Raw genomic sequence first — 86,195 nt, 5'->3', positions numbered from 1 at the left:
GCCGCCCCCTGCGCCCCGGCGCCCGTCGCCCCCGAAGCGCCCTGCCCCGCCACGCCGGCCGCGCCCTTGGCCGAACCGGCGGCGCCGGCATCGGCGGCCGGCCGGCCCGAGAGGCGCAGGAGGTCCCGCTTGGCGGCTTCCGTGGCCGGAACCTGGGCGGACGGCGCCGCCCGGACCACTTCGCCGGCGGCGGCCGCGGCGCCCTGCTGTCCCACGACCGGCACCGCGCCCGCCGAAGACCCGCGATAGCGCGCGAAGGCCCGGGCGTGCTGCATGAAGAGGCGCCGGGCCTCGCGGTCGGAAATCGCCGTGAGCGCCGCCATGTCGGGCATGACGAGCAGCGAGCCGGCCTTGACGAGGTTGACGTTGTCGTGGATGAAGGCCTGTGGATTCGCCCGGAACAGCGCCATCATCATCTGGTAGTCGGACACGCCCCTGACGGCGTGCCGCCGCGCGATGGCGAACATGGTGTCGCCGGCCTTGACCCGTATGGACGCGCCGGTCGTGGAACCGGGCGCCGCGCCCTCGGGACTCGCGACCGCGGCCAGGTCGATGCCGGCGTCCGTGCGGGTCAGCAGGCTGACCTGGTAGCGCTGCCGGCCCGATGCCGTGTGGATGTCGAGCAGGACGTCGGCCACCGGCTTGTTGAAAGGCTGGCTGGACCGCAGGCGGATGACCTTGCTGCCCGGCGCATGGCCGTCGGCCAGTTGCGCCGTCAGGGTGGAGAGTTCCACCGGCGGCGTCAGGCCCGCCTCGGACCAGGCGGCCGCGGGCGCGGGCGCCACCGAGAGGCTGCGCAGGTCGTCGGGGCTGAGCTGCCCGACCGGGACGTCGATGCGCAAGGCTTGCCCGGGCGCCGACACGACGCGCGAATGGCCGAAAGTGGCTGCGTAGGCGGCCGGGTGGATCAGCAATGACGCCGCCAGTGCCCCGACCAAAGGTTTAGTTTTGAACACTAAAGCAAAAGACGATGAGGCCCAGCGGGACATTTGCATTTTTACAGTTCACCCAAAGCAATACGCAGCATGCGGCGCAAAGGCTCGGCCGCACCCCACAACAGTTGGTCCCCCACCGTGAAGGCGCTGAGGTATTCAGGCCCCATGGCGAGCTTGCGCATGCGCCCGACCGGGATGTCCAGCGTGCCGGTCACGGCGACGGGGGTGAGGTCACGCATGGTTGCTTCGCGTTCGTTTGGTATGACTTTGGCCCACTTCGAGCCTTCGCGCACGATGTCGGTGATTTCATCGAGCGGCAGGTCGCGCTTGAGCTTGATGGTCAGGGCCTGGCTGTGGCAGCGCATGGCGCCGATGCGCACGCACAGGCCGTCTATCGGCGTGGCGGGCGCGCCGAAGGCCGGGCCCCGGCCGAGTATCTTGTTGGTTTCGGCGCCGGCCTTCCATTCTTCGCGCGACACGCCGTCGCCCAGGTCCTTGTCGATCCAGGGAATGAGGTTGCCGCCCAGCGGCACGCCGAATTGCTGCTGCGGCAGGGCCGGGTCTTGCTGGGCCGCCAGGACGCCGCGGTCGATTTCCAAAATGGCGGATGCCGGGTCGTCGAGCAAGGGCTTGACCGCCGCGTTCAGCAGGCCGAACTGCGTGAGCAGTTCGCGCATGTGCTGCGCGCCGCCGCCGGACGCCGCCTGGTAGGTCATGCTGGTCATCCATTCGATGAGGTCCTGGTTGAACAGCCCGGCCAGGCCCATGAGCATGCAGCTCACGGTGCAGTTGCCGCCGATGTAGTTCTTGACGCCGCGCCCCAGGGCGGCGTCGATGACCGGGCGATTGACCGGATCCAGGACGATCACGGCGTCGTCGGCCATGCGCAGCGTGCTGGCGGCGTCGATCCAGATGCCGTTCCAGCCCGCCGCGCGCAACTTGGCATAAACCGCGGTGGTGTAGTCGCCGCCTTGGGCGGTCAGAATGATGGGAAGTTTTTTCAGTGCTTCGATGTCGTAGGCATCTTGGAGGGGCCCGGCGCCGTCCGCCCATGCGGGGGCCGCGCCGCCCGCATTGCTGGTGGAAAAGAACACGGGCTGGAACAATGAAAAATCATTCTCGTCGCGCATGCGCTGCATCAGGACGGATCCCACCATGCCGCGCCAACCGACTAAACCTACTGCTTGGCTCATGTTAAGTCGCTTAAAAAAAAGTAGAAATTCAGATCTGAAACATTATTTTAATGCTTTCAGCACAGCATCACCCATCTGGCTGGTGGAAACCTTTTCCGTGCCGGCTTCATGGATGTCGGCGGTGCGCAGCCCTTGCTCCAGCACGGCCTGCACGGCGCGCTCGATGCGGTCGGCCTGCGCCGCTTCGTTCAAAGAGTAGCGCAAGAGCATGGCGGCGGAGAGTATGGTCGCCAGCGGGTTGGCGATGTTCTTTCCGGCAATGTCGGGCGCGGACCCGTGGCTGGGTTCGTACAGCCCCTGATTGGACGCATTGAGCGATGCCGAAGGCAGCATGCCGATGGAACCCGTCAGCATGGCCGCTTCATCGGACAGGATATCGCCGAACAGGTTGCCTGTCACGATCACGTCGAACTCCTTGGGCGCCCGCACGAGCTGCATGGCCGCGTTGTCGACGTACATGTGGCTGAGCTCCACGTCCGGATATTCGCGCGCGACGTCCACCATGATGTCGCGCCAGAACTGCGAAGTTTCCAGGACGTTCGCCTTGTCCACGCTGCAGAGCCGCTTGCTGCGCTTCTGCGCGGCCTGGAAGGCCACGTGGCCGATGCGGCGCACTTCGGATTCGGCGTAGTGCATGGTGTCGAACCCTTGCTTTTCACCCTTGAAACTGCCTTCCTCGACCTCGCGCACGCCGCGCGGCTGGCCGAAATAGATGTCGCCGGTCAGTTCGCGGACGATGAGGATGTCCAGGCCGGACACGACCTCGGGCTTGAGCGACGAGGCATTGGCCAGCTGGGGATACAGAATGGCCGGGCGCAGGTTGGCGAACAGCCCCAGGGCTTTGCGCAGGCCCAGGATGGCCTGTTCGGGCCGGAACTGGCGCGGCAGGCTGTCGTACTTCCAGTCGCCGACCGCGCCGAACAGGATGGCGGACGAATTCTTGGCCAGGTCGAGCGTGGCGGCGGGCAGAGGGTGGCCGTGCGCATCGTATGCGGCGCCGCCCACCGGCGCGGTTTCCATTGCGAGATCCAGGCCCAGCGCGCCGAGCACGCGCGCCGCCTGTTCGGTGATTTCCGGCCCGATGCCGTCGCCCGGCAGTACAGCAATCTTGTGAGTCATTTTTTTTCCTACTATGTTGTCAATATACGACAAAAGGGGCGGCGTCTCCGCAGCCCCTGCTTTCCGCGCCCGTCGGTGAACGGCCAAAAGCGCGGTTCTACACGATGGGCCGCGATTCCAGCCAGGGATGGCGAGCCAGGCGCTCGGCCTCGAAGGCGCGGATCGTGTCCGCCTTCTGCAAGGTCAGCCCGATGTCGTCCAGGCCATGGAGCAGACAGTGCTTGCGGAAGGGTTCGATGTCGAACGAGAGCTCGCGGCCGTCTTCCGTAATCACCACCTGGCGTTCGAGGTCGATGCGCAGCTTGTAGCCCACGTGCGCCTTGACCTCGTCGAACAGGCGCGCCACCTGAAGTTCGGGCAGGATGATGGGCAGCAGGCCGTTCTTGAAGCTGTTGTTGAAGAAGATGTCGGCATACGAGGGCGCGATGATTGCGCGAAAACCGTATTGAGTCAGCGCCCAAGGCGCGTGCTCGCGGCTGGAGCCGCAGCCGAAGTTCTTGCGCGCCAGCAGGATGGACGCGCCTTGATAGCGCGGCTGGTTGAGCACGAAATCGGGATTCAGCGGGCGCTTGGAATTATCCATGCCGGGTTCGCCGTGATCGAGATAGCGGAGCTCGTCGAACAGATTGGGGCCGAAGCCCGTGCGCTTGATGGACTTCAGGAACTGCTTGGGAATGATGAGATCGGTGTCGACGTTCTCGCGGTCCAGCGGCGCCACCAGGCCATGATGAGTGGTGAATGCTTGCATGATGGTTTCCTATCGAAGAGTCCGTACATCGACGAAGTGGCCGGCGATGGCGGCCGCGGCGGCCATCGCCGGGCTGACCAGGTGGGTGCGGCCGCCCTGCCCCTGCCGCCCCTCGAAATTGCGGTTGGAGGTGGAGGCGCAGCGCTCGCCGGGTTCCAGGCGGTCGGCGTTCATGGCCAGGCACATCGAACAGCCCGGCTCGCGCCACTCGAAGCCCGCGGCCAGGAAGATCTTGTCCAGGCCTTCTTTTTCGGCCTGCATCTTCACCAGCCCCGAACCGGGCACCACCATGGCCTGCTTCACCGACGAGGCGACGCGCTTGCCGCGCGCGACCACGGCCGCGTCCCGCAGGTCTTCGATGCGGGCGTTGGTGCAGGAACCGATGAAGACGCGGTCCACCTTGATGTCGACCAGCGGCGTGTTGGGCTTCAGGCCCATGTACTCCAGCGCGCGCTCCATGCCGCTGCGGCGGACGTCGTCCTTTTCCTTGTCGGGATCGGGCACGCGCTCGTCCACGGCCAGGACCATTTCGGGCGAGGTGCCCCAGGACACCTGCGGCTTGATCTGGCGCGCGTCGATCTCGACCACGCGGTCGAAGCTCGCGCCCTCGTCGGAATGCAGCGTCTTCCAGTATTGCACGGCCTGGTCCCACAGCGCGCCCGTGGGTGCGTAGGGCCGGCCCCGGAAGTAGTCTATGGTCTTCTGGTCCACCGCCACCATGCCCGACCGGGCGCCGGCCTCGATCGCCATGTTGCAGACCGTCATGCGGCCTTCGACCGACAGGCCGCGCATCGTGCTGCCGCCGAATTCGATGGCGTAGCCGGTGCCGCCGGCCGTGCCGATCTTGCCGATGATGTACAGGACCAGGTCCTTGGCGGTACAGCCGAAAGGCAGTTCGCCTTCGACCTTGATCAGCATGTTCTTGTTCTTCTTCATGAGCAGCGTCTGCGTGGCCAGCACGTGCTCGACCTCGGAGGTGCCGATGCCGAATGCCAGCGCGCCGACCGCGCCGTGCGTGCTGGTGTGCGAATCGCCGCAGACCACCGTCATGCCCGGCAGCGTCGCGCCCTGTTCCGGCCCGATGATGTGGACGATGCCCTGGCGCCGGTCGTTCATGCGGAACTCCGTGATGCCGTATTTCTCGCAGTTCTCGTCCAGCGTGTCGACCTGCAGGCGGGAGATGGGGTCTTCTATGCCTTTGCTGCGGTCGGTGGTGGGAACGTTGTGGTCGGCCACGGCAAGGTTGGCCGAGATCCGCCAGGGTTTGCGATCCGCCAGTTTCAAGCCTTCGAACGCCTGCGGGCTGGTCACTTCGTGTACCAGGTGGCGGTCTATGTACAGCAGACAGGTGCCGTCGGACTCTTGATGCACGACATGCGCATCCCAGAGTTTGTCATACAGTGTTTGTGCCATGACCTTGCTCTATGATGTGAGGTTGGAGTAAGAAATTATGCCACTCCCTTAACATGGTACAAGACAAGTTTTTATACTGGTATCAATAGTGCCAGCCTGCCCATGCTCAACACCGCCTTGAAATACTTCCTGGAAGTCGTCAACACCGGTTCGCTGACCGAGGCGGCGCACAAGCTGCATGTGGCGCCCTCGGCGATCAGCCGCATGATACGCAAGCTGGAAGACCAGCACCGCACCCATCTTTTCGAACGGCACGCCCGCGGCATGCTGCTGACGGAAGCCGGCGAGCTGCTTGCGGAATATGCGCGGCGCACTCATCTGGAAGCCGAGCGCATGCGGACGGAAATCAGCGAGCTCACCCAGCTCGGCCAGAAACTGATCAAGGTGTCGACCAACGAAGCCTTCGGCACCGAACTGCTGCCCTCGGTCATGAGCGAATTCATCAAGGAAGAGCCCATGGTCCGTTTCCAGCTGAACGCGCTGCAATCGGCCGAAATCAATTCGCGCGTGCGAAAGGGCGAGGACGACCTGGGCCTGAGCTACAACTTGTCGCCCCCGCAAGGCGTGCGGGTACAGTATGCCCGCCGCATGCCGCTGTTCGCCATCATGAGGGTGGACCACCCGCTGGCGGCGCGCAAGGCCATGCGCTTGCGCGACATCGGCAGCCTTCCCGTGGTGATGATGGGGCCGGGCAGCACGCTGCGATTCATCGTCGACCTGTGCTGCATGCACGAAAAAGTGTCGCTGAACGTGGTGTTGGTCTGCAACCACCAGGCGGCCATCCATAACTTCTGCCTCGGGACGGGCGCCATCGGATTCTCGGGCGACCGGACCCTCATGGGATCGGTCCGGCGCGGCGAACTCGTCGCCGTGCCCATCGTGGACGAGCTCTCCCCCCAGCGCACCCTGCATATACAAACCTTCGAAGGCCGGGTCCTGCCGTCCAGCGTGGAACGCTTCATGCAGGCCGTCATCCGGCGCATTGAAAGCTATTATGGGGATGAAGAGGGCCAGGCGCCGCTTGGCGCCTGACCCCGCGCGATCACGCCCACTCGGGTTCCGTCCAGACGGTGTCCGGGTCGAGCGGCCAGAACGGCCTGGGAAGGCGTTTGAAATCGATCTGCGACAGGCTGGGCGTGGTCAGTCCGGGGCTGTCGACGTCGTGGATGCGCTCATTCGGGAAGAACTCATCGAAGCCCGCCCGGTAGTGGCCGCGGCTTTTCACGATCAGGATGCGCAGGCGCGATATGTCCAGCCCGTGCATCTCCAGCATCACGGGTTCGGCCAGTTGACGGCGCAAGCTGCCCACCACCACCTGCATACCCGAATCGCACAGCTCGATCAGGGCGCTGGCGCCCAGCGAGAACTTGCGTCCGCGCAGGATGCCGCGGCGCCCCACGCCGTTGCCGTCGCTCAGTCGCAGGACCCTGGCGCGCGCCTCGTAGCGGCGTGCGTAGTCGCCCGGCTGCGCGTTGAACACCGCCTGGAATTCCTTGCCGACGCCAAGCCGATGCGCCTGCGCGGCGACCTCGGGCGACACGAACACGCCCAGGGTGACGCCGGGAATGCGCGCGCGGTCGAAGGCTTCGAGCAGCCAGGTCGTATTGCCGCCGCCCCCGCCCCCGGGGTTGTCGGCCACGTCGGCGAACAGCAAGGGCTGCTCGGCATTGGCCGCCAGCTCCACCGCTTTGGCCACGTCTATCGTGTTGGCAATGTAGCGCCGCCGATCCTTCCATATCTCGCGGGCGAGATCGAGCGCGGCGCGCCGCGCCGCCGCCAGGTCGCCGCGCGCGGTCACGGTGACGGTCATGCCGCATTTGGGCAGGTCGGCAAAAACGAAGCCCGCCGCCGCCGACACCATGGCGATGGGCCCCTGGCCCTTGGCCTGGATCATCTCCGCGGCGCGCTTCACGACGTCGGCATAGGGTCCGCTGTGCGTGGAAAGCGCGATGGAAGGCGGCGTGATGGGCAGGCGGATATGGGCGGTCACCAGGCGCTCGCCCGCGAACGCTTCATGCAGCAGATCGGCCGCGTCGGCCGCGCGCTCGCGCTGATCGACGTGGGGGTTGGTGCGATAGCTGACCAGGGCGTCGAGCTTGGCGACGGTTTCCCCGGAAACATTGCAGTGCAGGTCGTGGGTGGCGATGACGGGAACGCCGGGCCCCACCACCGACCGGATCAAACCCGCCAGCTGGGCCTCGGTATCGTCCACCCCGACCGCCGACGAGGCGCCATGGTTGGCGATGTACACGCCATCCACCGGCCCCGCGGCGCGCAGCCGGGATTCCACCTGCGCCAGGAATTCGCGCCAGACGCCGGCGGCCGCCGGGCCGCCCGGAGGCGCCGCCACCACGATCAAAGGCAGGGGCGTCCACGGTCCCAGGTCGTCCATGCGCGCATAGAAGCCGGGGAGCTCGGCGGGAAGATGGCTGATGCCGCGCGCCAATTCCGAAATTACCTCGCCCTCTTCCCAGCATTGCGCAAGAAAGTCGGCCTTTTCGGAAGGCGGCGCGAACGCGTTGGCCTCGAGATGGAAACCCAGGATGGCCACTCTCGGCCCGGATCCGCTCAGATTGCCTTCCTGCATGCTCAAGCCCCTTTTCTGACGGTGTAGAACAGCGCGATCTGCGGCTGGAAGTCACGCCATTCCTTGCGCAAGGCGGTGACGGGATAGCTCGCGCCCAGGGGGATGTAAGGAACGTCCTCGAAAACCTGCAGCTGGATCTCGCGGCAGATCTTCTTTTGCGTTTCGAGGTCGGACGTGTTCAACCAGTCCATGCGCAGCTTTTCGATCTTCTCGCTGGTGGGCCAGCCGAACCAGGCTTTCTCGCCATTGCCGCGCAAGGCGAGATGGCCCGCCGGATTCAAATTGTCGGGGCCGGTATTGCCGGTGAAGGCCACGCTCCAGCCGCCGTTGGAAACCGGCTCTTTGCTGTTGCGGCGCTGCACGGCGGTGCCCCAGTCGATGGCCTGCACGTCCAGGTTGAAGCCCAGGCGCTTGAACAGATCGGCCGTCACCAGCGCGGCGGCGTGCCAGGTGGGAAAATCGACCGGATCGAGCAGGACGACTTTCTCGCCCTTGTAGCCGGCGGCCTTGATGGCGGCTTTCGCTTTCTCTATGTCCCGCTTGCCCGTCAGTTTCTCCATGCCCGCATCGCTGGCCATGGGCGAGCCCGGCACGAAGACGCCGCACTTGTCGCTCCAGAACTCGGGAAAGTCCGCGCCGTTGATGGCCGTCATGTATTCGGTCTGGTTCACCACGCTCAGCACGGCACGGCGGATCTCGACGTTGTTGAAGGGCGCATGCAGGTGGTTGAAACGCATCACGCCTATGGTCGGCAGGCTGCGCTTGATGAGCGTGATGTTGGGGTCGTCGCGCAAGATGGGCAGGAAGTCGGTGTCCACCGTTTCCACGCCATCGACCTCGTTGGCCTGCAAGGCGGCGATGGCCGTCGCGCGGTCGGGAATGATGTTCCACAACACCCCGTCGACGTGCGCCACCTTCGGGCCCGCCGAAAAATCGGGCTTCATGTCGTCCTTGCGCGGCTGGTAGTCCGCGAATTTTTCATAGACCACGCGCGAGCCCGAGACCCACTTGTCGGCCACGAACTTGAAGGGGCCGCTGCCCACCATTTCCTGCACGCCTTCCGTCTCGGGAAGATTGGCCAGGCGCTCGGGCATGATGACGGCCATCAAGCCCGACTGGCGGGCCAGCGTGTTGATGATCAGCGGGAAAGGCTTGGACAGCTTGAACTGTATGGTCTTGTCGTCCGGCGCCGAGAGCTCTTCCGTCGCCTGCATCAGGGTGCGGCCCATCACGTCGCGCTTGGCCCAGCGCTTGATGCTGGCCACGGCATCGGCGGCGCGCACCGGCGAACCGTCATGGAAGCGCAAGCCGTCGCGCAGCGTGATCTTCCAGAGCAGGCCGTCGTTCTCGGAGCTGTGGCCGGCGGCCATTTGCGGATGCGGCATGTATTGGGAATCCAGGCCGTACAAGGTGTCGAACACCAGCTGCGCATGGCCTTGCGTCACCGCCGCGGTGGTGAAGGTCGGGTCCAGCAGGGTCAGGTCGGCCTGCGGCACCCAGCGGAACACGGTCTTGCCCCGCTGCGCCCAGGAAACTCCGGGCAGGCTCATGGCGGCGAGCGATGCCGATGAGGTCAAAAGAAACTGTCTGCGATCCATAACGATCTCCTTGGAATTGCCGGCGCTCAATATGCGCCGCCGATTGAATGTCGCGCCACGTAGTGGCCCTCGCCTACCTGCACCAGCGCCTTCACTTCCGGCTCGTCGCCGAGATCGCGGACGGGGCTGGGAATGTCGCTGACTTCCAGCGCCTTGGCCCGGCGCACGGACGGATCCGCCACCGGCACGGCCTGCATGAGCTTCCGCGTATAAGGATGCTGCGGATTCTCGAAAATCATCCGGCGCGGGCCGAGTTCGACGATCTGGCCCAGATACATCACCGCGACCCGATGGCTCACGCGCTCGACGACCGCCATGTCATGCGAAATGAACAGGTAGGCGACGCCCAGCTCGCGCTGCAGGTCGATCAGCAGATTCACGATCTGCGCCTGGATGGACACGTCCAGCGCGGACACCGATTCATCCGCGATCAGGACTTTGGGATTGACCGACAGCGCGCGCGCGATGCAGATGCGCTGCCTTTGCCCGCCCGAGAATTCATGCGGCCAGCGCCCGGCCATCGCGGCGTCCAGGCCGACGCGTTCAAGCAGTTCGGCCACGCGGCGGTCCGCCGCCGCGCCGCTGTGCAGGCCGTGGATCAGCATCGGCTCCTTGATGCTGTCGCCGATGCGCATGCGCGGATTGAGCGATGCGAAGGGATCCTGGAAGACGAACTGCATGTTGCGGCGCAAATGGCGCATGGCGTCGGGATCGGCGCGGTCCAGCACCTTGCCGTCGAACTCGATGCGGCCGCCTAATGTGGGCGTCAGGTGCATCAGGGAGCGGCCCGTGGTGGTCTTGCCGCAGCCCGACTCGCCCACCAGCGAAAGCGTCTCGCCCGCGTGCAGGTCGAAGCTGACTTTCTCGACCGCGTGCACCTTGCGCTTCACCCGCGAGAAGAAGCCGCCGCGCACGTCGAAGCGCGTGACCAGGTCGCGCACGCGCAGGATCACGTCGCCGGACGGGCCGGCATGAGCGCCGGCCACGGCCGATGCCTGTGCCTGTATCGATGCCTGTGCCTGTGCCGGCGTCGGGCCGGGCGCCGTTCCCGACGCCGGCGCGCCGCGCCCGGCAGCGGCGCCGTCCAGCAGGTCGAAATGGGCCGGCCCGTCGGTGCCCCGCATGGCGCCCAGTCTGGGGACGGCGGCCATCAGCGCCTTGGTGTAGGGGTGCCGCGGCGCGTTGAACAGGCCGTGCACGTCATTGTTCTCGACGACCTCGCCTTTGCGCATCACCATCACCCGGTCGGCGACTTCCGCGACCACGCCCATGTCGTGCGTGATGAAGATCACGCCCATGTCCATCTCGCGCTGGAGCTCTTTGATCAGGCCCAGGATCTGCGCCTGGATGGTGACGTCCAGCGCCGTCGTGGGCTCGTCGGCGATGAGCAGCGCCGGCCGGCAGGACAGCGCCATGGCGATCATCACCCTTTGCCGCATGCCGCCCGACAGCTCGTGCGGATAGCGCTTCAGGATGGCACGGGAATCCGGAATGCGGACCTGGTCCAGCACCCGGCGCGCGGCCGCCTCGGCGGCCCTGGCGTCGCATTGCTGGTGCAGCCGGATCGCCTCGACGATCTGGAAGCCGACCGTCAGCACCGGGTTCAGGGACGTCATCGGCTCCTGGAAGATCATGCTGATGTCCGCGCCGCGCATGGCGCGCATGGTTTCTTCCGACGCGGCGAGCAGGTCGACCTTGCGGCCGTCCCGGGCATGGAAGACCATGCCGCCGGACGCGATGCGCCCGCCGCCGAATTCGACGAGCCGCATGACGGCCAGCGAGGTCACCGACTTGCCGGAGCCCGACTCCCCCACGATGGCGAGGGTCTCGCCCCGGTCCACATGCAGGCTCAGCGACTTGACGGCCGTGAAGGCGCCGGCGCCCCGTCCGAAGACCACCGAGACGTCGGACACGTCCAGGACGCGGCGGCCGGGATTCATGGAGTTTGCATTCATGGTCAGATCCTCTTGGCCATGCGCGGGTCGATGGCGTCGCGCAAGCCGTCGCCGAGCATGTTGATGCCCAGGATGGCGATCGACAGGAAGATCGCCGGAAAAGCGATCAGATGCGGCTTGATCTGCCACAGCGCCCTGCCCTCGGCCATGATGTTGCCCCATGACGGCGTGGCGGGCGGCACGCCCGCGCCGATGAAGGACAGGCTGGCTTCCGCCAGGATGGCGACGCCACAGATGTAGGTGGCCTGCACCGTCAGGGCGGCGATGGTGTTGGGGAAGATGTGGCGCAGCACGATGCGGCCCCGGCTCGCCCCGGCCGCGATCGCGGCCTCGATGTACGGCTGCTCGCGCAGCGTGAGCACCAGTCCGCGCACCAGGCGGACGACGCGCGGGATCTCGGCGATCGTGATGGCGATGATGACGTTCTGCATGGAGCCCTTGGTCAAGGCGATGAGCGCGATCGCCAGCAATATGGTGGGAATGGACATGAAGCCGTCCATGATCCGCATGACGATGGCGTCTATCCAGCGCACGAAGCCGGAGATCAGGCCGATGGCCACGCCGATGACGGTCGCCAGGAAGGCCACCGAGAAACCGACGATCAGGGACACGCGCGCCCCGTAGACGACCCGGGAATAGACGTCGCGGCCCAGCAGATCGGTGCCGAACCAGAACTGGGCGCTGGGCGAGCGGGTGCGGTGTATGGGCGACAGCGCGGTGGGGTCGGTGGTGCCCAGCCAGGGCGCCAGCACGGCCATCAGGACCAGGCCCAGGACCAGCAGGCCCCCGAACGCCACGGTGGGATACCGGCGAAGAAAATGCATGGTTCGGTTCATCAGTAATGGATCCTCGGGTCGAAGACGCGGTACAGCAGGTCGGCCGCAAGATTGATCAGCACGTAGGAAAAGCTGAACAGCAGGATGACCCCTTGGATGATGGGATAGTCGCGGCGCAGGATGGCGTCCACGGTCAGGCGGCCCAGGCCGGGAATGGCGAACACGGTCTCGGTGACCACCGTTCCGCTGATCAGCAGCGCCACGCCGCTGGCGATGATGGTGACGATGGGCACGGCGGCGTTCTTGAGGGCGTGCAGGAAAAGGATGCTGCGGTTGCTCACGCCTTTGGCCCGGGCGGTGCGCACATAGTCCTGCGAGAGCGTCTCGAGCAGCGTCGCGCGGGTGATGCGGGTGATCAGGGCGATGTACACGCTGCCCAACGCCAGGGCCGGCAGCACCAGGCTGTGCAGCGACGCCCCGACGCCCTGGGAAAACGGCACATAGCCCTGCACGGGGAACCAGCGCAGCTGCAGGCCCAGCGTCCAGGCCAGGAGGTAGCCGACGACGAAGGACGGAACGGAAAAACTCAGCACGGCCAGCACCATGATGCCGCGGTCGTGCCAGCGGTTGTGCATCCAGGCGGCGAGCGCGCCGAAGGGAATGGCGACGACCACGGAAACGATCAGGGTCATGATCATGAGCGTGACCGTCGGCGCCAGGCGCTGGGCGATCATGGCGCTGACGGGCAGCCCGGTGAACAGCGAAGTGCCCAGGTCGCCGTGCGCGATGGCCCAGAGCCATTCGCCGAAGCGAAGCAGGAAGGGCTTGTCCAGGCCCAGGGTGTCGCGGATGCGCGCGATGTCCTGCTGCGTGGCGTCTTCCCCCGCCAGCAGCGCCGCCGGATCGCCGGGCGCCAGATCGAGCAGACCGAAAACAAATAAGGCGACGAACAGCATGACGGGCAAGGTCATGAGTAGGCGCCGTAGCGTGTACGAAAGCATTTGACTCCTTACTGCCGGATTCGCGCTGTGCGGACGGCCCAGCTTTGACGTGCAGAATTCTAGAGAGCGCAGTGCTTTCTAACAATTTCAATATTTAATTAATATTGTTGCTAAAATTAGAACGGAAGGCTGGAAGCCGCATGAATGCTGGATGCATGCCGGACGCGCCGGCTTCGCGCCAGGGGTAAACCCTTATGGATTCGGCGCCAGGGCCCGGCACACCGGGTACAATCCCGAGTTTTTGTCATGAATCGCTACGCAATACAGTTGGCGTTCGCCTATATGGGCGTCATCATCGGAGGCGGCTTCGCCTCGGGCCAGGAAATCCTTCAGTTCTTCACCGGCTATGGCCTGGCCGGCATTGCCGGCACCGTTGTGGCGGGTGTGCTGTTCGCCTTCCTGGGCAGGCAGATCGCTCGCATGAGCACCCAGCTCCAGGTGGAGTCGCACAAAGAGGTGCTGCGCATCCTGTTCGGCGCCAAGGCCGGCGCGGTCATGGACATCCTGCTCACGTTCTTCCTGTACGGCGTGGGCGTCGCCATGCTGGCGGGCACGGGCTCGCTGTTCCAGCAGCAATTCGGGCTGGCGCCCATCGCCGGCGGCGCCTTCATGGCCGCCCTCGTCATCCTGACGCTGTGCCTGAACGTCAAGCGCATCATCGACCTGGTGAGCGCGGCCACGCCCATCCTGATGGGCATGGTGGTCATCATCACCGTGTATTCGCTTTTCACCGTGAATGCGAGCACGGATGAACTGCTGGCCCTCAGCCTGCGGCAGGAAACCGTCGCCCCGCACTGGTCCATCGCCGCGATGCTGTATGCGTCCTTCAACATCGCCGTGGGTTTTCCCATGCTGGCCGTGATCTCGGGCCGCAGCACGGACATCAGGAGCACGTCGCTGGGCGGCGTGCTGGGCGGCATCGGGCTCGGCATCCTGATCCTGCTGATCAACATCGCCCTGCTCTACAACCTGAACCAGCTCCAGGGCGCCGAGCTTCCCACGCTCGCGCTGGCCACCCGCCTGTCTCCCGTGGTCGGCATCCTGATGACCCTGTCGATCACCTGCATGGTCTACAGCACGGCGGTGGGCATGTTCTTCGCCTTCAGCGCTCGCTTCACCCGGCCGGAAACCCGGCGCTTCCGCGGATTCAGCATACTGAGCTGCGGGATCGCCCTGATTCTGGGCCAGGCCGGATTCACCAAGCTGGTGGGCACCGTGTATCCGCTGCTCGGCTACCTGGGGCTGCTGCTGATCGCCGCCGTGGGCATCAATTGGTACCGGATCCGCAACCGGCAGGCCCAGGTTCTGGCGCGCTGAACGCGCGGTCGCGGCGCCTCGCGCGGGCGCCCGCGGGCCGGACGGCGCGGCTCTACCTGCCGCCGGCGGCCTGATACAGCGGCATGACGCGTTCGGCCGCCTCGGTGAGGTCCGCGCTGCGGCTGGCGGCCGAGGGGTGGGTGGACAGGAATTCCGGCGGCGCGGAACTGCCGCCGAGCGCGCCCATTTTCTGCCACAGGGTCACCGCGGCCCGAGGGTCGTAGCCGGCGCGCGCCGCCAGTTCCACGCCGATGCGGTCGGCCTCGGTTTCGTGGGTGCGGCTGTTCGGCAGGGTGAACATGACGTTGGTCAGGGCGCTGCCCAGGTCGGCCGTCGCCCCCACGCCGGTCACGGCGGAAAGCACGGAAAGGCCGACGTTGGTCACCATTTGCTGGGACACTTGCTCGCGGGCGTGTTCGCGCAGGGCGTGGGCCATCTCGTGGCCGATCACGGCCGCGAGTTCCGCGTCGGTCGGCTTGATGCGGTCGATGAGGCCGGCGTACACGGCCATTTTCCCGCCCGGCATGCACCAGGCGTTGACTTCCTTGGAATTGAGCACGTGCACTTCCCAGTTCCAGTTGCGGGCGTCCGGCCTGAAAGCGCCCACCTGCTGGATGAGCTTGTTGGCGATGGTCCTGACCCTGGCCGTCTGGGCGGCGTTGACGTCCAGCGCCCCCTGGGCCCGGGCCTGGTTGATCAGGCTGGAATATTGCTGGGCCGCCTCCTGCTGCAAGGCGGCTTCCGACACCATGCCCGACATGTATTGCTTGCGCTCCACGCCCACCGAACCCGACCCCGTCGTCTGGACGGCGGCGCAACCGCCGAGCGCGGTGACGGCGGCCAGCGCGCAGGCCGCGTAGCGGCGTGTCATCGATGTCTTCATTTTCATGGCAGTGGAACTCCTTTCATGACGGGTATTATTTTCCGCACTGGGCGCGGTGGCGCAGCGCATGGTCCATCAGCACGATGGCCAGAAGCGCTTCGGCGATCGGGGTGGCGCGTATGCCCACGCAAGGATCGTGCCGCCCCAGTGTCTGGACCTGCACGGGGTTCCCGGCGCGGTCGATGGACCGGCGCTCGATGCGTATGCTGGAAGTGGGCTTGATCGCCAGCGTGACGGCAATGGGCTGGCCGGACGAAATGCCGCCGAGCACGCCGCCCGCGTGATTGCTCAGGAAGCCTTCGGGGGTGAGCTCGTCGCCGTGCTCGGAGCCGCGCTGCGCGATGCTGTCGAACCCCGCGCCGATGGACACGCCCTTGACGGCGTTCAGGCCCATCATGGCGTGGGCGATATCGGCGTCCAGGCGATCGTACAAGGGCTCGCCCCAGCCGGCGGGCGCGTTTTCGGCCACCACTTCGATGCGCGCCCCGATGGAGTCGCCGTCCCGCCGCAACTGGTCCATATAGGCTTCGAGTTCGGGAACGATCTGCGCATTGGGTGCGTAGAACGGATTGTTGCCGACTTCGTCCCAGGAAACGAAGGGAATTTCCACAGGCCCCAGCTGGCTCATGTAGCCGCGAATCCTGACGCCGTACGCCTGTTCCAGCCACTTCTTGGCAATGGCGCCCGCCGCCACGGTGGGCGCCGTCAGCCGCGCCGAAGAGCGCCCGCCGCCACGCGGATCGCGCTCGGCATATTTGCGCCAATACGTGTAGTCGGCATGCCCGGGGCGAAAGGTGTCGGCGATATTGCTGTAGTCCTTGCTGCGGGCGTCGGTGTTCCGGATGAGCAGGGCGATGGGCGTGCCCGTGGTCTTGCCTTCGTACACGCCGGAAAGGATCTCGACCTGGTCGGCTTCCTGCCGCTGCGTCACGTGCCTGGACGTGCCGGGCCGGCGCCGATCGAGTTCGCGCTGGATGTCGTCGGCCCCGAGCGGCAGGCCGGGAGGGCAGCCGTCCACGACCGCGCCGATGGCGGGGCCGTGCGATTCGCCGAAATTCGTGACGCAGAAGAGTTTGCCTAGTGTATTGCCGGACATGGTTTTCGCTTTTTACCTTGATTGAATCCGTGATTCTATAAAAAGATTGTGAAGAAGCCGGGCGCCGGCATCAGGAAGAACAGCTGACCTGAAGACGCTCCGCCCACTCGGGCGCTTCGGCGGCATAGGCCTCGAACCCCGGCTTCTCGGTGCAGGGATCGCGCAAGGCTTCCAGCAGCCGGCCGATCTCGCCGGCGTCGTCCCGCGCGGCCGCCCGTATGGCTTCTTCGGCCAGATGGTTGCGCAGCACGTAGAGCGGATTGCAGGCCAGCATCTGCGCTGCGCGCTGGTCCGGGTCCCGCTCGTCCTGTTCCAGCCTTTTCGCATAACGCTCCAGCCAGGTCCGGGCGGCATCGGGATCCGCAAAGCGCGAGAGGAAGGTGTCGGGCTCTTCGGGCGCCCGCGCCAGCGACCTGAAGCTGAGCGTGAAATCCGCCTTTTGCGTGTGCAGCAGCCGCCACCATTGGTCGGCCAGCTCGTCGTCGCCCTCTTCCCAGGCGAGCAGCCCGAATTTGCGCATGAGGTTGCCGCGATAGGCTTGAAGGAACTCGGCTTCGTAGTGCTCCAGCTGCGCTTTCAAAAGGTCTTGCGGCACGCCCAGGCCCAGCAGGGCCCCCGCCAGCCGATACAGGTTCCAGTGGGCCACGGCCGGCTGCGCGTTCCAGGCGTACCGGCCCTGGGTGTCGCTGTGGTTGCAGACATGATTGGCCTGGAAGGCGTCCATGAAGCCGTAGGGACCGTAGTCCAGGGTCAGGCCCAGTATGGACATGTTGTCGGTGTTCATCACCCCGTGGCAGAAGCCGGCCGTCTGCCAGTCCGCGATCAGGCGCGCCGTGCGCGCCACCACTTCGCGCAGGAAACGGGCCACGGTCTCGTTCAGCGCGTCCGGGCCGTGGACGCCGGCGCGGCATGCCGGAAAGTGGCGGTCGACCACGTAGTCGAACAAGGCTTGCAGTTCCGCCGGCGACTGCGACCAGTGCTCGAAGGAACCGAAGCGAACGAAGCTGGGCGAGACGCGCGTCACGATGGCGGCCGTCTCCACCGTTTCGCGGTAGACCGGGTCGTCGGAAACCACCAGGGCCAGCGCGCGGGTCGTGGGAATGCCCAGGCCCGCCATGGCTTCGCCCGCCAGGTATTCGCGCACGGACGAACGCAGCACGGCGCGGCCGTCCCCCATGCGGGAATACGGGGTGCGGCCCGAGCCCTTCAATTGCAGCTCCCAATTGCCCGACGGCGCCACGACTTCCCCCAGCAAGTGGGCCCGGCCATCGCCCAATTGCCCCGCCCAGACGCCGAATTGATGGCCGCTGTAGACCGCCGCCAGCGTCTTGCCGCCCGGCAGCGGCTGCTTGCCGGAAAAGACGTCCAGGAACAGGGGATCCTGGAAAACGCTGCTGGACATGCCCAGCAGCGCGGCGACGTCGGGATTGGCGTGCAGCAGCCTGGGCTGGTTCAAGGGCTGCGGCTCGAGCCGGGTATAGAAGCGCGGCGGAAGTTCGGAGAAGGAATTGGCGACTTCGAGGCCGGATAAGGATTTGATCATGGGGCGGCCTTCGGCATTTTTTTGGCGGCGGCCGCCAGGCGGGCCTGGCGCTTGGCGGGCCTGACGTAGAAAATGGCGCAGAGGTAGAACGCCAGCGACAAGGCGATTTCAAGCCCGGCCATGGAGGCCGACGCGGGGGATGGATCGGACCATGCGCGCACCACGCCTTCCATGAAGTAGATCAGGATCAGCATGGCCGCCCATTGCAGCGTATACAGATTGCCCTTCAGCACCCCCCGCAAGGGGAAGAGCAGCGGCGCCGCCTTGAGCGCCAGCAGGGAACCGCCCGGTTTCAAGGGGGCGATCTTGAGCTCCCATGCCAGGCACAGGACGATGAGAGCGATCAGGGAGACGGACGCGCCATGGCGCAGGACTGGATTTGCTTGTGTGCTCATGCTGGTATTATCCCTCGAAAGACGTCTGCGCTGCATCGGCCCCGCCGGCGCGGGAAAAAGGCCGCGCACCCGATCTTCGCCCCGCAAGAAAAGGTTTCGTATCGTGACAACGCAAGCCAGCAAGAATCGCACCGCAGCGGATCCGCGCGATCCGGGGTCCGCCGAGCCCGACGGCCCCGCCGAAGAACCACGGCTGGACCCGGGAAACACGCCGGCGTCCGGCCTGTCCAACGCGCTGAAGATCGCGCAATTCGCCCTGCGGCGCACCGGCGAAAAGAACCTGACGCAGGTCGCCTCCAGCCTGACGTTCACCACGGTGCTGGGCATCGTGCCTTTGCTGGCGGTGGTCCTGTCCCTCTTCACCGCCTTTCCGCTGTTCGCCGATTTCCGGCTCGCGCTTGAGAACTTCCTGAGCACCAGCCTGCTGCCGCCCTCGGTGTCGGAGAACGTCATGTTCTACCTGAACCAGTTCGCCGCCAAGGCGTCGGGCCTGACGGCCGTGGGCAGCCTGTTCCTCATCGTCACGTCCGTCATGCTCTTCATGACCATAGACGAAGCCTTCAACAGCATCTGGCAGGTCGAGCGCCAGCGCCCGATCGGGCAAAGAATCCTGGTCTACTGGGCCATCATCTCGCTCGGGCCCATCCTTATCGGCGCCAGCCTGTGGGCCATGACGGTACTGGCGCGCGAATCCCTGGGCCATATCGGCGACCTGCCCACGGCGCTGGGCTATTTGCTGTCCTTCGTGCCTCTGGCCGCCACCGGCCTGGGCTTCACCGCCCTGTTCGTCGGCGTGCCCAACCGGCGCGTGCTGTGGCGCGACGCCGCCGTGGGCGGCTTCGGCACCGCCGTCGTGCTGGAACTCATGCGCTGGGGCTTCGCCTACTATCTTGCGCGCTTTCCGTCCTACACCGTGATATACGGCGCGTTCGCCACGCTGCCCATCTTCCTGCTCTGGCTATATCTGTCCTGGCTGGCGATCCTGGTGGGCGCCACCGTGGCCGCCACCCTGCCCGCCCTGCGGCAGCGGCGCTGGGCGCTCGAGCACCACACCGGCGGCGTCTTCGTCGACGCCTTGCGGGTGCTGCAAACGCTCTGGACGGCGCAGCAAGGCCGGCCCCCGGGGCGCAGCATGCGCTTTCTGTGCGCCCACCTGCGCCTGCACGAACTGGAAATGAGCCAGGTGCTGAATTCGCTGAAGGACCTGGGCTATGTGGTGAATGCCGAAGGCGACGGCGCGGACCAATGGGTGCTGTCCTGCGACCAGCGCGAAGCCACCCTGGGGCCGCTGATCGACGCGCTGCTGCTGGACCGCGGCCAGCCGGGGCTGGCCGGCCGCCCCGAGATACTGCGCGCGGTCTCGATGGCCTTCGATAATCAGGCGGTACGGCTCGAAACCCTGTTCGAAACGCCCGGCCTACTACCCGAAGCCCGCGGCATAGGGCAAAATACGGTTCATGTGCCCAGGGCGGGCACGCAGGAGGACGACGATGTTGAAAGTTAGCGAAATTCTACGCGTGAAAGGGCACACGCTGTACACGGGCACGCCCGATATGCCCATACTTCGGGCGCTCGAAACCATGAGCGAACAAGACATCGGGTCTCTGGTCATCATGGAACACGGCGAGCTGGTCGGCATGCTGACTTTCCGCGAGATCATCCGCCATCTGCATGCCAATCATGGAAACACGGGGAACAACACGGTGCGCAGCATCATGGACGACGCTCCGGTCAGTGTTTCGCCCAACACGGGTTTCGAAGAGGTGCAAAGGCTGATGCTCGAAAAGCATGCGCGCTACATACCGGTGATGGACGGGCCGACGCTGATGGGCGTGGTGTCGTTCTACGATATGGCGCAGGCCATCGTGGCGGCGCAGCAGTTCGAGAACAACATGCTCAAGGCGTATATCCGGGACTGGCCGACGGATACGGCCGAAGGAGTGTAAGGCCTGTCAGGTGCTGAAGGGGGCGCCCGGAAGGCTTTCGGGGCCCGTCGGCCCCTCTCTGGACACCAGTTCCGCCCACGCCCTCTCCAGCAGCCCCGCGTCATTCTGATTCAACAGCTTGGGGTCGGACAAACTGCGGCGCCACTGCCGCGCACCCTTGCGCCCGCTCATCCAGCCCAGCATCGCCCGCGCGATCATGCGCAAAGGCACGCCTTTGGCCACTTCCCGGGCCGCGTAACGCACCATCGACTGCACGACCTGCGCCGGCTCGGGCAGCCTCACGGCGGGGTCCATCCCGCGGGCGATGTCCGACAGAACGCCCGGAGTGTGCCATGCCGCGCGGCCCAGCATGACCCCGTCGAACTGCCGCGCCAGCCGCAGCGCCTGCGCGGCATCGGCTATGCCGCCGTTCAGCACGATGGCCGCGTCGGGGAAATCCGCCTTCAAGCGCAGCGCCGCGTCATAACGCAGCGGCGGAATCTCCCGGTTGTCCTTGGGCGACAGGCCCTTCAGCACCGCGTTCCGGGCGTGGACGATGAATACCCGGCAGCCGGCCTCGTGGAGCGTGCCCACGAAATCGCGCACGAAACCATAGGAGTCATCGTAATCCAGGCCAAGGCGATGCTTGACGGTGACCGGTATGTCGACCGCGTCCTGCATCGCCTTGACGCAATCGGCCACCAGCGCCGGCTCGGCCATCAGGCAGGCGCCGAACGCGCCCTTTTGCACGCGCTCGGACGGACAGCCGCAGTTCAGATTGATTTCATCGTAGCCCCACCGCCTGCCCAGCCTGGCGGAGGCCGCCAGCGCTTCCGGTTCGCTGCCGCCCAGCTGCAGCGCCAGCGGCTTTTCCGCCGGGTCGAAATCCAGATGGCGGGCGACGTCGCCGTGCATCAAAGCGCCGGTCGTGATCATTTCGGTGTACAGGCGGGCCTGAGGCGCCAGCAGGCGATGGAAGTATCTGCAGTGCCTGTCGGTGACATCTATCATGGGCGCCACGCAAAGGCGCCAGGCGGCTGCGGCCGAGTCGGGAAAGCGGTGAGTCATTGAAAAAACTGCAAAGAGTAATGCGCAGCCGATATTGTCGGCCATTTTGGCCCGGCCGGGCGCACGGCCCCGCCAACCTGGACTAAAATCTTCGGTTTCGATATCAACGAGGCAGAGTTTGCAACCCCATGGCCGTTTTCACCCCTGTCAGCGACGATGATGCGCGCGAGCTGTTAACACGATACTCATTAGGCGAACTGGTTTCCCTGCGCGGCATCACGGCCGGTATCGAAAACACCAATTATTTTCTCACGACCACGCAAGGCGAGTACGTCCTGACCCTGTTCGAAGTCCTGACCTACGAGCAGCTGCCGTTCTACATCGAGCTCATGTACCACCTTGCCCAGAAGGGCATCCCGGTGCCGCGCCCGCAAACGCTGTGCAGCGGTTCGCGGCTGACCACGATGCACGGCAAGCCTTGCGCCATCGTCAGCCGCCTGTCGGGCGGCTACGAACCCGCGCCCAGCGCACTTCACTGCGCGCTCGCCGGGCGCACGCTGGCCCAGGCGCATCTGGCCGGGCGGGATTTTTCGCTGGCGCAGCCCAATTTGCGCGGCCTGGGCTGGTGGCAGCAGACCGTGCCCAAAGTCCTTCCCTTCCTGAACGACGCTCAGGCGCGGCTCATCCAGGACGTATTGCGCGAGCAAACCGAATTCGCGGCCGGCGCCACGTACCAGGCCCTGCCTTTCGGGCCCGCCCATTGCGACCTGTTCCGCGACAACGTCCTGTTCGACGGCACCTTCGAGATGCCCCGCATGGGCGGCATCATCGATTTCTACTTCGCGGGCTGCGACACCTGGATCTTCGATGTGGCCGTCAGCGTGAACGACTGGTGCATAGAAAGGAACACGGGCGTTCTGGAAGACGACAAGCTGCGCGCCTGGCTCGACGCCTACGCCCAGGTCCGGCCTTTCACCGACGCCGAACGCGAAGCCTGGCCGATGATGCTGCAGGCCGCCGCGCTGCGCTTCTGGGTATCGCGCCTGTATGATTTTTTCCTGCCCCGGCCGGCCCAGACCCTCAAGCCCCACGATCCGCGCCATTTCGAACGTATACTGCGCGAACGGCGCAAGACCGCCACGGCCCATCGCCTTTAGGACGCACGACGCATGCAAGCCGCCATTCTTCCCATTACCGCGGGCTGGGCCTGGATACAGGACGGGTTCAAGCTGTTCCGGCGCCAGCCGATGGCGATGTTTTTCTGGAGCATGGCGACGGGGCTGCTGATCACCGTCAGCTACATGATCCCGCTGCTGGGGCAGATCGCGCTGATCGCCTGTACGCCCATGCTGACTTTCGTCACCCTCAGCGCCTGCCGCAATATTGCGCAAGGCCGCCCCATGCTGCTGACCATGTGGCTCCAGCCGCTGAAGGCGCTGGAAACCCGGAAACGCCTGCTGGCGCTGGGACTGGCCTATCTGCTGTTCTGCCTGGCGGGCGGTTTCCTGGCCACCCTGCCCTTCCTGGGCAGCCTCATGAGCGCCATCGACGACAACGGCATCATCAACGAACACGCCCTGCTGCTCGCCATGCGCGGCCCGTTCATCACCTTCGGCTTGCTGTATCTGTTGATTTCGGCGCTGTTCTGGCATGCGCCCGCCCTGATCGGCTGGCATGGCATCAAGATGTCGCAGGCCCTGTTCTTTTCCATGGTGGCGTGCTGGCGCAACAAGTGGCCCTTCCTGGCCTACGGCGCAAGCTGGGCCGCCATTTTCTTCGCCGCGCAAATGGTGGGCGGCTTTCTCGCCTCGGCGGGCGCGTCCGCCGGCGTGGTCCAGATCCTGCTGACGCCGGTGAACATCGTGATCGCCGCCGTGCTGTACTGCAGCTTCTATCCCGCCTACGTCAGTGTGTTCGGCGTCAATTACCCGATGAGCCGGCCCGATTCCGCTTCCTGATCCTCGGCCAAGGCCGCGCGTATCGCCCGGGCGTAGGCGGGGTTGGCCGCGCAATAGCCTGCCGGAAGCTCCACCGCGAAGGCCGCGCCGCGGCAGCGCGCCAGCCTGAAGGGCGCGAGGCCGTGGATGGTCTTCAGGACGCGCTGCCGGTGATCGAAGAAGACGACGTCGATGGCGTAGGCCAGGAAAAAAGTATGCACGCCCGCGCAGGGCGCGATGCACAGCCCCGTGTCCGCCGGCAGGCGGGCCAGCGCATGCAAGCCCAGCAGCCGCGCGCCGAAGCGGGTTGCATGCAGCAGCCGCAGCGCCTCCATTCAGAACCCCGCTTCGGCGAGCTTGAGCGCGACGGGAAAAGCCAGAATCAGGAAGGTGCAGGGAAATATGCAGAACACCATGGGAAAAAGCATTTTCACCGGCGCCTCGAGGGCCAGCTTCTCGGCCTTCAAGAAGCGCTCGCCGCGGCGCTGGTCGGACTGCGCGCGCAACAGCGGCCCCAGGCTCATGCCCATCTGGTCCGCCTGGTTCAAGGCCGTCACCAGGCCGCGCATGGCCGGCAGCCCGGTTCTTTCGGCCAGGGCCGCCAGGGCTTCCGTGCGCGGCATGCCCGCCCGCATGTCGGACAAGGCGTGCCGCAGTTCGCCGCGCAGCGGCCCTTCGGGCCCGTGCCGGGCCGCCTGCTGCAGGGCGCCGTGCAAGTTGAGGCCGGCTTCGACGCACAATGTGGTGACGTCGAGCAGGAAGGGCAGTTCCCGTAGCATGTGTTCCTGGCGGCGTACGCCCAGCGCCGCTAGCCGGCGCCAGGGCCAGGCGGCGCCCAGCAGCCCCGCCAGAAGGCCCGCCGGCAGGCCGTGGCGCCATGGCCCTTCCAGAAGAAGCTGCGGCAGCGCCGCCGCCGACGCGGCGCACGCCGCCGCGCAAAAGCACTGCAGGCCGACGACGTCTTCCGCTCTCCAGCCGGGATCGAGCCCGGCGAGCACGATGCGGCGTTCGAGCAGCCGCCGGACCCGCCAGGAAATGAAGGGATTGCAGCCGGCCGCGAGCACCGCCACCCAGGGCCAGACCAGCCCCAGCAAGCTGGCCCTGCCGAAAGCATGGCGCCCTTTGCGGTAGACCGCCACCGGACGCATGAAGATCCATGCCAGCAGGCACAGGGACAGCCCCGCCGTCGCGCAACTGAGCCAGAAGTACATGCGCCCCCCTCAGACCTTGATGGCGACGATGCGCCGAATGAACAGAATGCCGGTGAGTTCCAGGACTGCGACGGCCGCCAGCACGCTCCAGCCTATCGGCTGTTCCCACAGCACGCGCATGGAATCCGGATCCAGGTGGTTCAGCACCGCGGCCAGGGCAATGGGCAGCATCGCCATGACCCAGGCCTGCAGCCTTCCCTGGGAAGTCAGCGCCGCGACTCGGGCGAGCAGCTGCAGCCGCGCGCGCAGCGTGGCGGAAATCCGTTCCAGGGTTTCCGCCAGACTGCCGCCGCTGTGCGCCGCCACCGTCAGCGCGGAAACGGCCAGTCCGGCGCCTTCGGTGGGCATGCGCCGGTAGAGATTGGCCAGCGCTTCCTCGAAGGATATGCCCATGCGCTGTTCCCTCAGCAGCAGGCCGAATTCCTGCGCCAGCGGAGCGGGCGCGTGCGCCACGATCTGCTGCAGCGCCGACTGCATGCCCGAGCCCGCCCGCAAGGCGCCCGCCAGCGCCATCAGCAGGTCCGGCAGCTGCGCCTCGAACGAGGCGGCGCGCCGCCGCTTCAAATGGCGTATGCCCCATTGCGGAACGGCCAGGGCGAGGCCGCCGCACAGCCCGGCCAGCCACAGCCGCCCGGAGAAGGCCAGCCCCAGGGCCGCGACGCTCGCGCACGCCAGCAGGTTGGCGACCCACAATTGGGCGGGATCCAGGAACAGGAAGAATTCGCTCAGGCGGTCGACCGCCTGCTTCTGGAAGGCTTGCCGGTATCGCCCATAGCCCAGGGCGAAGGACTTGAGCGCATACCAGCTGACGATGCCCGCGGCGAGCAGCGCGGCGGCGACCGCGACGTGGATCATGCCTGCCCCCCTTGGCTGAACAAGGCCGCCGGCAGCAGCGGACGACCGGCGTCGTCGGTGAAGGATTCGGGCAGCACCCCGCAGCCCGTGTAGCCTTCCCGGGGCCCGCGCATATAACGGAAGAGCTCCTGGGTCTGGATGCGGCCGCTTTCCAGGCCGGTGACTTCGACGATGGCGGTGATTTTCCGCCGCCCGTCGCCAAGCCTGGCCTGCTGGACGATGAAATCGATGCTGCCCGCGATGTGTTCGCGCACGGCGGCGAGAGGCAGCTCCATGCCCGCCATCAGGATCATGGTTTCGAGCCGCGCGAGCGCGTCGCGCGGGCTGTTGGCGTGCAGCGTGGTCAGCGACCCCTCATGGCCGGTGTTCATCGCCGCCAGCATGTCGAAGGCTTCGCCGCCGCGGCATTCGCCGATGACGATTCTGTCCGGCCGCATGCGCAAGGCATTGCGCACCAGGTCCCGGACGTCGATGCGGCCCCTGCCCTCCAGGTTGGCCGGACGCGACTCCATGGCCACCAGATGCGAATGGCGCAGTTGAAGCTCGGCCGCGTCTTCGATGGTGATGATCCGCTCGCCTTCCGGAATGCAGTTGGACAGAATGTTCAGCAAGGTGGTCTTTCCCGAGCCGGTGCCGCCCGACACGATCACGTTCTTGCGCAGCCGCACGCAGTGCGACAGGAAAGTCGCCATGGCCTCGCTCAAGGCGTCCATCCGCAGCAGGTCGTCCATGCCGAGCCGGTTCGCCGGGAACTTCCGGATGGTCACGCAGGTGCCGCGCAGGGCGATGGGCGCAATCACCGCGTTGACCCGCGAACCGTCGGCCAGGCGCGCGTCCACCATCGGCGAGCTTTCGTCTATGCGCCGGCCCAGCGGCGAGACGATGCGCTCGACCACCCCGAGCACCGCCTGTTCGCTGCTGAAGCCGCTGTGGTGGCGGGCCAGCCGGCCGTTCGATTCCACGAATATTTCGTCATGGCGGCTCACCATGATCTCGGTGATGGCCGGGTCGGCCAGCAAGGGCTCGAGCGGGCCGAGGGCCACCGCCTCGTCCACCACGTCGGCCAGCAGGCGCCCGCGATCCACGCCGGGAGGAAGCGTGTCGTCCTGCGCGATCAGGGCGCCCAACGCCGCCATCGCCTCTTCGCGCAGGGCCGCGTCGCTCATGCTGGATACGTCGCGCCTGCGCAGGTCCAGGGCGTCGAGCAGAGCGGCGTGCAGGCGCTTGCGATGCTGGAGCATCGCGGCGGCTTGCCGCGCGTCGCCCGGCGCGGCCGTGCCCGGCCCAAGGGCAGCGAGGCTTGAATCGATGGCGTCGCCCGGCTCTCCGGCATGCGTCGACGGCCGGGCATCCGCCGCGGCGGGGCCGCCGCCCGCGGGCAGGCCGCATATCCGGATCAGGCAGGGACCGATGACGATCTGGTCGCCCACCGCCAGCGGACCATACTGGGCGATGCGCTGGCCATTGACCAGCGTACCCGTCAGCGAGCCGAAATCCTCCAGGAACACCGCCGCGGCGCGGCGCTCGAAGCGCGCATGCCGGCGCGCCACCCGCCAGCCCTTCAGCTGCAGATGGGCCTCGGGCGCGCGGCCGACCTCGGCCGGCAAGGCGAGCCGGCGCTGCTCGTTGGCACCGTCCTCGAAACACAGCTCAACGTCCATCATGGCGAGACTCCTGAAAATCATGCAGATTCGCGCCGCCGCGAATGCCGTGTTCCACGGCGGCGCCGGGTGGCGGTTCGCCGGCCCATTGCGAGCCCTGGTCCTGCCAGGCGGGCGCCGGCCCGCCGGCGGGGTCCGGGACGGGCGCGGGCAGCCGCGCGGCCGACGGCAAGGGCGTATTGAGAACGGGCGTTTCCGGAAAGCTGCCGGCAAGCACCGAGCGGCTGTTTTCCACCCGCCGCAGAATGCCCGGATGGTCGGCGTCGACCAGGACGGGCGTGACGAAGATGGCGAGCTCGGTTTCATTGCGCTGGAAACGCCGGGACTTGAACAGCTGCCCCAGGACGGGGATGTCGCCCAGCCCTGGAATCTTGTCGAAATTCCGGGAATCGTCGCGGGACAGGAAGCCGGCCAGGACCAGCGTCTGGCCCGACCGGACGTTGAATTCGGTGGCGGCGCGGCGGGTCTTGAGCGAGGGACCGGCCGCCAGCGCCAGTGAGTTGTCGACGGAGCTGACTTCCACGTCTATCTGGGACCGCACCGCGCCGTTGCGCTCGACCCGCGGGGTGATGCGCAAGGACACGCCGTAAGGCTTGAAAGCGGTATTGGTGTTGCCGTTCGCATCGACCGTTGAATAGGGAACTTCCCCGCCGGCGAGAAATTCGGCCGTGGCGCCGCTGCGGGCAAGCAGCTGCGGCTGCGCCAGCACGACGGCCGAGCCTGTCTGCGCCAGGGCGTTGATTCTGGCGGACAGAAAGGCGTTGACGCCGAAATAGCCCGCCGCCACCGTGGCCGGGAACGCGATGGGCACGGCGGTGGACCCGGGGCGATCCGCCAGGCGCTTGCTGCCGCCGTCCCAGGCCAGCCCCGCGTTCAAGCCCCCTTCGCTGAGCGTATCCCAGCGCAGCCCCAGCTCCAGCAGCTGCGAACGGGGCACTTCGACGACCTGGACGTCGAGCAGCACCATGCGGTCCCAGCCGACCCGCCCGGTGAAATCGAGCAGTTGCGGATAACGCTTGGCAAGGCCGGAGACGCGCTCGCGGTCCTCGTCCGACAGATCATCGCCCTCCACCACCAGCTTGTCGCCCAGCGTAGTGACGGCGGCCCCGGGTATGCGCTCCAGCAGACCGCGCAGCTCGCGCTGTATCTGCTTCGCGCCTTCGGGGGCGACTTCGACCTGGTAGCGGCGGCGTTGACCGTCCAGGCCCCAGATCTGCAGCGCGGTGGCGCCCTCGCGCCGGGCGAAGACGATGACTTCCTTTTCGTCCGTCGTGACCGCGTTGATCACCTGGCCGTCGCCGACGGCGACCCGCGCGACGTCCGGAACGGCCAGGACTTTGACTTCGCCGACCTGCAGCGCCAGCAAGCCGGTTTCGCGCGCCTGCGCCCCGGCGATTCCGGCGCAGGCGAACAGGCCGGCGGCCAGCAGACGGATGACTCCCACCTCGCGCATGGCTCATTGCTCCTGGACGCCGGCCTGGGCCGGAAAGGCATACGGGCCTGGCGCCTGGGCGCCGGCCGGGTCCGTGGACGCGGCCCACAGCCAAGCGCTGACGAGTTCCGGCACGCCGGGCAGTTCGAACAGGCCGCTGGGCTGGGCGCCGGTGGCCGCCGCCGGGCGCAGGCGCGGAATGCCGGCCGATGCGCTGTTGCCGTATATGACGGGCGCCTTGGCGCTTGCCGGCGGCGCGGGCCGATTCACCCCGAGCAGGCCGGCGAGGTCCCCCCGGACCGCCGCCTGATTGGAGGCGTCGTCCTGCGGATGCCGGAGCACTGCGGTGAGCGTGCCGCTCTGCCGGGCGGCCACCAGCTTCACCGCGTCCTCGGGCGCCGCATCCAGCGTGACCGTTGCGTACGCCTGCGTGTCCTGGTCGCCGGACATGCGCCCGTGCTGGGTCGTGGTGCCGGTGGCCAGCACCAGCACGCCTTGCAGCAAGGGCGCCGTGATGCGGCGGCGCTGGTATTCGAACGACACGTACAAGTCGATGAGATCGCCCGGCTGCAGCAGGCCGGACACGGAATTGATGGCGTCCACCGGCATGGTGATCGCCCGCCGGCCCGACACCAGATGGCTGGAGAAGGAATCCTGGGCCTGCTGCGCGGTATGGGCCGGCAGGACCGCGTCGCCCGCCCGCAGCGGCATCCTCAGCACGGTGCCGGCCAGTTCGCCATGCCGCTCGGGCGGCAGGCTGTCGCTGGAGGCCAGCACGGCGGGAAAGGACCGGACGGCCAGATGCTCGGGCCCGATGCGCGTGCCCGGCGGCAGATCGTGGGCGGCCACCACTCTTTCTACGGTTTGGATCCGGGCCCGGGCTTCGAGCTCGAGCTCGCGCCCATGCAGGTGCTGGCGCGCCGCCCAGGCGGCGCACAAGCCGGCGACCAGGGCGAGGCCCAGCATCAGCGTCGAACGATTGAGGGCGGGCAGGCGCATGCGGACTCCGTTTGCTTAGTCAATGTGATGGACATACAAGGACGACTCGCCTTCCGCTTCCGGCAGCGAGGACAGCGCCAGCCGGGACGAGCTTCGGCGCCACGCGGAATGGCCGGCCACGGCGGCGTAGGCGGGTTCTTCGACCCAGCCGTCGGAACGCAGCCGGCGGCGCAGATATGCGGTGAGGTCCGTGACGGACATGGCCACGCTGAACACGTGCTGGCCCGCGGCGCCCGCCTTGCCCGGCGGCGCATCGGGACGGTCTTGCAGGCTGAACAAGGGCCGCGCCTGCGGCGGCAGCCACCGGAAGACGGGGCGCGGGCGCCCGGGATCGGGCGGTTGGCCCCGCGCCACGCGCATCACGGAAAGCCGCCCGGATGTTCCGGTGGCGGCGGGGTGCAATTCGGCCAGCCAATGCTCGCCGTTGCGCAGGCCCGACAGGACGACCCCGCCACCCGCAACCAGGATGCGCTGGAAATAAGCCGGCTTGGCGGCATACAGCTGCGCCAGCCGCAGCGGCTCTCCCTGGTAGCTGAACGCCCGGACGCGCAGGGGCACGCCGGACAGCAGCATGGACTGGCTGGAGGTCCAGAGCAGGCCCGGCGCGGCGAATTCGGAAAAGGCCGCGAAAGACGCGCGCGCCTCGGCATGGATGGGCCAGCCGCAGCCCAGGGACAACAGACAGGCGCCGAGGACGCGCCGGCCGGCGGCGGCCCCGGCGGGCATGGAAAGCGGCACGCGCAATGAGCGATTGTTCATGGTCATTCCTTGGCGGGTCGTAAATGGGTGGCGGGCGCCAGCCCCGCCCAGGCGGAACCCCATTCCCGGGCCGGCAGGCTCCTGCCCCAGCCGGAGTCCACGGGCCCCATGGCGGCGCGTATGCGTTCGGACAGGCCATAGGACACGTCGGCGCCGTGGCGCCAGGCCATGCCGGACTGGACCAGCACATGCTGTGTCTGCTGGTCGTCGCCGGCGTGGCCGGCGCCGGTGAGGATCGCGGTGTGGCGCCGCAGCATGGGCGACCAGGCGGCGCCGGACGCGTGCCCGGGCGCGCCCCAGTGCGCGGCGCCGGGCGTGACGGCCAAGCCGGCATGCAGCACGCCCAGGTCTTCCAGCCGCCAGTCTTGGCGCAAGGCGGCGAAGGCGGTGGCCGCGCCGGGCTGGGCGAACGGCGGCAAGGGTTCGGAACGGAACACCCGCGAGCCGATCTGCGTGTCGATGTCCGCCAGCATGGGACGGCCGCTGCGATCGTTCCATCGATGTTCGGGGCCGGTGAAGAAGCGTTCATGCAGCCGGCCGAGCTCGCCGTCGCGCCGGGTGGCGGCGAACGCCAGGTAAGAGGAGGCGTGTTGGGCGGAAAGCGCGATGTCCTGCACGCGATAAAGCCAGGAAACCGCCATCCATAACGCCGCCAGGCCCGACAGCACGAGCAGCCCTTCCGCCATGGCTTGCCCGGCCTGGAATGTGCGTGCGTGGTTCATGGCGCGCCCCGCTTGTGCAAAGGATGGGGCGCCAATCGCGCTTGCCAATAGGGGTGGAACAGATTGTCGGTTTCCGCGAGGCCGTCCGGCCGGGGCACGGGCCGCTGGAAGAAGGTTTCCGCGGCGCTGCGCGTGGTGACGGCCAGATCGCCCGGGCCCGGGTGCCGCAAGGTGACGGCGAACCCCAGGGGAACGCCCGACCGCTCCGCCCGGGTGTCATAGAAGGCGGGCAGCCCGCCGCCCTCCCAGCGCTGGCGCGCGGCATTGGCCCGGGAGTTCGCCAGCGGGTTGTCGCGGCCCGAGGCGATATCCCAGGTGGTGGCTTCTTTCACCCAGCGCCAGAAGTCCTGGGAAGAGAAGTCGTCGGGCGGATCGTCGACGTGGGGCTGGTCCAGCGTGCTGGGCAGCGGCCCGGGCAGCCAGCCCCAGCCCATGGCGTATTCTCTGTGGCTCTATCCTTAGGCTACTCAGGGGGTTTCATTAAAGTTCAAAATGAACTAAACTTCTTTACAAATCAATGGGTTATGTTCTCAATGCGTCTCACCCCATTTCATTGAAGCGCACGCCAACTTGTACCCGGATTTGTACCCTGACACTCCCAAAAATCGACCTTTGGAAGGGTACTGAACATGGCCAGGAATCAGCTAACCGATCGCAAAATCGCGTCTGCAAAACCCCGCGCGAAAGAATACTTCCTCACAGACGGCGATGGACTTTATCTAAGGATTCGCCCCGGTTCCCGCACCCAACCAGCAGGGTTTCGAGCCTGGATCTTCCGGTACACAAACTTGTCCGGTAAGGCGGACAAGAAATCACTCGGCAGCTATCCGAAGCGAACATTGGCCTCTGCACGCGAGGAAGCAGAGAAGTGTCGCCGACTGCTCCTAGAAGGCATCGACCCACGCTCCACCGACCAAAAAATACCCAAGACGCTCGTCCAAGCCGTCGAACAGTGGATTGAGGAATCCCTCGTAAACCGACGCAATGCCCATGGCGTACACGTATGCAGGTTAAGGCTCAAGAAACACGTGCTGGCGCACATGGGCAACGACAGTCTTCGCACCCTCACAAGACCAAAGCTAGTGGCACGCTTCGACACCATCCGTACAGCTGGTACGCCTGCGCAAGCAGGAACTGTCCTCATCGATATGGTACAGATGCTGAACTATGCCGAAGACCGAGATTGGATAACCAGGAATCCGATCCGCACACTGCGCAAAAGAGATATCGAAGTGGTTGATGTCGTCGGAAGCCGTGTTCTGTATCCACCCGAGATCGTGTTGCTTCGTGACCGACTGGTTCCACCTATTTTCATGACCAATGCCTGCAAGGCTGCAATATGGATTTCCCTGTCTACATTGTGCCGAGCTGGGGAAATCGCGGCCTGCACTGAGTACGAGATTGACTGGACCGAACGCACTTGGCGCCTCGCACCGGAGCGAACCAAGTCCAAAAGGGAACACCTGATCCACCTCTCCGATTTCGCCTATCACTGGTTCTGCGTATTACGAGATCTTCCGTATCGCGAAACCGAGTACCTCATCCCGGGCCTGCGTGGCGCTCCCCATGCCAAATACAACTCCTTTTCCCATCAAATCTCGTTGCGTCAAAAGCCTGACGCAAAAATCCGGGACGCCGGTTGCCTAGTCATGCCCGAGGGGAAGTGGACTATGCACGATCTGCGCCGAACCGGCGCTACCTTGATGGGGGAACTCGGCGTGCCAAAGGACATCATCGAACTGTGCCTGAACCACCGAATGCCACAGCGAGATGAAGGTAGCAGTGGGCTGATCTACACGTATCAAAAGCAGCAACGGATTCCAGAGCGAAAGTTAGCTTTCGACGCGCTCGGCAGCTACCTTGTCAACCTGCTCGGCCATCCCGAGACATGGCGTCACCCCTCGCAACTGAATACCCCAACCGACGTATCTAGCATATCCCCTCAATATCAATCCGATTGGGCTGCAACAAGTCAGCACCTTGCCAAGTTGTTGCCGCTTATGCAATCGGCAGGGATGGACAAACTTTTGGAAGCCATCCAGGCGGGAGAGGAAGCGGCTACGGCTTAGACCTCAGCGGCTCCGCACACAACAATTGGAGAAAGCATCCATGAAACCGACAATGTCACAGCCGCTGTCGACTACCCAACAGTGCCCCCCCTTGCCGACGCAAGTCAGCAGATTGGCGATGACGCGGAAGATCCTCGACGTCCCCCATCTATATCAAACCCTACATCGTCGTAAGACCATAGAATCCAGGTGCTTGCGTTTTATCATTTTGACTGTGTGCCGACCGGGTGAGGTAGTCGAACTGCCTCCGGCGGAAATCAGTGGTGATTACAAGCTTTGGACGTTGGGCAAAGGCCGCCGCAAACATAAGGGTCGTCACTCGATTCCACTGGTTCTTCCGGCACAGTGGGTAGTACGTGGACCGCTTGGTCGCTCAGAAACCCCTCTTTTTCAGAAGCAAAACGGCGGCCCGCTCCCCCTGCCCCATCTGAACAGAGAACTTGCTGCGGTCGGTTTTGGCGAGGCTCGAATCTATGACGTACGCCCTTCGTTCAAGCGATGGGCGGAATTGCAGGGAGTTTCAGACGAAGATATTGCCCGTGTGCTCGGCATGTCTTTCGTCGAACCGGACCTGAACACCCATCGCCGATTACTGGAACAGTGGGCCGAATACTGCACCTCTAGCCGCTGAGGATTGCCTTCATACTTCGAAACAAGGCATTAGCGCACCGGTACATCGTAAGCGTGCGCCGAACACACATTGACGAACGGCCGCTTATCCTGCGCTTGCGTGGTGTGCGTTATCGCCGGCGTTGGTGGCGTGCCCATTTCCAAGGACAGGAACGCGCTTTGTAGCCCCTCTTATTGATCAGCCAAAAAATCATTCAACAAGCCGACCGCTCGTCTTCCGACCGACCCTTCTTGTCCGCGATTGGCTCGTGGTACTTAGTAATATCATCACGCAAAATTCTTCTAATTTCCATGATTGCCTCGGCAGTTTCCTGCACACTATGTCCAGAAATGATGATCTTTTCTGACTCTGCTCCTGACAGGTGAGCACTTCTATAGGGAACCAGACCATCATCCGAATCAGCAAGAGCCCCCTCGCCATATCGCTTGGCAATGATGGAGTGATAAGATACGTTATCCGAGATCGGAAGCTCGCCTGCAATTTTGATGAACGGGTCGCTTTCGTCAAGCTGATCAATACTGTTAGGAATGCTCTCCAAGAGCCCTTCGAGCCCGTTTATGCCTGTTCCTGCATACGCCTGAAAGGAATCACCCAGACTTTCAAATATCGTCAGAGGAAGGCGGATTAATCCAGACACCCAACGTGCAAATCCACGCCCGGCAACTGCCGTTCCGCGATGGGGTGTCGCAATGAATATCACACGCTCCACCCCCGGAAATGGATCAAAGCGAAGGTATGGGTCAAACTGCGAACGGTCACTACCGAAGCGATCCAAATCAATTCTGGCATCGGATGCAGCCCACGGCCACAATTCTTCATCGGCAGCAGACACCATCAAACGCGCGATGATGCCACCCATACTATGACCGATCAGCACCAACCCATGTGAAGGTGAACTCTGTTCTCGACAGTCGAAATGCTGCAGGGCGTCGGTTAGCAGGCGGCGGATAGTTGCATGATTTGCAACTATCGGCATGTTGGTTGGGTAGTAAACTTGCCATATCTGAAATTCGCGCAACAATTCAACATCGGCCAAAAGCTCATTGGCAACATTGACCCAAGCCTCAGGACTACTGGCAAGGCCATGCAGCATGACAATGATGCGCCGACCTGGATCAAACGGCTGCATTAGATATAAATGAGGGGCTTGGATGCCCTGATCACGGCCCATCAAGCCACGTAAAGATTTCCGGCTAAACTCGGATCGTGCCAGCCAAAATCCGTAACCAGCCGTGAAATTACCCGCTAACGGCACACGCTGCTGATGCACAATAAAATCGTGTTCCACGAGCGGATCATGTACCGTAATGATGAGTTCGCGCACGTTCAGCAGTTCGTCCAAACTCGCTACGTCGAACCGAAATACTACCGTTACATTCGGCGACGACATTGAGCTCCAAGCTGGAAGTGGCTGCAAATGCTGTCCAGCCATCTCCTGCCCAGAACGAAGCGAAGATCTATACCGATCTTCGTTCATCACTGCCACCAACTCTGCTCCGAACCCATCACGTCGATTGGTGCTGCGCAACCCATGGAAGACGAGGGACGATGCCGGCAACAGTTCGTGCGGCAAATTTAGAACGCCCAGTCGCGGCGGTATCTCAACGCGTATAGTCCAGTTATTGAGGTGTAGTATAGGCTTGCGGTCACCAGCCTGACGATTCAGATCATGAGTGGAAAAAAGCGTCGTCACTGCCTGCTGCGCGGCGTAGTTATACCAATCACGAACTTGAGTCTGGCGACCTTCAAACGCCCTTTCTCCGGGCGAACGTTCAGTGAAAAAGAGGTAGGCCCAAGCGTAGCGCACCACTTCGATCCACGGAGTGATAGTCTGCTTCTCTTTAGCTCCAACTCCTACAGAAGGAACTAACATGGCACGTTGCAGCCAGAGTTCTGCTAAGGCAGAGAACTTGGGCTCATTTGCAATGTTCGTGGCGTTGGCCAACCCCGCAAAGCAGGATGCCGCCATCGCCTGAGTACACGCTTGCCGTTCCAATCCAGCAACGCGGATTGTTTGCAAAGTCGCTTCACTCAACCGGTTGGTAGAGAGCATGTCTCCTCGACGCAGCATGATTGCCTCGTCAGGTGGTATTCGATGCATGATCACTGATGGCTGAAACTCATCGACTATGGCGCAACCACTTAGCGCTCCGACCAAAAAAATCAGAATCAGACGACACCATGCAGCATAACCCAAGCTTTCCCCCTCATATAAGCCAAAGTAGTGAAGCCCGGTACGTAAGAGCTCACAGATTTTTTGGTTAATTACTTCCGTTCTGGTGAGGCTGACGCACCAACATAACGGGAACTGGCGCAATGCGCACTACCTGTTCCGCATCACTGCCCAGAAGCAGTCGATCCACTCCGCGGCGTCCATGGGTGCCCATGATAATCAGGTCACAACCACTCTCCTCAACTTGACGGACAATTTGCTCTGATATTCGCTCTATCGTGGACTCTAACAACACCCTTTCAGTTATCGTTCCGTCTTGGCCTAACCGCTTTTCGGCTTCGTCCAGCAAGGCCTGTCCCCCTGCAAGGAGGCGGGGACGAACATCCTCCAAATAAACGCGCGGGCGCACGAAATCGGTTTTATGGCGAGTGGGCTCGATAATATGCATCAAGATCACAGTGCCTTCACTCATCCGAGCCAAGTTCGCCGCATACTCAAGAGCCAAAATGGAAGTGGGACTGCCATCAAGCGGCACTAAAATCCGTGAATACATTAAGTTCGTCCTCGAACAGAGAAAAGAGCTGTGGAATGCAGTGTCAAGATGCTTTGCCTTCGAACCAAGCAATCTCTCTGTCTCAATACATATGCTGACCCCCATTCATCGCCACGTTGCTGCCAGTCATGAAAGCCGCAGCGTCACTGACGATGAACGCAACAAGTGCGGCAATTTCACTGGGTTGTCCAAGGCGACCAACGGGAATCCCGTCAATGATTTTCTGACGCACATCTTCTCGCACCGCCATTACCATCTCGGTAGCCAGATAACCTGGCGAAACGGTGTTGACGGTCACCCCCTTGCGCGCCACTTCCTGAGCGAGGGCTTTCGTAAAGCCATGCACCCCCGCCTTGGCAGCCGAATAATTTGTCTGACCGAACTGACCCTTGCTGCCGTTGATCGACGAGATGTTGACGATGCGGCCCCAGCCGCGCTCCGTCATCGATTCGATGAACGGTTTGGTAATGTTGAACATGGAATCCAGATTGGTGCGCAGCACGGCGTCCCAGGCGATTTTGTCCATCTTTCGTAAGGTCACATCACGCGTAATCCCCGCGTTGTTCACCAGAATATCAACCTGATGACCGTCGTCATGGATGCGCCGGGCGAGTTGCTGCGTGGACTCGTAATCGGACACATCCACACCATAGGCAGTAAATGTGTAACCCTGAGCCGTTTGCTCTTGCTGCCATTGACCAACCGTGGTGTTGCCAGGAGTATGTGTAATACTCACTTGGTGGCCGGCATCGTGCAGGGCACGTGCAATGGCTGCGCCCAGACCGCGATTGCCGCCAGTCACCAGCGCTATTCGTTGTTTAGTATTCATTCCTGTCCTTGTTTCTTTGCCTTGCCTTGGGGCGCGGAGCTCGGCGTCGCCCAGGGCTGCATCGAGCGCATGAAAAATTGGTTAAAATCGGCAGCGTCGTTACCGCTACCGATAGCGCTGGAAACGGCTTCCTGCCACGCGACGAAGGCTTGCCGCAAACCATCAGAAAGGGCCGCCTGGCTACGGGTGATAGCTTGGCCAAATGCTTGTGCATCGCCTACGCGGCCTTCAGTCAGACGCCAGAACGCTGCGGGTGGCAAACTCGCGAGCATCTGCCAATCGGTCGCTTGCTGAAGCCCCTGAATCCGCGAAGCAGTTTCCCGAACGCTATTGGCGTGACGCTGTTGCATGGCTTCGAACCACTGCTCGCTTGACTGCTGAAACAAACGCAAGATCTGCAACTGCAGTTCGGCATTGGCCTTACAGAGATGAATGGGCAGTTCATTGTTCATCGGAATGGTCCTCAATCGTGGTGCTCCTTTTTGGAGTGAGTTCCTTTGGAGCGGTTGTGAGACATCCTTGAGAATGCCCCTAATGAAATGGACTGATCTGGTTGCAGCCTCAGTTCGTTGTGTTAAGGCATTACCACATAGGTTCCAGGGGCATCGTCAAGCGGAGCATGCTTTCCGTCCATGGCGGGTGGCGCCATGCGCCCGGTTGAGCGCTGCGCCAACCATTGCTGCCAGGAAGGCCACCAGGATCCTTCGTTCAGCGGGGTTTCGGCTCGCCACTTGTGCGGATCAACATAACGATCATCGGCATTTCGGGTGGCAATCTGGAAACTGCGTCTTGGATGGCCCGGCTGGCTCACCACCCCGGCGTTATGCCCTCCGCTAGTCAGTACAAAAGTCAGTTCCACATCACTGAGCAGATGCATCTTGTACACGGATGGCCAGGGCGCGACGTGATCACGCACTGTTCCGACAATGAACATGGGCACTTTGATATCGGCGATTGCCACCGGTTTTTCACCCACGCGATAGCGTCCTTCGGCCAGATCGTTGTTTAGATACAGGCTTCGCAGATACTCGCTGTGCATGCGATACGGCATGCGCGTCACATCAGCATTCCAAGCCATCAAGTCATTGAATGTCTGTCGTTCGCCCAGCAGATATTCACGTACGCGACGTGACCAGATCAAATCTTGCGAGTTAAGCATCTGGAATGCACCTGCCATTTGCCGGCCTTCCAGATAGCCTTTTTCCCACATCCCGGCTTCCAGCCATGCCAGTTGGCTTTCGTCAATAAATAAGGAAATTTCGCCTGACTCACGAAAGTCGGTTTCTGACGCTAATAGTGTCAAGCTGTGCAGACGATCATCGTGATCACGCGCCATGGCAGCAGCAGCGATCGTCAACAACGTGCCACCCAAGCAATAGCCCACCGCCTGAACTTTATGTCCTGGCACAATGGTTGTAACCGTGTCCAGCGCATCCATGACGCCAAGCCGCCGGTAATCCTCCATGCCCAGGTCGCGATCCACCTCGGTCGGATTCTTCCAGGAAATAATGAATACCGTGTGACCTTGGCCAACCAAATATTTCACCATGGAATTGTGAGGCGACAAATCCAGAATGTAGTACTTCATGATCCAGGAGGGCACGATCAGTATGGGCTCTGCATGAACATCTGGCGTAGCAGGTGTGTACTGAATCAGTTCAATCAAACGATTGCGAAACACCACCTTCCCTGGCGTGACCGCCACGTCCTTGCCGACTTCAAACCCTTCAATTCCCGCCGGACGCTCGTCAAGAACAACGCGCCGGGCATCTTCGAGAAAGTTCATGGCACCGCGCCACAGACTGGCACCGCCACTTGCTGCCATAGCGTCCAGCACCTCGGGATTTGTCCAGATGAAATTAGCCGGCGACCACATGTCGAGCCATTGGCGCCCTGCAAAAGTAACCATTCTCTCGTGGTGGCGTGATACGCCACGCACGCCCGTAGTGGCGTTGTCCCACCATTCTTGTTGCAGCAAAAAACCCTGATGAATGACATTGAAAGGCCACTGTTGCCAGGCTGAAGCAGTGAAGCGCCGGTCATGTTCTAACTGTTCGACGCAAGTCGGGCAGTCGCGAGAGCTTGCCACTTGCAATATGTAACGGGCAAAACGCTGCTGCTTGTCCCATCCTTTTTCGATCAGAGTACGCTGCTTACCTGATGAAAGGGCTAGGTGCAGCGCCCAGTCATACCACGCCAGCAAACCCGCCGCTGGCGACAGGCCGCCAGTGACACGTGCACGCCACGCATTCACAAGCGTATCCAGGGCATCAGGGGGGCTGAACTCCGACGGTGACGGCGCGGAATTTGGAGGCGTAGCGACTGCGCTCATTTTTAACCTTTGAAAAAAGTAAGTAATCTACTACTATCTTACTACTTGCAGTCAAAGTTGCAAGCTTTTGGACGAGAATCCGTCGTGTTTGATGCGATCCAAAAGCTTGGGAATTTCCTTTACTCAACAGCACAGAGGGCTCTGATCATGACCACTCACCCACGACGGAACGTATGGAATTGGCTACTCGCCCTATTCGCCATCGGCTTCGGATTGCTGACGCTTCGGGAAGGTGGTTCAGTGCTGTTTTTTGATGGCGAAGCGCGCCAAGCGGCCGGACACTATGTACCATTCGTGCTTTGGTTCAATTTTCTAGCCGGATTCATCTATATCGTTGCTGGTATCGGATTATTGATAGGCCAGCGTTGGGCTTGCTGGATAGCAATCGCTATCGCTGTTGCAACTGCGTTTGTCTTCCTGGCTTTCGCAGTGCACATATTTCTAGGGGGAGCCTGGGAGCAACGTACGGCAATCGCCATGACGGTACGCACACTTGTCTGGACTGCCATCGCGGTCTTAGCATGGCGTCGAGCGACGATAGGTGGAACTGCTAGAGTGTGATGGCTAAACTACTCAACGGTCCTTCTGAACCCTCGATCCCCCGCCATGAACTTCTCCAGCATGTGCGGGATCAGCGTCACAACATCGACAGCTTCCCCATACGTCTGCGCATACTGCGCGGCGTAGCGCTCCAGCTCCGCTTTCAGGCTGGCCGGGCAGGCAAAGGTCAGCTTGACGGTTTCGGTCTTGGGCAGTGGCCCAAGCCGTAGTTTTCTGGTGGTGGTCATTGTGACGCTCCCTTGTTGAAGAACAATGGCTGGTAGGGCCGCAGCATCAGATCATGGTTGACGATGATCCGCACCGGCAAACCTGGGCGGCTGGTCAAGGTGGGCTGGATGTTCATGTTGCGTCGGGTCATTTCCTGGCCGACCTGATTGATGCTGTCCTGGGCGCTGTCGCGTCCGGCGATGATGATGCGGTCGCCGTCCTGGCGATTTTCCGGCGCAGCCAGCTCCGCACCAACGCCAAGCAGCGTTGTCAGTACCGCACCGCCAACGATGCGACCCCAGTGCCAGTCCACGTCGTCTTCCAGGCCGGCGTAGCCCGCTGGGTCAGTGCCGATCAGGTTATCCAGTGTGAGCGAGGACGTGTCAGGCAGGATGACCCGATGCCACACGACCTGTACCCGGCTTTGGCCGTAGCTGACCTGGCTGTTGTAGCGGCCCAGGATGCGCGAGCCTTGCGGAATCAACAGATACTTGCCGGTCGCGGAGTCATAGACGGGTTCTGTCACAGTGCCGATGACATCGCCCGGAAGATCGGACTTGATGCCTGTCACTAAGGCGGCTGCGATCACCGTACCGGCCATGACCTGATATGGCGAGGCAGGCATTTGCAGGTTCCCGGAATTACGGATTTCCGCAGAGCCGGATTGCAGGAATGCCTCTTTCTGGTCTTGCCGGTTCTGTGCTGCAATGGGGTCGGTCGGCTGTGCTGCCGTAGAAGCTGGGCCTGCGGCCAGGGGGTCAAAGGCTGCCAACGTGTTGTCCATCCCAGGAGTCACAGGCATCGCCTGCGTAGTCGGCGCCGCAGGTTGTCCAGACTGCCCCTGTCCGGTTCGGAAGAACACCGACGAAGCAGCCGCCGCTTCGGCTTCCTTACGCTGCGCTTCCCGTTCAGCAGCTTCGGCGTCAACGCCCGGCGGCGCGTAGTTGGCGACCACTGGTTGCTGGCTATTCACGATGGCCGGCCCCAAGTCGCCGGGCAGCGGCGGGCCAAGTTCCGGCACATCGGGTGGCACTTCTGGTGTCAGCAGCATCGAATAATCCGCTGGCAAGGCATCAAGCCCTTCCGATTTTGACACCCTGTCCACGTTGTAAAGCTCAGTCTGTGTACCTGCACCTCGCCGCTGGGGTTGCAGCGACCAGATCGTAGCGCCCAGCACCGCCACCGACAGCCCGCCCACCAGCAAGGCCAAGGTGCGCCGGTTCAATCGCGTTACAGGCCGGGGCTGGGCGCGCAGCGCCACAGTTTCGGGGGCCACTTTATCGACCGCTTGTGGCGGGGCGGGATCAGGTGCGCGTTCCTCACTCATGTTCAGTCCCTCCGCATCACACCATCAGTGCGCTCAATGCGCACCACGTCACCCCGATCACCGCCCAGGCGCAGTTCGGCCGCACCGAACAGCCGATCCACGATGTAGTACGGCGAGCGGAAGCGGTAGTTCACCAGTTGGCCGTCGCCTTCAACGCTGATCACAAAGAGCGGAGGCAACTCCCCTTGCGCGATGCCTGCGGGAAACTGGATATAGACCTTCTGCCCATCGTCAAAAGCGCGCAACGGCTTCCAAGGCGGGTTGCTGCCGCTGACCGCATAGCGGAAGCGCAGATGTTCCAGCGCCAGCCCGGTATCGACCGGCGCGCCGGCTTGCGCCGCCTGATTCTGGCGCTGCAAGGCCAGCATCTGATCCTTCGGATACTCCCAGGATACCGACGCCATCCATGTCTTTTCGGTGGAAGTCAGCTCCAGCAGATAGGTGCGGCGGCTGGTGGTGATGACGAGGTTCGTCTTCAAACCAGACCTGATCGGCTTGACCAGCACGTTCACACGCAAGTCCGCGCCGCTGCCGCTGGAGGTGTCCCCGACAATCCAGCGCACGGTATCGCCGGCGGCGACCGTCACCAGTTCCTCACCCGGCTGCAGCGCAATCACCGTCACACGGCCCACGCCGGTATAGACCTGATATAACGCGCCGTCGCTATAGGGCCAGACCTGAATGGCATTGACGTAACCTTCACGAGTGGGCGCAACCCGTGCTTCAGCATTGGCACGAGACACCCGCACGGTTTCATCGGCGGGTTCGGGCGTAGCTTTACCCGCATCCGTACCCGGCAAGGGTTTCAGTTGCGCCGGCAGCGCCAGGGGTTCAGGCACAGCGATCACTTCGACCGGACTGGGCGGTTCGGGCAGCAGTTCAGCTAGTACCGGCTCATCGAGGGAGATGGCCGGTGGCGGCTTGCCCTGTGTGGCGCAGCCCGCCAGGGCAATCAGGGTCAACGGAAAAGCGTAAAAGCGCAAAGACGGCATCATCGCTGTGCTCCTTCAGAGGAATCAAGTTCACGGCTCCACGACAAACCATTGACGTAAAGCCCCAGGGGGTTTTTGCGCAAACGCGCTTCGGTGCGCGGCGTCTGATGCACGATGGACACCACGGCCGTCCAGCGCTCCAGACCTGCGGATGCGCCATTGACGTAGCGGCGTTCTGTCCAGCGCACGTTGAAGGACGTGCCGCTCGCCCGCACGACACTCGTGATCTGCACCGTCACAGATTCTTTGCCGATGCGGGTAAAGGGATCATTCACCCGTGCGTAGTCATTCAGCACAGCGGCCCCCTTGTCCGTGGTGTAGTCATAGGCATCCAGCCAGTTCTGGCGCACCACGACGGGGTCGATGGAGAGCGAGCGCACCAACGTGATGAAGCGGGCAATATGGTGGGCGGTTTGTGCATCGTTGGGCCGGTACGGCGAAGCCGCCTCCCCAACGGCCCGCACCTGGCCGGCGTTATCCACCTCCACGACATAGGGCGTGACAATGGACTGCATCGAGCGCCACACCAGACCGCCGGCCATGAGTAGCGCCAGCAGCAGGCAGCCGAAGGCCATCAGCCGCCAGTTCCTGGCCTGCACCCGCGCCGAGCCGATACGATCGTCCCAGACCTGGGCGGCGGATTGGTAAGGTGTGGCGGGTTGCGGAGATTCGGCATAACGCACCAGCGGTCGTTTGAAACGCATGAGGGTTCCCCTTATGAATCGGAATCACGCAGGCTTGGGCCTTGGCCCGCGCCACCTCCATCTCCCCCGCGCAGCGCGTGGGCAGTGGTCGTGGCGGCTTGCGTCAATTGTTGTCGGCGGTGCAGGCGCTTGGCCCAGGCCGGTTGAGCAGTGGCGCTGGCTGTATCGGTGGACGCTCCACCGGACGCACCTGCCCCAGCACCAGAAGCAGGGGTTGCCCCCGTCGCTCCTTTAAGGCCACCACCCGCCGCTGCACCTGTCTGAAAAGCAGACCGGATGCTGCCCGCGCTCGAACCGATGGATCGAGCCGCGCCGGAAGCCATGCGGGCGGCGCCCGGAACCATGCGTGCCCCCGCCGCCACCGCCCCACCCACTCCCGTGGCGGCTGCACCGATGGCAACAGCAGTTCCAACCGCACCCACGGCGGCACCGGCCATGGAGCCTGCGCCTAACTGCGGCCCGCCAGAGACGAGCCCCGTCGCGATGCCCGGCCCGAAGATCCCCAGCGCCAGCAAAGAGAGCGAGGCCAGCATGATGACCAGCGCATAGTCGACAGACGGCTCATCAGGATGTACCTGGAACTCAGAAAACAAGCCGCTACCAATACCGACAATCACAGCCAGCACCAGCACCTTGACGCCGGAGGACACCACATTGCCCAGTACCTTCTCGGCAAGGAATGAGGTCTTGTTCCAGAGCGCAAAAGGCACCAGAACAAAGCCGGCAAGCGTGGTCAGCTTGAACTCGATCAAGGTCACGAAAAGCTGAATCGCCAGCACGAAGAAACTCAGCACCACCACCATCCAGGCGAGGAACATCACCACGATAGGGTCGATGTTGGTGAACACCTCGGGAAAGCCCGCCATGTCGCCAATCTGTTCCAGAATGGGCGCAGCGGCATCAATACCAGTCTTCGCCAGCCGTCCGGGCTGCAAGAAGTTGCCCATCGTGATTGACGAGCCTGAAGCGATCAGGCCCAGCCCAGCGAAAGAGCGGAACAGAATGCCAGCCAGCACATTGAAGTTGCCGATGATGTAGGCAAACGCGCCAACGTAGAGCACCTTACGCAGCAGCTTGGCGATCACGTCGTCGCCCTGACCACTGGCATGATTCATCGCCCAGAACAGGCCGGCCAGTGTCATGTCGATCACGATGAGCGTAGCGGTGAGAAACGCCACATCGCCTTGCAACAACCCGAACCCCGAGTCGATGTATTGCGCAAAGGTAGCGAGAAAACGGTCGATCACCGCCACGTCATTCATGGCTCAAGCGCTCCGATCAGTTGCCGTAGAAATTCACGGTTTGCGGCGTATACGGCGTGCCGCTGCCCTGGAAACGCTGGCGCACTTCACGGGCGCGCTCGGTGGCCGCCGCCTGGCGTGCCAGCTCCAATGAGGCGGCGCGGTCCTGGGTGATCTGAAGCTGTTGCGCCTGGATGCCCTGCTTGGCCTGCAAGGCCAGAAGCTGGTTGGTCGCTTGCATAGCCTGCAACGCGCCTTGCGCCGACTGGCTTTGGTTCACCAGATCGGTCAGTGCGCTTTCATCGTCGCGCAGGTTCTGCGAGGCTTGGGCCTGCACCCGCATGGCGGTATGCAGGCCATTCAACGTATTCTTCCAGCGCTCACGAGCATCCTGAGCCATACTGTCGCCGCTCACGGTGGCGGCATACTGGTCGGGATACAGGCGCGCAAACTCCTGATCCATGTTCGCCACCTCGTAACTGAGCCCTTGCGCCTCGCCGATCAGGCGCTCGGTGGCGGCCAGCGTGCTGCGCAGGCGGTTAACGACATTGAAATCCAGACTCGCCAGATTGCGGGCCTGATTCATCAACATCTGGGCCTCGTTCTGAAGCTGATTGATCTGGTTGTTGATCTGTTGCAGCGTGCGAACGGCGGTCAGCGTGTTCTGCGTATAGTTGGATGGGTCAAAGACCGTTTTCCAGGCCCAGGCGGGCGAAGCGGCCAGCAAAGACGCCGTGAACACGGCGGCGAGCGACAGAGATAGCGTGCGGATTTTCATGGCAGGGTCTCCAGGGATGAAGGGGAAAGCTCGGGCACGGGTGCGAAGCCGGGAAACTCGGGCAACAGGTCGGCGGCCCAATCCAGGCCGCGATGGCGCAACCAGGCATCCGCAAAGCCGGGTACGCCGGCAACTGGCAGGATGCGGTCGATGTCGCGCTGATCTTGCGGGGTGGAGGCGCCCGCAAAGGCCAGCGTGGCTGGCCCCAGATCAAGGTCAAACAGACGGTTGCCCAGACGCGACTGGTAGTAGTAATCGCGCTTGGGTTGGGCGGTGGCCACAATCTCGATCTGTCGGCTGTTCAGGCCGAAGCCTTCATAGATCGTGCGAATCTGCGGCTCGGTTGCCTGCGGGTTGGGAAGGAAAATGCGGCTTGTGCAGCTTTCGATAATTGCCGGCGCAATGCTCGAATCCTTGATGTCGGTCAGCGACTGCGTGGCAAAGATCACCGAGACATTCTTCTTACGCAGGGTCTTCAACCACTGCCGGATGCGGGCGGCAAAGGACGGCTCATCCAAAAACAACCATGCCTCATCCAGAATCAGAAGGGTTGGCGCACCATCAAAGCGTTCGTCAAACCGTGCGAACAGATAGCGCAGCACCGCCTGCACGGCGGCGGGGCTGTGCATCAGCTCCTCCATCTCGAAGCCCTGCACGTCAGCCATGCCCAGCCGGTCATGGTCAGCGTCCAGCAGCTTGCCGTGCGCGCCGCCCAGCACATAGGGCGCAAGCGCCTGGCGCAGCGTGTTCGATTGCAGCAGTACGGAAAAGCCCGTCAACGTGCGCTGCTCCACCGGCGCACCCGCTAGGCTCCCCAGCGCCGACCAGATGGCAGCCTTATCATCGGGACTGACGGCCATGCCTTCATGCAGCAAACGGCCTTCAATCCATTCCGCCGCCCAGGTGCGGTAGCCTTCATGGTCGATGCGTGCCAGCGGCTGAAAGGCGATCTCGCCATCATTGCCAAGGTCATAGTGCTCACCCGCCAGACCCAGAATGGTGGCGCGCATCGAACGGCCCATGTCAAAAGCGAAGATGCGTGAACCGGGATATCGGCGAAATTGCTTGGCCAGGACGGCCAGCAATACCGACTTGCCCATGCCGGTCGGCCCGGCGACCAGGGTGTGGCCCACATCGCCAATATGCGTCACCAGCCGGAATGGCGTCGCCCCTTCGGTGCGCGTGACAATGAGCGGCGGCCCATCCAGATGTTCGTTCTTCTGTGGCCCGGCCCACACCGCCGACACTGGCATCATATGAGCCAGATTCAATGTAGACACAATAGGTTGCCGCACGTTGGCATAGGCATTGCCGGGAATGGACGACAGCCAGGCATCCACGGCGTTCAACGTCTCGGGAATGGTCACAAAGCCCCGGCCCTGAATGACGCGCTCAATCATGCGCAGTTTTTCATCCGCCACGGCAGGGTCGGAATCCAGCACCGTCACGGTGATAGTGACATACCCAAAGGCAACTTGGTCGCTGCCCAGTTCCTGCAAGGCGGCGTCCGCATCGGCGGCCTTGTTGCTGGCATCGGTATCGACCAGCGGCGACTCCTGCTGGAAAATCGTTTCCCGGAGCAGCGCCACGACGTTCTTGCGCTTGGCGAACCATTGACGGCGCAGGCGGCGCAGCTCCTTTTCCGCCTCGGCTTTGTCCATGCACAGAAAGCGCGTACTCCAGCGATAAGCAAAGCCAAGCCGGTTCAGGTCATCCAGAATGCCCGGCCAGGTGGAAGTCGGAAAGCCTCGCACCGACACCACCCGCAGATGCGTATCGCCCAGCGTCGGAGCCAGCCCACCCACCAACGCGGAGTCAGTCAGTAGTGCATCAAGGTGAAACGGGACTTCCGGCACGCCAATGCGGTAACGCCGTGTCGAAATGGTGGAATGCAGGTAGGTCAGCGTCTGGCTGTCATCCAGCCAGGAAATTTCCGGCATCACGCCATCGAGCAGATCGAAGACGCGATCCGTTTCCGCTACGAAGGCAGCCAGCCGTTCGCGCCAGTCCACCCCTTCGGCGGAACGATTCTCATAGAGCATCCCGGCGGCTCGGGCGCGGGATTCCTCGGGCGGGAGAAACATGAGCGTCAGGTGATAGGCGCTCTCGAAGTGATGCCCGGCCTCTTCGAAGGCAGCGCGACGCTCCTGATCGACCAGCCAGGACAGGCTTTCAGGAAAGTCCGAATGGGGATAGTCTGCCGCCGGGCGGCGCTCGGCCTCGATGAAAAGCGCCCAACCCGACCCCAAACGGCGCAACGCATTATTCAAGCGGGCGGAAGTCGCAATCAGCTCACCTTGGGTAGCGCTATCCAGATCAGGCCCGCGAAAGCGTGCCGTACGCTGAAATGACCCATCCTTGTTCAGCACCACACCGGGCGCGATCAATCCGGCCCAGGGCAGCCAGTCAGCGAGCAAGGCAGGACGCTGACGATACTCGGCAAGGTTCAGCATGGCGTCATCTCCTCACACGTCCAACAGCGTTTTATGTTTGATGTGACGGGCAAAAACCTGCATGAACTGCGGGTCAACACGTGCGCCCCATACCGCCAGAGAATGACCAACGATCCAGAGCACCACACCTGGAATCCACAACTGCAGGCCCAGCCCCACGGCAGCGGCCAGCGTGCCGTTGGCAATCGCCACGGTACGCGGTGCGCCGCCCATCAAAATCGGTTCAGTCAGCGAACGATGCAGCGGCACCTCAAACCCCACAGCGAAGCTGGGTGCCCCTTCGATGTCGGTATTCATACGACGGCCCCGCCTGAGAATGAAAAGAACGACAAGAAGAACGACGATGCAGCGAACGCGATGGACAGGCCGAAGACGATTTGAATCAGCTTGCGAAAGCCGCCGCTTGTGTCGCCAAAGGCGAGTGCCAGACCCGTGGCAATGATGATGATGACGGCAACGATGCGCGCCACCGGCCCTTGGATAGACTCCAGAATGGATTGCAGTGGTCCCTCCCAGGGCATGGAGGAACCAGCGGCCTGCGCGGCACCGGCCACCAACATCAGCAGTACAGCCAGCAGCAGCCCTTGCACCACAGGGTGGGCAAGGCGATGCGGCCATGTCACAGTGACAAGGGGAACAACGCATATGCGGAAGGCATTAACAGATGTCATGACGAGTCTCCAGGCAGATCAGAAGATGGAAAAGAAGCAGGCGCTGACTCGGGAAATGGCGTTTCCAGCGCATCGACCAGTTGGTAGCCGGTGCCGTCAAAGCCGGCCACGCGGGCGATACTTTCGATGCGGCGCTTGCGTCCGCGACCGGCGATGTAGATGACGACATTGACCGCCTCGGCGATCAGGGCGCGCGGCGGGTTCACCGCCACTTCCAGAATCAGTTGTTCCAGGCGCAACAAAGCCCCCACGGCAGAACCCGCGTGGATGGTGGCGATACCGCCGGGGTGGCCCGTACCCCAGACCTTGATGAGATCCAGCGCTTCACCGCCGCGCACTTCACCGACCACCACACGGTCAGGGCGTAGTCGCATCGTGGCGCGCACAAGTTCCTGCATCGTGACCACACCCATGCGTGTGCGTAGCGGCACATGATCGTTCGCCGCGCATTGCAGCTCCACCGTGTCTTCGAGCACCAGCACACGGTCGCCCGTAGCGGCGATTTCAGCGAGCAAAGCATTGGCAAGTGTGGTCTTACCCGTGCTGGTGCCACCAGCGATCAGGATGTTCAGCCGCCTACGGACCGCTCTCACCAGAAAGTCGGCTTGCGCCGTGCTCATCATGCCGTCGGCGATGTAGCGCGTAAGCGGAATCACGCCCACGGCGCGCTTGCGCAGCGCGAAGGCCGGGCCGGGCGCTGCAGGCGGCAAGATACCTTCGAAGCGTTCGCCGGTTTCGGGCAGTTCGGCGGTCAGAAGCGGCTGGCCGCGATGCACTTCCGCGCCAACATGGGCAGCGACCAAGCGAATAATGCGCTCGCCATCCGCTTCAGACAGTTCAAGGCCCAGCGGCGCACGACCGCTGGAAAGACGATCCACCCAAAGCGAACCGTCGGGATTCAGCATGATTTCCACCACGTCCGGGTCTTCCAGCGCGACGGCGATCACCGGCCCCATAGCGGTACGCAGCATCTGGATGCGGCGATCCAGGGCAACGGCGGTAGAAGATTTCGGCACAGCGCTCATGAGATACGCTCCTGCGCCTCAACTTGAGCCACCGTATCGTCCATGCGCACAGGGTCGGGATGCAGTTCCTCCACCACGTCGCGCACTAGGCTACGACCACGCAGCAGGTGGCGGCCAAGCTGTTCGACGAATTGCTCAAAGCGCGCCTTGCCCTGAGCGCGGGCAGCATCCTGATGGGCTTCGGGCACCGGCGTACTGACGGTCAGGTAGTAACGCACGAACAGCGCCAGTGTTTCGATCTGGATGTTTTGGTCACGCTCCAGCCGCTCAAACTGGCGAGATAGCCGATCCAGTCGCTTGGCCATCGCCGCTTCGCGCTGGTCGCCGGCATCGGGCGACAGCCAGGAAGCCAGCGCCGCCGCCACGATAGATGACTTCGATACGCCTTTCTTGGCGGCCAGTTCATCCAGGCGCTTGGCGTGTTCGGGATGAATGAAGAGATTCAAGCGATATCGGCTCATAACTGGATTCCGTCATCAGGGTCGAGGGAGGCCAGGCGCGCCACGCGCTGCATGGCCGGGTCTAGCTGGCTGGGCAGCATGGGTGACAGGTCATCGTCATCCAGCAGCGACAAGTCGCTGGCCGGATATTCGGGTTCGGGAGGATAGGCGATGGTGTCCGCAAGCTCAGGCTGGCGACGCGGGCCGCCGTCATCGGCAACGCCCGATACTTCATCGCCACCCATAGGGTCGGACGCAGCAGGAGCCGCCGGAATCGCCAACTCACTCCAATCGTCAGGCCGCGCCGGTGGTGCGTCGGCATAGCGCCCTGTTTTGAGCGCAGGCGGAGGCAACACACGCCGCGAGAAATTGGCATCGGCGTAATAGCGCAGTTTCTTCGCCTTGATCGGCGCCACGCTGGACACCATCACCACGGCTTCATCAGGGGGAAGTTGCATCACTTCGCCGGGGGTCAAGAGTGGCCGCGCCGTTTCCTGGCGCGACACCATGAGGTGTCCCAGCCAGGGCGCAAGGCGATGGCCGGCATAGTTGCGCTGGGCGCGCAGTTCAGTAGCGGTTCCAAGGGTTTCGGAAATGCGCTTGGCCGTGCGTTCGTCATTGGTGGCGAAGGTCACACGGACATGGCAGTTATCCAGAATCGAATGGTTCTGACCGTAGGCTTTGTCGATCTGATTGAGCGACTGCGAGATCAGAAAGCTGCGAATGCCGTAGCCCGCCATGAAGGCCAGCGCCGTCTCGAAGAAATCCAGACGGCCCAGCGCGGGAAACTCATCAAGCATCAGCAGCAGCTTGTGGCGACGCTCAATGCCATCGGAACCGTCGAGCGATTCCGTCAAGCGACGCCCGATCTGATTGAGAATCAGGCGGATCAGCGGTTTGGTTCGTGAAATATCCGAGGGCGGCACCACCAGATACAGCGACACTGGATGCTCAGACGCAATCAGGTCGGCGATACGCCAGTCGCAGCGCGAGGTGACTTCGGCCACCGTCGGGTCGCGGTATAGGCCCAGGAACGACATGGCGGTGGACAACACACCGGAACGCTCGTTATCCGATTTGTTCAGCACTTCGCGAGCGGCAGACGCCACCACGGGATGCGGAGCGTCCCCGAGGTGCGCGGTCGTCATCATGCGGTGCAGCGTCAATTCGAATGGGCAGGCGGGGTCGGACAGGAAATTCGCCACGCCGCGCAGCGTCTTGTCCTCGCCCGCATAAAGCACATGCAAGATGGCACCCACTAGCAGTGCGTGCGACGTCTTTTCCCAATGATTGCGCTTTTCCAACGCGCCTTCAGGATCAACCAGAATATCGGCGATGTTCTGCACATCACGCACTTCGTGCTCGCCCCTGCGCACTTCCAGTAGCGGGTTGTAGCCAGCCGAGCGACTATCCGTGGGATTGAATAGCAGGCAGTGCGAGAAACGCGAACGCCAGCCCGCCGTAATCTGCCAGTTCTCGCCCTTGATGTCGTGGATGACGGCCGAGGCCGGCCAGGACAGCAACGTCGGCACCACCAGGCCCACGCCCTTCCCCGAGCGAGTCGGCGCAAAGGCCAATACGTGTTCCGGCCCTTCGTGGCGCAGGTATTGTTCGTCATGAAGGCCAAGGAAGATGCCGGTGGGCTGGGTCAGCCCCGCTTTACGTATATCCGGCGCTTGCGCCCAGCGTGCCGAACCATAGGTCGTGACCAGCCGCGCCTGACGCGAACGCCAGATTGACATGCCGATGGCGACTACCACGGCGATCAAGCCGCTGCCCCCGGCAATCATGCCCCCGGTGTTGAAGACCTCCGGCGCGTAGGCATCGAAAAAGAACCACCACTCAAAGAGACGCCAAGGGTGATAGATCGGCGTGCCTAGGAAATCAAACCAAGGCAAGCCCAAGCGTAGCTGATAATCCAGGGCGGCGGCAGTCCATTGTGTGGCACCCCACACTCCGGCGATCACGATGCTGAATACGACGACGATCTGCCCGAACAGTACGTTCGTCCCTTGCATGGCCCAGCCTCCGACTTCTTCTGCCTGATTTCCTCGTTCAATAGCGGCACACGGATGTGCCTGCCTATGAGCATCGGTGCCAGGTCAGTGCCGGTCAAAGACCGTTATCAGGACAATGCTGATGAAAAAAACATCAATTCATGGAGGGGCGCACACGAAGAAAACGCCGCAGGCTCGGGCGCGTTGCGGCGTGTCAATAAAGAAAAACAGGATTTGTAGGGAAATGCCGACGAATCAGAACTTGGGTGGCGTATCCGATGGGGTGTAAGGCACGGTACCGTCACCGTAGAAGCGTATGCGCGTAGCTTCGGCGACCCGGTCGCACAACACGTCGCCCAGGTTAGAGCGATGGGTTTTGCACTGCTCGCGCAACGCCTTCAGCCGGGCGGGGTCGGCAGCCAGTTCCTCGACAGTTGGTATGTCGGGTTCAGGTATGGGCGTTTCAGACAGGCCGCAACCGGTCAGCCCGACGATCAAAATCAATAACAATGATAGTTTGCGCATCACACCTCCTAGATATCGGGTTGACGGTAATTGGGTGAGTCTGTACCCGACCATTCCAGTGTTTCCACTCGGTCGATGAATCGTTCCATAGCTGCGGACAGATTTTCATTGCGATGCACCAGATAGGTTGTAAGCGTGGCCGCTTTGCCGGCCAGAGGTCGTGCCACGACGCCGCGGTCACCGCATACAAGCATATGCGAAGCGCCAGCCAATCCCAGGGCATACCCGGCAGCTACCAGCGTCACCATCATGTCGAACGAACCTACCCGTTCGAGTATCAACGGCTCCTGATCGGTCTGGCGCAAAATGCGATCTACCTGTCGCGTAAAACCCTCGAATATTGTCGTGTGACCTAAAACCAGGGGATAACGCAATATTTCCCCCAAAGGCACTTGGCTATGGTTCAACAGAGGGTGGCGCTCAGGCAGGACGACTCGAAGCGGATCATGCCAGACGGGGCGCGCTACCAATGCATCACCAACGTCGCCCACTTGATTAAGGCCCACGTCATAAAGGCCATCGTGCAAACCTCGGAATTGTTCCGAGAATGGCATCTCAAACATGCGTACCTCAACCTCCGGTTCCTGCTCCCGGCATCGGGCCAGCAATGCCGGCAGGCACGGGGACGGCAAGGCGTCCGACAAGGCAATACGCAACTGACGCTGATAGCCGTTCGCGACCGCCTGGGTACTGTCTCTGGCCTGCTGCACCATCGGCAGAATGCGGCGTGCATGCACTAGAAACTCATGACCGGCACGGGTCAGGCGCGTACTGCGTGTAGTACGCACAAACAGTTGCGCCCCAAGATCTTCCTCCAACTCTTTGATCGTCCGTGACAGCGGCGACTGCTCTATATGCAGACGTTCTGCGGCTCGACCAAAATGCAGTTCTTCAGCAACGGCGAGGAAGCCTCGAAGATGACGAAGCTCCATTTATGCCTCGTTCAGCAGACAATCTTCTGCAGAATATCCGGAGGCACGTGCACCGCCCTCCAGGAGTAGCAGCCTATGTTCAGTGACGATTTTTTCTACCATCACAATCTCCTCTATTAAATCTCTATCCCAGGTAGCGTCATCATGATAAGATAGTGATAGATTACTTACTTTCAAATGGATAAGCAATGAATCAACGTCCCAAGCACCTTCCTGCCGAAGAGCGGCGTGCAGCAACGGTCGAGGCGGTGGTTGATCTAGCCGGCGAACAGAACCCCAGTGATATCACCACCACGGCAATTGCACAGCGTATGGGCCTGACTCAAGGTGCGCTATTTCGGCATTTTCCAAACAAAGATGCCATTCTTCAGGCGGTCATGTCCTGGGTTTCGGAACGCTTGTTGGCGCGCGTGGACAAAGCTGCAAACAGTGCTGCATCGCCAATCGAAGCCCTGGAAGCCGTTTTCATGACACACATCGGTTTCGTATCCGAACACCCAGGAGTGCCTCGAATGCTTTTTGGAGAGCTGCAACGCGCGGAAGAAACGCTGCCCAAACGGATGGTGCAAACGCTAACCCAACGCTATGGAGAGCGCCTATGCCGTCTACTCGAAGCCGGCAAGGCGCAAGGTGAATTGGATCCTGACTTGGACGTCAAAGCAGCCGCCCTTCTGTTCATTGGCACCATTCAGGGATTGGTGATGCAGTCGTTGATGGCTGACGATGTCGCACGCATCCGCCATGACGCGCCCAATGTGTTCGCGATCTATCGTCGTGGCATCAGCCGCATGGAAAACACCAAATGAAGAAGGCCGGAAAACTTTCCGTTGCAGCGCTCGCCATCGTAGCCATCACACTTGGCGGAGGTTATATATGGATACAGCGCACCGATACAGACGAAAGCCAGCTACGTTTATATGGCAACGTCGATATCCGAGAAGTGCAACTGGCTTTTCGCCAACCAGGACGCATTGCTGAAATGACATTCGACGAAGGCGACACGGTCCTCGCCGGAACTCGTATGGCGGTTCTCGACGACCAACCTTATCGTGATGCATTGGCGTCGGCTGATGCCTCAGTGCAGGTGGCGCAGGCGGAGCTGACCAAATTGCGCAGTGGCTTGCGGCCCCAGGAAATCACTCAGGCACAGGAAGCACTCAAGCAGGCACGAGCCGTCGCCGTTAACACAGAGCGCGACTACCAGCGTCAAAGCAGCTTAGTGGCTTCCGGGGCCAGTAGCCGGCGTACCGTCGATGCCGCGCGAGCAGCACGTGACCAGGCCGCTGCTGCAGTAGCGTCTGCCGAGGCCGCCCTGTCGCTCGCCATGGAAGGTTTCCGTCAAGAAGACATCGCCGCCGCCCAGGCCCACTTGGCAGCCACACAAGCAACTCGTGCCCAGACCGCCACGGCTCTGACCGATACCGAACTGCTGGCACCCAGCAACGGCACTGTGATTGCACGGGTTCGTGAGCCGGGCAGCATGGTGGCAAGCCAAAGCACCGTCTACAGCCTGAGTCTGGATCAGCCTGTATATGTCCGAGCCTACGTCGCGGAACCAGACCTCGGGCGCATCGCGCCCGGTACCAGGGTGAGGGTTACAAACGACTCGTCCAACAAAATTTATTATGGCCAGATCGGTTTTATCTCGCCACGCGCGGAGTTCACCCCCAAGACGGTAGAAACCACGGACTTGCGCACCGATCTGGTGTACCGCCTGCGTATCGTTATTGATGAAGCCGACAGCGACAAGGGATTGCGCCAAGGCATGCCCGTGACGATAGACGTTGACACCCATACCGCTTCCAGCATCCAAGACAGGAAAAATTGAGATGCACGCCCGTTCCACCCTGGCTGGCACCTCACAACATGAGAACGCTGCCGTCGTGATCGAAGCGCTGAACAAAAATTTCAGCAATGTCCAGGCCTTGCAGGATTTGAACGCGTCAATCCATTACGGACGGCTGACCGGGCTGGTAGGTCCTGATGGTGCGGGAAAAACGACACTCATGCGTATCCTGACCGGTCTGCTCGAACCCAGTACTGGTCGGGCCACTGTGGCGGGATACGATGTCGTGCAAGATAACGAAGCGATCCACGTGATCACCGGCTACATGCCGCAGCGCTTCGGGCTCTACGAAGATTTGTCAGTGATGGAGAACATGCGCCTCTACGCGCAGCTTCGTGGTATGGATGCCGACCGCCACACTGAACTGTTTGCCGAACTGCTGAATTTTACGAGGCTCGGGCCGTTCACCGAGCGTCTGGCCGGCAAACTTTCCGGCGGCATGAAACAGAAACTAGGCCTGGCCTGTGCGCTGATGGCTCGACCCAAGGTGTTGCTGCTGGACGAACCGGGCGTAGGCGTCGATCCAGTCAGCCGGCAAGACTTATGGCGCATGGTGCAGGCTCTGACCGATGAAGGCATGGCCGTGGTCTGGTCCACCGCCTATCTGGATGAGGCCGAGCGCTGTGAAAGCGTTTTGTTGCTCAATCAAGGACAGTTACTGTTCGATGGCCCGCCGCAAACTCTGACGGCACAGCTTGAGGGACGCAGCTTTCGTTTGCAAAACGTAGGTTCTCAGCGTCGGGCGGTGTTGACCCAGGCACTGGATCTCGATGCCGTAAGCGACGGTGTCATCCAAGGGGCGGGCGTACGCATCGTACTGCGCGCTGGCGCCCAACCGGAATCGATCCAGACACTGGCCGATCAGGTGCAAGTGGCATTAACGCCGGTACCCGCACGGTTCGAAGATGCCTTCATTGATCTGCTGGGTGGCGGACCCGGCGGCACGTCAGCTCTGGCCGAACGCCTGCCCGTCGTCGAGCTCGGTTCTGATATTGCCGTTTCGTGCCGTAATCTCACTAAGCGCTTCGGCAATTTCACCGCCACTGATAACGTAAGTTTCGATGTGCAAAAAGGCGAAATATTCGGCTTGCTTGGCCCTAACGGAGCGGGAAAATCCACCACTTTCAAGATGCTGTGCGGCCTGCTCAAGCCCACCGATGGCGAGGCCCAGGTGGTCGGGCACGATCTGCGGCAGGCTACCGGTGCCGCCAAAAGCAAGCTGGGTTATATGGCGCAAAAGTTCTCTCTCTACGGCCTGCTCTCTGTACGCCAGAACCTGGAGTTCTCGGCAGGTGTGTACGGGCTGGAGGGGCAGACACGGCGCGAGCGCATCGAAGAAATGATCGACACCTTCGATTTGGGTAATTGGCTATCGGCCACGCCCGACTCTCTGCCCCTGGGGCTCAAGCAACGGCTGGCGCTGGCTTGTTCCTTGATGCATCGCCCACCCGTACTCTTTCTTGACGAGCCGACATCCGGAGTTGACCCGATCACCCGCCGCGAGTTCTGGACCCACATCAACGGTCTGGCACGCAAGGGAGTGACCATCATGGTCACCACCCACTTCATGGACGAAGCCGAATACTGTGATCGCGTCGCCTTGCTTTCGCGCGCGCGCCTGATTGCACTGGACACTCCAGATGCGCTCAAGCAAAGGGCCGCCACCGCAGAAACACCAGACCCAACGATGGAAGACGCCTTTATTCATATGGTGGAATCCGACCCACAAAACGACGAGGCATCCGCATGAGCACCTCGACGCCTGACCCCCACGGCGCTTCCGCACAGGTCGCAAACATGCGTCGCTTCGATCTGCAACGCTTACGGGCCTTGATCTACAAAGAAAGTCTTCAAGCGCTGCGCGATCCGTCAACACTGCTGATCGCTTTTGTGTTGCCCGTGATCTTGCTCCTTCTGTTTGCCTACGCTGTGTCGTTGGACGCCAAGCAGGTACGCATCGGTGTCGTGATGGAATCAGAAGGGGCTTCGGCCCAGGCACTGGCAGCCGCATTCGCGGCTACCGACTATCTGGATGCGCACTTCGTCCATGACCGCCGGGAAATCGCCAACATGCTAGTGTCCGGTGAACTGCGCGGTTATGTCGTCATCCCGCAAGACTTTGAGCAGCGCATGGCGCTAATGGGCAGCGAACCGCTCGTACAGATCATCACCGACGGCTCATATCCCAACACCGCCAATTATGTCGAGAACTACTCGCGAGGCGTCGTACAGACCTGGCGCACTGGACTCGATATCGGAGCATCGCCTCAAGCCATCGTGCTCGAACCACGCTACTGGTTCAATGCCGAGCTTGAAAGCCGGCGTGCTCTGGTTCCCGGCGCGATCGCCATCGTAATGACCATCATCGGCACCATGCTCACCGCGCTGGTGGTTGCGCGCGAGTGGGAACGCGGCACTATGGAAGCGGTGTTGTCCACACCGGCGTCAGTGGCCGAAATCCTGATCGGTAAGCTGCTGCCGTATTTCGTGCTTGGCATGCTGTCCACGCTTGGTGCAGCAGCGCTTGCGGTGTTTGTCTTCAACGTTCCGTTGCGGGGCTCTCTCGCTGCATTGATGCTGTTGTCTGCGGTGTTCATGGTGCCGGCCCTGGGACAGGGTTTGCTCATCTCATCGCTGGCGCGCAATCAATTCCTCGCGGCGCAGATCGCGCTCTTCACAGGTTTCTTACCGGCCTTCATGCTGTCGGGTTTTCTGTACGAAATCGACGCCATGCCCGCATGGATCCGGGCCATCACACTGCTGGTTCCGGCACGCTACTTCGTTGACTCGTTGAAAACCGTATTCCTGGCCGGAGACGTCTGGGCGGTGTTCGTTCCTAACCTGGCAGCCATGGCGGCAATCGGGGTGCTGTTCTTCATGATTGCCAAGCGTGCCACGCGCAAGAACCTGGAGTAACGCCGTGTTCACCTCCGCATTTTCATTCACCCGCCTGCGCGCCCAGTTCATCAAAGAGGTGCTTAGCGTACTGCGTGATCCACGCAGCCGCATGGTGGTGTTCGTGCCGCCCATCTTGCAACTACTTGTGTTCGCCTTTGCCGCCACACTGGAAGTCCGCAACATCGACATCGCCGTTTACAACCAGGATACCGGAAGATGGTCGCACGAACTAATCCAGCGCCTGGAAAATGCCGACTTCATCACCCACCTGCACCGTATCGACAACCGGCAACAATTGCATACCCTGATCGACCAAGGCGAAGTCATTGCAGCCCTTTCCATACCCGTCGACTTTTCCCGCACCATTGCAGCCGGCGACAGCGGTATCGCACAGGTATTGGTTGATGGTCGACGCAGCAACTCAGGACAGATTACGGTCGGCTACCTGTCCACCATCGCGGCTGACGTCGGCGCCACGGTCGCGCCCGAGGCGCAAATACCAATCCCGGTGGTGACCCGCCACTGGTTCAACCCGAACCTGATTTACCGCTGGTTCATCGTGCCCGGCCTTAGCGGCATCCTGGCCCTGTTCAGCGCACTCTTGATCACCTCGCTGTCGATTGCCCGCGAACGCGAATTGGGCACATTCGACCAATTGCTCGTATCGCCGACCTCGACGCCGGAAATCATCATCTCAAAATCGCTGCCAGCCCTGGCCATCGGCACCCTGCTAGGCCTGTTCATGATCAGCGCAGGCGTGTTCCTGTTCGGGATTCCCTTTACAGGCTCCTTTGTGTTGTTGCTGGTCTGCCTGGTGCTGTTCATCCTGTCAGTGGTGGGCATCGGCCTGATGATTTCCGCCGTCAGCATGACCCAGCAGCAAGCCATCCTGGGCGCATTTGCTATAGGTGTACCAGCGGTACTGATGTCAGGGTTCGCCACGCCGGTGGAAAACATGCCGTTGTTTCTGCAATGGCTGGCACAGGCTATTCCCCTGACTCACTTCCTGATAATCGTCGAGGGCAGTTTTCTTAAGGCCATGCCGCCTGCTGACATCTTCGCAAGCCTTTGGCCACTAGCGCTTATTGCCTCGGTCACTCTGACGATGGCCACCGTATTCGTCCGGGGACGTTTGCAATGACATTCATGACAACCAGCTATTCATCTAACGACGCATTGTATCGAGCTCGCAGCCGCCTGCGCCTTGCCACGCTGACCGCAGCTTGTCTGCTACTGACCGCCTGCACCACTGTCGGCCCCGATTATCAGGAGCCGCTGGTTGACAGCGGTGAGGGGTGGTCGCTGCCATTGGCCAACGCATCCGGTCAAGCGAACCTAAGCAATTGGTGGTCTGAGTTAAACGATCCGGTACTGGATCGTTTAATAGCCACCGCCCTGACGCAAAACCTGGATCTGAGACAAGCTGCAGGCAAGATCGACGAGGCACGCGCCATACGTGATCGGGTTGCTGGTGAGCGATTGCCAGTTGCCGAAATCGGCGCCAGCGTCAACCGGCGGCGACAAAGTGAAAACGGCCCTTTGCCGATCAACTCGATGCCCGGTCTGGACGCCATTCAAACTATTTACGATGCGGGCTTTGACGCAGCGTGGGAAGTGGATCTGTTTGGCGCCAGGCAACGCGCCCTAGAGGGCGCGTACGCACGGCTTCAGGCCACCGAGGCAGAAGCCCAGGGCGTGCGTATTCGCATAATTGCCGAAGTGGCAAGAGCATGGTTCACGGCTGTCGGCGCTGAGCACGAACTACGAGCCCAGGCATCAACACTGGACACGCTGAAACAAACACTCGAACTGACCCGCCTACGACATACACAAGGGGATGTTTCGGTTGCCGATGTCGATGTTGCCTATGCACAGTGGGCCAGTGCCAACGCAGCCCTACCCGATATCCAAGCGCGTCAGCGCGCTGCAATGCTTAGTCTGGGCGTATTGCTGGGTTCACCACCGGAACGTGAGCTTTCACTGCTTGACGATCAAATGGGCTCACTCATGTTACGAACCTTACCCATCGGGGAACGCGCCGATATACTGCGTCGACGTCCCGACGTTCTGGCCGCAGAGCGGCGCCTGGCTGCAAGCTCAGCCGATATAGGCGTTGCCACCGCCGAGTTGTTCCCCAAACTCTCGATCGGCATAGGCGGCGGCTTTCAGGCGCTTAGCACAGGAAGCTGGTTTGATGCATCCAGCTCCCGCTTTTCCATCCTGCCATTGGTGTCCTGGAGACTGTTCGATGGTGGTCGGGTGCGCGCAGAAATCCGGGCCAGCGAGGCGGCTGCACATCAAGCTGCATTGGCCTATGAGCAGGCCGTACTAATTGCCTTGGGGGATGCCGAACGCACAATAAGCGACTACCACGCAGGGCTTGCGAGCCTGGAACGCCGTACTGCCGCGTTACACGCATCTCGTACCAGTTACGAACGCAGCAGAACACGCTACGCTGCGGGCGACATAACGCTGATCGAACTGCTGGTTGTCCAGCGCAACTACCACGACGCAGAAAAAGAAGTGGCGCACGCCCAGCTGAACGCAGCCGTACAAATGGTTGCTTTGTACAAAGCATTGGGTGGAGGTTGGAATGCACCCGAAAAGCCGGCGTTGACACCTCCATCGGCCGAAGAGCATTACCGCATCTACAAGACCCTAGCTCAAACACAAAAGGAGATTAGCCATGGGAACTAATGTCGGAAATATCGACCGCCTGATCCGTATCGTCATCGGCCTAGTGCTACTGAGCCTGCCATTCTGGCTCGACACACCATGGCGCTGGCTGGGACTGATAGGGGTCATGCCCTTGGCCACCGGTTTGATCGGCCGCTGCCCAGGGTACCGTTTGTTGGGCCGTAGCACCTGCTCACGACACAAGCCAGAGTGAGTGTTCAATGAAATTGAGTTTTCTGGGTGCAGCGGGCGAAGTTACTGGCTCATGTTTTTTAGTGGAGACGAACAACACTCGTTTCCTGGTCGACTGCGGCATGGTGCAAGGTGGGCAGGAGGCAGCCGAACGTAATAGCAAGCCATTCAAATTCGACCCAACTTCCATTGATTTCGTGTTGCTTACCCACGCCCATATCGACCACTGCGGCTTGCTGCCCAAGCTCACCCGCTCTGGCTTCAAAGGACCAATTTACGCCACAAAGGCAACAACAGATTTACTCAGCGTGATGCTCCCTGATAGCGCTCACATTCAAGAAAGCGACGCCAGGCGCAATACTGTACGACCTATACACAAGACAACAGCGTCACCAATTTATACATTGGACGATGCTCGAAAATGCCTTCGTCAAACCAAGTGGGTGGACTACGATCAAAAGTTTTCCCCACATGCAACAGTACAGTGTCGGTTCCGCAACGCCGGACATATTCTCGGATCAGCCATTATCGAACTCTGGGTCACCGAATACAGTTACCCGACAAAGCTTGTGTTCAGCGGCGACCTTGGCCAACCTGGACGTCCGATCTTACAAAACCCCACTTCAATAAAAAATGCTGACATCCTAGTTATAGAGTCGACATACGGAAACCGTCGACATCAGAGCTTGACTGCGACCGAAAACGACATGGTTGCCATTGTTAAAAAAACCCTTTTTGAACGAGGCGGAAACGTCATCATCCCAGCGTTCGCGGTCGGCCGCGCCCAACAGATTATCTATCAATTACACCGACTTACTCGCGAGGGACGACTTCGGCCCCCCAAGATATTTGTTGACTCACCGATGGCGACAGCGGCGACGAGCATTACACGCGAGCATATCGAACTATTTAACGAAGAGGCCAAACATCTCGCAGAATGGCACGCTCTGGAGCACGACTTACCCTATTTACACTTCACTGCCAATGTTAACGAATCCAAAGCACTGAACCGAGTCCGATCCGGCGCCATTATTATCTCTGCAAGCGGCATGTGCGATGCTGGGCGCATCCGTCACCACTTACGCCATAACTTGCCGCGGCAAGAATGCAGCGTGATCATCCCTGGGTTCCAGGCCAAGGGCACGCTCGGTAGACGTTTGGTAGACGGCGAAAAAAAAGTACGCATACTCGACGAAGACATCCCGGTAAGGGCTTCCATTTTCTCTGTTGATAGTCTTTCAGCGCACGCCGACCAAGACGCTCTATTGGCTTGGGCAACGGCTTTCGAGAGACCACCTGTGCAAACATTTGTCGTACATGGAGAACCCAAGGCGTCGCAAACACTGGCAGATACCTTAAGCAAAATTCTCGATTGGCAAGTGACTGTACCCAAACATGGCCATGAGGTACTTTGGCCGAATTTTCTATCTGCCCCAAAAAAACACGTTTAACGCCCTTAGCAGCCATCCGAAATTCCCATCTCTATAAAATCCATACCTTCATGACAAACATTGAGAACTCCATGAACAACTTCTTGAAAATTCACACTTTGCTTAGAATTTTCTGTTCGGTAATTCTGGCTGCGTATACCACGAGTCTTAATGCGCAGACCGCACAAGCCGAAGAACCCATGAGTCTTCGTACCGTAATGGAGAAACTTGGCCATGATATGGAAGCAGTGACTGGCGCAATTTCTAAGGAAGACTGGGCACTAATTACGGAGCTAGCACCGAAAATTGCCAACCATGCCGAACCACCGATGTCGGAAAAGGTGCAGATTCTCACTTGGCTTGGATCTGATGCGGGAAAATTTCGAAGCTTTGATATGCAGGTTCAGGCGGCGGCTACAGAAATGGGCGAAGCGGCAAAGCAAGCGGACGGTCAAAGAGTTATCGAAGCGTTCTCAAAAACACAACAAAGCTGTTTAGCTTGTCACCAAAATTTCCGTCAGCCGTTCGTTAAGCGATTTTACGGGGAGCGTTAAGAACACGACCCAAATGCATAGAGGCATTGGCCGTGCAGGACACGGATACCCATTTTTAGCAATCTGGCTTAAAAGCCATCAGACAGAAAGACCCCGACGCACTCCGAGTTCCCAAGACGTTCGGCCACCACGCACAGTCACAGCGATTTGCTGCTCCAGCCGCTGCTTGAGTACCGGGTTCCACGGCACTAGGCTGAACCCCATACCGTCGGCGAGCATGGCGTAACGTCCACTGGCGAGCATGACGCTGCGCCGGTAGATCCCCGCCACGCGCTGCCCGTCTGCCGTCGGTCGGTGCTCCAAGCCAGTGTCAGCGGCGATGTCCTTGGCCGCCTGCGCCAGCTCCCGATTACGTAGCGTCCCCAGCAGGTCCCGGGAGAGGATCACACGTTGCCCGCGCCGCTGGGCCAGCCCCTCTTCTTCAAGAAAGTCAGCCCTTTGCCGCATGGCTTGCTTGGCCTCGCCACCAAAACCCACATCCCCTAACCCCTTTCCGCCACCGATCAGTTGCTGGTCAAGCCAGGTGGCCCCGATCACGCGGGTTTGCCGTTCAATCGGCAGGTGCGATTTCAGTTCCACCGCCACACCGCCCAATCGTTGCACGTCGTACTGGCGGCCTTGCTCAGGCAAGTCGCCCGGCACTTTCCACAGCCCTTCGGACACGCGTTCCACAATGTCGGCGCGGCGCAAGGCTTCCAGCCGACGAACGTGAAACGCGACCACTTCCTGCGGGTCACGTCCTGCCGTGACGCGACCTTGCTCAATGGCAAGGTGATGATCGGTACGATACAGACCGTCGCTGACCAGTTCCACAATGTTGCGGTCGGCGACCCGGATGTCGGCGGAACCCTTCACTTCCACCACCGCGCCGATCGGATAGTCGGCCGGTTCGTCACGCGCATTGAGCGCAACGTAGTGCGCCTTTCCATCCACGCCGTCGATCACCAGATAGCCCCGGTCGTGCAGCTCATCATCCAGCCCCTTCGCGGCCACGCGCCCGACGATGGTGCGACCACCTCCATCGCCACCTTGGCCCGGCTCGAACACGGCAAGTTCGCGTTGTTTTCCGCTCATGGCCCGCTGCATGGTGCGGATGATGTCGCCCCGCTCGCCCAGGGCGCGCAAGGTTTTTTCGGCGTCGGTGTGCATGACCCAGGTGCCGGGCTGTATTTCGTCGGCTAGCCCCAGGCGCTGCAAGTGTTGCAGACGACTGATCAGAAGCAGGCGCTGGCGTTGCAATGTCGGTTCATTGAAGCGCTGGATATGCACCCGGCCATCTTCGCCGATCTCACGTTGCAGAGTGCGGTCCAGGTTCGTCCACCGCTCCTGTTGCACTTCGCGCTGCATGGTTTGCTGGATTTCTAGCTCGGTGCGCGGCCCCAGCCATTCGGTCGCCAGCTCAGAAGCTCGATGACGCAAGCCCTGGGCGATATAATCGCCCGCAATGATGAGGTCTTGGCCGGTATCGTCGCGCCCGCGCACGATCAGGTGGGTGTGGGGATTATCGGTATTCCAGTGATCCACCGCGACCCAATCCACGCCAGTACCCAGGTCGGCTTCCATGCGGTTCAGCAGATGCCGGGTATAGGTCCTCAGGTCATCCAGTTCAGCGCCGTCCTCCGGGGAAACGATGAAGCGGAAATGGTGCCGGTCGTCCGCGCACCGTTCCTTGAAGGCATCCAGATCGGCAACGTCCGTCTGCGGCCCATAGGCTTGGCCTGGCTTGCCATCACGACCTGCTCCGTCACGCTCGATGTAGCGTAGATGCTTGGCGAGCGATTGCGGACTGGCGTTACGCTGATTAATCAGCAGGGTCTTGATGGTCACGCGCCGCGACATGGGTGTGAGATTCGCCCCTGCGAAGCGCGCCGCCGTATGGCCGCGCCCCAGGCGTGCGCCGGGACGCTGACCGGCGCGTGCGCTGCGGCCACTAGCTGCAGAATGGCGCATTGAGGACTTACCACCGCTGGCCTTGCCGGTCTGCTTGAGCACCTTGGAAATAAAACCTTGGCCCTTCCCACGGTTCTTCGGGGCGCTGGGGCGCACCCGGAAATCATCGTCACGATGATTGGTCATAGCTGCGCTCCCTGGAAGTTCTGTCTGAAGTTGTGGCGTAGTCGGTCGTGCGAAGCACGCCGCCAGCCCCGTCTTGGCGCGGGAATCGCGCCCCCAGCGGCACGACGGCAACGCTGCATCGTGCCGCACCACCCCCATGTGCAGACTGGCTTTGCGGGCGGCTGAGTGCCGACCCCTTTTGTCTTGCCTTCCGCCTTTGCCTGTCGCTTTCGCTCCCGGCGTCGGCGGCCCGGTGGCGCTGCGCTACGAGCAGCCAGCGCACCGGCGAACGCGTCGATGGACGCGCCAGAGGCCGCATACCAGGCGCGTTCGAGGCAAGACGCCTGCACGGGGGACCGTTGCGCCGGAGGTTGCACGGCGAGCGGAGTCCAATGCATAGGATTGGCATCAGCACAGCAGACGTAACGATACGGCGGCAGCCCCAAGGAAGGCACGCCTGATAGCACGATGCAACGCACCTTGGTGTGCAATGAATCGGCGGTCTTCATGGCTTCACCTTATGCCAAACCGGATGCGTGATGCCGATCACTGCGGCTGCGCTGACCGGGCCAAAATAACGGCTGTCGAACGAGGCCGGATTCGTGGCGCTCAACAAGAACAGTTCGCCCGCCATCAATGGCCGGCACTGCGGCCAGGATGGCAACGGACGGCCCTGCTGGTCGGCAGGCAGGACGGCGGCCACCGGCACACCGTCGATGCGTACCTGACCGGCAACGATGCAGACGTGTTGCGGCGCGACCGCGCCCACACGTTTGAGCAGCGGAATGTGTGCGGGCAGATAGCCGCGCTGTGCGGCCAGCGTAGCGGCGTCGGCAGGCAATTGGATCAGAACGATGGCGCCTACGGACAAGGAACGTGGCAACGAGACGGCCCGGTGTTCAAGCGGTTGCACGCGATACCAGCCGACCGGTACGCTATCAGACGGGTTGTAGATCAGACGCGGCAACGGCGGCAAAAAAGCTGCCGAGGCCAGCGCCGCGAGGCCGACGGCGGCGAAGCCCGCCAACACGATGCGAGCGCGCAGACGCGAACGAGGATGCGACTCTGTTTGAGCGGTCTGGTTGCGTGTGACAGCTAGCCTCATGACAAGGCCCGCCCGGCCAGCCAAGCAGCGTGCCGCTCGGCTGTGTATTCAGGCAAGGGCAGACGCACCGCCAGTCGATTGGCGAGCGTACGCCAGTACGCAGGCGAGGCGGCAACGGGAGCAATGCCCAGTGCCTCGATAGCATCCATGCGTTGCAGCACGGCGCGTACATTGGCATCGCCTTCAACCTGCAACAGCAGGCGTGCACCGGGCTGCACGCCGGGGATGCGCTGCGCCGCGTCCAGCGGTGTGCAGGCCTGCATCACCATGAGCTGCCAGCGCACCGTGCCGTAGTCATTGGACTGCCAGCGGATGCGGCAAAGCACCGCGCCCGGCAGAAACACCGCCCAGCGTCGCCAACGATCCAGCCGCAGCGTGCGTGCCGGTTCACCAAAACGCAGGTAAAGATTGAAGTGGGGTTCGATTGTGGCCAACGCCACCCGCGTCAGCGGTGTGCGATTGGCGTGCAGGGCAAGTGCGGCGGATGGCGGCAGTGATGACGCCGTGGCCGCACCAGCGGCAGGCGAAACGGATGTATTCATGGCGTGTTCTCTTTGCGATGTTCTGGAAACTCGCACTCCAGCAGGCCGCGCAGCAGGTCAGCCACAGTCACGCCTTGCGTGAAGGCCGATACCTTGATGCGCGCCCGCAGAGCGGGGGTAATGTCCAGCGTCAGGCGAGCGGTATAGAGATCACCCTTGTTCAACGCGTCAGCGCCACCTTGGCGAATCCACGCTTCAGCGTGCGGATTCGCGGGCGGACGCGCACCAATGCCCACGCGCTTGGCTGGACGTTTGCTGTTCAGTGGCAACTTGACTGTCATATCGGCCACCGCAGCAGTTCATCGACCAGCGCAGTGATCTCACGCTCCGCCGCGCTATCGGGTGCCGTTTCACGTGCCAGCCGCCCGGCGGCCACGCTATCGGCAAAGACGATCCGCTGCCGAACCTCGGCGCGTAGCGCCGGCAGCGGTTGCTCAGCCAGCGCCCGGCGGGCTTCGCGTCCGATCACCGTGGTGCTGACCCGCCGGTTGATGACAAAGGCCGCATGCAAAGCCGGCCGGAACACCTGGGCCTCGCGGATCAGCGCCACCATCTCGGCGCTGGCCCACAGGTCGTAGGGGCTGGGCTGCACGGGAATTAACACGTAATCGGCTGCCAGCAGCGCGGAACGCGCCAAGGCGGCGATGCGGGGTGGGCCATCAATGACGACATGATCGGCCCGCCTGGCGAGTTCCGGCGCTTCCTGATGCAGTGTTTCGCGTGCCAGGCCCACGGCGCTGAACAACCTTGGCAGCCCTTGCTGGCTTCTGCGCTGTGTCCAGTCCAAGGAAGATCCTTGCGGGTCAGCGTCCAGCAGGATGACTTGCTGACCGCGCAGCGCGAGTTCTCCGGCGATGTGGGTGGCCAGCGTGGTCTTGCCCACCCCTCCTTTCTGATTGAGCAAGGCAACGATCATGGCGCAGCCCTCCCACCTGGAAAACCTGGCTGTTTTTGCCTTGCCAAACGGAGTGGTTTTTTCGGCTGATTTCGCCCTTCAAGCTGCCGAGTGTTTCCCTTTTCAGGGTCTATCCAACGTGGTGGCGGGTCTTTATCAATAGTTAGAGTAGTTAAGTTAGATAAGTTACGGGACTCGCAAACCCAGTTTCGGCGCGGCCTTGCAGCCGATTGGCACGCCTGATAGCACGATAGTCCCACGCCTGATAGCACGATACCGGACACGCCTGATAGCACGACACTATCCACAGGATATTCACAGCTTTTCCACAAACTTATCCCCGTGCCGTGGACGGCACCGGTCGGAAGGTCAGCCGTTCGCGGCCCTCGTCCGGCAGCAGCTCGATACCCAACACGTAGCCAGGCAATGACTGCTTTGCCACCAGAGCGCGCAGATCGCAGGCAAAGTCGGCGGGCTTGGCGGTACTGCCGGACTTCTGGTGCAAGTAGTGAAAATCGAAGCGCCAACCGTCCGCCTGCTTGCCGCCGTGCTTGCGCACTAGACGGTACAGCCAGCGTTCGATACCGCCGGTCAGGCGGAAGTACGCCGGATCGATGGTCAGCACCAGAGCCGCATCGAGCACCCCCGCATAAAACCAGTCCGGCAAGATAAGTTCGATGCCCAGCGGCTTGCCGCCGGCATCGGCCAGCTCCTTCCACTCGTTGATCCAAGAAAACCGATGCAGCCGCCGCCCCGTGGTTTGGCGGATGGAGGTCGCCACGCTGGTTGATTGCAAGCGGTCTAGCGCCGCTTTCAGGCGCTGGTAGTCGCGCAAGGAAGTGCCACGCCCGATAAAGCGCAGGATTTCGTAAGGCGTGGCGCGTATCCATCGTGAGGGCTGAACACCAGCGTCTCGCGCCTGCACGATCTGCGACGCAGCCCAGATCAGGATGTCGGCATCCCAAATCGTGGCAATACCATGTTCGGCGGTGCCTTCCACACGGATGGTGATGTTGCCGCTGCGAAAGTCGATGGGCGCAACGCGCCGCGACTTTGCCAGCGAGAAAAAGGGATAAGCCATCAAATCCTGGGCATCGCGCGGCGCCATATCGCCGGGCAAGGCACGGAACAGCGCAAGCTGCTCCTGCTGCGGCGGTCGCTGCGCGGCGGACGGACGAGACATTTTGATGACCGATAGCGTGCAGACGATCAGCGGCCGTCACGATAATCACCTGCATGGCGTTCGGCGTACTCCGGGTCGGAGGTGGCCTCATAGCTACGCGCATCGGCCCAGGCATCGAGGTCTGCCACGGCGTACATGACGCGCCGCCCGAACTTGCGAAACTTTGGGCCGCCGCCGATCACGCGCTGCTTTTCCAGCGTGCGCGGCGACAACCGCAGGTAGTCGGCGGCTTCGTCGTTGGTGAGGTAACGTTGGGGCTGCGCGGGCGCAGTGGCTGAAACGGCGGCAGGCCGTAAGGGTGCTGGTCGCATGGGATGAGTCTCCATCGGTTGAGAGCGCCCGGCCACATAGCGAGGCCGGATGCAGACAGTCTCAACAAAGTCGGGCGACCTGCTCAGGGACGTTTTTCAGGGGGTGAAGAACGTCCCTGTATCGGCTTGGGAAGCTGTGCCAGGCGGCGGTAGCCGCCACGCATCAGCGTTTCGCCCCGGCGCACCAGGCGACGCATGCGGGCGCGTAAAGCGCCGTCGGCATGCCAATCGCGGGCCACCGCCTTGGGGCCAAACAGCCCTTCGGCGATGTCGCGCAAGGATGCCCCCGCCAGTGTGGCATCAAGCGCCTGCAAAGTGTGCATCTCCTGCAAGGCCGACAAGGCGGGCCGGGGCCGCACGACAGCATTGGGAATGGCGTCGCTGGTCAGGGACAGCTTGTTCAATTCCAGCGCGAGCGCTTGTGCGTGCGCCAGGAGGTCGGTGCCGGCGCGCACGGCGTAGACGTAGGCCATGCCGTCGGCCAGGCCAGGAGCGAGCGCAAGCCGCAGGCAGCCACCCAGCCAGCGCACCCGAAGCACCAAGCGCACGCCATCGTGAATCAGGGATTTTTCGCCCGGGATGCGCCACAGCGTGAACAGCGTGACACCCGGTATGGAGTCGACATCCGGGTAAAGATGAACGCCCTGGGCATCGGGGAACCAGATGGGATGCGCCTCACGCGCATCCAGGGCGGGGTCTTCCAGCAGGCGCAGCCCCCAGTGCTGCGCAGCGTCTGGCCGTTGGGGACGGCATACCCAGTCTTGCCAGTAATCGGGATGGCGGCGCAGGTACTCCCAAGCGAGTGCCAAGCCGTCCAGATGCAGAACGTACAAATACGCGGCGGTCGGATGCCAGTGTCTGGCGTGCGAATCAGCCATGACGCAACCCCCCTTTTTAATTCAGCAGGGCCGCCTCATCGCAAAATGCACACAGCTCAGTTTCAATACGTTAATATTTAACTACCAATCGCATCAAATGAAACTGAAAATATCAAGTCAGATTGGGTCTTAACCCTTGCGCTGGCAATCAGAATGCGATGTCGACGCCACTGAAAAATCAGTAAGTAGCATCCCTCACCCTGACGCATATCGTGCAAAAGATCATGACTGTTTAAGTCTGAACCATCGTGTATTTATGCAAGGCCCAAGATTCAGACCGTACCGATCTTGAATATGACTGAAATGGTCTTGATGCGCCTTGATTAGATGGACTGCGCGTTTTGATCGCAGCCACCGATTTCAATCCGTGATCGAACCGTTTTCTTGCGCTAGGCGAACATATTCCGATAACGGACGCACAGCCAAGAAATAGCGGTCACGCATCACGGGCTGCTTACGCGGGCCGACGATGGACGCCAAAGCGGAAAGTTGCACCGTTCCCAGCTCCGGCATGCCTATCCCCAAGTCGATCAGGCCATAGGCCGTATCGCCATCTTGCGGGTCAAGGCTAACCAGCAGCCAGGTTGCATGGGCGTCCGGCGTGAAGATCCGCACCACGGGCGGCGGGTCGATGTGCTGGCCTGCGGCGCGTGCCTGGCCGTGGGCAAGCAATTGTGCGTGCTCTTCGTCGGTGATGAGTGGATGGTTCACGTGTGTTCTACCAAAGCGTAAAGCCGCCGATTTATCTTCGCGCGTTCGTACAAAGCCCCGAAAGCGGTTTTTCTCGAATCCGTAAAAGCGGGCAATCGTAATGCCGCTTATGCGCAAACCATGAAACGCACGATTGTGATTCTCCGCTTTTAAGGGAATCCACACTTACGGATTTCATTAATTACACAAGAAAAAGACAAAATCTCAATGAATGAGTTAAAGATAACGTGGTTTTAATTGTGCCGCTGAAACACGCTTCTGTCTATGCAGAAGCGACCCGTACAGCGCGGCCGGCCACCCGGCGCCACCACCTTTGATGCCGAACTGGCCAAGGCCTTCGGCGCCGCAGTGCGTGCGCTGCGCACGGAACGCGGTATCGCCCAGGAAATGCTTGCGAACCTCGCGGGCATTGAACGCTCCCACCTGGGCAAGATCGAGCGCGGCGAGCATATGCCCACGCTGGCGATTATCTTCAAGATCGCCGCAGCGCTGGAATGCAGCACGGCAGTGCTCATGACCCAGACAGAAACCCAGCTTACCGAAGGTAAGGCCTAACCATAAGGCCTGTCGGGGCTGTGCCGCCATGGGCCTTTGCGTGGATGCGCCCCGCCAAAAGGCGGGGCGTAGTGGGTTAAGCCGTGTGCGGCTTGCTGCGCGTCCACAGCAGATCATGCGTGCCATCCTCGCCTTCGATCAGGCGAGCGTAGACGGTGGCCGGGAACGAGGGGTCATCCAGCGTCACCGACAGGTATTCCCGCCCGGCTTCGCTGGTTTTCTTCCACGCCGCGCCGATGTCATTGCCAGCGGCCTGCAGACGGAAGTCGGGGGCTTTGCCGTTTTCGCCCTTGTCGTTGGCGACCAGCTTGACCTTGACGTTAAGCGTCAGGGTGCGCAAGGTGCCGGTGTAGCCGTTGGTATCTGCGGTGAAGGTGCCGATGGTAGCCATGGTGATACTCCTTTCAGTAAATCAAGGTCGCGCCAGTGCGTCCTTGTTGTGATCCGGTCGGCGGGGGTGGGCTGGCCGCACCGCACCAGCGGCCGTAACAGCGTGGAGGGCCGGGAAGCACAAAGAATTTGCCTCGCGAGGAATGCGTGCAGCGCAGGGGAAATTGTTTGTGCTGGACGGTTGCGGCCAATCAGCCCAAGGCTTGCCGTCCCCCGCCAGGATTCACGACAAGACAAGGACGTACAGGCCGACCGTCCTGCAAGGAGAAATGGCAGACTCGGTTTTGCCACACACAGGCTCGACCGGCAAGCGCCATGATGCGGGCAAACATCAGGCTGCCAATGTTGGGCGGAAACATCCCCGCCGCACGCTGCGGCGCTGTCTTTGAAAGCGCGGTGTGCAAGCTCCATAAACTAGGTTGGGCGGTGTGTCGGTGAACCGCCCCTTGTGATGTCCAGACAAACAACCGCCAGCATCGAGGACGGCACGCTTGCGTGCAACCTGCGCCAGCAAGCCTAGGCGTAGCGTGACCCGCGCCGCCATTCAGAGGGGCGCCATATAAAAGCTGCAAGCGCCTGACTCTGCCTATCTGACAACAGCACAGGACGTAACGCCCTGTGCTGTTGTCGGGGCTTTACATCTGCCCCTGCTCTGCCAGTGAGACCGTGCTGGCCGCCGTCACGATGACATGATCGAGTAGCCGCACATCTATCAGCACCAGCGCATTTTTCAGATGTTTGGTCAGGTTCAGGTCAGCCATGCTTGGCTCGGTTGAACCCGACGGATGGTTATGCGCCATGATGAGCGCGGCGGCGTTCAGTCGCAGCGCCGTTTTCACGATCTCGCGGGGATAGACACTGGCCTGGCTCAACGTCCCCGGCCCCTGCTCGATATAGCGAATCGGCTTGAAACGTGAGTCCAGATAAAGGAAAGCCGCGCATTCGTGGCCCAGCCCGGCCAATTTGGCCTGAAAAAACTGCTTCACCTTGGTCGGCTGATCGACCGGCGAGGATCGGGAAACCAGACTTTCCGCAGCCGTGCGGCCCGCCGCCAGAATCTGCTCGTCGCTGGCCAGCTTGTAGCGGCCGCTGGGACTGCGCACATACAGGGTGCATGCCTCATCCATGTTGTCATAACTTAGTGCGGCGATGGTGTTGTTCATGATGCTCTCCAGTGTTCAGGGCGGGATTGCCCGGAACCCGAAGGCATGGCGCAGCGCAGGTTTCAAGGGTCGAAGACGGCCAGCGGCCGCAAGCGGCGCCCACGGCGACGCGCCGCCCTTGAAAATAAGAACGGCATGACACAATGACCGGAAGCAAAACAGCCCCCACTGTGTCACTGGGGTTTGCGTTGACATCCTCTGCGTGAAACGCAGCCAGACTGTAGTCGTTGCGAATCGCGCAACGTGCAAGCGAAGCGGGCAGCGCCCCGGCGCGAAGGCGTGAGGGATTGAAGCCGAATGGCCGTGACGGCAAGGGCGGCACGGGGCGCAGCCCGAAAGCCCGGCGGCGCGTGCGCCGACACGCACGGATTTATCCACAGATTCTGTGAGCAAGCCTGTGCATAAGAGATGAAGACTTTATGACAGCCCTTGTCATTCTGTGCTTTGCGCCTGGATCGGCTGCTAATTGTCCAGCGCAGCGATGGCCGTCCGCCCCCCCAGGCCCACATGTGTCACATACTCCGGTCGCCGCTTGTCCTGTGAGCGGCGACCGGCTGATTTGGTTCTTTACTTTGGCTGTTGGCACCGGGCGCGGCCATGCAGCGCCCGGATTTTGACCACCGTCCCCCCATGGAAGAAGGACATGGGGACGGTGCGAAATGAACTCATAAACAGCCAGCGCCCTGGCTGAAACCGGGGCACTGGTTGCTCGTCAAGGTTCTGCAGCGACGGCATCAGCCGCTTCGTTCAGCGTGCCGGTATCCTCGACGATTGCACCGCCTTCATCTGCTGCCGCATCCTGCGGGGCTTCCACCCGGAAAATCACGGGCATCCACCCCGACCCGGCCACCAGCCGTTCGGCTTCGCTGGCAAGGTCGGTTTTTTTTAGCTTCGCCAGCCGGGAAACCTGATCGGGCGCGAACTCGCCCACAGCATCCAGAATCACGGCCTTGGATACATGCTTGAAATAACCCTCGGCAGTCGGCTGCCACCATGCCGCCATGTCCAGCCCCACGGCCTGCGCCAGCATCGCACACGGTTGCTGCGCCGTAGCGCGAGGTGTGATGACATCCACGCTTGCCGCCGCGCACACCGCCAGCAGCCGCACCAGTGCATCTTGCGGCGTGGCCAGTAAAACGGCGAACAGGTCGGCGCTGTCCTGCGGCAAGTCCTCGCCCACAGCCTTTTGCAGTTCGGCCAGCGCCACGGCGGCGGGAGATTCCGGCCAGTCCGGGGCCAGGCTTTCCAGCCGGTTTTGCACAGTCAGGCGCATCTCCAGCAGCAAGCCATCGCGATGGTATCGGTCACGTTGCAAGACCGCCTGCACCATGCCATGCACCACAGCAGTCAGGGCGGCGTGCGGGTTCCGCGCCAGTTCGATTTGCAGCGCGGCGGTGCGGTGGGCGCTCAAGCGTTGCGCCAGCCGGTCGGACATGGCGGCAGCCTTGGGCTGGCCGTCATCCGCGTTGTCTCCGTGCGCTTCGTCCTCGCCGCTGAACCCCTGCCGCAATCGCTCCAAGGTGCGCAGCGCCTTCGCTTCGGCTTCACGCATCAGGCCGCGATGCACGACAATCTGACCTTGCCTGTCCAGCGTGATGATGGCACCGGCGGCGGCTTTGACGTTCGGGGCGTAATCCAGCAAGCGATCTTCCAGCGCCTGCAATTGTTCGCCCATGCTATCACCTTCCTCCTGCAAGGCATCGGCCTTTTCCTCGTCGTCATCTTCCAATGCGGCGTCAATCGCTTCACCAATGGCCTGCATTTTGGTTTCCAGCTTGTCCATGCGATCGCTTTCCCGCTTGGTAGGGTTGCGCCGCTCACGCGGGGCGCGTTGGAAGGCTTGTAGATCGGCATAGGTGGCGGCGGGCGTGGCATCCACCCATGCCCACCCCTCGGCTTTCACGGTGGCCGCGTGTTCTTCCAACTTTTGGCGTACCAGCGTTTCCAACAGCGCCACATCGGTCACATACACGCCGCTATCATCCTGCGCGAACAGATCACGGCGAATGCCGCCGCCTGCGGCTTCGTAGGCGTCCAGCCCCACGAAACGCACCAGCGCATGGCCGGCGTCGATCTCCCGCTCGGTCAGCCGATCACGCAAAGCGTGCGGCTGGCGTTGCCATTCGGGTGCTTCATAGAACGCTGCCTCCTGCGCCGCATGGTCATCCGTGATGGCAAGCGCCATCAACTGTTCAAGGGTCACGGCATCGGCACGATAATCGGCCAGCAGACGCCGCGACACATTCGCCAGCTTCAAACGGCGCTGCACCACCAGCGGGGTCACGCTGAAATCAGCCGCAATGTCTTCGATGGGTCGGCCTTCGGCCACCAGTGCCGCGAATGCTTCAAACTGGTCTGCGGGATGCATGGCTTCGCGCTGCACGTTTTCCGTCAGGCTGACGGTGCGGGCGCTGGCGTCGGCCACCAGCAGGCACGGCACCGCCCAATCCTTCGGAATGCGGCGGGTCTTTGCCAGCAGCTTGAGCGCGTCGAGCCTGCGACCACCGGCCACGACTTCGTAATGCTCGCCGTCGCGGGCCAGAATGACGGTCAGGTTTTGCAGCAGCCCCACGCGGGCGATGCTCTCGGCCAGGGCATCAATAGACTGTTTGATCTTGCGTACATTGCGCTTGGAAGCGCGAAGCTGCGACAGTGGCACGACAATCAGGTTTTGCGCCGGGGCGGCGATTTCCTGCGTAGCGGTGTCGATGGCTTGGGTTTCGGTTTGATGGATCGCGTTCATGGTGAAAACTCCTTGAGGTTTTGCAGTGCAGCCATGAAAAGCGCGGCAAGGCTGGCTGCCCGCCCCTGCCGCGTAAGGGAAATCAGGCTTTCAACTGGCGCATACCCTCGGCCAGCAGCCACAGGGAACGGTTCAGACGAATGTCGGAATCAATGCCTTGCACCGCCCGGGTGCTCTGGCGGCGACCATTGGCGCTGCGGCCACGCAAACCGCCTTTGGTGAGGTTTTCTTGCACCCGGTTAAACGCCATCCACAGATCGGGGCGCCGGTCGTCATAGCGGCGCGGCATCAGAATCTGGCTTTCCGTGATGGGCGCGGGCTTGTCGGGGTCGTCGTATTTCAGGGCCAGCGCGGCGCGGGCGAAGATCTCGGCTTCGCCCTCGTCCAGCGTCACGGCCTGCATGGCTTCGCGGGATTCCTGTACCCGCTCGAAACCGTCCAGCACTTCATAAGCGCCTTCGATGACTTGGCCTGTAATGTCACCTTTATGCGGGATGCGAACATCGGCCACGGTGTCGCCGCACACCAGCCCATTGCTGCACACAAACCGGAAGGCACCGGCCAGCATCTGATAACTGCTCGTTCCATCGTGGGAATTGAGCAAAATAATCTCGTTGGCGATGCTGTCATTGACCTGATTGGCATGGCGCAGGCGAATCATGTGTTTGGTGTGTTCGCGCCGGTCTTCGTTGCGTACTCGGGTCTGCGTCACCATGAAGGGCTGAAAACCTTCTTTCCGTAGTTCCGTCAGTACCGCCGCCGTGGGGATGTAGCGATAGCGTTCTGAACGGCTTTCGTGTGGCGCATCGGCATAGATGGACGGCACCACGGCCCTGATCTGATCGTCCGATAGTGGGCGGTCGCTGCGAAGCACCGGGGAAAGAGAACCGAAACGGGATACAAGCATGGGATTTCTCCTGACAAAGAAAGGGTTTGGCTTTTCACCGCACACCGGATTCCAAGATTCGGAAGCCCAAGCTTTTGAGCTTTTGATATGCGGTCGGCACGAAGAACCCGGTTGGCCTCGTTGCCACCGTCTTTCCAGAGTTCATCGCCCGCGACGGTCAGGAGCCCACGAACGTGGGCCGTCAAGGAGAAAAGCGTCAGGGTGGTGCGGCCCGCAGGCGCAGCCGAGGACACGGCCTGGCGCGCCTTGACGGCACGCGGCCACGGGCTACAGTCGCGGACAAGGTGATGAAGTCAGGAAAGATGGCTGGACAGGCAACGGCCGCTATCTGGTGTCGCCCGCAGGCAAGCGCCAGCGCGCAGGCACGAAGCTGGGAAGCCGGGCCGTAGGCGTCAGCCGAGCAAAGCGAGGGAACGATGAAAGCCCGAATGGGGCGAGACTCGCACAGCCTGGCTCGATGCGCAGCACGACAGCGCGACCGGCCATGTCTCGGCCGGGGACGTTCACTTAAATATCAACACGAACCCTTTATTTCACTGATACGCAAAAATAAGAAAAACGTCCCTTTGATCGAGAGAAATTAACTCAGGTGCTGCCATATATACTGTGGCACGATCGACTTGAAGACGAAGATACATATCTCGCCAGTAAATACCGATCGATAACACAAGGCACGGAGTCCATGCATTCTTTGCACAAACTGCTTTACCTACAGGAGGTCCAAGCGCAGTGTCGCATGGCACGACAGGCATTCGACCTTTTGAACCAACGGCTGACGACGTCCGAACCCATGCACTCCATTGAAGTAGGTGCGATGGAGACTGCTGAGGTGTTTCGCAACATTCACAGCATGCTCACCCACACCGCCAATATTTCACGTTTACTATGGCCAGGTAACAAACAAAAGTCCGCTCGAAAACAGCGTGCAGAAGCACTCCGCCTACTGCTTGACCTACCTGCAGATGACCACCTGCTCAGCGACCGCACATTGCGCGACGACCTTGAACATTTTGACGAACGCTTGGACCGTTGGACAACCAGCAGCGATGCAGCTCCCGACTATTGGCAAGATTGCATCGGTTCGTGGGATGTGCCGCATCAACAATATGGTGTAAAAGAACGGAATGTAATGCGCCATTTTGATCCAAGCACGCAGATATTCCGTTTCCAGGGACGTCCTTGGAATATTCCTGAAATGATCGACGCAGTGCAAGCACTTCAACATTGTGTTGATGCTAAGGTCGTCCAGCTCATATCTATTCTTTATCCGCAGCCAGACATATCACCATCCCCCGTAATCCCCGAGTAATACCTAATTACTCGTTTCGCTGACAGATCGTCCAACTTCCTCGGCAAGGTTGAACTCAACACCGAGGCAGAGCATTTCGTCCATGCGAGAACTACGAATAGACAGCCCCTACGCCTTCACAGAAGATATGAACACGCAAACGCACCTGAAGGCATACTCATGTTCCACACGGACGACAACGATGAAGCACTGGCACTATTTGACGGCCCTCCCCCTGGCTGGACAGCACCGCTGCGCGTGGTGAATCAACACGTACAAGCGGCATTGGCCGCAGCAGTACGACTTGCCAACCATGAACTGAATCAGCCCAGCGAAGCCGCAATCATGCAGATTTTTCAAGCGATGATGGACAGAACGGCGTTTGGGAAAACCGGCAACGACGTCACATCTTCATCCATACACTGACCCGTCCATGGCGGTTGAGTCGATACCTTGCCGCTGGGCATCGGTCGTATCCGCCGCCTCCTCACGCAAAGGGCTACGCTACGCCCGACTACGCCCTGTCAGGTTGGCTCCGCAAGCAGCCTGCTGGATGATAGAGCCATATCGACACTTTGGGAGATCGTTATGGCTACATCGAGACAAGACAGCGTCTCAGCAGGATTTCGGCCTGCTTTCTATCGCATGAAGGACGTGATTCGCATCACCGCCCTGAGCCGCCCTACCCTTTATCGGCGTATCGCCGCAGGACGCTTCCCGGCGCCCGTCAAGCTGGGAGGCCGGGCCAGCGGCTGGCCTGCCCAAGCCCTGCAAGCGTGGATCGACGATCCCACCGGCTACGTGGCCGAGCCCACAGAGGATGAACCCCTCCCTTGATTGCCAAACAGCAGCGGCGATTCAAAGATGACAACCGCTGATGGATACTGTATATTAAAACAGCGAAACATACCCATGCTGAACTTACGAGAACACCCGGGATACACTGACGAAAACATTGGAGCGGACGTCATGAGCCCATGGCCAGAATTACTTGCAAACAAACCTGTCGATACCCGTATCGAAATGGGTGCGTACGAGTACCTCTGGCAGCAACCCAAGTCCAGCACCAAGCGCTTGGCCGAACTATTCCAAGCCAATCCGGGCAGCCTGCCGTCCGACCTGGTGGATGAAGACGCGGCGCAACACGCAGCCGACGAAGTCATCCAGCACTTTTCCAAGCGCGGCATCGAACGCTTTGGCCTGCGCATCAACGGCACGCACGACTACCCTACCCGACTGCGTGACGCGGTCGAACCCGTCGAACTGCTGTACTTCCTGGGCTCATGGGAGCTGGCTGAAGCCCCCCGCCGCGTGGCCGTCGTGGGCACCCGCAAGGTCAGCAGCGAAGGCGTGGCCCGCACGCGTAAGCTGGTACGAGGCTTGGTCGAGCATGACTTCACCATCGTCTCGGGCCTGGCTCAAGGCGTTGACACAATCGCCCATCAAACCGCCATCGAAGCGGGCGGGCGCACCATCGCTGTCATCGGCACGCCCATCTCCGAGGTCTATCCAAAAGAGAATGCGCAGTTGCAGCGACGCATTGCCAACGACTTCCTGCTGGTCAGCCAGGTTCCCCTTTTGCGCTACAAATCGCAAGGCGCGCACGTCAACCGCTTCTTCTTTCCCGAGCGCAACAAGACGATGTCTGCGCTTTCCGAAGCGACCATCATTGTTGAAGCCAGCGAAACGTCCGGCACGCTGACGCAGGCACGCGCCGCTCTGGACCAAGGCCGCAAGCTCTTCATTCTGGAAAGCAATTTTCAGAATCCATCGATCACCTGGCCCGCGAAGTTCGAGCAGCGCGGCGCCATCCGGGTGCGCGAGATCGACGACATCCTGCGCGAATTCGAGAGCACACCACAAGAATTCGCATGAGGATGCCGCCGCGCCTGACGGTGGTCGGCGACCTCGAACGACCGGACCACCGCTATCTCCCGCCCGACGCGCTGTGCTACTTCTGGGGCGAATACACCCCCTACGAACACACGCACGGCAAACGCTGGGACTACTCGTCCACGAACCGGCTCATCGCTAACTTCAAGAAAAGTCTCGATCGCCAAGACCGACCGGACTGGCAATACAAGCGGCAGGCCATCCAACAAGTCGCACAGGCCTTTGCCAGCTTCTGGAAGTGGGCCGAGATACATCAAAACTATCGCTTGGCCCTGATTCCCGTTCCACCCTCCAAGCCGCGTGACAACCCGATGTACGACGCGCGGATGGCGACCATGCTCCAACAGCTTGCACAGCACGTCGGCATTGCACTGGACATCCGGGATTGCTTGAGCTTCAGTGGCGTTCACGCTGCCAGCCACGAAGGCCCGCAGCGTCCCTCACCCGACGAACTGTACTCGACGCTAAGCTTCGATCCGGCCAGTGGCAGACCGCACGAGCCGCCAGGCGTGATCTTCGTCTTCGACGACATGCTCACCACAGGCGCCCACTACGTTGCCGTGACGCACAAGCTGGCCGAGGTTTATCCCGGCGTACCGATGATCGGACATTTCATTGCGCGGCGGATCATCCCCGATCCATACAGTAACCTAGCTGCCCTCTAATCACCTTGGCATAACTATGATGTCGCACAGTTCGGCATGACCGTACGCATTATTTTTTCCGGTACGTTCAAATCATAAAAAATCCAAACCTGCCTTACGCTCCAAACCCACAAGAAACAATTTGTGAGGTAAAGTACCTTTCAATCTCTTATCAGGGTGAATATTGGAGACGACGTGGCGTCAGCACTTGAAGACTTAGACGAATTAACTCTTCGTTGCAGAGACGAGAAGGCTCGCCAGTACATTACGGAAGCTGTGGCAAGCTACCGTGCAGGTGCGTTTCGCTCAGCAATAGTAGCAACATGGGTTGCGGTCTGTTTTGATGTAATTGAAAAACTTCGCGAACTTGCGCTTGCCGGCGACAAAGAGGCAGAAAAACAAATTCAAGATATTGAGCTTACCCAAAGCTCTGGAGACTTAGGGCGCGCATTAAAATTTGAGCGTGAACTGCTGATTCTCGCCAAAGACAAATTCGAATTAATTTCACCATTAGAAATTATCGACTTGGAACGTTTACAGGCCGACAGAAATCGCTGTGCACATCCATCGCTAACCTCTGACAACCAGGCCTACACCCCTTCTGCTGAGCTAGCGCGTTTGCACCTACACTCTGCAATAACGCATTTACTCCAGCACCCTCCTATACAAGGAAAATATGCACTTGATAGGCTTCTGCAGGAGATAAACTCTGAATATTTCCCCTCATCAGCAACGGAAGCAAAACTTGCATTATCATCTGGTCCACTCGGAAGGCCACGAGAGTCTCTAGTGAGGAACCTAGTCTTAGTACTTGTGAAGACGCTTCTAAATGATGATCCTGATTGGAAGCGACGGCGCAGAATATCTGCTGCACTTCAAGCCACTCAGTATCTACACCCTGATCACTATGCAAAATCCCTAAAGGAAAAATTATCCGCGCTGTTTCGATCTATTGGTGACGAAAAACTACAGACAACGATCAACTTCCTTAGAGACATCCCTGATACCTGGCAATTTCTCGACCCAGATATAAGGCAAAAATCACAAAACTACGTACAAAACCTTCCTTCAGATCACCTGCATGAAGTTGATTTCCTTCTAAATTATTCACCACTTCAGATCCAAGCACGTCATCGAGTGACAGTGGCATCAAAAAAAGAACTAAAGGATATGATTTTCTTTGACATGCCGAAAGAGGTTGCGGATAAATTTATTTCGTTATATCTAGAGTCAAAATCCTTTGACGACGCCAATGAATGGGCAAAAGAATTAATCATTGTCGCAGGAGAATTCTCGGCTGATCATATTCGCCGAATCCTGACCAATGCAGCAAGTAACAGCCAAGCTCTCAACAGCTTTCAAATTGGACCCCTTATCAATAAGCTGCGTTCCACAAAGAAACTTCCAGAGGATGAGTATGAGAAACTTCTTGAGAATAACGGACTACAAGAACACGCACGCCCAATACGTGAAGAATTTGATGAACTATAAATCAGAGAGGAAGTGAAGTGTCATCAGGCCCCGTCTCGGCTCGTCACTTATTGCTGACCGCACGCGGTGAGCAATGGCTCAATAATTTCGATGAAGCAGATAGGCCTATAGCACGAGACCTTACTGCTTCTCTGACATTAGTTTCCCACAATGAGTTCGAACGCGGCCTAATCTCTTTAGTTCATCAGGTTGCACACGAACTGCGTGGCCCCATTGGACTATATGGCGTGCGTGAAATTGATGATAGCGTCTGCTTAGATACTGCGGACAATACGACCTCTATCGATGCTACTCCACGTGGGGCTGACATTGGCAGTGAAGGCAGATTGGCCAATGTTATCCGCAACCTATCACTTGGCCACCCCTCGCAATTTCTCAACCACCCCTCAATAGAAGAGCTTCGCGCAAGACGAGTAGCTACAATACTCGTTCTCGACGACTTCGTCGGATCCGGTCAGCGTTGCTCCAACTATCTGTCCGCCCTATGGAAATCTCGATCTCTTCGTTCCTGGAGGTCGTACAACCGCATACAGTTTAAGGCTATCGCATACTCAGCTACAGCTATGGGCATTCGTCATGTTCAGCGGCATCCTTCCCAGCCCCTTATCCATATCGTTCGCCACTGCCCTACCATCACGGCGCTACATTGGAAGGATACGTACATCAACGATGCCAAGAAGTTTTGCCGTCATTATGCTCACCAAGCTAAACTCGGGCGATGGGCACTTGGATTTCGCGATAGTGAATCGTTACTGGTTTTTGAGCATGGCTGCCCCAATAACGCGCCAGCAATATTTTGGGCAATCTCAAGGAACACTCCTACATGGATACCACTGTTCCCTTCGAGGCGAGTTGACATATCAGTAAGCACGGCATTCCCCAACGAAATAGCGCGTCGCGACCCAGTGCATACCCTGATAGAAGCAGGACAACGCAGGCTTGCATCGGCATTGTCCTCCAACGCACACCGACCGCTCACCGATCAAGAGGCTCTGACGCTCGCGCTATTCTCCAAGGGAAAAAATCGTGTCACTACAGTTGCGAATGCCACGGGACTGTCAGCTAAGGAAGCCATCGAGTTGATCGAGCGCTGCATCAGCGCCGGGTGGATATCCGCTCATCAACGCATCACAGACCGGGGCATGACGGAACTGCGCGGGATACGCCAAAGTTCAACACACCGTGTTCACAGGCTTCCGGATCTTGGTAAAGAGGAGTACTATCCGACTGCGTTGAAGAGCCACGGCAATGGTTAGTGCTTACCTAGACCTGTGTTTTCGGCATTGGTTGGGACGCGGATTTCCGCCGTCCTCTGATCCAGCTCTCGCACTGGCGAAATTACACACCAGTCCTCCTATCCTTCGGGGCCTCGGGTCCGACTGGCGTGTACCTCCGCAAGCGGAGTCGAAGTAGCTTATGCCGTGGTCTCCTCAACGCTTCTTGGCTGAAGGCTTACGTCGCGGTCGCGACCATAAAGCCCTTATGGAAGCCATCCGTCAAATTTCCCGCATGCAAAGGCAGCGCCCTGTTCTGCCCACCCTATTAACGCTAGGTCATCTTGCATGTCGGACGCAAATCTCATACGAATATTTACGAGATATTATCGCCAGAAATACCGGACACCCTCCGTATAGATCTTTTCGTATCACCAAGAGATCTGGCGGTTTGCGGGTAATTTCTGTACCCAGCCCGCAGTTAATGAAAGTCCAATCGTGGTTGACGACGCATGTACTTAACAAGGTTCAACCGCACCCTACAAGCTACGCTTTCTCACCTGGATCTTCGATCGCAGATTGCGCACGACAGCATGCCGGTGCGACATGGCTAGTGAAGATCGACATTGCTGACTTCTTCGGAAGCATCACTGAAATACAGGTTTTTCGTGTTTTTCAAATGCTAGGTTACAACAAACTTGTTTCCTTCGAATTGGCAAGGCTATGCACAATTTTGCCTATAGTATCGGCCAAGCATAAATTAAAACCATGGAAAACAAAGTTTCCTAGAAAACCCATCGATTATTATTCTGAACAATTGATTGGCAGACTGCCACAGGGAGCCCCTACAAGCCCGATGCTGGCCAATTTAGCCATGAGAGATATAGACGAGGAACTTCAACACCTGGCGGATTCTTTAAAGCTCGTTTACACACGATACAGTGATGACATTACCTTCTCTACAAAGGGAAAATTTAGCAGAACAGCAGCTAGTGCTGTCATCAAACAAACCACTGCTATTCTCAAGCGCCGAGGGCTCTTCCCAAACCGAGCAAAAACTGCGGTCATTCATCCAGGTGCCCGAAAAATTGTTCTAGGTCTGTTAGTGGATCAAGAACAACCGCGTCTTAGCAGGAAATTTCGCGATCGTCTGCGTCAACATCTTTACTATCTTGAAACAAGGGGAATTACGGCCCATCTCGAAGCACGAGGATTCGATTCAGCAGGAGGCCTTTATCGCCACCTGCGCGGTTTAATTGACTATGCCAACATGGTGGATCAACCATACGCACAAAAACAACTTCTTCGACTGCAAGCACTGCCGTGGGGCTCAACGCTGAACGCAAGCTCCTAGGGAACGGCCACTGATTGTCCATCTTGGCATACGTAACATAGCCTAGCGACACTGGGCTGTTTCGTACACATATCGCCCTACGACAGCTCACGTGGTGTAATTGGGTGTATTAAGATGAAACACTGTCGAGTTGGGGGAGACTACGTGAAGGTACTGAGCGCAAATACTGGAGGCAACTGGCTTGAAGGTCTGGCTCCCCAACCGCCGAACCCCGGCGAGGAACCGAGGCCGGATGCCGGGACGCAAGAGGCGCGGCGGATCGTTTCAGATCTGTTCAGGTGCAACAATCTCATCGTGCTCTCTGGACTTGGCACATCTATGTGCGTGCATCCACACCCCGGCGGTGGTGCTCCTCCAACAATGAAGGATCTTTGGGAGCGTGTCGCTGCTCGTGTGAACGACGCAGCGATTGCTGGAGTAGCCAATTTTGAACAAGTGCTTGCAAACGTAGGGTATGCCGGCGAGGCAAACAATATTGAAGCACTACTATCTCGCTGCCGCTTGGCCGAGAGCTTCCTCGCAGGCCCGCAGCGCACACTGGTCAACTCATTCATAAAACTGGCCGAGCAAGAAATAGCAGAGGCCACAAATTTTGTTTGGCCTAACCATGCCCTTCCTGTACATACAGAGTTTCTTCGCCGAGCGGCTCGGCGCACAAACCGCAAATCTCGTACAAAAATATTCACGACAAACTACGATCGATGCTTTGAAGAGGCAGGTCGGCAAGGCCGGTACGTAATCATAGACGGCTTTTCGCATACATCTCCTCCCACCTTCGATGCGGTTCATTTTACTTATGACATTGTTCGTCGCTCAAGGGAAAGCGATACGCAGGATTTCATCCCAAACGTGTTCCATCTCTACAAGCTGCATGGGTCTATTGACTGGACACGTGACGAGGCAACTGGGGAAATATACAAGTGGCATGGCACGGACAAACCGCTGCTAATTTACCCAAGAAACTCGAAATACGAGCTTGCATTTGAACAGCCATACTTGGAAATAATTTCGGCATTTCAGGCCGCACTTCGTGAGCCCAACACAGGGTTGTTAGTGGTTGGTTTCGGTTTTAATGACAACCACCTTGCTGAACCAATCATGTCGGCACTTCGATCGAATCTCAGCCTAAAGACTTTAGCGGTCGGGCCTTGGCTAGCTCCTTGGGTACATTGTGAGCAACATGGTCCTGGAGAGGCCGAGACAAATAGGTATCTAAAACGAATAAAGGAGTTAGCCAATACGGGAGATGCCCGGCTTGCTCTCATAAACTGTGGTTTCGAGCACTTCATTTCATATGTCCCTGACTTGGCGGCCGAGTCGGATATGGAGCAGCACATCGAACGCCTCCGTCGCACGGAGCAGATATGAGCCTCCTCGCGATTGCACCATTCGACCAAAGTCGCTATATCGGAACTGTGTGTCACGTACGGCCAACTAGTTTAGAGGTAAATCTTCCTTTAGCATCCGCACCCACCAGCTCGCATTTTGCTGGATTTCCGGTGCCTGGCGGTCAAGTCGGTGAATTTGTTTTAGTTGAAGGTGAGGAGCACGCTATCCTCGGTCGAATTATCGAGGTCAGGCTTCCTGAGCGCGACCGCCTCAGTGTTGAACCAACTGCAGAACAGAGCATATCTCCTCATCCTGTCGGTGCAATTCAGTTACTCACCGCAGTTGACCTTGAAACAGGAAAAGCACTAAAAGGCGTTCCTGTGCATCCCCGCATTGGACAGCATGTATTTTCAGCACACCCGCTTCTTGTAAAACAGGCA

Annotated in this window: 87 protein-coding genes (1 of these 87 running past the window's edge); 31 read left to right on the top strand and 56 right to left on the bottom strand. The window is 61.1% G+C overall.

Annotated elements, in window-relative coordinates; translation table 11 throughout:
- The 5 genes from H0A72_RS22365 to leuC all read right to left on the bottom strand — a co-directional run.
- On the bottom strand, positions 1-914 hold a 914-nt coding region (locus H0A72_RS22365; protein WP_281494235.1), incomplete at its 3' end, for a type IV pilus assembly protein FimV.
- An 83-nt stretch (positions 915-997) separates the two neighbouring features.
- Positions 998-2,128, bottom strand: a complete 1,131-nt coding sequence (gene asd / locus H0A72_RS17450; protein WP_180157640.1) for an aspartate-semialdehyde dehydrogenase — start codon at positions 2,126-2,128, stop codon at positions 998-1,000.
- A gap of 42 nt (positions 2,129-2,170) precedes the next feature.
- A complete protein-coding gene (leuB, locus tag H0A72_RS17445) occupies positions 2,171-3,247 on the bottom strand; it encodes a 3-isopropylmalate dehydrogenase (RefSeq protein ID WP_180157638.1) in 1,077 nt (358 codons plus the stop codon).
- Between the two features lie 97 nt (positions 3,248-3,344).
- On the bottom strand, positions 3,345-3,995 hold the full coding sequence (gene leuD, locus H0A72_RS17440; RefSeq protein WP_180157636.1) for a 3-isopropylmalate dehydratase small subunit: 651 nt from the start codon (positions 3,993-3,995) through the stop codon (positions 3,345-3,347).
- Positions 3,996-4,004: 9 nt separating this feature from the next.
- Positions 4,005-5,408: a 3-isopropylmalate dehydratase large subunit gene (leuC, locus tag H0A72_RS17435; protein WP_180157634.1), complete on the bottom strand. Its 1,404-nt coding sequence runs from the start codon at positions 5,406-5,408 to the stop codon at positions 4,005-4,007.
- 102 nt (positions 5,409-5,510) lie between these two features.
- Between leuC and H0A72_RS17430 the strand changes: the two genes are divergently transcribed.
- Complete coding sequence (locus H0A72_RS17430) at positions 5,511-6,440, top strand: LysR family transcriptional regulator (RefSeq protein ID WP_180157633.1); 930 nt, start codon at positions 5,511-5,513, stop codon at positions 6,438-6,440.
- A gap of 10 nt (positions 6,441-6,450) precedes the next feature.
- Here the strand turns inward: H0A72_RS17430 and H0A72_RS17425 are convergent, their stop codons facing one another.
- The 5 genes from H0A72_RS17425 to H0A72_RS17405 are packed head-to-tail and all read right to left on the bottom strand — an operon-like array spanning position 6,451 to position 13,325.
- A complete protein-coding gene (locus tag H0A72_RS17425) occupies positions 6,451-7,995 on the bottom strand; it encodes a M81 family metallopeptidase (protein WP_246815004.1) in 1,545 nt (514 codons plus the stop codon).
- Between the two features lie 2 nt (positions 7,996-7,997).
- Positions 7,998-9,593 (bottom strand): ABC transporter substrate-binding protein, encoded by a 1,596-nt coding sequence (locus H0A72_RS17420; protein ID WP_180157631.1) that lies wholly within the window; start codon positions 9,591-9,593, stop codon positions 7,998-8,000.
- 26 nt (positions 9,594-9,619) lie between these two features.
- Positions 9,620-11,548: a dipeptide ABC transporter ATP-binding protein gene (locus H0A72_RS17415; protein WP_180157629.1), complete on the bottom strand. Its 1,929-nt coding sequence runs from the start codon at positions 11,546-11,548 to the stop codon at positions 9,620-9,622.
- A gap of 2 nt (positions 11,549-11,550) precedes the next feature.
- Positions 11,551-12,384, bottom strand: coding sequence for an ABC transporter permease (locus tag H0A72_RS17410; protein WP_180157627.1), 834 nt, complete (start codon positions 12,382-12,384; stop codon positions 11,551-11,553).
- Positions 12,384-13,325, bottom strand: coding sequence for an ABC transporter permease (locus tag H0A72_RS17405; RefSeq protein ID WP_180157625.1), 942 nt, complete (start codon positions 13,323-13,325; stop codon positions 12,384-12,386). Before H0A72_RS17405 ends, H0A72_RS17410 begins: the two co-directional genes overlap by 1 nt.
- A gap of 246 nt (positions 13,326-13,571) precedes the next feature.
- On the opposite strand from H0A72_RS17405, the gene H0A72_RS17400 reads away from it, so the two are divergent.
- On the top strand, positions 13,572-14,642 hold the full coding sequence (locus H0A72_RS17400; RefSeq protein ID WP_180157623.1) for a YkvI family membrane protein: 1,071 nt from the start codon (positions 13,572-13,574) through the stop codon (positions 14,640-14,642).
- 52 nt (positions 14,643-14,694) lie between these two features.
- Here H0A72_RS17400 and H0A72_RS17395 read toward each other — a convergent pair whose 3' ends face one another.
- The 4 genes from H0A72_RS17395 to H0A72_RS17380 form a co-directional block, all read right to left on the bottom strand.
- Entirely contained in the window at positions 14,695-15,525 is an 831-nt protein-coding gene (locus H0A72_RS17395) for a M48 family metallopeptidase (protein ID WP_180157669.1), read from the bottom strand.
- 34 nt (positions 15,526-15,559) lie between these two features.
- The gene (gene aroC, locus H0A72_RS17390) at positions 15,560-16,621 is read right to left on the bottom strand and encodes a chorismate synthase (protein WP_180157621.1); all 1,062 of its coding nucleotides are present in this window, start codon (positions 16,619-16,621) and stop codon (positions 15,560-15,562) included.
- A gap of 70 nt (positions 16,622-16,691) precedes the next feature.
- Entirely contained in the window at positions 16,692-18,164 is a 1,473-nt protein-coding gene (locus tag H0A72_RS17385) for a protein adenylyltransferase SelO (protein ID WP_180157619.1), read from the bottom strand.
- Positions 18,161-18,559, bottom strand: a complete 399-nt coding sequence (locus tag H0A72_RS17380) for a DUF2069 domain-containing protein (RefSeq protein WP_180157617.1) — start codon at positions 18,557-18,559, stop codon at positions 18,161-18,163. Before H0A72_RS17380 ends, H0A72_RS17385 begins: the two co-directional genes overlap by 4 nt.
- A gap of 193 nt (positions 18,560-18,752) precedes the next feature.
- Between H0A72_RS17380 and H0A72_RS17375 the strand changes: the two genes are divergently transcribed.
- Positions 18,753-20,063, top strand: coding sequence for a YihY family inner membrane protein (locus H0A72_RS17375; protein WP_246815006.1), 1,311 nt, complete (start codon positions 18,753-18,755; stop codon positions 20,061-20,063).
- Positions 20,050-20,505: a CBS domain-containing protein gene (locus H0A72_RS17370; RefSeq protein WP_180157613.1), complete on the top strand. Its 456-nt coding sequence runs from the start codon at positions 20,050-20,052 to the stop codon at positions 20,503-20,505. Before H0A72_RS17375 ends, H0A72_RS17370 begins: the two co-directional genes overlap by 14 nt.
- A 6-nt stretch (positions 20,506-20,511) precedes the next feature.
- Here H0A72_RS17370 and dusA read toward each other — a convergent pair whose 3' ends face one another.
- Entirely contained in the window at positions 20,512-21,552 is a 1,041-nt protein-coding gene (dusA, locus tag H0A72_RS17365) for a tRNA dihydrouridine(20/20a) synthase DusA (RefSeq protein WP_180157605.1), read from the bottom strand.
- A 128-nt stretch (positions 21,553-21,680) separates the two neighbouring features.
- Between dusA and H0A72_RS17360 the strand changes: the two genes are divergently transcribed.
- Both H0A72_RS17360 and H0A72_RS17355 read left to right on the top strand, forming a co-directional pair.
- Positions 21,681-22,649: a homoserine kinase gene (locus H0A72_RS17360; protein ID WP_180157603.1), complete on the top strand. Its 969-nt coding sequence runs from the start codon at positions 21,681-21,683 to the stop codon at positions 22,647-22,649.
- Between the two features lie 12 nt (positions 22,650-22,661).
- Positions 22,662-23,450, top strand: a complete 789-nt coding sequence (locus H0A72_RS17355) for a BPSS1780 family membrane protein (RefSeq protein WP_180157601.1) — start codon at positions 22,662-22,664, stop codon at positions 23,448-23,450.
- Here H0A72_RS17355 and H0A72_RS17350 read toward each other — a convergent pair.
- From H0A72_RS17350 to H0A72_RS17310, 9 genes are read right to left on the bottom strand one after another with little or no spacing between them, the layout of a single operon-like run.
- The gene (locus H0A72_RS17350; protein WP_180157599.1) at positions 23,417-23,764 is read right to left on the bottom strand and encodes a DUF192 domain-containing protein; all 348 of its coding nucleotides are present in this window, start codon (positions 23,762-23,764) and stop codon (positions 23,417-23,419) included. The two genes, H0A72_RS17355 and H0A72_RS17350, sit on opposite strands and share 34 nt — an antisense overlap.
- Positions 23,765-24,640 carry a type II secretion system F family protein gene (locus tag H0A72_RS17345; protein ID WP_180157597.1) on the bottom strand — a complete coding sequence of 292 codons (876 nt, stop codon included), beginning with the start codon at positions 24,638-24,640 and terminating at the stop codon, positions 23,765-23,767.
- A gap of 9 nt (positions 24,641-24,649) precedes the next feature.
- Entirely contained in the window at positions 24,650-25,495 is an 846-nt protein-coding gene (locus tag H0A72_RS17340; protein ID WP_180157595.1) for a type II secretion system F family protein, read from the bottom strand.
- Positions 25,492-27,159 carry a TadA family conjugal transfer-associated ATPase gene (locus tag H0A72_RS17335; protein WP_180157593.1) on the bottom strand — a complete coding sequence of 556 codons (1,668 nt, stop codon included), beginning with the start codon at positions 27,157-27,159 and terminating at the stop codon, positions 25,492-25,494. The genes H0A72_RS17340 and H0A72_RS17335 overlap by 4 nt, the downstream gene beginning before the upstream one ends.
- A complete protein-coding gene (locus H0A72_RS17330; RefSeq protein ID WP_180157591.1) occupies positions 27,146-28,609 on the bottom strand; it encodes a type II and III secretion system protein family protein in 1,464 nt (487 codons plus the stop codon). Before H0A72_RS17330 ends, H0A72_RS17335 begins: the two co-directional genes overlap by 14 nt.
- Positions 28,610-28,612: 3 nt before the next feature.
- A complete protein-coding gene (gene cpaB, locus H0A72_RS17325; RefSeq protein ID WP_180157590.1) occupies positions 28,613-29,587 on the bottom strand; it encodes a Flp pilus assembly protein CpaB in 975 nt (324 codons plus the stop codon).
- A gap of 15 nt (positions 29,588-29,602) precedes the next feature.
- Positions 29,603-30,346 (bottom strand): hypothetical protein, encoded by a 744-nt coding sequence (locus H0A72_RS17320; RefSeq protein ID WP_180157588.1) that lies wholly within the window; start codon positions 30,344-30,346, stop codon positions 29,603-29,605.
- Between the two features lie 2 nt (positions 30,347-30,348).
- Entirely contained in the window at positions 30,349-31,068 is a 720-nt protein-coding gene (locus H0A72_RS17315) for a hypothetical protein (RefSeq protein WP_180157587.1), read from the bottom strand.
- On the bottom strand, positions 31,065-31,502 hold the full coding sequence (locus H0A72_RS17310; RefSeq protein WP_180157586.1) for a hypothetical protein: 438 nt from the start codon (positions 31,500-31,502) through the stop codon (positions 31,065-31,067). The genes H0A72_RS17315 and H0A72_RS17310 overlap by 4 nt, the downstream gene beginning before the upstream one ends.
- A 195-nt stretch (positions 31,503-31,697) precedes the next feature.
- Between H0A72_RS17310 and H0A72_RS17305 the strand changes: the two genes are divergently transcribed.
- Positions 31,698-33,137 carry a tyrosine-type recombinase/integrase gene (locus tag H0A72_RS17305; RefSeq protein WP_180157585.1) on the top strand — a complete coding sequence of 480 codons (1,440 nt, stop codon included), beginning with the start codon at positions 31,698-31,700 and terminating at the stop codon, positions 33,135-33,137.
- Positions 33,138-33,255: 118 nt separating this feature from the next.
- Complete coding sequence (locus tag H0A72_RS17300; protein ID WP_218953371.1) at positions 33,256-33,768, top strand: site-specific integrase; 513 nt, start codon at positions 33,256-33,258, stop codon at positions 33,766-33,768.
- A 193-nt stretch (positions 33,769-33,961) separates the two neighbouring features.
- Here H0A72_RS17300 and H0A72_RS17295 read toward each other — a convergent pair whose 3' ends face one another.
- From H0A72_RS17295 to H0A72_RS17275, 5 genes are all read right to left on the bottom strand, one after another.
- On the bottom strand, positions 33,962-35,821 hold the full coding sequence (locus H0A72_RS17295) for an esterase/lipase family protein (protein WP_246436823.1): 1,860 nt from the start codon (positions 35,819-35,821) through the stop codon (positions 33,962-33,964).
- A 208-nt stretch (positions 35,822-36,029) separates the two neighbouring features.
- On the bottom strand, positions 36,030-36,599 hold the full coding sequence (locus H0A72_RS17290; protein WP_246436824.1) for a universal stress protein: 570 nt from the start codon (positions 36,597-36,599) through the stop codon (positions 36,030-36,032).
- The gene (gene phbB / locus H0A72_RS17285) at positions 36,577-37,323 is read right to left on the bottom strand and encodes an acetoacetyl-CoA reductase (RefSeq protein ID WP_180157583.1); all 747 of its coding nucleotides are present in this window, start codon (positions 37,321-37,323) and stop codon (positions 36,577-36,579) included. The genes H0A72_RS17290 and phbB overlap by 23 nt, the downstream gene beginning before the upstream one ends.
- On the bottom strand, positions 37,320-37,775 hold the full coding sequence (locus H0A72_RS17280) for a hypothetical protein (protein ID WP_180157582.1): 456 nt from the start codon (positions 37,773-37,775) through the stop codon (positions 37,320-37,322). Before H0A72_RS17280 ends, phbB begins: the two co-directional genes overlap by 4 nt.
- Before the next feature lie 122 nt (positions 37,776-37,897).
- Entirely contained in the window at positions 37,898-39,655 is a 1,758-nt protein-coding gene (locus H0A72_RS17275) for a PHA/PHB synthase family protein (RefSeq protein ID WP_180157581.1), read from the bottom strand.
- An 84-nt stretch (positions 39,656-39,739) separates the two neighbouring features.
- On the opposite strand from H0A72_RS17275, the gene H0A72_RS17270 reads away from it, so the two are divergent.
- Complete coding sequence (locus H0A72_RS17270) at positions 39,740-40,216, top strand: hypothetical protein (protein WP_425502482.1); 477 nt, start codon at positions 39,740-39,742, stop codon at positions 40,214-40,216.
- An 8-nt stretch (positions 40,217-40,224) separates the two neighbouring features.
- On the opposite strand, the gene H0A72_RS17265 is transcribed toward H0A72_RS17270, so the two are convergent.
- Genes H0A72_RS17265 through H0A72_RS17210 form a run of 12 tightly spaced genes read right to left on the bottom strand, consistent with a single transcriptional unit; the run spans position 40,225 to position 52,072 of the window.
- Positions 40,225-40,443, bottom strand: a complete 219-nt coding sequence (locus H0A72_RS17265) for a DUF2274 domain-containing protein (protein WP_180157580.1) — start codon at positions 40,441-40,443, stop codon at positions 40,225-40,227.
- Positions 40,440-41,750 carry a TraB/TrbI/VirB10 family type IV secretion system protein gene (locus H0A72_RS17260; protein ID WP_180157579.1) on the bottom strand — a complete coding sequence of 437 codons (1,311 nt, stop codon included), beginning with the start codon at positions 41,748-41,750 and terminating at the stop codon, positions 40,440-40,442. The genes H0A72_RS17265 and H0A72_RS17260 overlap by 4 nt, the downstream gene beginning before the upstream one ends.
- 2 nt (positions 41,751-41,752) lie before the next feature.
- Positions 41,753-42,745: a P-type conjugative transfer protein TrbG gene (trbG, locus tag H0A72_RS17255; RefSeq protein ID WP_180157577.1), complete on the bottom strand. Its 993-nt coding sequence runs from the start codon at positions 42,743-42,745 to the stop codon at positions 41,753-41,755.
- Positions 42,742-43,446, bottom strand: coding sequence for a conjugal transfer protein TrbF (gene trbF / locus H0A72_RS17250; protein ID WP_180157575.1), 705 nt, complete (start codon positions 43,444-43,446; stop codon positions 42,742-42,744). Before trbF ends, trbG begins: the two co-directional genes overlap by 4 nt.
- 11 nt (positions 43,447-43,457) lie before the next feature.
- On the bottom strand, positions 43,458-44,708 hold the full coding sequence (gene trbL, locus H0A72_RS17245; protein WP_180157573.1) for a P-type conjugative transfer protein TrbL: 1,251 nt from the start codon (positions 44,706-44,708) through the stop codon (positions 43,458-43,460).
- 16 nt (positions 44,709-44,724) lie between these two features.
- The gene (gene trbJ, locus H0A72_RS17240) at positions 44,725-45,465 is read right to left on the bottom strand and encodes a P-type conjugative transfer protein TrbJ (RefSeq protein WP_180157571.1); all 741 of its coding nucleotides are present in this window, start codon (positions 45,463-45,465) and stop codon (positions 44,725-44,727) included.
- Complete coding sequence (gene trbE / locus H0A72_RS17235; RefSeq protein WP_180157569.1) at positions 45,462-47,918, bottom strand: conjugal transfer protein TrbE; 2,457 nt, start codon at positions 47,916-47,918, stop codon at positions 45,462-45,464. The genes trbJ and trbE overlap by 4 nt, the downstream gene beginning before the upstream one ends.
- 12 nt (positions 47,919-47,930) lie before the next feature.
- Positions 47,931-48,215 (bottom strand): VirB3 family type IV secretion system protein, encoded by a 285-nt coding sequence (locus H0A72_RS17230; protein ID WP_180157567.1) that lies wholly within the window; start codon positions 48,213-48,215, stop codon positions 47,931-47,933.
- Entirely contained in the window at positions 48,212-48,589 is a 378-nt protein-coding gene (locus tag H0A72_RS17225) for a TrbC/VirB2 family type IV secretion system protein (protein ID WP_180157565.1), read from the bottom strand. The genes H0A72_RS17230 and H0A72_RS17225 overlap by 4 nt, the downstream gene beginning before the upstream one ends.
- Positions 48,586-49,614: a P-type conjugative transfer ATPase TrbB gene (gene trbB, locus H0A72_RS17220; RefSeq protein WP_180157563.1), complete on the bottom strand. Its 1,029-nt coding sequence runs from the start codon at positions 49,612-49,614 to the stop codon at positions 48,586-48,588. Before trbB ends, H0A72_RS17225 begins: the two co-directional genes overlap by 4 nt.
- A complete protein-coding gene (locus tag H0A72_RS17215) occupies positions 49,611-50,075 on the bottom strand; it encodes a ribbon-helix-helix protein, CopG family (RefSeq protein ID WP_180157561.1) in 465 nt (154 codons plus the stop codon). The genes trbB and H0A72_RS17215 overlap by 4 nt, the downstream gene beginning before the upstream one ends.
- On the bottom strand, positions 50,072-52,072 hold the full coding sequence (locus H0A72_RS17210) for a conjugal transfer protein TraG (RefSeq protein WP_180157559.1): 2,001 nt from the start codon (positions 52,070-52,072) through the stop codon (positions 50,072-50,074). Before H0A72_RS17210 ends, H0A72_RS17215 begins: the two co-directional genes overlap by 4 nt.
- A gap of 66 nt (positions 52,073-52,138) precedes the next feature.
- Between H0A72_RS17210 and H0A72_RS17205 the strand changes: the two genes are divergently transcribed.
- Positions 52,139-52,291 carry a hypothetical protein gene (locus H0A72_RS17205; protein WP_180151837.1) on the top strand — a complete coding sequence of 51 codons (153 nt, stop codon included), beginning with the start codon at positions 52,139-52,141 and terminating at the stop codon, positions 52,289-52,291.
- Positions 52,292-52,306: 15 nt separating this feature from the next.
- Here the strand turns inward: H0A72_RS17205 and H0A72_RS17200 are convergent, their stop codons facing one another.
- Both H0A72_RS17200 and H0A72_RS17195 read right to left on the bottom strand, forming a co-directional pair.
- Complete coding sequence (locus H0A72_RS17200; protein WP_180157557.1) at positions 52,307-52,576, bottom strand: EexN family lipoprotein; 270 nt, start codon at positions 52,574-52,576, stop codon at positions 52,307-52,309.
- Between the two features lie 8 nt (positions 52,577-52,584).
- Positions 52,585-53,508 (bottom strand): LysR family transcriptional regulator, encoded by a 924-nt coding sequence (locus H0A72_RS17195; protein WP_180157555.1) that lies wholly within the window; start codon positions 53,506-53,508, stop codon positions 52,585-52,587.
- A 188-nt stretch (positions 53,509-53,696) separates the two neighbouring features.
- On the opposite strand from H0A72_RS17195, the gene H0A72_RS17190 reads away from it, so the two are divergent.
- From H0A72_RS17190 to H0A72_RS17150, 9 genes are all read left to right on the top strand, one after another.
- A complete protein-coding gene (locus H0A72_RS17190) occupies positions 53,697-54,314 on the top strand; it encodes a TetR/AcrR family transcriptional regulator (protein WP_172629720.1) in 618 nt (205 codons plus the stop codon).
- Complete coding sequence (gene hlyD, locus H0A72_RS17185; RefSeq protein WP_180151834.1) at positions 54,311-55,336, top strand: secretion protein HlyD; 1,026 nt, start codon at positions 54,311-54,313, stop codon at positions 55,334-55,336. The genes H0A72_RS17190 and hlyD overlap by 4 nt, the downstream gene beginning before the upstream one ends.
- A 1-nt stretch (position 55,337) precedes the next feature.
- Positions 55,338-57,104, top strand: a complete 1,767-nt coding sequence (locus H0A72_RS17180) for an ATP-binding cassette domain-containing protein (RefSeq protein ID WP_180157553.1) — start codon at positions 55,338-55,340, stop codon at positions 57,102-57,104.
- Positions 57,101-58,270, top strand: coding sequence for an ABC transporter permease (locus H0A72_RS17175; RefSeq protein ID WP_172629722.1), 1,170 nt, complete (start codon positions 57,101-57,103; stop codon positions 58,268-58,270). The genes H0A72_RS17180 and H0A72_RS17175 overlap by 4 nt, the downstream gene beginning before the upstream one ends.
- A 4-nt stretch (positions 58,271-58,274) precedes the next feature.
- The gene (locus H0A72_RS17170; protein ID WP_180157551.1) at positions 58,275-59,393 is read left to right on the top strand and encodes an ABC transporter permease; all 1,119 of its coding nucleotides are present in this window, start codon (positions 58,275-58,277) and stop codon (positions 59,391-59,393) included.
- A 5-nt stretch (positions 59,394-59,398) separates the two neighbouring features.
- Positions 59,399-60,949, top strand: a complete 1,551-nt coding sequence (locus H0A72_RS17165; RefSeq protein WP_246437072.1) for an efflux transporter outer membrane subunit — start codon at positions 59,399-59,401, stop codon at positions 60,947-60,949.
- Entirely contained in the window at positions 60,939-61,142 is a 204-nt protein-coding gene (locus H0A72_RS17160) for a YgaP family membrane protein (protein ID WP_180151829.1), read from the top strand. Before H0A72_RS17165 ends, H0A72_RS17160 begins: the two co-directional genes overlap by 11 nt.
- Before the next feature lie 7 nt (positions 61,143-61,149).
- A complete protein-coding gene (locus H0A72_RS17155; RefSeq protein ID WP_180157547.1) occupies positions 61,150-62,571 on the top strand; it encodes an MBL fold metallo-hydrolase RNA specificity domain-containing protein in 1,422 nt (473 codons plus the stop codon).
- Positions 62,572-62,642: 71 nt separating this feature from the next.
- Positions 62,643-63,104, top strand: a complete 462-nt coding sequence (locus H0A72_RS17150) for a cytochrome c (RefSeq protein WP_246437073.1) — start codon at positions 62,643-62,645, stop codon at positions 63,102-63,104.
- 78 nt (positions 63,105-63,182) lie between these two features.
- Here H0A72_RS17150 and H0A72_RS17145 read toward each other — a convergent pair whose 3' ends face one another.
- The 5 genes from H0A72_RS17145 to parA all read right to left on the bottom strand — a co-directional run bounded on the left by H0A72_RS17145 (position 63,183) and on the right by parA (position 67,722).
- Positions 63,183-65,180: a relaxase/mobilization nuclease domain-containing protein gene (locus H0A72_RS17145; protein WP_180157545.1), complete on the bottom strand. Its 1,998-nt coding sequence runs from the start codon at positions 65,178-65,180 to the stop codon at positions 63,183-63,185.
- 484 nt (positions 65,181-65,664) lie between these two features.
- Positions 65,665-66,264 carry a S26 family signal peptidase gene (locus tag H0A72_RS17140; RefSeq protein WP_180157543.1) on the bottom strand — a complete coding sequence of 200 codons (600 nt, stop codon included), beginning with the start codon at positions 66,262-66,264 and terminating at the stop codon, positions 65,665-65,667.
- The gene (locus H0A72_RS17135; protein WP_180157541.1) at positions 66,261-66,806 is read right to left on the bottom strand and encodes a DUF2840 domain-containing protein; all 546 of its coding nucleotides are present in this window, start codon (positions 66,804-66,806) and stop codon (positions 66,261-66,263) included. Before H0A72_RS17135 ends, H0A72_RS17140 begins: the two co-directional genes overlap by 4 nt.
- A complete protein-coding gene (locus H0A72_RS17130; protein WP_180157539.1) occupies positions 66,803-67,087 on the bottom strand; it encodes a chromosome partitioning protein ParB in 285 nt (94 codons plus the stop codon). Before H0A72_RS17130 ends, H0A72_RS17135 begins: the two co-directional genes overlap by 4 nt.
- Positions 67,084-67,722: a ParA family partition ATPase gene (gene parA / locus H0A72_RS17125; RefSeq protein WP_180157537.1), complete on the bottom strand. Its 639-nt coding sequence runs from the start codon at positions 67,720-67,722 to the stop codon at positions 67,084-67,086. The genes H0A72_RS17130 and parA overlap by 4 nt, the downstream gene beginning before the upstream one ends.
- Between parA and H0A72_RS17120 the strand changes: the two genes are divergently transcribed.
- Positions 67,721-67,864, top strand: a complete 144-nt coding sequence (locus H0A72_RS17120; protein WP_180157534.1) for a hypothetical protein — start codon at positions 67,721-67,723, stop codon at positions 67,862-67,864. The genes parA and H0A72_RS17120 overlap by 2 nt on opposite strands.
- Positions 67,865-68,035: 171 nt before the next feature.
- Here H0A72_RS17120 and H0A72_RS17115 read toward each other — a convergent pair whose 3' ends face one another.
- The 4 genes from H0A72_RS17115 to H0A72_RS17100 all read right to left on the bottom strand — a co-directional run bounded on the left by H0A72_RS17115 (position 68,036) and on the right by H0A72_RS17100 (position 70,784).
- On the bottom strand, positions 68,036-68,884 hold the full coding sequence (locus tag H0A72_RS17115; protein ID WP_180157532.1) for a replication initiator protein A: 849 nt from the start codon (positions 68,882-68,884) through the stop codon (positions 68,036-68,038).
- A gap of 26 nt (positions 68,885-68,910) precedes the next feature.
- Positions 68,911-69,195 (bottom strand): helix-turn-helix transcriptional regulator, encoded by a 285-nt coding sequence (locus tag H0A72_RS17110; protein ID WP_180157530.1) that lies wholly within the window; start codon positions 69,193-69,195, stop codon positions 68,911-68,913.
- 83 nt (positions 69,196-69,278) lie between these two features.
- Positions 69,279-70,073, bottom strand: a complete 795-nt coding sequence (locus H0A72_RS17105) for a DNA -binding domain-containing protein (protein ID WP_180157528.1) — start codon at positions 70,071-70,073, stop codon at positions 69,279-69,281.
- 360 nt (positions 70,074-70,433) lie between these two features.
- On the bottom strand, positions 70,434-70,784 hold the full coding sequence (locus H0A72_RS17100; RefSeq protein WP_180157662.1) for a DUF2958 domain-containing protein: 351 nt from the start codon (positions 70,782-70,784) through the stop codon (positions 70,434-70,436).
- 264 nt (positions 70,785-71,048) lie between these two features.
- On the opposite strand from H0A72_RS17100, the gene H0A72_RS17095 reads away from it, so the two are divergent.
- A complete protein-coding gene (locus H0A72_RS17095) occupies positions 71,049-71,339 on the top strand; it encodes a helix-turn-helix domain-containing protein (protein WP_180157526.1) in 291 nt (96 codons plus the stop codon).
- 76 nt (positions 71,340-71,415) lie between these two features.
- Here the strand turns inward: H0A72_RS17095 and H0A72_RS17090 are convergent, their stop codons facing one another.
- From H0A72_RS17090 to H0A72_RS17075, 4 genes are all read right to left on the bottom strand, one after another.
- Positions 71,416-71,730, bottom strand: coding sequence for a DUF736 domain-containing protein (locus H0A72_RS17090; protein ID WP_180157524.1), 315 nt, complete (start codon positions 71,728-71,730; stop codon positions 71,416-71,418).
- A gap of 634 nt (positions 71,731-72,364) precedes the next feature.
- Positions 72,365-72,892 carry a JAB domain-containing protein gene (locus H0A72_RS17085; RefSeq protein WP_218953367.1) on the bottom strand — a complete coding sequence of 176 codons (528 nt, stop codon included), beginning with the start codon at positions 72,890-72,892 and terminating at the stop codon, positions 72,365-72,367.
- A 712-nt stretch (positions 72,893-73,604) separates the two neighbouring features.
- Positions 73,605-75,635, bottom strand: coding sequence for a ParB/RepB/Spo0J family partition protein (locus tag H0A72_RS17080; RefSeq protein WP_180157522.1), 2,031 nt, complete (start codon positions 75,633-75,635; stop codon positions 73,605-73,607).
- An 82-nt stretch (positions 75,636-75,717) separates the two neighbouring features.
- Entirely contained in the window at positions 75,718-76,542 is an 825-nt protein-coding gene (locus H0A72_RS17075) for a DUF932 domain-containing protein (RefSeq protein ID WP_180157520.1), read from the bottom strand.
- Between the two features lie 736 nt (positions 76,543-77,278).
- Here H0A72_RS17075 and H0A72_RS17070 point away from each other — a divergent pair.
- The 10 genes from H0A72_RS17070 to H0A72_RS17025 all read left to right on the top strand — a co-directional run.
- On the top strand, positions 77,279-77,851 hold the full coding sequence (locus tag H0A72_RS17070) for a hypothetical protein (protein WP_180157518.1): 573 nt from the start codon (positions 77,279-77,281) through the stop codon (positions 77,849-77,851).
- A gap of 159 nt (positions 77,852-78,010) precedes the next feature.
- The gene (locus H0A72_RS17065) at positions 78,011-78,256 is read left to right on the top strand and encodes a hypothetical protein (RefSeq protein ID WP_180157516.1); all 246 of its coding nucleotides are present in this window, start codon (positions 78,011-78,013) and stop codon (positions 78,254-78,256) included.
- Positions 78,257-78,418: 162 nt separating this feature from the next.
- Positions 78,419-78,667, top strand: coding sequence for a helix-turn-helix transcriptional regulator (locus H0A72_RS17060; RefSeq protein ID WP_180157514.1), 249 nt, complete (start codon positions 78,419-78,421; stop codon positions 78,665-78,667).
- A 132-nt stretch (positions 78,668-78,799) separates the two neighbouring features.
- Positions 78,800-79,705 carry a DNA-processing protein DprA gene (locus H0A72_RS17055; protein WP_180157512.1) on the top strand — a complete coding sequence of 302 codons (906 nt, stop codon included), beginning with the start codon at positions 78,800-78,802 and terminating at the stop codon, positions 79,703-79,705.
- Entirely contained in the window at positions 79,702-80,388 is a 687-nt protein-coding gene (locus tag H0A72_RS17050) for a hypothetical protein (RefSeq protein WP_180157510.1), read from the top strand. The genes H0A72_RS17055 and H0A72_RS17050 overlap by 4 nt, the downstream gene beginning before the upstream one ends.
- A gap of 174 nt (positions 80,389-80,562) precedes the next feature.
- Complete coding sequence (locus tag H0A72_RS17045) at positions 80,563-81,858, top strand: hypothetical protein (protein WP_180157509.1); 1,296 nt, start codon at positions 80,563-80,565, stop codon at positions 81,856-81,858.
- Positions 81,859-81,875: 17 nt separating this feature from the next.
- Positions 81,876-83,114, top strand: coding sequence for a phosphoribosyltransferase-like protein (locus tag H0A72_RS17040; protein ID WP_180157507.1), 1,239 nt, complete (start codon positions 81,876-81,878; stop codon positions 83,112-83,114).
- Positions 83,115-83,274: 160 nt separating this feature from the next.
- A complete protein-coding gene (locus H0A72_RS17035) occupies positions 83,275-84,426 on the top strand; it encodes a reverse transcriptase family protein (RefSeq protein ID WP_180157505.1) in 1,152 nt (383 codons plus the stop codon).
- Positions 84,427-84,570: 144 nt separating this feature from the next.
- Positions 84,571-85,794 (top strand): SIR2 family protein, encoded by a 1,224-nt coding sequence (locus H0A72_RS17030; protein WP_343060253.1) that lies wholly within the window; start codon positions 84,571-84,573, stop codon positions 85,792-85,794.
- Positions 85,791-86,195: the 5' portion of an ATP-binding protein gene (locus tag H0A72_RS17025; RefSeq protein ID WP_180157501.1), read on the top strand. 1,305 nt of this gene lie beyond the right edge of the window; 405 of the gene's 1,710 nt are visible here — the first part of the coding sequence; the start codon lies at positions 85,791-85,793; its stop codon lies off the right edge, out of view. The genes H0A72_RS17030 and H0A72_RS17025 overlap by 4 nt, the downstream gene beginning before the upstream one ends.

Origin of the sequence: Parapusillimonas granuli, assembly GCF_013416525.1 — a bacterium.
GTDB lineage: Bacteria > Pseudomonadota > Gammaproteobacteria > Burkholderiales > Burkholderiaceae_B > Parapusillimonas > Parapusillimonas granuli.
The sequence above is the reverse complement of the archived record's forward strand: the minus strand, read 5'-3'. Positions and strand labels throughout refer to the sequence as shown.

What these genes read in the sequence shown, in the direction of transcription:
- leuB (WP_180157638.1), bottom strand. Translation starts at nt 3,247, where the DNA reads ATGACTCACAAGATTGCTGTACTGCCGGGCGACGGCATCGGGCCGGAA.
- asd (WP_180157640.1), bottom strand. Translation starts at nt 2,128, where the DNA reads ATGAGCCAAGCAGTAGGTTTAGTCGGTTGGCGCGGCATGGTGGGATCC.
- H0A72_RS17110 (WP_180157530.1), bottom strand. Translation starts at nt 69,195, where the DNA reads ATGCGACCAGCACCCTTACGGCCTGCCGCCGTTTCAGCCACTGCGCCC.
- H0A72_RS17340 (WP_180157595.1), bottom strand. Translation starts at nt 25,495, where the DNA reads ATGATCCACGTCGCGGTCGCCGCCGCGCTGCTCGCCGCGGGCATCGTC.
- H0A72_RS17155 (WP_180157547.1), top strand. Translation starts at nt 61,150, where the DNA reads ATGAAATTGAGTTTTCTGGGTGCAGCGGGCGAAGTTACTGGCTCATGT.
- H0A72_RS17145 (WP_180157545.1), bottom strand. Translation starts at nt 65,180, where the DNA reads ATGACCAATCATCGTGACGATGATTTCCGGGTGCGCCCCAGCGCCCCG.
- H0A72_RS17300 (WP_218953371.1), top strand. Translation starts at nt 33,256, where the DNA reads ATGACGCGGAAGATCCTCGACGTCCCCCATCTATATCAAACCCTACAT.
- H0A72_RS17370 (WP_180157613.1), top strand. Translation starts at nt 20,050, where the DNA reads ATGTTGAAAGTTAGCGAAATTCTACGCGTGAAAGGGCACACGCTGTAC.
- H0A72_RS17400 (WP_180157623.1), top strand. Translation starts at nt 13,572, where the DNA reads ATGAATCGCTACGCAATACAGTTGGCGTTCGCCTATATGGGCGTCATC.
- H0A72_RS17310 (WP_180157586.1), bottom strand. Translation starts at nt 31,502, where the DNA reads ATGGGCTGGGGCTGGCTGCCCGGGCCGCTGCCCAGCACGCTGGACCAG.
- H0A72_RS17380 (WP_180157617.1), bottom strand. Translation starts at nt 18,559, where the DNA reads ATGAGCACACAAGCAAATCCAGTCCTGCGCCATGGCGCGTCCGTCTCC.
- H0A72_RS17065 (WP_180157516.1), top strand. Translation starts at nt 78,011, where the DNA reads ATGTTCCACACGGACGACAACGATGAAGCACTGGCACTATTTGACGGC.
- H0A72_RS17210 (WP_180157559.1), bottom strand. Translation starts at nt 52,072, where the DNA reads ATGCAAGGGACGAACGTACTGTTCGGGCAGATCGTCGTCGTATTCAGC.
- trbB (WP_180157563.1), bottom strand. Translation starts at nt 49,614, where the DNA reads ATGAGCGCTGTGCCGAAATCTTCTACCGCCGTTGCCCTGGATCGCCGC.
- dusA (WP_180157605.1), bottom strand. Translation starts at nt 21,552, where the DNA reads ATGACTCACCGCTTTCCCGACTCGGCCGCAGCCGCCTGGCGCCTTTGC.
- H0A72_RS17130 (WP_180157539.1), bottom strand. Translation starts at nt 67,087, where the DNA reads ATGACAGTCAAGTTGCCACTGAACAGCAAACGTCCAGCCAAGCGCGTG.
- parA (WP_180157537.1), bottom strand. Translation starts at nt 67,722, where the DNA reads ATGATCGTTGCCTTGCTCAATCAGAAAGGAGGGGTGGGCAAGACCACG.
- H0A72_RS17165 (WP_246437072.1), top strand. Translation starts at nt 59,399, where the DNA reads ATGACAACCAGCTATTCATCTAACGACGCATTGTATCGAGCTCGCAGC.
- H0A72_RS17035 (WP_180157505.1), top strand. Translation starts at nt 83,275, where the DNA reads ATGCCGTGGTCTCCTCAACGCTTCTTGGCTGAAGGCTTACGTCGCGGT.
- H0A72_RS17295 (WP_246436823.1), bottom strand. Translation starts at nt 35,821, where the DNA reads ATGCTCTCTACCAACCGGTTGAGTGAAGCGACTTTGCAAACAATCCGC.
- H0A72_RS17410 (WP_180157627.1), bottom strand. Translation starts at nt 12,384, where the DNA reads ATGAACCGAACCATGCATTTTCTTCGCCGGTATCCCACCGTGGCGTTC.
- H0A72_RS17265 (WP_180157580.1), bottom strand. Translation starts at nt 40,443, where the DNA reads ATGACCACCACCAGAAAACTACGGCTTGGGCCACTGCCCAAGACCGAA.
- H0A72_RS17275 (WP_180157581.1), bottom strand. Translation starts at nt 39,655, where the DNA reads ATGAGCGCAGTCGCTACGCCTCCAAATTCCGCGCCGTCACCGTCGGAG.
- H0A72_RS17330 (WP_180157591.1), bottom strand. Translation starts at nt 28,609, where the DNA reads ATGCGCGAGGTGGGAGTCATCCGTCTGCTGGCCGCCGGCCTGTTCGCC.
- H0A72_RS17415 (WP_180157629.1), bottom strand. Translation starts at nt 11,548, where the DNA reads ATGAATGCAAACTCCATGAATCCCGGCCGCCGCGTCCTGGACGTGTCC.
- H0A72_RS17055 (WP_180157512.1), top strand. Translation starts at nt 78,800, where the DNA reads ATGAGCCCATGGCCAGAATTACTTGCAAACAAACCTGTCGATACCCGT.
- H0A72_RS17150 (WP_246437073.1), top strand. Translation starts at nt 62,643, where the DNA reads ATGAACAACTTCTTGAAAATTCACACTTTGCTTAGAATTTTCTGTTCG.
- H0A72_RS17085 (WP_218953367.1), bottom strand. Translation starts at nt 72,892, where the DNA reads ATGAACAACACCATCGCCGCACTAAGTTATGACAACATGGATGAGGCA.
- trbL (WP_180157573.1), bottom strand. Translation starts at nt 44,708, where the DNA reads ATGAATGACGTGGCGGTGATCGACCGTTTTCTCGCTACCTTTGCGCAA.
- trbG (WP_180157577.1), bottom strand. Translation starts at nt 42,745, where the DNA reads ATGATGCCGTCTTTGCGCTTTTACGCTTTTCCGTTGACCCTGATTGCC.
- H0A72_RS17070 (WP_180157518.1), top strand. Translation starts at nt 77,279, where the DNA reads ATGGCACGACAGGCATTCGACCTTTTGAACCAACGGCTGACGACGTCC.
- H0A72_RS17095 (WP_180157526.1), top strand. Translation starts at nt 71,049, where the DNA reads ATGCAGAAGCGACCCGTACAGCGCGGCCGGCCACCCGGCGCCACCACC.
- H0A72_RS17050 (WP_180157510.1), top strand. Translation starts at nt 79,702, where the DNA reads ATGAGGATGCCGCCGCGCCTGACGGTGGTCGGCGACCTCGAACGACCG.
- H0A72_RS17385 (WP_180157619.1), bottom strand. Translation starts at nt 18,164, where the DNA reads ATGATCAAATCCTTATCCGGCCTCGAAGTCGCCAATTCCTTCTCCGAA.
- H0A72_RS17345 (WP_180157597.1), bottom strand. Translation starts at nt 24,640, where the DNA reads ATGTACTTCTGGCTCAGTTGCGCGACGGCGGGGCTGTCCCTGTGCCTG.
- phbB (WP_180157583.1), bottom strand. Translation starts at nt 37,323, where the DNA reads ATGAATACTAAACAACGAATAGCGCTGGTGACTGGCGGCAATCGCGGT.
- H0A72_RS17080 (WP_180157522.1), bottom strand. Translation starts at nt 75,635, where the DNA reads ATGAACGCGATCCATCAAACCGAAACCCAAGCCATCGACACCGCTACG.
- H0A72_RS17320 (WP_180157588.1), bottom strand. Translation starts at nt 30,346, where the DNA reads ATGAACAATCGCTCATTGCGCGTGCCGCTTTCCATGCCCGCCGGGGCC.
- leuD (WP_180157636.1), bottom strand. Translation starts at nt 3,995, where the DNA reads ATGCAAGCATTCACCACTCATCATGGCCTGGTGGCGCCGCTGGACCGC.
- H0A72_RS17230 (WP_180157567.1), bottom strand. Translation starts at nt 48,215, where the DNA reads ATGAATACCGACATCGAAGGGGCACCCAGCTTCGCTGTGGGGTTTGAG.
- H0A72_RS17140 (WP_180157543.1), bottom strand. Translation starts at nt 66,264, where the DNA reads ATGAGGCTAGCTGTCACACGCAACCAGACCGCTCAAACAGAGTCGCAT.
- H0A72_RS17360 (WP_180157603.1), top strand. Translation starts at nt 21,681, where the DNA reads ATGGCCGTTTTCACCCCTGTCAGCGACGATGATGCGCGCGAGCTGTTA.
- trbJ (WP_180157571.1), bottom strand. Translation starts at nt 45,465, where the DNA reads ATGAAAATCCGCACGCTATCTCTGTCGCTCGCCGCCGTGTTCACGGCG.
- H0A72_RS17120 (WP_180157534.1), top strand. Translation starts at nt 67,721, where the DNA reads ATGGCGCAGCCCTCCCACCTGGAAAACCTGGCTGTTTTTGCCTTGCCA.
- H0A72_RS17195 (WP_180157555.1), bottom strand. Translation starts at nt 53,508, where the DNA reads ATGGAGCTTCGTCATCTTCGAGGCTTCCTCGCCGTTGCTGAAGAACTG.
- H0A72_RS17175 (WP_172629722.1), top strand. Translation starts at nt 57,101, where the DNA reads ATGAGCACCTCGACGCCTGACCCCCACGGCGCTTCCGCACAGGTCGCA.
- H0A72_RS17105 (WP_180157528.1), bottom strand. Translation starts at nt 70,073, where the DNA reads ATGGCTGATTCGCACGCCAGACACTGGCATCCGACCGCCGCGTATTTG.
- H0A72_RS17135 (WP_180157541.1), bottom strand. Translation starts at nt 66,806, where the DNA reads ATGAATACATCCGTTTCGCCTGCCGCTGGTGCGGCCACGGCGTCATCA.
- leuC (WP_180157634.1), bottom strand. Translation starts at nt 5,408, where the DNA reads ATGGCACAAACACTGTATGACAAACTCTGGGATGCGCATGTCGTGCAT.
- H0A72_RS17425 (WP_246815004.1), bottom strand. Translation starts at nt 7,995, where the DNA reads ATGCAGGAAGGCAATCTGAGCGGATCCGGGCCGAGAGTGGCCATCCTG.
- H0A72_RS17350 (WP_180157599.1), bottom strand. Translation starts at nt 23,764, where the DNA reads ATGGAGGCGCTGCGGCTGCTGCATGCAACCCGCTTCGGCGCGCGGCTG.
- H0A72_RS17315 (WP_180157587.1), bottom strand. Translation starts at nt 31,068, where the DNA reads ATGAACCACGCACGCACATTCCAGGCCGGGCAAGCCATGGCGGAAGGG.
- trbE (WP_180157569.1), bottom strand. Translation starts at nt 47,918, where the DNA reads ATGCTGAACCTTGCCGAGTATCGTCAGCGTCCTGCCTTGCTCGCTGAC.
- H0A72_RS17205 (WP_180151837.1), top strand. Translation starts at nt 52,139, where the DNA reads ATGAGCATCGGTGCCAGGTCAGTGCCGGTCAAAGACCGTTATCAGGAC.
- aroC (WP_180157621.1), bottom strand. Translation starts at nt 16,621, where the DNA reads ATGTCCGGCAATACACTAGGCAAACTCTTCTGCGTCACGAATTTCGGC.
- hlyD (WP_180151834.1), top strand. Translation starts at nt 54,311, where the DNA reads ATGAAGAAGGCCGGAAAACTTTCCGTTGCAGCGCTCGCCATCGTAGCC.
- H0A72_RS17305 (WP_180157585.1), top strand. Translation starts at nt 31,698, where the DNA reads ATGGCCAGGAATCAGCTAACCGATCGCAAAATCGCGTCTGCAAAACCC.
- H0A72_RS17090 (WP_180157524.1), bottom strand. Translation starts at nt 71,730, where the DNA reads ATGGCTACCATCGGCACCTTCACCGCAGATACCAACGGCTACACCGGC.
- H0A72_RS17190 (WP_172629720.1), top strand. Translation starts at nt 53,697, where the DNA reads ATGAATCAACGTCCCAAGCACCTTCCTGCCGAAGAGCGGCGTGCAGCA.
- H0A72_RS17225 (WP_180157565.1), bottom strand. Translation starts at nt 48,589, where the DNA reads ATGACATCTGTTAATGCCTTCCGCATATGCGTTGTTCCCCTTGTCACT.
- H0A72_RS17280 (WP_180157582.1), bottom strand. Translation starts at nt 37,775, where the DNA reads ATGAACAATGAACTGCCCATTCATCTCTGTAAGGCCAATGCCGAACTG.
- H0A72_RS17430 (WP_180157633.1), top strand. Translation starts at nt 5,511, where the DNA reads ATGCTCAACACCGCCTTGAAATACTTCCTGGAAGTCGTCAACACCGGT.
- H0A72_RS17395 (WP_180157669.1), bottom strand. Translation starts at nt 15,525, where the DNA reads ATGAAGACATCGATGACACGCCGCTACGCGGCCTGCGCGCTGGCCGCC.
- H0A72_RS17060 (WP_180157514.1), top strand. Translation starts at nt 78,419, where the DNA reads ATGGCTACATCGAGACAAGACAGCGTCTCAGCAGGATTTCGGCCTGCT.
- H0A72_RS17290 (WP_246436824.1), bottom strand. Translation starts at nt 36,599, where the DNA reads ATGGGGGTCAGCATATGTATTGAGACAGAGAGATTGCTTGGTTCGAAG.
- H0A72_RS17420 (WP_180157631.1), bottom strand. Translation starts at nt 9,593, where the DNA reads ATGGATCGCAGACAGTTTCTTTTGACCTCATCGGCATCGCTCGCCGCC.
- H0A72_RS17355 (WP_180157601.1), top strand. Translation starts at nt 22,662, where the DNA reads ATGCAAGCCGCCATTCTTCCCATTACCGCGGGCTGGGCCTGGATACAG.
- H0A72_RS17075 (WP_180157520.1), bottom strand. Translation starts at nt 76,542, where the DNA reads ATGCTTGTATCCCGTTTCGGTTCTCTTTCCCCGGTGCTTCGCAGCGAC.
- H0A72_RS17215 (WP_180157561.1), bottom strand. Translation starts at nt 50,075, where the DNA reads ATGAGCCGATATCGCTTGAATCTCTTCATTCATCCCGAACACGCCAAG.
- H0A72_RS17115 (WP_180157532.1), bottom strand. Translation starts at nt 68,884, where the DNA reads ATGTCTCGTCCGTCCGCCGCGCAGCGACCGCCGCAGCAGGAGCAGCTT.
- H0A72_RS17160 (WP_180151829.1), top strand. Translation starts at nt 60,939, where the DNA reads ATGGGAACTAATGTCGGAAATATCGACCGCCTGATCCGTATCGTCATC.
- H0A72_RS17200 (WP_180157557.1), bottom strand. Translation starts at nt 52,576, where the DNA reads ATGCGCAAACTATCATTGTTATTGATTTTGATCGTCGGGCTGACCGGT.
- H0A72_RS17180 (WP_180157553.1), top strand. Translation starts at nt 55,338, where the DNA reads ATGCACGCCCGTTCCACCCTGGCTGGCACCTCACAACATGAGAACGCT.
- H0A72_RS17405 (WP_180157625.1), bottom strand. Translation starts at nt 13,325, where the DNA reads ATGCTTTCGTACACGCTACGGCGCCTACTCATGACCTTGCCCGTCATG.
- H0A72_RS17260 (WP_180157579.1), bottom strand. Translation starts at nt 41,750, where the DNA reads ATGAGTGAGGAACGCGCACCTGATCCCGCCCCGCCACAAGCGGTCGAT.
- cpaB (WP_180157590.1), bottom strand. Translation starts at nt 29,587, where the DNA reads ATGCGCCTGCCCGCCCTCAATCGTTCGACGCTGATGCTGGGCCTCGCC.
- trbF (WP_180157575.1), bottom strand. Translation starts at nt 43,446, where the DNA reads ATGCGTTTCAAACGACCGCTGGTGCGTTATGCCGAATCTCCGCAACCC.
- H0A72_RS17335 (WP_180157593.1), bottom strand. Translation starts at nt 27,159, where the DNA reads ATGATGGACGTTGAGCTGTGTTTCGAGGACGGTGCCAACGAGCAGCGC.